General features: G+C 45.0%; 82 protein-coding genes and 1 pseudogene (1 of these 83 running past the window's edge). 8 read left to right on the top strand and 75 right to left on the bottom strand.

Annotated elements, in window-relative coordinates; translation table 11 throughout:
• The 13 genes from ACFQ0C_RS18680 to ACFQ0C_RS18740 all read right to left on the bottom strand — a co-directional run.
• A protein-coding gene (locus tag ACFQ0C_RS18680; protein ID WP_379368519.1) for an S-layer homology domain-containing protein crosses the window boundary here: on the bottom strand, nucleotides 1–2,113 show its 5' portion. Its footprint begins 1,160 nt before the window's first position; only the first 2,113 of its 3,273 coding nucleotides appear in the window; the start codon lies at nucleotides 2,111–2,113; the stop codon falls past the left edge of the window.
• A 56-nt stretch (nucleotides 2,114–2,169) separates the two neighbouring features.
• Nucleotides 2,170–4,023, bottom strand: coding sequence for an exo-alpha-sialidase (locus ACFQ0C_RS18685; protein ID WP_379368520.1), 1,854 nt, complete (start codon nucleotides 4,021–4,023; stop codon nucleotides 2,170–2,172).
• Nucleotides 4,024–4,274: 251 nt separating this feature from the next.
• Entirely contained in the window at nucleotides 4,275–5,198 is a 924-nt protein-coding gene (locus tag ACFQ0C_RS18690) for a dihydrodipicolinate synthase family protein (RefSeq protein WP_379368521.1), read from the bottom strand.
• Nucleotides 5,199–5,251: 53 nt separating this feature from the next.
• Complete coding sequence (locus ACFQ0C_RS18695) at nucleotides 5,252–6,268, bottom strand: sialidase family protein (RefSeq protein ID WP_379368522.1); 1,017 nt, start codon at nucleotides 6,266–6,268, stop codon at nucleotides 5,252–5,254.
• A gap of 26 nt (nucleotides 6,269–6,294) precedes the next feature.
• The gene (locus ACFQ0C_RS18700) at nucleotides 6,295–7,122 is read right to left on the bottom strand and encodes a carbohydrate ABC transporter permease (RefSeq protein ID WP_379368523.1); all 828 of its coding nucleotides are present in this window, start codon (nucleotides 7,120–7,122) and stop codon (nucleotides 6,295–6,297) included.
• Nucleotides 7,123–7,136: 14 nt separating this feature from the next.
• Complete coding sequence (locus ACFQ0C_RS18705) at nucleotides 7,137–7,994, bottom strand: carbohydrate ABC transporter permease (protein WP_379368524.1); 858 nt, start codon at nucleotides 7,992–7,994, stop codon at nucleotides 7,137–7,139.
• Between the two features lie 109 nt (nucleotides 7,995–8,103).
• Nucleotides 8,104–9,447, bottom strand: a complete 1,344-nt coding sequence (locus tag ACFQ0C_RS18710) for an ABC transporter substrate-binding protein (protein ID WP_379368525.1) — start codon at nucleotides 9,445–9,447, stop codon at nucleotides 8,104–8,106.
• Nucleotides 9,448–9,610: 163 nt separating this feature from the next.
• Nucleotides 9,611–10,630 (bottom strand): LacI family DNA-binding transcriptional regulator, encoded by a 1,020-nt coding sequence (locus ACFQ0C_RS18715; RefSeq protein ID WP_379368526.1) that lies wholly within the window; start codon nucleotides 10,628–10,630, stop codon nucleotides 9,611–9,613.
• 234 nt (nucleotides 10,631–10,864) lie between these two features.
• On the bottom strand, nucleotides 10,865–11,884 hold the full coding sequence (locus tag ACFQ0C_RS18720) for a LacI family DNA-binding transcriptional regulator (RefSeq protein WP_379368527.1): 1,020 nt from the start codon (nucleotides 11,882–11,884) through the stop codon (nucleotides 10,865–10,867).
• A gap of 207 nt (nucleotides 11,885–12,091) precedes the next feature.
• Nucleotides 12,092–13,264 (bottom strand): DNA sulfur modification protein DndB, encoded by a 1,173-nt coding sequence (locus ACFQ0C_RS18725; RefSeq protein WP_258211284.1) that lies wholly within the window; start codon nucleotides 13,262–13,264, stop codon nucleotides 12,092–12,094.
• Nucleotides 13,264–14,400 (bottom strand): DGQHR domain-containing protein, encoded by a 1,137-nt coding sequence (locus ACFQ0C_RS18730; protein ID WP_258211285.1) that lies wholly within the window; start codon nucleotides 14,398–14,400, stop codon nucleotides 13,264–13,266. The genes ACFQ0C_RS18725 and ACFQ0C_RS18730 overlap by 1 nt, the downstream gene beginning before the upstream one ends.
• 366 nt (nucleotides 14,401–14,766) lie before the next feature.
• Nucleotides 14,767–16,134, bottom strand: coding sequence for a (Fe-S)-binding protein (locus ACFQ0C_RS18735; protein ID WP_379368528.1), 1,368 nt, complete (start codon nucleotides 16,132–16,134; stop codon nucleotides 14,767–14,769).
• A gap of 8 nt (nucleotides 16,135–16,142) precedes the next feature.
• Nucleotides 16,143–17,681 carry an FAD-linked oxidase C-terminal domain-containing protein gene (locus ACFQ0C_RS18740; protein WP_379368529.1) on the bottom strand — a complete coding sequence of 513 codons (1,539 nt, stop codon included), beginning with the start codon at nucleotides 17,679–17,681 and terminating at the stop codon, nucleotides 16,143–16,145.
• A 149-nt stretch (nucleotides 17,682–17,830) separates the two neighbouring features.
• Between ACFQ0C_RS18740 and ACFQ0C_RS18745 the strand changes: the two genes are divergently transcribed.
• Nucleotides 17,831–18,526 (top strand): FadR/GntR family transcriptional regulator, encoded by a 696-nt coding sequence (locus ACFQ0C_RS18745; protein ID WP_379368530.1) that lies wholly within the window; start codon nucleotides 17,831–17,833, stop codon nucleotides 18,524–18,526.
• An 85-nt stretch (nucleotides 18,527–18,611) separates the two neighbouring features.
• On the opposite strand, the gene ACFQ0C_RS18750 is transcribed toward ACFQ0C_RS18745, so the two are convergent.
• From ACFQ0C_RS18750 to ACFQ0C_RS18780, 7 genes and pseudogenes are all read right to left on the bottom strand, one after another.
• Nucleotides 18,612–19,091: a GNAT family N-acetyltransferase gene (locus ACFQ0C_RS18750; RefSeq protein WP_379368531.1), complete on the bottom strand. Its 480-nt coding sequence runs from the start codon at nucleotides 19,089–19,091 to the stop codon at nucleotides 18,612–18,614.
• Between the two features lie 38 nt (nucleotides 19,092–19,129).
• Entirely contained in the window at nucleotides 19,130–20,077 is a 948-nt protein-coding gene (locus ACFQ0C_RS18755; RefSeq protein ID WP_379368532.1) for a metallophosphoesterase family protein, read from the bottom strand.
• Nucleotides 20,078–20,261: 184 nt separating this feature from the next.
• The gene (gene yhfH / locus ACFQ0C_RS18760; protein ID WP_379368533.1) at nucleotides 20,262–20,474 is read right to left on the bottom strand and encodes a protein YhfH; all 213 of its coding nucleotides are present in this window, start codon (nucleotides 20,472–20,474) and stop codon (nucleotides 20,262–20,264) included.
• A gap of 220 nt (nucleotides 20,475–20,694) precedes the next feature.
• Entirely contained in the window at nucleotides 20,695–23,265 is a 2,571-nt protein-coding gene (locus ACFQ0C_RS18765) for a PAS domain S-box protein (RefSeq protein ID WP_379368534.1), read from the bottom strand.
• Between the two features lie 106 nt (nucleotides 23,266–23,371).
• Entirely contained in the window at nucleotides 23,372–24,061 is a 690-nt protein-coding gene (locus ACFQ0C_RS18770) for a TraX family protein (RefSeq protein WP_379368535.1), read from the bottom strand.
• A complete protein-coding gene (locus ACFQ0C_RS18775) occupies nucleotides 24,058–24,516 on the bottom strand; it encodes an SRPBCC family protein (RefSeq protein ID WP_379368536.1) in 459 nt (152 codons plus the stop codon). Before ACFQ0C_RS18775 ends, ACFQ0C_RS18770 begins: the two co-directional genes overlap by 4 nt.
• Before the next feature lie 1,408 nt (nucleotides 24,517–25,924).
• Nucleotides 25,925–26,029: pseudogene (locus ACFQ0C_RS18780) on the bottom strand (helix-turn-helix domain-containing protein); the annotation flags it as partial.
• A 105-nt stretch (nucleotides 26,030–26,134) separates the two neighbouring features.
• Between ACFQ0C_RS18780 and ACFQ0C_RS18785 the strand changes: the two are divergent.
• A complete protein-coding gene (locus ACFQ0C_RS18785; RefSeq protein WP_379368537.1) occupies nucleotides 26,135–26,317 on the top strand; it encodes a hypothetical protein in 183 nt (60 codons plus the stop codon).
• 1,055 nt (nucleotides 26,318–27,372) lie between these two features.
• Here ACFQ0C_RS18785 and ACFQ0C_RS18790 read toward each other — a convergent pair.
• The 46 genes from ACFQ0C_RS18790 to ACFQ0C_RS19015 all read right to left on the bottom strand — a co-directional run bounded on the left by ACFQ0C_RS18790 (nucleotide 27,373) and on the right by ACFQ0C_RS19015 (nucleotide 85,729).
• A complete protein-coding gene (locus ACFQ0C_RS18790) occupies nucleotides 27,373–27,597 on the bottom strand; it encodes a helix-turn-helix domain-containing protein (protein WP_089200926.1) in 225 nt (74 codons plus the stop codon).
• Nucleotides 27,598–27,756: 159 nt separating this feature from the next.
• Nucleotides 27,757–28,881 carry an alginate lyase family protein gene (locus tag ACFQ0C_RS18795; RefSeq protein WP_379368538.1) on the bottom strand — a complete coding sequence of 375 codons (1,125 nt, stop codon included), beginning with the start codon at nucleotides 28,879–28,881 and terminating at the stop codon, nucleotides 27,757–27,759.
• A gap of 233 nt (nucleotides 28,882–29,114) precedes the next feature.
• Nucleotides 29,115–29,993, bottom strand: a complete 879-nt coding sequence (locus ACFQ0C_RS18800; protein ID WP_379368539.1) for an AraC family transcriptional regulator — start codon at nucleotides 29,991–29,993, stop codon at nucleotides 29,115–29,117.
• A gap of 36 nt (nucleotides 29,994–30,029) precedes the next feature.
• Complete coding sequence (gene mscL, locus ACFQ0C_RS18805) at nucleotides 30,030–30,500, bottom strand: large conductance mechanosensitive channel protein MscL (protein ID WP_258211694.1); 471 nt, start codon at nucleotides 30,498–30,500, stop codon at nucleotides 30,030–30,032.
• Nucleotides 30,501–30,705: 205 nt separating this feature from the next.
• Nucleotides 30,706–31,533: a peptidoglycan-binding protein gene (locus ACFQ0C_RS18810; protein WP_379368540.1), complete on the bottom strand. Its 828-nt coding sequence runs from the start codon at nucleotides 31,531–31,533 to the stop codon at nucleotides 30,706–30,708.
• A 145-nt stretch (nucleotides 31,534–31,678) separates the two neighbouring features.
• On the bottom strand, nucleotides 31,679–32,350 hold the full coding sequence (locus tag ACFQ0C_RS18815; protein WP_379368541.1) for a YcnI family copper-binding membrane protein: 672 nt from the start codon (nucleotides 32,348–32,350) through the stop codon (nucleotides 31,679–31,681).
• Nucleotides 32,351–32,442: 92 nt separating this feature from the next.
• On the bottom strand, nucleotides 32,443–33,108 hold the full coding sequence (locus ACFQ0C_RS18820; protein ID WP_379368596.1) for a response regulator: 666 nt from the start codon (nucleotides 33,106–33,108) through the stop codon (nucleotides 32,443–32,445).
• Entirely contained in the window at nucleotides 33,105–33,926 is an 822-nt protein-coding gene (locus tag ACFQ0C_RS18825; RefSeq protein WP_379368542.1) for a sensor histidine kinase, read from the bottom strand. Before ACFQ0C_RS18825 ends, ACFQ0C_RS18820 begins: the two co-directional genes overlap by 4 nt.
• Before the next feature lie 32 nt (nucleotides 33,927–33,958).
• Nucleotides 33,959–35,926, bottom strand: a complete 1,968-nt coding sequence (locus tag ACFQ0C_RS18830; RefSeq protein WP_379368543.1) for an adenylate/guanylate cyclase domain-containing protein — start codon at nucleotides 35,924–35,926, stop codon at nucleotides 33,959–33,961.
• A gap of 163 nt (nucleotides 35,927–36,089) precedes the next feature.
• Nucleotides 36,090–42,461: a CARDB domain-containing protein gene (locus ACFQ0C_RS18835; protein ID WP_379368544.1), complete on the bottom strand. Its 6,372-nt coding sequence runs from the start codon at nucleotides 42,459–42,461 to the stop codon at nucleotides 36,090–36,092.
• 18 nt (nucleotides 42,462–42,479) lie between these two features.
• Nucleotides 42,480–43,640 carry an S-layer homology domain-containing protein gene (locus ACFQ0C_RS18840; protein WP_379368545.1) on the bottom strand — a complete coding sequence of 387 codons (1,161 nt, stop codon included), beginning with the start codon at nucleotides 43,638–43,640 and terminating at the stop codon, nucleotides 42,480–42,482.
• A 255-nt stretch (nucleotides 43,641–43,895) separates the two neighbouring features.
• Nucleotides 43,896–44,360 (bottom strand): ferritin-like domain-containing protein, encoded by a 465-nt coding sequence (locus tag ACFQ0C_RS18845; RefSeq protein WP_258211305.1) that lies wholly within the window; start codon nucleotides 44,358–44,360, stop codon nucleotides 43,896–43,898.
• Nucleotides 44,361–44,506: 146 nt separating this feature from the next.
• Nucleotides 44,507–44,785 carry a hypothetical protein gene (locus ACFQ0C_RS18850; protein ID WP_379368546.1) on the bottom strand — a complete coding sequence of 93 codons (279 nt, stop codon included), beginning with the start codon at nucleotides 44,783–44,785 and terminating at the stop codon, nucleotides 44,507–44,509.
• Nucleotides 44,782–45,141: an alpha-helical endospore appendage domain-containing protein gene (locus ACFQ0C_RS18855; RefSeq protein WP_379368547.1), complete on the bottom strand. Its 360-nt coding sequence runs from the start codon at nucleotides 45,139–45,141 to the stop codon at nucleotides 44,782–44,784. Before ACFQ0C_RS18855 ends, ACFQ0C_RS18850 begins: the two co-directional genes overlap by 4 nt.
• 33 nt (nucleotides 45,142–45,174) lie before the next feature.
• Nucleotides 45,175–45,465 (bottom strand): nucleoside-diphosphate sugar epimerase, encoded by a 291-nt coding sequence (locus tag ACFQ0C_RS18860; RefSeq protein ID WP_258211308.1) that lies wholly within the window; start codon nucleotides 45,463–45,465, stop codon nucleotides 45,175–45,177.
• A gap of 236 nt (nucleotides 45,466–45,701) precedes the next feature.
• The gene (locus ACFQ0C_RS18865; RefSeq protein WP_379368548.1) at nucleotides 45,702–46,430 is read right to left on the bottom strand and encodes a glycosyltransferase family 2 protein; all 729 of its coding nucleotides are present in this window, start codon (nucleotides 46,428–46,430) and stop codon (nucleotides 45,702–45,704) included.
• Complete coding sequence (locus ACFQ0C_RS18870; protein WP_379368549.1) at nucleotides 46,430–47,608, bottom strand: glycosyltransferase family 2 protein; 1,179 nt, start codon at nucleotides 47,606–47,608, stop codon at nucleotides 46,430–46,432. Before ACFQ0C_RS18870 ends, ACFQ0C_RS18865 begins: the two co-directional genes overlap by 1 nt.
• 6 nt (nucleotides 47,609–47,614) lie before the next feature.
• Nucleotides 47,615–48,391, bottom strand: a complete 777-nt coding sequence (locus tag ACFQ0C_RS18875; RefSeq protein ID WP_258211311.1) for a glycosyltransferase family 2 protein — start codon at nucleotides 48,389–48,391, stop codon at nucleotides 47,615–47,617.
• A 137-nt stretch (nucleotides 48,392–48,528) separates the two neighbouring features.
• Nucleotides 48,529–50,259, bottom strand: coding sequence for a proline--tRNA ligase (locus ACFQ0C_RS18880; RefSeq protein WP_379368550.1), 1,731 nt, complete (start codon nucleotides 50,257–50,259; stop codon nucleotides 48,529–48,531).
• 431 nt (nucleotides 50,260–50,690) lie between these two features.
• On the bottom strand, nucleotides 50,691–52,574 hold the full coding sequence (locus ACFQ0C_RS18885) for a glycosyltransferase family 4 protein (RefSeq protein ID WP_379368551.1): 1,884 nt from the start codon (nucleotides 52,572–52,574) through the stop codon (nucleotides 50,691–50,693).
• A 281-nt stretch (nucleotides 52,575–52,855) separates the two neighbouring features.
• Entirely contained in the window at nucleotides 52,856–54,301 is a 1,446-nt protein-coding gene (locus ACFQ0C_RS18890) for a HAMP domain-containing sensor histidine kinase (protein WP_379368552.1), read from the bottom strand.
• Nucleotides 54,294–54,977, bottom strand: a complete 684-nt coding sequence (locus tag ACFQ0C_RS18895; RefSeq protein WP_258211315.1) for a response regulator transcription factor — start codon at nucleotides 54,975–54,977, stop codon at nucleotides 54,294–54,296. Before ACFQ0C_RS18895 ends, ACFQ0C_RS18890 begins: the two co-directional genes overlap by 8 nt.
• Nucleotides 54,974–55,579 (bottom strand): DedA family protein, encoded by a 606-nt coding sequence (locus ACFQ0C_RS18900; RefSeq protein WP_379368553.1) that lies wholly within the window; start codon nucleotides 55,577–55,579, stop codon nucleotides 54,974–54,976. Before ACFQ0C_RS18900 ends, ACFQ0C_RS18895 begins: the two co-directional genes overlap by 4 nt.
• 84 nt (nucleotides 55,580–55,663) lie before the next feature.
• A complete protein-coding gene (locus tag ACFQ0C_RS18905; protein WP_379368554.1) occupies nucleotides 55,664–56,266 on the bottom strand; it encodes a class I SAM-dependent methyltransferase in 603 nt (200 codons plus the stop codon).
• Between the two features lie 204 nt (nucleotides 56,267–56,470).
• A complete protein-coding gene (locus ACFQ0C_RS18910) occupies nucleotides 56,471–56,761 on the bottom strand; it encodes a hypothetical protein (RefSeq protein ID WP_379368555.1) in 291 nt (96 codons plus the stop codon).
• 153 nt (nucleotides 56,762–56,914) lie between these two features.
• Complete coding sequence (locus ACFQ0C_RS18915; protein ID WP_379368556.1) at nucleotides 56,915–58,045, bottom strand: CgeB family protein; 1,131 nt, start codon at nucleotides 58,043–58,045, stop codon at nucleotides 56,915–56,917.
• Nucleotides 58,046–58,089: 44 nt separating this feature from the next.
• Nucleotides 58,090–59,202 (bottom strand): CgeB family protein, encoded by a 1,113-nt coding sequence (locus ACFQ0C_RS18920; protein WP_379368597.1) that lies wholly within the window; start codon nucleotides 59,200–59,202, stop codon nucleotides 58,090–58,092.
• Nucleotides 59,203–59,228: 26 nt separating this feature from the next.
• Nucleotides 59,229–59,690 carry a dTDP-4-dehydrorhamnose 3,5-epimerase family protein gene (locus tag ACFQ0C_RS18925; protein ID WP_379368557.1) on the bottom strand — a complete coding sequence of 154 codons (462 nt, stop codon included), beginning with the start codon at nucleotides 59,688–59,690 and terminating at the stop codon, nucleotides 59,229–59,231.
• Nucleotides 59,683–60,597, bottom strand: a complete 915-nt coding sequence (gene rfbD, locus ACFQ0C_RS18930; protein WP_379368558.1) for a dTDP-4-dehydrorhamnose reductase — start codon at nucleotides 60,595–60,597, stop codon at nucleotides 59,683–59,685. Before rfbD ends, ACFQ0C_RS18925 begins: the two co-directional genes overlap by 8 nt.
• The gene (gene rfbB / locus ACFQ0C_RS18935) at nucleotides 60,594–61,625 is read right to left on the bottom strand and encodes a dTDP-glucose 4,6-dehydratase (RefSeq protein WP_379368559.1); all 1,032 of its coding nucleotides are present in this window, start codon (nucleotides 61,623–61,625) and stop codon (nucleotides 60,594–60,596) included. Before rfbB ends, rfbD begins: the two co-directional genes overlap by 4 nt.
• Nucleotides 61,622–62,344 (bottom strand): sugar phosphate nucleotidyltransferase, encoded by a 723-nt coding sequence (locus ACFQ0C_RS18940; protein ID WP_258211323.1) that lies wholly within the window; start codon nucleotides 62,342–62,344, stop codon nucleotides 61,622–61,624. The genes rfbB and ACFQ0C_RS18940 overlap by 4 nt, the downstream gene beginning before the upstream one ends.
• Nucleotides 62,345–62,744: 400 nt before the next feature.
• On the bottom strand, nucleotides 62,745–63,944 hold the full coding sequence (locus ACFQ0C_RS18945; protein WP_379368560.1) for a putative bifunctional diguanylate cyclase/phosphodiesterase: 1,200 nt from the start codon (nucleotides 63,942–63,944) through the stop codon (nucleotides 62,745–62,747).
• 122 nt (nucleotides 63,945–64,066) lie between these two features.
• On the bottom strand, nucleotides 64,067–67,546 hold the full coding sequence (locus ACFQ0C_RS18950) for a response regulator (RefSeq protein ID WP_379368561.1): 3,480 nt from the start codon (nucleotides 67,544–67,546) through the stop codon (nucleotides 64,067–64,069).
• Nucleotides 67,547–67,596: 50 nt separating this feature from the next.
• A complete protein-coding gene (locus ACFQ0C_RS18955; RefSeq protein ID WP_379368562.1) occupies nucleotides 67,597–68,319 on the bottom strand; it encodes a response regulator transcription factor in 723 nt (240 codons plus the stop codon).
• A gap of 373 nt (nucleotides 68,320–68,692) precedes the next feature.
• On the bottom strand, nucleotides 68,693–69,667 hold the full coding sequence (locus ACFQ0C_RS18960) for an ROK family protein (protein WP_379368563.1): 975 nt from the start codon (nucleotides 69,665–69,667) through the stop codon (nucleotides 68,693–68,695).
• 139 nt (nucleotides 69,668–69,806) lie between these two features.
• Entirely contained in the window at nucleotides 69,807–70,271 is a 465-nt protein-coding gene (locus tag ACFQ0C_RS18965) for a MarR family transcriptional regulator (RefSeq protein ID WP_379368564.1), read from the bottom strand.
• Between the two features lie 247 nt (nucleotides 70,272–70,518).
• Entirely contained in the window at nucleotides 70,519–72,936 is a 2,418-nt protein-coding gene (locus tag ACFQ0C_RS18970) for an S-layer homology domain-containing protein (protein WP_379368565.1), read from the bottom strand.
• Nucleotides 72,937–72,982: 46 nt separating this feature from the next.
• Nucleotides 72,983–74,644 carry a DHA2 family efflux MFS transporter permease subunit gene (locus tag ACFQ0C_RS18975; protein WP_379368566.1) on the bottom strand — a complete coding sequence of 554 codons (1,662 nt, stop codon included), beginning with the start codon at nucleotides 74,642–74,644 and terminating at the stop codon, nucleotides 72,983–72,985.
• 11 nt (nucleotides 74,645–74,655) lie between these two features.
• Nucleotides 74,656–75,975, bottom strand: a complete 1,320-nt coding sequence (locus ACFQ0C_RS18980; RefSeq protein ID WP_379368567.1) for an efflux RND transporter periplasmic adaptor subunit — start codon at nucleotides 75,973–75,975, stop codon at nucleotides 74,656–74,658.
• 12 nt (nucleotides 75,976–75,987) lie between these two features.
• A complete protein-coding gene (locus tag ACFQ0C_RS18985; protein WP_379368568.1) occupies nucleotides 75,988–76,644 on the bottom strand; it encodes an HlyD family efflux transporter periplasmic adaptor subunit in 657 nt (218 codons plus the stop codon).
• A complete protein-coding gene (locus ACFQ0C_RS18990; protein WP_258211331.1) occupies nucleotides 76,641–77,078 on the bottom strand; it encodes a MarR family winged helix-turn-helix transcriptional regulator in 438 nt (145 codons plus the stop codon). The genes ACFQ0C_RS18985 and ACFQ0C_RS18990 overlap by 4 nt, the downstream gene beginning before the upstream one ends.
• Before the next feature lie 276 nt (nucleotides 77,079–77,354).
• Complete coding sequence (locus ACFQ0C_RS18995) at nucleotides 77,355–82,151, bottom strand: WIAG-tail domain (RefSeq protein ID WP_379368569.1); 4,797 nt, start codon at nucleotides 82,149–82,151, stop codon at nucleotides 77,355–77,357.
• A 273-nt stretch (nucleotides 82,152–82,424) separates the two neighbouring features.
• The gene (locus ACFQ0C_RS19000; protein ID WP_379368570.1) at nucleotides 82,425–82,961 is read right to left on the bottom strand and encodes a chromate transporter; all 537 of its coding nucleotides are present in this window, start codon (nucleotides 82,959–82,961) and stop codon (nucleotides 82,425–82,427) included.
• Nucleotides 82,962–82,986: 25 nt separating this feature from the next.
• Nucleotides 82,987–83,643 (bottom strand): chromate transporter, encoded by a 657-nt coding sequence (locus ACFQ0C_RS19005; RefSeq protein ID WP_379368571.1) that lies wholly within the window; start codon nucleotides 83,641–83,643, stop codon nucleotides 82,987–82,989.
• Between the two features lie 178 nt (nucleotides 83,644–83,821).
• Nucleotides 83,822–84,985 carry a glycosyltransferase family 4 protein gene (locus tag ACFQ0C_RS19010; protein ID WP_379368572.1) on the bottom strand — a complete coding sequence of 388 codons (1,164 nt, stop codon included), beginning with the start codon at nucleotides 84,983–84,985 and terminating at the stop codon, nucleotides 83,822–83,824.
• Between the two features lie 147 nt (nucleotides 84,986–85,132).
• On the bottom strand, nucleotides 85,133–85,729 hold the full coding sequence (locus ACFQ0C_RS19015) for a DNA-3-methyladenine glycosylase I (protein ID WP_379368573.1): 597 nt from the start codon (nucleotides 85,727–85,729) through the stop codon (nucleotides 85,133–85,135).
• Nucleotides 85,730–85,871: 142 nt separating this feature from the next.
• Here ACFQ0C_RS19015 and ACFQ0C_RS19020 point away from each other — a divergent pair, with 142 nt between their 5' ends.
• On the top strand, nucleotides 85,872–87,389 hold the full coding sequence (locus tag ACFQ0C_RS19020) for a sensor histidine kinase (RefSeq protein WP_379368574.1): 1,518 nt from the start codon (nucleotides 85,872–85,874) through the stop codon (nucleotides 87,387–87,389).
• 13 nt (nucleotides 87,390–87,402) lie between these two features.
• Nucleotides 87,403–88,101: a response regulator gene (locus tag ACFQ0C_RS19025; RefSeq protein ID WP_379368575.1), complete on the top strand. Its 699-nt coding sequence runs from the start codon at nucleotides 87,403–87,405 to the stop codon at nucleotides 88,099–88,101.
• Between the two features lie 88 nt (nucleotides 88,102–88,189).
• Here ACFQ0C_RS19025 and ACFQ0C_RS19030 read toward each other — a convergent pair whose 3' ends face one another.
• The 4 genes from ACFQ0C_RS19030 to ACFQ0C_RS19045 form a co-directional block, all read right to left on the bottom strand.
• Nucleotides 88,190–89,293, bottom strand: coding sequence for an ABC transporter substrate-binding protein (locus ACFQ0C_RS19030; protein ID WP_379368576.1), 1,104 nt, complete (start codon nucleotides 89,291–89,293; stop codon nucleotides 88,190–88,192).
• Nucleotides 89,294–89,350: 57 nt separating this feature from the next.
• Nucleotides 89,351–90,172: an ABC transporter ATP-binding protein gene (locus ACFQ0C_RS19035; protein ID WP_379368577.1), complete on the bottom strand. Its 822-nt coding sequence runs from the start codon at nucleotides 90,170–90,172 to the stop codon at nucleotides 89,351–89,353.
• Complete coding sequence (locus ACFQ0C_RS19040; protein WP_379368578.1) at nucleotides 90,148–90,885, bottom strand: ABC transporter permease; 738 nt, start codon at nucleotides 90,883–90,885, stop codon at nucleotides 90,148–90,150. Before ACFQ0C_RS19040 ends, ACFQ0C_RS19035 begins: the two co-directional genes overlap by 25 nt.
• Before the next feature lie 120 nt (nucleotides 90,886–91,005).
• Nucleotides 91,006–92,466, bottom strand: a complete 1,461-nt coding sequence (locus tag ACFQ0C_RS19045) for a sulfatase family protein (RefSeq protein ID WP_379368579.1) — start codon at nucleotides 92,464–92,466, stop codon at nucleotides 91,006–91,008.
• A gap of 580 nt (nucleotides 92,467–93,046) precedes the next feature.
• On the opposite strand from ACFQ0C_RS19045, the gene ACFQ0C_RS19050 reads away from it, so the two are divergent.
• Nucleotides 93,047–93,415, top strand: coding sequence for a hypothetical protein (locus ACFQ0C_RS19050; protein WP_379368580.1), 369 nt, complete (start codon nucleotides 93,047–93,049; stop codon nucleotides 93,413–93,415).
• 290 nt (nucleotides 93,416–93,705) lie between these two features.
• Here ACFQ0C_RS19050 and ACFQ0C_RS19055 read toward each other — a convergent pair whose 3' ends face one another.
• Nucleotides 93,706–94,608, bottom strand: coding sequence for a transposase (locus ACFQ0C_RS19055; RefSeq protein WP_379368581.1), 903 nt, complete (start codon nucleotides 94,606–94,608; stop codon nucleotides 93,706–93,708).
• A gap of 883 nt (nucleotides 94,609–95,491) precedes the next feature.
• The gene (locus ACFQ0C_RS19060) at nucleotides 95,492–96,283 is read right to left on the bottom strand and encodes a helix-turn-helix domain-containing protein (protein WP_379368582.1); all 792 of its coding nucleotides are present in this window, start codon (nucleotides 96,281–96,283) and stop codon (nucleotides 95,492–95,494) included.
• A gap of 119 nt (nucleotides 96,284–96,402) precedes the next feature.
• On the opposite strand from ACFQ0C_RS19060, the gene pyk reads away from it, so the two are divergent.
• Complete coding sequence (gene pyk / locus ACFQ0C_RS19065; RefSeq protein ID WP_379368583.1) at nucleotides 96,403–97,821, top strand: pyruvate kinase; 1,419 nt, start codon at nucleotides 96,403–96,405, stop codon at nucleotides 97,819–97,821.
• 156 nt (nucleotides 97,822–97,977) lie between these two features.
• A complete protein-coding gene (locus tag ACFQ0C_RS19070; protein ID WP_379368598.1) occupies nucleotides 97,978–98,754 on the top strand; it encodes an EcsC family protein in 777 nt (258 codons plus the stop codon).
• A 10-nt stretch (nucleotides 98,755–98,764) separates the two neighbouring features.
• Here the strand turns inward: ACFQ0C_RS19070 and ACFQ0C_RS19075 are convergent, their stop codons facing one another.
• Genes ACFQ0C_RS19075 through ACFQ0C_RS19085 form a run of 3 tightly spaced genes read right to left on the bottom strand, consistent with a single transcriptional unit; the run spans nucleotide 98,765 to nucleotide 101,097 of the window.
• Nucleotides 98,765–100,414, bottom strand: coding sequence for a b(o/a)3-type cytochrome-c oxidase subunit 1 (locus tag ACFQ0C_RS19075; RefSeq protein ID WP_379368584.1), 1,650 nt, complete (start codon nucleotides 100,412–100,414; stop codon nucleotides 98,765–98,767).
• A 19-nt stretch (nucleotides 100,415–100,433) separates the two neighbouring features.
• On the bottom strand, nucleotides 100,434–100,925 hold the full coding sequence (locus ACFQ0C_RS19080; protein WP_258211348.1) for a cytochrome c oxidase subunit II: 492 nt from the start codon (nucleotides 100,923–100,925) through the stop codon (nucleotides 100,434–100,436).
• A 46-nt stretch (nucleotides 100,926–100,971) separates the two neighbouring features.
• Nucleotides 100,972–101,097 carry a cytochrome c oxidase subunit 2A gene (locus ACFQ0C_RS19085; protein WP_258211349.1) on the bottom strand — a complete coding sequence of 42 codons (126 nt, stop codon included), beginning with the start codon at nucleotides 101,095–101,097 and terminating at the stop codon, nucleotides 100,972–100,974.
• Nucleotides 101,098–101,334: 237 nt separating this feature from the next.
• On the opposite strand from ACFQ0C_RS19085, the gene ACFQ0C_RS19090 reads away from it, so the two are divergent.
• Complete coding sequence (locus ACFQ0C_RS19090) at nucleotides 101,335–102,237, top strand: NAD(P)/FAD-dependent oxidoreductase (RefSeq protein WP_379368585.1); 903 nt, start codon at nucleotides 101,335–101,337, stop codon at nucleotides 102,235–102,237.
• The last annotated feature ends 210 nt before the right edge of the window (nucleotides 102,238–102,447 follow it).

Below are 102,447 nucleotides of genomic sequence, written 5' to 3' on the forward strand. Positions count from 1 at the left end.
CCTTCAGCCTGACCAATACTCTCGGCTTCTCGACTTCGACCACTGTGATGTGTGCCGCTGCTTTTAAATTCGTACCTGTTACATCACCGGATACATCAAATGTCCCCGCTGCAGCGTACTTGGCTGGATCAATCGGCTGCCATTTAACACCAACGGACGCTTCCTTATTGTCGCTGTATACTGCGGTAACGACTGAGGGCAATACAGGCGCTACTCCAGCATTTGTAATAACATTGGAGTCCTTTAAATCCACAATCAATTGTGCGGCTGGATCCTGATAGTAATAAACTCCTCTTAGCAAAGGCTGAAAGGCTGGAATCTGCTCCTTCGTAATGCCTGCTGGAAGCTTCGTCAGATCTATAACTCCAGTGATTTTTTCTTTAATAAAAGAATTCCATTTGAAATTTGATCTAAGAGCATTCAAATCCCAATTAACCGGCAGATCTACATAGTTCATCTTTTCGTTAACAGGACCTTTGCCATAGGACATATATCCTTTTACGGTCAGAGGCAACATAGCTCTTAGTGTTTTGTCATTCGCTGTGCCAATAGAGAACGACGAAGGAACGGCGATATCAAGCTCAACTTTTTCAAAATCAACTACCAGTTTGCCATCTGCATCGCCTTGTTTAATCCAATCCTCCGTGACTCTTGAATACATGATATTGTTAAATCCGTTAAGTGCTCCATCATTTGCTGCAAAATCACGGGTAAAGGTAATGAGAATATCACCATTCTTGGCTTCTGTAATTGCAGGATAATGATAATCGCCAGGGTTAGCACGTGAATCGATCGCAAGATGTCTTCTATACTTCCATGTTCTTCCTTCATCATCTGAAAGAGCTACAGCCAAGCTATTTCTCCTCTTTTGCGCATCAACATGGACAAACGCCCAGTTACCGTTCTTTAGCTGCACCATATCATGGCCTACGCCCGGATCAATTAATTCTGGTACATCTTTACCTATGGTCCAAGTAAATCCCCCGTCCTTCGATTCGGAAGATACTACCCGATAAGGAGCCGCACCATTGTCACGCAAATAAGCAACCAATGTTCCGTCTTTTCTTTGTGCCATAGATGCTTGAATAATGGCATCCCCTACGATAGGCTCGCTGAATTCCCAATGGATCTCATTGTCTTGGAGCGGTTTGGACGGATCATATTCCGTAATAGCATAAATGCTTTGCTCCAACGTGTCGGAGTATAAAGGAAGCAGCATACGCACCTTACCGCCATTCGTTGGTATAGTGAACGGTTTATTTTTTGTCTGCCAACCAAGACGGCGAGCCAATGGGTAGCCGGAACGTCCTTTCCAAATCTTATCGGCAACGCTTGGAGCATAGGAATCAACTGTTGAATTGCCTCCAGCCAGCTTCATAATTTGATCGACATATCCGTCAAAGTCTTCTCCGTTAATCCTTGCATTAACGCCTGCTCCCCCTTGATCTACGGGCTTAAAGTTGTATGCCTTAAATTCGGCAAGCTTTTGCTTCAAAGTATTTACATATCCCTTTTGCAACCGGGGACTGATGAAGTCAATAGCGTTATCAGGGTTAACCGGGTCCCCGGTAATCAACCCGATTTTTACATTGATAACCTCGGACCATGTCCAATTGGGCTTTTTATTGCCAACATTAGCAAACTCATAGCTCCCTTTTTCTGCATAAGCGTATTTAGGCTGAGAGGTCTCCCATCTGCCTGCCAGTACAGGATACCAGAATAACCAAAGTCTCTCGCCTGCATCCACGTACACAGCGGGATTAATATCCGCAATATCCTTGGAATCCGCCATAAGAAACGGAGTTTTCCATGTTTTTCCTCCATCTAGCGATCTTGCTCCCATAATTCTTGTCGTAGTTGCGTCACGCTCACCGTTTCCCTGAAACCATACGGAAATCAGCTCGCCGTTTGGCAATTCTGTTATGCTGGAGCCGTGTACATGGTCGCCGTTATCCCCATCGTCTTTAATAGGCTCAAATATATTCACAGCTGTGCTATCCACTTTAAGAACACCTGTAATTGCTCCTGCATCTGCGGCATTTACGGGAAAGCTTGTTCCGGCTAGACTCAAGCAGATAACAAGAAGTAAGGCAAACGTTATCTTTTTATTCATTTTCATTTCCCCTTTAAAAGTAACTTCGTCGAACCTTTCCATGTAGCTCTGTCAACTTAAGGAGCATCAGTGACCGTAACCAGACATTTCAGCAAAGTTCCGTATTTCACGCTTTTCACATAGATTAATGCCGTACCTGCTTTCTTGGCTGTGATGGTGCCTGTTTGGTCAACGGATGCAACAGCAGGGGTATCTGAACTCCACACATTACCGCCGTCTGCTCTGACAACACCGTCTACAGTCAATTCAACTGTAAGCTGCTTGCTGCTAGTAGTGGACATATTTAATGTTTGACCCACCGCAACTCCCGCATTTGAAGCAGTCATAGTTGCTCCGAACAATTTTTCCATCTCGCTGGCTTCCACTCTTGCAAAGCCCATCGTTTTGCCTGAGGATGAATGGTGGGAATAAATCATCAACAGCTCATTGTTGCTTCCAACAATTACCGATGGATATTGATACGTCTGATCCTTAAGCGGATCTTCATCAATCAATATCGACTTCCATGTCTTCCCTTCATCCTTGGAAAGCGATAAACTCACAGAATTTCTGTGTCCGCTTTTCAGAAGATCACGGTTCACCTCTTGATTATGCAGGGCAAGCCAGTCACCGTTAGCAAGCTTGGCAAACTCAAAGCCGCCGTCATTTTTCAAATAAGGATCAACCTTTGCGGTGCTCCAGGTAGCCCCGCCGTCCTTGGATTCCGAATAGGACACATGCCAAGCAAGACGTCCATTTCTGCCATCCAACTTACCGCTTCTAAAATAGGCGCGAACTGTACCATCGGTTAATTGAATCATGGAGCCTTGAATCGTACCGGATCCTACAACAGGCTCGCTTATTTGCCAGGTTGCTCCTCTATCATCGGTATAAATAAAGACCGAGTTGGCCAGGGAATCGGAATAAAGAGGCAGCAGCAATCTCTTCTTGCCATTGTAATCGATCTCCAATGGCTTGTTTTTCGTTTGCCAGCCCATACGGTTATACGCCGGATTCCAGGTTTTGTAATCGTTATCCGCACCTGCTGCCCGCTCAATAGAGTTCTTGATAATAGGAGGCTCGTAGGTTGAATAGCCGATGCCATTGGCGTTCATAACGTATTTCCCGTTCTTAAGCAAATCAGCAATCTCTTGGCTTCTGCCCGCATAGACATCATCGTAAGGCTTTGCCGTCGTTAAATAATTCAAGTATTTATCGTATTCATTTTTCATCTCCACTACGAAGCTGTCTGTAACATAGCGTATATCCGAAGGATTATATTGTGAAGTTACTTCTACATATTTCGAAGGGTCCAGAGGTGTCGCAGCTGTAACCTTGCTAGGCAGGACATGTCTGATTTCCGAGCCTTTAATACGATAATTCCATTGTCCGTTCGCATACGAGCCTGCACCTGACATTGTATCGCCAACGTTCATATAAACTACTTCAGGATAATGCCATTTGGGATTGCTGCCATTGGTGATCTCGTATTCATAGCTGCCAAGATCGGCATACATATATCTCGGTTGGGATGAAACCCATTGACCGTTTAACACGATGTAATAGAAAAGCCATAACCGATCCTGGCTATCCACAAACAAGACCGGGTTAATATCCGGGAAATCATATGTATCGTAAACCAGGAAAGGGGCTGTCCATGTTTTTCCGCCATCCTTCGATCTGGCTCCCATAAGTCTTGTATTGTTAGCATCTCTCTCGCCTTCTCCTCTGAACCAAACCGCAAACAAGGTGCCGTCTTTCAGCTCTACCATAGAAGGGCCATGGTTATGCTCATTGTGATAAGGGAAAATATCTCTTTTAAATATTCCCTCCATCGCTGCAGGATCTGCGGACACGATCGCTGCTGTTTGAAACAGACTGAATGTCATCATCAGAAATAATAGAAGGCTTATACGTCTTTTTATTTTCAACTTACTGCACTTCCTTTCAATTAATCTTAAAAGCTCTATTAGGGATGTAAGATTCCATAATCTTGCACTTTCAACCATTTCATAATAGGACTGCTTTTTCTCCCATCGACTTATCGTCCCACCCCCTTTCAAGTTCAGCTGAAGCATCCTCCTGCTGTGATAACGTTTACATCATTAAATAATAGGACTCCGATAATCTGATGTAGTGCGCAGCCACACGAACACAGATTATCGGAAAATGCCTCTTGTTGCTAAATCCGGTACTTCTCCGACAAGCTCTTGGACAGTCGGTACAGCTGCTCTACCTCAAGCCTATTGGTTGCGGTAAATTCATCATGGTTTTTGGATCGGCAGTGATAATTATCAAGAATACCCTCCAGCATTAAATAGTATTTGGCATTAACAGGGTATAATTGTTTTTCAATAAAGGACGCCATGCTTAGGAAGTCGACCAATTGAGCCGCTTCTTCCTGTTTAACCAGCCAATTACGCTGTAACCATACGTAAAGATCAGGATGGAAATTAGCCATAATACCACTGTATCCAGTAATACCAAGCTTCAAGGTTTCCAGCAAGGTAGCCGTGTTAGCATTATATATTTGCAAACCGCCGCCCTGTACGGCCTCCAATTTCCCCTTCATATTATCTACATCGCAGCTGGTGTCCTTGAGAAACAGAAATCTTCCTGTACCCGCACACCATTTCAATAGCTCCGGCGAGATAAGACGCTTGTAGGGATGGGGGCATTCGTAAAAGCCAAGAGCGATATCCGCGGGTATTTGCTTCAATAAACTTTCCAAGTTTCTTTTCCAAACCTCATCCGATTCGCCCTCCTGAGCAAGTCGGTTCGTAATTAGAACTAGTGCATCAATTCCTGTGTCAGCCATTGCATTCAATTCTTTGATCTGATCATCAAAATTATCCGAAATATGCCCTGAAGCAATTACAGGGACACGTCCTGCTGCCTTCTCCTTAACAAATGCCGCCAGCTTCACTCTTTCTTCCAGTGTCAAAAAAAACATTTCACTGGATTGGCATACCGCAAAAAGTCCATCAACCTGATTTAAAATAAACCATTCAATGAGACGTTCAGTAGCCTCGTAGTCAATCTCATTGGACTCTGTAAAAGGAGTAACCATGGTTGGCCATATTCCTTTTGAAATATTTGGTTTCATTTATTTTCCTCCACTACCCTTAGTATGACTGTTCATTTCTCTATGGCTCTAAGCTAAAGCGAGCATTGTACAAAGGCGATATTTTCCCTTTTCCAAGTATAGGTGACGTAGATATCGTTTCCATCCGACAGGATTGCAGGATAAGAGTACTCTCCTTCACCCTTCACCAGCACAAGCTCATTCCCCCATGAAGCGCCGTTGTCGTTGGAGCACACCAGTACAAGTGGCGTCCTAGGTCCCCAATTGGTTTCTACCGGATTATAAGCAAGAACCAGTGTCCCGTTATCCATCTTTACAAGATCAATGCCTGAATTGTTGTTAGGAAGCTGTGTTGGGTACGCATCATTCCAGGTTTTTCCGTAATCTGAGGAATCACTGCGATAAATTCGGCCTTCCGAGCTTCTTAGCAGCATATGAACCTTACCAGGCTCAGATTCCCAAAGCGTCGGCTGAATCACACCTCTTCCATAAAACGACTGCGTGGATACGGGAATATTACTGTCTGTAACCTCTTCAATGCTGCTATTTTCGTCGAAACTGCCGATACCAATATCCTGACTTCTAACCCAGCTGTTCCCTTGATCTGATGAACTATCAACAAAAGCCTTCCAGATCCCATTCTCCGTTGAAGCCGGCGCCAACCAAGTACCATTCGTAAGCACGATCTGCTTGTTGCGAACAGCTCCTCTTCCCCCACGATCTCCTTCAACTAGCTCAAGAGGCTCGCCCCATGTGAAACCATTGTCCCGGGAAATTTTATAACGGGTAGACCATTCCTTAATCAATCGTCCCACTTTATAATAAAGCACAATTTCTCCATCCTGTTTCACAAACAAAACGGGATTCCAATGCGGCAGCCCTTCCTCATCAGCTAATCGATAAGGCGCCGACCAGCTTCCTTTATGCTTCCTTGCACACCAAATGGCAACATCATCGGCACCTTCTTCACTTCCTGCGAACCATACCGCAAGGATGTCCCCACCTGGAAGCAGTGCCAAATGAGAAGCATGACAGCTTTTAAAGGATGTGTTTGCTTCAAAAACATAGGTTTTAGCAACTTCTTTAATCATGGAGCTTCGCCTCCCCAACTATATATCTAGCCTTTAATCCCTGTATTCGCAATTCCCTCAACGAAATAACGCTGCAAGGAAAGAAAAACGATAATGGACGGAATGATGGCCATGCAAGCACCTGCAAGAGATGTTCCGTATTGAAACTGTGCGGTAGAGTTAGCTCCACCCATGAACTGGGCAATTCCTACCGTCAAAGGCTTCAAAGCATTTTCTCTGATCGCAATAAGCGGCCACAAGAAATTATTCCAGTTCGTTATAAACATAAGAATCGTTACCGTAGAAAGCGCTGGCTTGGAAAGCGGAAGCATGATTTTGGCAAAAATACCGAATTCCTGACAGCCGTCAATGCGGGCTGCCTCTTCAAGCTCTCTCGGAATGCTTTTAAAAAAGCTGGTTAGAATAAACACACTCGTCACATTCGCACCGGCTACCAATACAATAGCGGAATACGTATTCAATATACCTAGACTCGATACGAGCAGAAATAATGGAACAATGTAAGCTTGAATCGGAATCAATAGCATAGAGAGCACAAGCGTAAATATTAATTTCTTACCTCTGAACTCCAACCGTCCGAACGCATAAGCTGCCAACGTTGTTAATACGAGAACAAAAACCGTGGAAGCTACTGTCATATAAATGCTGTTAAGCATCCAGCTTAGGTAGGGGTGCTTCTGCAAAACCTGCACGTAGTTCTCAAGTGTAAAATGATCCGGAATCCATTGCGGAGGATAACTCACAATCTTGGCTTCCGGCTTAAGAGAAGAGATGACGGACCAAAGTAATGGCAGCAGGAATACAGCGCTCGTAAAAGCCATAACCAGATATACGAGAATTTTTTTTATATGCATATTTAGTTTCACTCCTAGTCATCCAACTTCAGAAATCTGGACTGGATTTGTACAAGCACGACCAGTATTACCAGAATAGCGATGCCCAAGGTTGAGCCATAGCCAAGGTTATAATTCTGGAAAGCCGTTCCGTACAAGTACTGAACAAGCGTTAAGGTCGCCGTTCCTGGCCCACCGTTGGTCATGACAAAAATCTGATCGAACACTTGAATCGTGTTAATTAACGTCAAAGTAATAATCATCGAGGTGATTGGCTTTAAGAGCGGTAACGTAATACTCATAAACGACTGCATCTTGTTAGCCCCGTCGATTTTTGCAGCCTCATACAATTCCGCAGAAATGTCCTGCAGCCCGGCAAGATATAGAATCATGTTATATCCCATGTAGGACCATATAGTAACAATAGCCACCGAGAACAGAGCGTATTTATCGCTCGTCAGCCATTCCACGGGACTTAAGCCAACAGCTTTTAAATAATAATTTAGAATGCCGAAATTGTTATCATACAACCAATTCCATATGATCCCTACAACCGCAGGTATAAGCACATATGGGATAATAGCAATTGTCCTGACCGAATTACGAAAGCGCAGCTTTTGATTCAGCAGCACGGCTAGCAGCAGGCTGAGAACGATTAGTGCCGGTAAAGTCATTAGCAAGAAGGCCAATGTGTTTTTCAAAGAAATATAAAAGTTGGGATCACGAAATAGCTTTTCGAAATTATTTAAACCCGCAAACGTCGCATTACCTACAATATTCCACTTGGTAAAACCGACGAACAGCCCTGCCACACTCGGTCCAAAACGAAAGACAACGAATATCAACAAGTAAGGCAATAAAAACAATGCCGCGACCTTTCCTTGTCTTCTCATAGAGTCTACAACCCTTTCGCTAAAATACTTAGATGATAGACATAGCCAGCCGCAACCGGCCATGTCCACTATTGCCTTCATGTCGCTTGTGATACTTGCCAAAAGACTTTTACTTGTCAGCCAATATACTTTCCATGTCTTTCTTCAGCTGCTTGGCAATTTCCAAAGTATTCTTATTGTTTAGAATCGCATCTTGAGCAGCAGTCAGAATCGGGCTCGGAGCCGTGCTTGAGAATAACTGAGCAGATTTCGGATGTGCAGGTAGCAGGAACGCACTGTTCAGGCTTCCGACAAAAGCATCTCTTCCGACCATTTTCTTAGCCACTTCCATGCCCGCATTACTTGAAGGCAGTTGGCCTGATTTAGCCCAATCACCGGAGTTTTTGTCCAGCCATTTAACAAACTCGGCAGCTGCAGCCTTCTTGTTCGGATCTCCTTTTTCATTCAACGGGAACGTCAATATTTCTGCTGCACCCCATGCCGCTTGTTTTTCAAACACTTTAGGGTACGCTGAGCTTCCCCATTTAAGGTTTGGAGTAGCTTCCAGCTTTGGCATATTCCAAGGACCATCTACGGTCATTGCGATTTTTCCGGCAACAAAATCATCCATGTTCGATTTCTCGCCTTTTGGAACAACCTTGTATTTGAAGACCAGATCCTGTAAGAAACCAAAAGCTTTGGCCGCTTTATCAACGTCTATATCCACTTTGGTCATCGTTTCATTAAACGGATTGGCATTTTGCTGATTCATCAAAGCGAAAAATTGATAAAAGACATGATGATTCATAGCGAATCCAAGTCCGTATTGCTCAACGTTTTTGTCATCGAATCCGCTTTCATTTGGGTGTTTGCCGTTTTTGTCCACAGTCAGCTTTTGAGCCATGGCAATGAGCTCTTCTCCCGTCTTGGGCGGAGCCGACAAGCCTGCTTTCTCAAATAAATCTTTGTTATAATAAAGACCGTGCATATGCACATCCAAAGGCACAGCATATTGTTTACCTTTGTAGAACGTACCGCCCCATGCATAATCCGAGTAATCCGCTTTATTCATCTTTACAGTTTCAGCAGTTTTCGGATCAAGCACACCCATTTCGGTAAATTGACCAAGCTCAAACGGATGCATGGCCAGAACATCAGGCGGATGACCACTTTTCATCTCCGTAAGGAACTTTGCGAATAAAGGAGTCCATTGCAATGAGGTAAATTCGACTTGGACTTTGTTCTGCTCTTTATTATATTTATCTACCAAGCCTTTCATCGTTTCTAAGTCAGGGCCGGTCCAACCGCCCCAATAATCGATTTTGACCGGTCCACTTGGTGCCGGAGCTGTTGCTGCCGGAGTGTTGGAAGCTGCCGGTTGTGCGCTTGGTTTATTTCCACTGCTTTGACACCCCGAGAAAGCTACCATTAGTGCTGCGGATACGAGTAATGTTGGCACCCTTTTTAACGTCATACTTTTTTTCCTCCTAAACATGATTTATATATTTCTTAAAGAGCTTCAATTACAGACGAGACACCGTCAAATATCAAAGCTTCTAGTAAGCAGATTCAATAGACTGCGTCAGACAAGCTATGTAAGCGTTGTCTTTCTTGTCCGGAATAGCGGAGCGCTTATTCTACTTATAGCCTCCGCAAGATTGCCTTATTTCCAAATGAGTTTCAAACAGATGTGAAACCGTCGAGTTGGACTTATGCTGCATTAAGTTGGTTAACTGCTTCACACATTCACTCGCCATTTTTTCTACAGGAAGATGAACCGTTGTAAGCGGTGGAATCGTAAAACGTGTCACTTCATCGTCGTCATGGCCCACGATCTCGATATCCTTCGGTATCCTGATTCCCACTTCATTCAGTGCCATCAGAGCGCCAACTGACATTTGATCGCTGATTACGAAAATTGCTGAAGGCAATTCACCCTCTTGTTCCATCAAAATCCGTATCGCTTCATACCCGCCCTCTTCCGAGAAGTCCGAATAGACAAGATGCTGCTCAGCTATTGCCAATGCCAATTCACCGGCTTTAGCCATAAAGCCTTCCTTACGAAGTCGAATCGCTTTGGAGGATACATTCGGAACGATCACTCCGACCCGGCTATGTCCACGGCTTGCAAACAGCATTGCCACGTTCTCCCCTGACTTAAAGCTGTCGACATTCACATAAGAATATTTAGCCGAGCTTCGCTGGTACAATACGATAGGAACGAGCAGATTGGCCTGATCCAAAAATTCCTCGTCCTGTTCCGTAGGGTTAGCGATAATGGCCCCATTGAACCGTGTTCCTGTCAGCAAGCTCCGAACCTCGCATAGCCTCGTTCCTACATAAGGCTGAATCATTAGCTCGTATTCCTCTTCCAAACAAGTGAATGAATCTTGAATCCCCTTCAATACTCGACTGATCAATGCCGTACGAGTATCAAGTGCCCAGAACAAGGCGATGATCGGTAATACTGTCTCTCCACCGCTGCGTAAACGTCTGGCTGATATATTGGGCTGGTAGTTCACTTGCCTGGCAACTTCGATTATTTTTTGCTGTGTGGCTGCGGAAATCCGATATTGATCGCCTTTACCGTTAAGCACCATAGAAGCCGTACCCTGAGATACGTTCGCAAGCTGGGCAATCTCCTTTACGCTAGCCATAATTCACTCTCCACTTTTAGCTGAATCGTTATGCTAATACGTTTTGCTAAAACGTTATGCTAATACGTTATTATCATATTTTACAATTCTTTCCCTGTCAACATTTTTATTTTTAATGCTCACTTTTTTTGAAAACACACTACCGTATCAATCCGATACTTTGGGAGAGAAACGGAAAAAACCTGGCCGATGGCCAGGTTCCTGTCAAATTAAGTGCTTAAATTCAAACCCATTCTATTTAAAGTTTCCACAGGACATTCGCGTAACTATATGCGTATCAAATACTTTACTTGTCGGTGTAGTTATTCTATGATGCATCATTTCGACCAGCATGTTCACACATTCGCCTGCCATTTCCTCAACCGGCAAATGCACAGTCGATAAGGTAGGGATTGTAAATTGGGCGACCTCATCATCGTCATGCCCTATGATCTCGATATCATCAGGTACCTTTTTGCCTGCTTCATTCAATCCCATCAAGGCTCCGACAGCCATGCGATCACTGAGGATAAAAAGCGCAGAAGGCAGGTTCGAACTACTTTCAAGCAAGCTCTGTATGGCCTCGTAGCCGCCGTTTTCTGAAAAATTGAAGCTAACAATGTGGGAAGGCGACACCTCCAACCCGAGCGCTGCCGCTTCCTTCAAAAAGCCTTGCTTGCGAAGGAGAATGGCTTGGGACGATACATCCGGCACAATGATCCCCGCTTGACGATGTCCCCGGTTTGCCAATAATTTCGCAACCTCCTCCCCCGTCTTATATCCGTCGACATTCACTGTGCAATATTTGGATGAGCTTCTTTGGTACAAGACGACAGGCACATTCAAACTGGCTTGATGCAGAAACTTCTCATCCTCTTCGGTCGAGTTGGCAATGATCGCCCCGTTAAATCGTGTACCCGTGACCAACCCCCGCACCTCACTCAATTTGGAGCCTACATATGGCTGAATAAGCAGCTCGTATTCTCCCTCAATGGTGGCAAGCGTAAGCTGTACTCCTTTCAAAAACCGGCTGATCAGTGCTGTGCGCGTATCCAACGCCCAAAACAACGCAATGATCGGAAGTACCGTTTCACCGCCACTGCGCAGACGTCTTGCCGAAATATTAGGCTGATAGTTCAACTCCCTGGCAGCCTCAAATATTTTTTGCTGTGTACTCGTGGAAATCCTGTATTGTTCCCCCTTTCCGTTAAGTACGATAGAGGCTGTACCTTGCGATACATTCGCTAATCGTGCGATTTCTTTAATACTCGACATTCAGGTAACACCTCAATCCTTATAGTAATAGTAAGATTTCAAGCCTCTTATTTACTATCATAATCAATTTTCCGATAGAATCAAACTTGGCTCACATTGATGCCCGTAAATCAGTAACAAAAAAACATCCAAAACCGCACCACTTTAAAATAATGTGAGCGAATTAAGGATGTTTTTGTTGAATATTCCAAACCAAATGATGTCTTACTAAGCCGTAGACGCCTCGTCACCTGTTGACTCCCCATGCAGCTCTTGGAAAAGCTGTACCAGCTTGCCATGCTTACGCAGAGATTTTTCATGAATCAGATTCAGCTTGCCGTTATCCAATGTTCCGAAGCGCTCGATCAAGTGTTCATTCTCCTGAGTCCAATCGAAGCCCTCGAAGATGCTCAGACATGATGTCCAATTTTTCGTATATTTGCCATCCTTAAACAAGTGGCCATTTGCATACAAAGCAATGCTTTCCTGCATAGCCCGACTGGCAGAGCTATACTGCGGAAGGCCCGGCTGCTCCGGCATCAAAGGCAGCAATGTACTGTAGAACTGATGCAAAATCTCCGTGTACGTGGACGGATCCTGACGAATTTTGCGAGCCAGCTCGTAGGACGGCTGCATTTTACCAGTAAACAGCATGGTTGCCGTTGAATACAACCAGCTAAAGGAAGTAAAGTTTTTGTTATACGAAGTCAAGTTTGCACGGCGTTCCACGCCTGCGCCTTTAAGGAAGACGTTGTGATCGACCACCTGTTGAATAACAAGATTCAATGGATCGATACTATCGAAGGAATGGCCCAGCTCCTTACTCACCAGCTGTACCTTCGAGTTAATGTCGCCAAACAGCTGCTTCTCTTCTTCTTCGCTTAGACCAATATATATTTGCACGGCCAGTTCGCTCTCCATCAATTCAAGGCGACGGCGCTCGATTTGTTCTACAAGGCCCTGCATTTGTTCAAGCTCCAGCTTCAGCTCTTCATTCTCGGGAGACCTGCGCTGCTTGATCGTCAAAACGGATACCTTTTTCTCATGACTGCGCACTTCCTTCAGCATTTGCTCGTTTACATAGCCCAATGCCAAAATCCGATGCTGTCCGTCCAAAATGCTAAGCTTGGAACCAGGACGCAAAAATAATCCCTTCTCCATCTTTGCTAATGAACTCACTTCACGCAGAGATAGCGTCACAGGTCCGAAAAATACGCGATCCAGCTCGCGCTCCTGCAAATAGTTGGAAATTTTACGGCGCTGTCCTCCGCTTAGCTTACGCTGAACCATCGGATCGATCGATGTGTAATTCAGCAAATCCTGTACTTGTATTGCCACCGTAGCTAACCCGAATTTTTCGCAAAACGGGTGAATTGTCATATTTAAGCAAAGTCCATCCATTAGCCGGCGTCCTCCTTATCGCGAATCAGAAACAGATGATGCTCCTGATAGAAGTCTTTGATATACTGGTAAGCTTTGACTATACGTGAGCGTCTTGGCAATCTGTCCTTTTCATCTCCCGAATAAATCCCGTTCCAATCAATGTGAGGCAAAATTTTCATTGAATACTCAAGCGCATACCGATTGAACGTACCTGTTTTGACCACTTCATCGTGAAAGAACATCGCCAGTGCAATCTGGATATTTTCCGTCCAGCATTGCTCGCCTTTTACCGGGTCCGGTAAATATCTCAGAAGGGTATCGAAGTAAAAGGAAGCCAGCTTCTGATGCTCCTCAACTTCTTTATCCTCGAAATAGTAGCCGTTGTTGCGGGCAGCCGATTTCAAGCGGCCTTCGAACAAACCAGCCAAAATTTCCACAAGCAGATGATAGGAAAATAAAAACTCGGGTCCTTTACCACGTTCCGTAAACATATCTACGGATATTTGCTTCATCGCTGGATCCTGTTCTGCCAATTGGGTCGCCAGCACATGGTAAAATCTCCTTTGCTCTCTAAGAACAGCAAGATTACCGCCGATTTTACGCGGAAGCTTGTTAATATCCGAGAACAGTTGACGTTCTTGTCGGGAATTGATGTCCAAATAGATCATCGTAGATACAGGGAAGGTGTAAAGCTTGCTCAGCTTAGCTGTAATTTCTTCCATTCTCTCGTATTCCCTGCGGTCCTTGGCCCGCGCCATGTTGCTTTGCAATGTTTCCATCAATCTGCGGAAAGCTGCCAAACGATGCTGCCCATCGACCACATACAGCTTTTCAATGGCTTGTAAGCGGTATACCTTTTGCTCTTCATCATACTCACCGGCACCTCTAGCCGATAAAATTAAACCCGGAAAATAAATGCCTTGATTGTGATCCAGAAAAAGCATGATGTAATCCATGAGCTTGGAAAGATTTTGTGGAACAATGGAACGCTGTACTTCCAAATCGACTTCATAAATAGAAAATAGTTTACTCATAGGCAACGTTGTGGAAAGAGTTGCTTGCCCGAATGTTCTTGAAGCTACACCGGGAATTTCAATGTACGAAGATGCTTTTTGCTCCGCCAGCAGTTCTGACAGAGAAGATATTGGATCCATTACTTATGTCCTCCTTAAATATTCATTCACTCTCTAGAGATAGTACTATAAATAGGTTCATATAGTTCCATTATACACCGAATATCCACGAAACATTCAAATTATAGGATAATATTACAAGTGACAAATCAAATAATTCTCCAAGTTTGTCCATTTTCCTTTGTCGTTTTACATAAAAATAAAAATTTTCCATCTGAATAGCAACAAATAGTCCAGCGCCTACCTCTAGGTCGTCAGGACTATTAGATTGCATTGCGTTATTTTCAGTGCCAATACCTGACCCCAAGCTATCCTTGTGAAAGCTTTTTTGTTTCGTAATGGCTTCGTGAACCCGTTCAACTTTTCAAATTCCGGCAAGCTTTACAGTTAATTTTCCAATGATTCGGCAAGAAAATCTACAAGATGCATAGCCTTCATCCGATCCGATTGTCCTGAGCGATAAACTCCCCATTGCATTTGAAGTAAGCAGCCAGGATTGGCTGTTAGAATAACCTGAGCATTGGTTTCTTCCACAAGCTCCATCTTGTGGTCTAGCACTTGAGTGGACATTTGAGGCTGAGTCAAATTGTAAATTCCGGCCGAACCGCAGCAGCGCTCGGCCCCCTGCAGTTCATTAAGGCGGACGCCCGGCACCGACTTCAGAAGGGTACGAGGCGCGCTCTGAACGCGCATCACATTGCGCAGATGGCACGAATCCTGATACGTGACAGTGGTTGCAGGCTGCTCCCGCTTGATGGGCAGCGGACGCCCTTGCTCCGTGAGCAGCTCGGAGATGTCCTTGACGCTGCGGGCGAAGCCGTGCGCAGCTTCGGAGCATGACGCATCGTCGTGCAGCAGATGGTCATATTCCTTCAGGCTCGCGCCGCAGCCGCCGGCGTTGCTCGCAATGCTGTCGACGCCGGCATCGGCGAAGGCGTCGATGTTCACGCGGGCGAGGCGGCGTGCCGCGTCCGTTTCGCCCGCGTGGGCGTGCAGCGCTCCGCAGCAGGTTTGCGAGGTCGGAATAGCGACCTCGAAGCCGGCCCTGCGGAGCAGTTGGATTGTGTTCACGTTAGTCGACGTGAACAGCACATCCATGATGCAGCCGCGGAACAGGCCGATGCGTGCCAGCTTGTCGCCGACAGGCGGGATCACGAGCACGCGCTGGCCGCTCGGCGTTGTTTCCCAAGCCGCCGGAAGACCCAGCTTCTCCCAAGCGCGGACAACGCCATCGGAGGAAGCCTGCGGCAGGATCGCCTCCATCTGCCGCATATGCTCGGGAAACATGCGCATGACGCCGCTTTTATGCGTCAGCTGCTGCATACCCGAGCGCTGGTATAGCTTGAGCAAGCCGCCAACCATACGCATGCGGCCATGATGCGGGAACAGCCGCTCCATAAATAAGGAGCGAATCGCCTTTACATGCCAAGGAAACTCCGTTTCCGAGGTGATCGACTCCCTCGCCTGCTCAATGAGCTGGCCATATTTCACATCAGATGGGCAGGCAGGCTCACAGGCCCGGCAGCCCAGACATAAATCCATCTGCTCCTTAAATTGCTGGTCTGGCGCCATTACACCGTCAGCGACGGCTTTCATTAACGCAATGCGCCCTCGCGGGGAGGCTGCCTCCAGTCCTGTCTCATTGAACGTAGGACAGGCCGTTTGACAGAAGCCGCAGCGCATACAGTTAGTTAATTGGTCAGAATCAAGCGTAAGCTTCAGCTTTTCTGCCAGCCTTGATTGTTCGATCGCCATAACTAAAGTCACTGCCCTTCCCGCGAAGCTTTTTTATCATCCAGTTGCTGTTGTTGCTGTTGTTGCTGTTGTTGCTGTTGTTGCTGCTGTTGCTGCTGTTGCTCAAGTGCCTGTGTATTGGCGTTCGAACCTCCATGAGGCCTATTTAATACTACCCGTTTTCGCGTTTCTGCAAACATCTTACCGGGATTCATTATGTTGTCCGGATCAAATGCCAGCTTCAAGCGCTTCATAATATCAATGCCGGAAGCCCCGACCTTCCATTCGAGATATGGCGCTTTAACCAAACCGACACCGTGCTCTCCGGTTATCGTGCCTCCCAGGCTCAGTGCAACCTCGAATATTTCATCAAAAGCTTGCTCGACCCTGTGCAGCTCCTCCGGGTTCCTAGCATCAGTCATTGCCGTTGGATGCAGGTTGCCGTCGCCGGCATGTCCGAAGGTGCAGATTTGAACATCGAATTTAGCCGCTACTCGTTGAACCTCCTGTACCATCTCGGCTAGCTTCGATCTCGGTACAGTGGCATCCTCCAGAATGGTCGTCGGCCGCAGCCTCGACAAGGCGGCCAGTGCGCTGCGCCTTGCCTCCATAACTTTCGCGCCTTCCTCTGGCGTAGCTGCCACCTTTACTTCAATTGCCCCCTCACGGCGGCAAATTTCCTCAATAAGCAGCAAATCCCGCTCCACGATTGTCTCATCACCATCCTGCTCGATGGCTAATACAGCTTCTGCATCAACGGGCAGACCGATTCTCGCAAAATCCTCAACCACACGAATCGTAGCTTTATCCATAAACTCAAGCGTGCACGGCGTAATCCGATTAGCAATAATTTGCGATACAGAGAGTGCAGCCGCAGAAAGATCGCTATAAATAGCAAGCATCGACCTGCGAAATACCGGCTTTGGCACCAGCTTAACCGTTGCCTCTGTCAATATTGCCAATGTCCCCCCGGAGCCTACAAGCAATTTGGTCAAATCATACCCGGCTACATCCTTTACAAGCTTCCCTCCGGTTCTGAGAATGTCTCCATTAGCCAACACCGCTTCAAGGCCAATCACGTAATCCTTCGTCGTTCCATACTTAAGCCCACGAAGCCCGCCCGCTCCAAGCGCAATATTCCCGCCCATCGTACATATAATCATGCTGCCAGGATCCGGCGGATAAAAGAGCCCTGTTTGCTCCACTGCCGTATGGAATTGCTTAGTATTCAGCCCCGTCTGAAATGTCGCGGTCAAGTTATCTTGATCGATTTCCAGCAGACGATTCATCCGTGTCATTACAATAACGAGTCCGCCCAGCACGGGAACGACACCCGCACAAAGATTACTGCCGGCCCCACGTCCTATCACCGGGATTTTGTACTCAGCACATATCTTCATGATACCGGACACTTCCTCAGTCGAAGCAGGAAACACAACCCCATCCGGCATCGATTGATACAGCGGCGTAGCGTCATAGCTATAGGAAACCAAAGTTTCCGTATCATCCTTAAACCATTTATCGCCGACAATCGCTTGCATACGTTCACGAACATTTTGTGGCAGCACTTGGATTTATCCCCTTTCATAAGTTCCGAATTGTAAATGATAACCGATTCAGCTATAATTTAGATCAGGTCATCTGATGACTTTATTATAAAAGTGTATTTTGCTATCTGTCAATCCATAACATAATACTGCTGAAGGAAGTGATTGATGTGATAATTCGAAAAGCCTATGAAATTGCTGCTGAGGCGATTCTTGAACGAATTCAACAAAACGAGTGGCCGATAGGGACACGCCTCCCCTCAGTTGAACAGCTGGCTGTTTTATTAAATGTAGGCAGGTCGACGATCCGCGAGGCACTAACGTCATTAAAGGCTCATGGTTGGGTCGACGTGAGACATGGCGGCGGTACCTTTGTATTAAAAGACAAGCAGCCTGAACTGCTATGGCAAGCGCCTGAAATTTCGGATATCCAACAGCTTCGTGCGTGGCTTGAATTAAGATTTATGCTGGAAACAGAAAGTGCCGGCTTGGCAGCTATCCGCAGAAATGAATCCGACCTGCAAGAGCTGCACCATATTATCGATGAAATGATCACACTGCAGGATGAGGATTTATTGGAAAAGTCCGATATCCGTTTTCACATAGCTGTAGCCACAGCCGCTCAGAATCATCTGCTTGTGAGTACACTCCAGTCCTTATTCCAATCGATGGGATCTGTGATGCGCGAGAGCCGCAGGCTGTGGTTGTTTGCCGAGCAAACCGAGGCTGCACGTTTGTCTGAGGAACACCGGCAAATTGTCGATGCTATCCAAACCGGCGATGCTGGTTTAGCCAAAGAACGAATGGCCTCTCATCTTCATAAAGTCGAACAGGTGCTGCACAAGCTGCAGGCAGTCCAGCAATAATTTTATTCTCACAACAAAAAATAGACCGGCAGCAGCCTGAAGTAGGCCGCACCAGTCTATTCACTTTTAAAATTTCGCGTGTTCATTAAGTCTTCTCAAGCATCTTAACGAAACGATAGCCCGTTATCTCATATCCCAGCTCTTGATAAAAAAGGTGAGCCTCTTCCTTACGTCCGAAGCCGCTTATTAGGTAGGTTCCTTTGCAGCCCAGCTCCAGCGCTAATTGCTCAGCGAACTTCATCAAGCTTCTCCCAATTCCCGATCGCTTGGACAAGGCATCCACCACAATGATGCAAATTTCTCCATAACGGCTAACCTCGCGGATATTTTCACGCACACGAAAAACCAATGTTCCCAGAACAAGTCCTTCTTGTTCATAAATATAGATCGTGTCACTGTCGCTTTGTTCCGTCATTCTCAGCCGATCCCTCATATCATCATAGGAAATGCCCTCTCCGCCTAGTTGAAGCATGAGCTTGCACAGCATGGGAATATCCTCGTCAACCGCCTTGCGGATGTAGGGCCCCTCATCTGTAGCCCTGCTTATAGCGCTGTATTCTTCCATGTATGCCCGCCTCCCGGTATGTATTGACCATTAACCATCTACCCGTTGGTTGCTTGAAGCTCCGGTGAATGCTCCGGCTGGTTATCGATCCGGCTTCCATCCTCCAATCGAATCCAGGTATCAAACCCGGCTTGACCTTGATTTAATCGGATGACACGCGCTCCCCTTTGCATCGTTTCTTTCCCATATGTGTTGAATCCTGTCGCTCTTCCGTAACACAGCCTGATCCCATGCCACTGTCCGTGATAATCATTGATATGATCATGACCCGTAAATGTCCCCATCACATTCCCTTTTTCCAGCATCGCCGTAAAAAATCCCGAATTCACCTTCGGACTTCCAACTCCTTCTTCCTTCACGCCAAAGCAGGTTTCCTTATTCCACATTTCCTCGTATTCAGGTACAGGAATATGAAAAAATGCAAGCGATGGGACAGGCTGTCCTCCATTCCACTGTGCGAAAGCATCCGCTTGCCTCGCAAACCATTCAATTTGATCACGATGAATCCAATCGTAGCCCTTAAGTAGAGGTGCGGCATAATCGCCTGAATCAAGAGCATATAAAATAACCTCCGGCTTGCCTTCACCATTCAAGATCGGGATCGTATAATTTCCAATTCCATGCAATTCCTCAGGACCAGCTTCCGATAAGCAGGTAGGATGCTCAAGCTGTACCTGCAACAGCTCCGATTTCGTTGTTCCATACTCGGCATCATGATTGCCAAATACAGCAGCCCATGGAAGTCGTCTTCCGCTTACAATCGAGACAGCATCATGAAAGGATTGTTTGGGATTACGGCAATGCTCGCTTTCAATCGTATCCCCGGTAAAAAATACAAGGTCGGGCTGTTCCAAATCCAGCACCGTCTGCATTAACTTAGCTGTCCTTTGATCAGGTTCCTCCCCATTTTTCCAATGCAGATCCGTAAATTGCACGATTGTAAATGTTCCTTCCGGACGAAAGTTCAGCGAAGTGCCTGGTCTCATTGAAGCTCCCCCTTTTTTCCAATTCATGCTTTTAATTTACCAGATGATTGTGTACTGTAGCTAATACAATTTTATCGTGCACCCATAAGTCAAACTGATGAGAAATTTGAGAGATAGCCCGCAGCAATAAAAATCCCCCGATCGCCCCTTGTTACAGGTACGGTCGAGGGAATAAAATGAGAGGCTAATTAGTATAATCATCGATGATGCTGCAGCCTTGCATGAAACGAACCGGCTTGCCAGGCGGCTGAAGCGGTGATAACGGATAAAACGTGTTTCCTTCGCATTCGTCGCAGGTGCTTTTATGACACTCCGACTGTTCCTCCAGCAGAGTACCGCACTGCGTACATCGTTTTGAAGCATACAATTCAAAAGGATTCATCGGTTCAACGGCCAACGTTCAACACTCCTTTAGTAGTATGATCTGTTACAATAACAGTTTTGATAATTATGATTTTATTATATAACAGTTAATCGATAAATGCGAGCGCTACCAATAAATTTTTCCAATTAATCTTTGAGTTTTATTCCATACAAAAAACCTGGCTGAAAGCCAGGTCTTTATTTAAATCCTGTATCTTTATGTATGAAGATTGAATAGATTCACCCCTTCGCAATTACCCAAATTGTTTGACATTTGGTAATACAATCATAATCTTAGTACCCTTATCCAACTCACTTTCAATCTGCATAGTTCCTTTGTGAGCTTCAATAATTTTTTGGCATACCATAATCCCGAGACCTGTTCCGGTTTCCTTTGTCGTAAAAAAAGGTTCCCCAAGCCTGGAAAGTATTTCTTGCGGAATTCCAGTACCATAATCGATAAATTGAATACCTATACTCTCTTCCGTGCAGGACATCAGAATGTCTATGTTTCCCCCATTAGGCATCGCTTCTATAGCATTTTTAAGAATATTTATAAATACTTGCTTCAGTTGATCTTGATTGCATATACAAGTGACATTTTCTTTGAGATTATACTTGATCTCTACCTTATTCATAATTGCTTGCATTTCCATGAATTGGATTACGTCATCAATAATTTTATACAGATCATGCTGTTGAAGCTCTACGTTTTGCGGCTTGGCGATGACCATAAACTCACTGACGATTTGGTTAATTCGCTCCAGCTCCACCTGCATGAGATCGATGTAGGCGTCATTTCTTTTTCCTGCTTTGAGCAGCTGGGTAAACCCTTTTAAGGTGGTAAGAGGATTTCTGATTTCATGGGCTACACCTGCCGCTAATTGTCCAACAATTGAAAGCTTTTCAGAGCGAATAATCATTTCTTCGGTCCGCTTTCGTTCGGTAATGTCTCTGAATACGGATTGAATTAACGGCACGCTCAAATGCTTGTATACATAAATGGAGCTTCCTTCGGTCTCGACGACTTCATTATTTAAAGTAATTAGCTTAGCTTCAACCAAGCTCAACTGAGAGTCGGTTTCCTTTACAAGCCGCATTCTTTCTCTAAAATCATCATGATAATCCGGATGGAAGAAGCTTAACAAAGACTTTCCAATCAATTCCTCGCGACTTTCAGCACCTAAGAGCCTAACTGCTGCATCATTAGCGTAAACGATCATTTCTCCATCGTGCGCAACTGTCGGTTCGGGAGATAGTTTCAATAGCATTTGATATCTGCGGTCACTTTCACGAAGTGTTTCCTCTGCTATTTTACGGTCTCTAATATCGTGGCACAGAAATTGCACCGCTTTTTTGTCTGAATACATAATCGGTACGCCTCGGGCTTCTATATCCAGGAAACTGCCATCACGCCGAACCATCCTTAGTTCAATCGTATTAGAGGGACTGCTCTCTGTTATCAACTGCTTTATCACCGCGGAAAAAGAATCTATCGAGTCTGAATGAACAAATTGCTCGACTGATTTTCCTATAAGTTCGTTAGCATCGGTAGCTGCAAGCAGGCTAACTGCGGCTCCATTTACAAACAAGATGCTGCAGTCCTCGCCATAAACAATAATTGGAGCAGGAGACAGCTCAACCAATTGTCTGAAACGTTCCTCACTTTCTTGCAATGCTATCTCCGTTTGTTTTCGTTCTGTTATATCCACACAGGAACCGATAACTTCTACTACGACACCATCCTGAATAATCGGCCTTAAAGAACTAATATAAGTAATCCCATTAAAGCTTGCTTCATAGTTCACATTCTCCATTTCATTGATCGCACGTTGGTAGTGGGCAAATAAGTTTTCTGACCCACTGCCTCCTAATATGTCCCATAATTCTTTACCAATAACCTGTTCAGGTCTTAATCCAAATCTGTACAGAAGTTCTCCGTCACATAAGGTTAATATGTATTGATTATTTATTTTTTTATATTTAAAGATGAGACCCTGCTGCTCTCGTATAGCCGTGGCCAGCTCTTCCTGCGCCTGGCGCAAATTTTGTTCTATCATTTTTCTTTGTGTAATATCCCTCTCTACTCCAACAAAACCGATGATGTTTCCAGCCGAATCCTTTAATGCCGATACCGTCACACTTACCGGAAAGATGCTGCCGTCTTTTCTGAGCTTGTAGGTTTCGAAGTCGCAAACCATTTGTCCGCTTGATACTTTTGCATGTATTTGCTTAGCTTCCTCCATCAAAAAGTCCGGCACCATAGGCATAATCTTACCTATTAGCTCCTCCAGCATCCACCCGTGCAATTTCTCAAATGCCTCATTCACATGAATAACCAAACCTTGTCTATCAACAATCACAATTCCGTCGGTCGTATGCTGGGCAAAGAAATCGAGAAGGTTTTGGACCGATTGCATTTCTTTATCCGTTCTGGTTTGAGCGACAGCGTCCTTAAACATCATAAGCTGCGCGGACTCCCCATGAAAAATCGTAGGCAATCGAGTCGCTTCCACATCAACGATAACTTGTTTATTTTGAATGAGTGAACGTTCTACTGCATAGAAAGGCATATCTGCTATTTTTTGCTCAGCAAATAGTTCAGAAATGAATTTTCCTGTATATTCCTCCGGACTGAAGCCTTCCATCATACGGACGAAAGCAGCATTCACATATAACACAATACTTCCATCATGGACCATAGTCGGCACGGCAGAGCCATCCAAAAGATTGCGGTTACATAACTCATAACCCGAGAGCATTTTACTCTTTCTTAATGTCTCTCTAACTTTTGGCAAGTTAATTCCTTTTCCTTTGATCCTCATATATGTCTATCACCTATACAGTATAGTATTTTTTATATTTTCTTTACTATACTACAATAAATAGCAGATATTCATTATGTTTTTTTCCAAACTTCAGCAAACGCCATTAGAAAAACAATTCCTTAATGAGAACTAATATCACTAAATGGGCCGGATAAAATGACAACCACAACCAACGTGGAACTGAAATCCTAATATCCAGCTTCGTTCCAAGCGTTAACCAAGCGGTAGATATGAGGCTGAAATGCTGATACAAAACTCCTTCACTCCACCAGTAATATATATTTAGTAAGAAATGGAGGGGTATGGACAAATTCGCAGAAACATAACGGTATATAAAAATGAGCAATAGAGCATAAATGCCATAATCGGCCGGAATCCAAATCAGCGTTGCTGCCGAAGCGCATAGAACTAATGTTTTCCCTATTTTATAAGAAATTCGATCAAGCAAATATAATGTCAAAATACAAACGAAAAAAGTCCCAATGACATTGATCTTCCATACATTAAAAGCCATAATAAACGGAATTTCTGATAGAAGGGCCAGCAGCCCTAATCGACGGATATAACCTTTAACATCCCCAGAATGCAGATATCCTTGAACAATTCCAAAGGCATAGAGCGGGAATGATATTCTGCCAATAACACGCAATCCCCATTGCTCCGGAAAAAATACAAACCCTATATGGTCAATTAGCATCGTCAGCATCGCCACAATTTGTAGAAGCTCCCGCTGCATGCCTAACGGCTTGATATTTAGTAAGGGTCTCTCCCATCCATTTGCATTTGCGGTCACAGCACCTGCTCCTCTGCGCATTTTTTAACAAATTCGTTGCGTTTTGTCAAAAAGCTGAGCATATATCGCTTGAGGAAAATAGCGTCCGCAGCCCTGCCGATAATGCCAAAAGGGGATGTATAATTAAAAGTATCGATCATCAAAGTTCCGTTATCTTGAGAAATAAATAGATGTTCATGCCAGAAGCGCTGAAAAGCCCCGCTAACCAACTCATCGACAAACCTGTGCGGTGAATCAAACTCAGTAATTTTTGCAGTCAACCTTTGTTTAATTCCAAAATGGACCGCTTCCCAGGTGACGGTTTCATTTAATTCTATGAGTCCGCTCAATCTTCCGGCGATAGCTTTCTCTTGAGTTTGGGACGCTGATTTCATATGTATATCTATACTTCTTGCTAAATCAAAACAAACTTGCACAGGAGCTTGAATGTGGACAGCCATTTTAATCACAGGCATAAGGTTTCTCCCAAGGATCAAATATTAAGTAATATCATGTTTCATTAGGTTTATTCTATCATGCAGAGTAAAGTCAGCAAAGTTTCATTGCGAGTATTCCAAGCGGAGTAGGGGCTAACAAATACTCTTTGCTAAGCACATTATAATTTACCGTGCATTTTATATAGAGAGTCTAAACGGAAATGGGGTGATCGAAATGGCTAGTGTAAAAGCTGTTCGTCAACCTGACTTAGTATTGATCAATTGGACAAGAAACCCTCTGGTTCCTGGATCTGCACGCAGAATTACTGCTGCTCGTATTATTGGCAATGCACAACCTTGCAGATTTACTTTGGTAAGGAATGGGTTGCTTATCAATGCCTTAAACTGCTTATTAGACCATGACATTGGCTTTAGAGTGGTATTCCAGAAAAAAACTTCAAGCATAAGCGGTTATATGTTGTTGCAACGTAATTGATAATTGGGCTGCTAGGGGGCAGCAAAAAGGCTGCTCCTTTTGGGGCTCAGAACGGAAATCTGGGGCTCGATCGACCTGCAGCGCCACAACGAGCACTCGGGGGTTCGGGGGTTCGGGGGTTCGGGCGCTTGAGCGCTTAACGAAGCCATTCGATTGCGTATCCGTTCCGTGCACAGCTCTGCTCAAGCACAATACGAAACCTTAAGAACAGCGCACACAGCTTATTGGATTCGAAGCCATCGCCTTTTCCCAAAAGCCTGCATTTTTACATCCTTTTAGTCTTATATCGATGCTTTTCTTGAATTGATGCAAAAGTGCATTTATTTTCTCATTCTCAGCTGAGCTGGAACGATTTCTATGAAAATGGATGTACTTTCGCAGGTATTTTCTCTGAACAGCAATTTCGACAGAAAAATAACTGCACTTTCGCAGCATTTTGTGTGGGCTGATGGTAGGAGGAGAGGCAAACATTGATTTTGAGGTTGCGCTCAATTTGTTCCTTTTTCTTACGTGGCTCTGCATCACCACTGACTTCAACGATACTGGTTCAATTAAGCTGCGAACTCAAGTAATAAGCACATTCTGAGTTAACACAACGGCTTCTCTTTGGCAGTCACGTACGGCTATTACCAGGAATCAGCTACTTCCATAACGTAGTTTTTTAATCATCCCTACCGCTCCTGCACTGCAACTATGGATCCTAAAAATTGAAGCAAAGTGCTACCAAATAAACTTGTGAGACGATAGGACTTACGGTTGGCGTATTTTTAAGCTAATAATTATCTGTTTTTAAGGCTGCGTTAATCTGAGGCGGTTAATCTTAAGACACATCCTAGATCACTATTCACATATAGTAAATCGGACTTACAGCTTAAAACGTTGTAGGTCTGATTTCCATTTTTGGTTTTTTTCGTCTTGGGCCATTTTCATACATACTCATGTTGATTCAGATTAGCACCACGTCAGCTCGACAACTGCTTGTGAACGACCTTTTACATTTAGTTTTTGCATGACGTACGTGATGTGGTTTGAAATACAATTGTAAATAAAAAGCACTCCAAATCAATGGGTTGGAAGTTGATTTAATGGGTCTTGAGTAACAAAATACTCAAGGTGTTCGTAAGTGTTATTTTAAAAGAAAAATGTGGAGGATTACCCCTGATGAATAAGTATCAAAAATTAACTAACCATCTAAATAATCAACTTAAAACGGATAATGAGAGCTTGAGTATTCATTTTTGGAGCACAGATCATTTCCTTGAAAGGATGGACCCTGCACAGGCTGAGGATTGGAAAGAACAGTTTATTATGAATATTGTCCAAATGGAAAGAGGTGAAAGTTAAATCCATGCTCCCTTATGTCCTTCCGTATTCAAACTTGTTCGCCGCTTTTTATCCTAAGCACAAACTTGCTCACATGATTAAATTCTGTGCCTGCACAATAAAACCCAACTCGATCAATCGCCTTATGCAACCTTTCATTCTCTTCCCGTAACCGCCTAATTTGCTCCGCATAAGCAGCCTTTTCTTTTTCGAATAATTCCTTTCTCAATTTCACCTATAAGGTAGCCAAGCCCTCCTCATGTTCCTCAATATTCAAAATATCATCCGTAACTAATTAAGTTAATCTGCGTATGATTTCATTGATGGAGCGTGAAAAAAATGGATAAAATCGGTTTTATTTATTATCGCTACTCTTGGTTGCTTTGTTCTGATATTGTTTAAGGTCTTTTTAAAAAGGATGATTTTTGATGTCCTCTCCGGAAAAGGGGAAGAAACACTTAGTACAAGGTTCTCTAAATATTCAGTGCTTTTATACTTTGTTATAGCTTTAGTCATAGTTTTGTACTTTTTATATTTTCGCTAGAAACGCCTATGCACGTTGAACGATTGCTTCTGCCTCATCGGGTGTCTTACCTTCATGTGCAGACTATAAGTTTCGGATAGATGCATTAGCAAGTGTGGTTCGTGTTGCAGCTCAGCCTGAGCAAATGTTGTTATAACGCAACGTTCGGTGAAGCCAGCGTATTTTGTGTAATCAGGAAACACTGTCGCAGGCATATCGCCTTCGTAACTCGCTCAATATCTATAGATCCATCCTTCTTCTTTAAACGACGAGTGGTCTAGCCACTACCAAACTTTGTATCACGTACCGCATACACCCGCTCACCCACCACGCCACATACTTCGAACGTAAGAGACTCGCAGTTCCCCTCCTGCAAACAATCGTGTTTTTATGAAACCCATTTAAGCAACCGAGTTCAAAAACGAAATATGTATGGACTTGAGAAAATGAATAATTCAGTTATTACATTTTAGAAAAAGCAAAGAACCTTCTCTGTGCGCATCCGTAAGGATCACGTAGAAAGAAGGCTGGGCGTATTGAGTGTGAAATAATATCAGATTTGTAACTCCCCAAGCTTTATCAGCTCGACAACTGCTTGTGAACGACCTTTTACATTTAGTTTTTGCATGACGTTGGATATATGGTTACGCACCGTTTTCTCGCTGATAAACAGTTGCTGTGCGATATCCTTGGTTGTTTTGTCCTGCACCAACAGTTCGAATACTTCGCGTTCACGATTGGTTAGTAAAAATTTGCTTTTTTGGTCGCTGCCCTTCAAGTGTCACCCCTCCTTGCCCGGGTTTTTGTATCATTTCAAGGTGTAGGGATACAGTCAAGTTAGTTTATGAAGGGCAGTAACTAATGGTGCAGTGATGCGGAAAAATGGGCATTTCATTAGCCTTCTCATAGTCACCTATGTCTGACAAGAGCCTCTATTCTACCTAAGCCACAGCAGTGGTTGACGAATGGCAATATTCCGGCGAACCTCCATATCCAAAGGATCAGGATCAAGACTCGTCCACAGCTCGATGAAATCCTCCTGCTCCAACGCGAGTCCGGCAAATAATAGCAAAGATACTTTAGCTGGCCATCCGTCAAAATGCTCAACATCCGGAGGATACGGCCAAGAAGCTTTATCCTTCATGTATGGGAACAGGTAGGATAGTCCTTTGGCTATCCCACGTCCGTCCGGCAGCTCATAGGTCCACAGGTTGTCCTCTGGAGTAGATAGAATATGGCATAATGTGACCATATTATCCAGCACGAAGATAGCGTAACCGTAAGGCTTCGTACGCGCAAGCTCGCGTGGAAAGCTTCCATCCTGTGCCATCTGATCAGGGAGGATCGATTCCTTATATCGCTGTCTGCAGAACGAGAGCATGTCTTCATTGCCGGTAAACCGAGCGAAGGCCGCGGCTTGAACAAACCAACAAACTCCGTGGTTGTTGTCCGCATTCATTTCCTCTATTCCATTCTCATGAGTACTCATCCAGACCAAATAATCGCTGAACCATTGCTTCAATCCCAAATAGATTTCTTTGGTCATAGAAGGCGAAGCTTGAAGGGCTTCTATGGCAGCAGGCACATCGATTAGATGCAGCGTATCGATGATACCAATGCCTCTGCCGGAGCAAATGCCGGGGATCGCTTGTGCGTACAGCAGATGCGGGTTCATCTTGGTCGCTTCATCCAGGAAAAATTCGCATAGCATCTGGATCGCTTTCTGTGCGTAAGCCTCATCCGCACTTATTACATATGCGGAAGCCAAATTTGCGACATGGGTTCTCATGCTGCGCAAAAACATACGATGGCTGTCAAAATTGCCAGGGTTGCTTTCACCATCCCGACGAATATAAGGTAGGCCATCCGATGTATCGGGGTTCGGCCACCAATAGTCACCATTGGAGTAATAGTCATGAGGTCCGCCCTCGCTTTGCGGAGCAACGGCATCTGTAATATGGATAGGACACGCTGCCAGCGATGCATCGGCATGCTTTCGAATCCATTCATCGTCAAATAGTGAAGGGCGCTTTTGCAGTGTACCCTTAATGAGTGTATTCATAATTAGATCCTTTCCCTTCAAACCATATTTAGCTGCATCTCAACAGCGCTAACTTTTCCTTTTTCCTGATAGGTTGTTTTAGCTCCACTAAAAGTATAAAGCAATGGCTGCCCGCCGAATATAGATTATCCTCAGTTGTTTTTTGCTTATCTTCATTTCTTACACCCGATTCCACACAAAAAAAAGCGCAGCCTGCCTAATAAAGTATGACAGGATGCTCTCGTGAGTTTTAATTATTGCTGCTCGATTCTCCACTCGTTGGCAAAATCAAGCTCCAAAATAATGTCCTTACCAACTGCATTAACAAGAGATTGCCGATATTGGGAAGGTGTCACCCCAAGCCGTTTTTTTAGCATCTTACTTAAATACGGAAGCGTCCAGCCAACTTTCTCAGCTACCTCCGTAATCGGCAGTGCAGAAAATTCCAAATATTCCATAGCTTTCTCGAGTCGAATTTCCTGCAAAAACTGGATCGGTGGCATTCCCGTTATATCGTTGAATATTTTGACCAAATAGTTCGGATTAAAGCCAAATTGATCAGCTAACAGCTGGGGTGTAATTTTCTGGGCAAAGTTCTCCTTAACATAATGGACAATGGGTTCGTTACCATTAGTTGAAGGATATAGCGAAGCATAAGGACCCGATTGCTCCAAGGCAGATCCAGCTTCATGAAGAAGCGATATTAGAGTGCTTTTAAACCCGGCTTCGATTCGCATAGGATGAACGGAGTCCGGGTTGCGCATCTGCAGCAAGGACATCTTATACCATTGCTTAATTTCAGGTAAAGCAGTGCCTTTGCAAGGGTAATACGAGGATTGCTCAGCGAACGCATTTATCATCCGCTCGTCTGTCAAATGGAATTTAAAATCAAGGGTTACAGCTTGCTTTTCAAACTGAAAGCTATGCGGTATCCCCCTGAGAAATAAGTAGGCCGAGCTTTCTTTGACTGGATGACGCTGCTCTCCGATCCATACTTCTCCGCTGTTGCCGGATAATATTACAAGCAGCTGATCGTAGTCACTATGTTGATGCGCTTCTACACGGCTACCTTCCGGATAATCTATCCTTGCAGTCCATAGCAAGTGCAATCGCGAGTCTCTTAAAGCTTTCATGCTCATCATTGCGCCTTCCGGATTAATGATTCCCTCTTAATTCGTAAGCTGCTTTTTTTCTAAAGCTGGCTCTTGTCGAGCTGTACAATATTTACAGCGAACAGCCTGCTCAGGGATTTCTGATAAACATTCCGGGCATTCCACCATGATCTTTTTCGGCTCAGGCTTGTCCTGCTGCTTTTTGCGCAGCCTGTTCAATTGCTTAACTGCAATGAATATTACAAAGGCCACAATTAAAAAATCAAGTATCGTATTAATAAAAAGGCCGTAATTAAGTGTCGGAGCCGTAGCTTCCTTGGCTTTTGCCAAGCTTTCGTAGTGAACCCCGTTCAAGCTGATAAACAGTTCTTTAAAATCTACTCGGCCAAGCAGCAATCCGATCGGCGGCATAACTATATCATTAACTATAGACGTCACTACCTTGCCAAAAGCGCCTCCGATGATTACACCAATAGCTAATTCTATCATGTTGCCCTTCATTGCAAATTCCTTGAATTCTTTTAATATCTTGGATGGCATACTATACTTCCTTTCCATAAAAATAAGTTTTAATATTCATCTATGATAACCGATTTTTAATCTCAGGTCGATGTAGCTCTCACTAGGCGGTTTCTATAGGTTGAATAGAAAAAACCACTCTGAACCGTTTAACGGTTTTCGGAATGGTTTTACGACTGATATGTCTTATATGGATTTGTTTAATGGGTATAATCTATTTACGGATAAATTGTTCGGTAAGCATTTTGCCGCATGAACCGCCGTCCACAATACCGATGCCAATCTCTGTGAAATCCGCGCTCAAGATTTTAGCTTTGTGGCCAGGAGAGTTCATCAATGCTTGATGTGCCGCTGTTACAGTTTGGTTGCAGGCTATATTCTCTCCCGCTGACGAATAGCTGATTCCGAATTGCCTCATCATATCAGTGGGCGAGCCATAGGTCTCAGATTGATGGGAAAAGTAATTGTTGTCCACCATATCCTTACTTTTCAGCCGCGCTGTATTAGATAATTCCATATTTATAGTTAGTGGGACTAGCCCCGCTTCTTGTCTCGCTTGATTGATCAGATCGACCAATTGCCGTTCTTGAGCTGTCACCCCAGTGGATGAGTCCGGGGCAGGCGCAGGTTCAGGTTCGGGAGTCGGATTAACTTCTCGTTTGGGTGCAGATTCTGGTCCGGGAGTCGGATTAACCTCCGGTTTGGGTGCAGGCGTAGGGGTTGGAGTTTGCTTTTTGGCAATTTTGGCATTGCCGTAAGCCCATAGAATCGACTGAAGCGTCTGATCATCTACTGTCCCTGTAATCGGCAAACCATATGCCTTTTGAAATAGCTTAACGCTGGATTCCGTAACAGCACCATAGTATCCCGTGACGTTTCCCGGAAAATAGCCAAGCGATTTCAGCATCCCTTGGATTGCATACACATCAGGCCCTTTAGCTCCTTTACCAAAAGCAAAGGCCGTAGTATTAACAGACAGGAACAAGAGCAGACAAAGGACCACGGTGAGGCAGGTTTTACTCCTTCTCAGCTTGCCGAACATGGTTCAATACCTCCATGATTGGATTTGCGTTCATTCCAAGCATCCCCAAATATGCCGCCTTCTTATGCAAAAATAAACCAAAAACCTGGTCAGAGCCTACTTAGCTCTGACCAGGTTTTTGGTTTTGCTGCATCACCGCTAATGATTAACGAGCTGCTTTGCGTTTGGATAAAGCAATCAAGAGTGATACAAGTCCTAATAACAACGCTGCTATAGATAAGTACAGCGGTGTTTGCGATTGATTCTGCATCGCTGGAGCAGCGGCAGTTCCTGCTTTTGCTGCATCCCCAGCAGCTGCCGCAGGGGTAGAAGCATTGGTATTGCCATGGCTATCAGCAGTCGCTCCTGAAGGCTTAGGAGTCACTTTAGTGACAGATGCCGGTTTATCAGAGCCGTCCGCCCCTACCCATTCTACAACACTTCCGTCTTTATAGGTTTGGTAGGCTTTCCAACTAATGGCCGTTGCAGCATCTGCTACTTTTCCTTGCATATAGAACTCCCCGAATTCTGTTGACGACAAGCCTTCTCCGGTAGCAGTCCAAATCACACCGGTAATTTTGCCGGAAGCGTCTTTCGTCAGCTCGTATTTCCAGCCTGGCTTCGGCTCAAACCGGGATACGGAAACTGCGTCCAATGGAAATTTTACTTCCACTTTAACTGTCGGAATATCCTTTTCAGAAGGCACTCGAACAGCAAACTTCTCATAAGACCCTTGTACAGCTTCTTTAGGCAATACAGTGACATGTGCGCTGGCAACTCCCGCTCCAATCATAGAGAACAGCAAGCAAAATAAAATGATTCGACTTGTTTTTTTCATAGTAAACATCCCCTCAGGTATCGTGATTTCCTAGTCTTACTCTACTGCATCCAAGATGCAATGAATATGACTCCTTCGGGCTATTTGTACATTTATTTATGACCAAACGGTGTCAAGCCGTGGCGGAAAGCGTATGCGGTCAATTGGACCCGGTTCTCAAGCGACAGCTTGGCTAATATATTTTTAATGTGATTTTTGACCGTATTTTCGGTTATCATCAGTTGTTCCGCGATTTGCCTGTTGCTCTGGCCGCTGGCCACACACATGAGAATTTCTTCTTCGCGAAGAGAAAGCACGCTTGGCTTGGACTCCATCGCTGCATGAGCCTGACCTTTGCCAGATCGGAAAAGATGAAATAATCGATCTGCCATTCCTCTGGATATTTCACTATTATCGTCCAGCAGTCCTTTCAAGTATACGATCCACTCGTCTGGATCCATATTTTTTAACAAATATCCCTGAGCTCCATTCTGTATAGCTGTAAACAAATCGCCCACGTCATCAGAAACCGTCAGAATCACAATTTTGGTCCTTGGACTCAGCTGCTTTATTCGGCGTGTAGCCTCTAGTCCACTCATCCCCGGCATTTGAATATCCATCAGAACTAGATCAGGCAGCAGCTCACGGCATAATTGAACAGATTGTTCACCATTCTCGGCTTCCCCAACAATTTCAAATCCCGCTTCCCCATCAAGCAAAGCTTGAACAGCCCTGCGTGCCAATGGATGATCATCGCTTATTAGTACCCTATAGTTCATTTCCAACTTGCAGCACCTCTTATTTCCGGCCCAGAGATTCGAATAGAGGTTCCCCCTTGGGCCAATGATTCAACTGTCATATTTGCATTTAGCTGAGCGGCATGCTTACGCATAAGAGAAAGACCATAGCGGTTCGCGTCCGCCTGCTCCCCTCTGCCAAGACCAACACCATTGTCGCGAATTTCGAGTCCCCAGCCGTTACTACTCTCTGCCTGAAGCTCAATATAAGCGTGGTCCGCCTGGGAATGCTTACGAATATTAGTGAATGCTTCACGAATCATTGCAAAAATCTGCACCTCCGCCGACAGCGGCACCAGATTGGCTGGAAAATCAATCTTCCGCTCGACAGCGATACCGGTAATTTTACACCATTCATCGAGCCAAGAAGCCAAACGTGTTGTAAGAGATGTTCCTTCCTCAGGCGAGGTACGGAGATTAAATATCGCCTGCCGCAGTTGCTCATCAATCTCTGAAACTGCTGAGCGAGCCTCTTTAAGCTCACCTTTTTTCAACTGGACATTTAGAAAAAATAAGATTTGTGCAATATTATCATGAAGTTCTTGCGCTAGTCTTTCCCGCTCTACATAAACAGCACGGCGGGCTTGTTCAGCTGCCAACTTCTCATTGCTGCGGACTATACTGCGAAACATCCATGTCGCAAACAAATAAGAAAGCAGCAGTGTAATAAGAGTGATGTAGAAATTCCCTGCTTCCATCGAGAGATACTCAAGCAAGTAATCATGACGTATATATTCGAAGCCGCCTATGATGAAGGGTGGGAGAAGAATAGTTAACAGCTTCAGCTTACCAAGTGACATTCACACTCAACTCTTTTCAAGTATTCTATAGGTCAAAATAGTACATCTGCAGATGCCACACCCTCTTGTTCTGCATCCGCATTTGTGGAGTGCTCATCTGATTTCAAGACACAGATTCGTGCAAGCTGCAACACTCCCTCGATTCCCTTGAGCGTCTGCTCAAACAGCTCCACGTTCGAAGGATATGTGTCTAATAATGCTCTCACTCCGAGGCGCTCGACGCATTCCCTGCTAACTATAATATCACGTCCAACACTTAATCCCTGCGTTCGTGATGCCAGATTAACCGTTCGTCCGAAATAATCCAGAATGTGATTGGAATTAACGACAATTGCAGGTCCATGCTGCAGCCCGATTTTGATTACAATAGGCGTTTCAGATGGAAAGTTCTTGTTAAATTCGTCCACATGTGTTTGGATGTCCATCGCTGCCTTCACAGCATTCTCGGGATATTCAAACACGGCCATTACCGCATCGCCAATTGTTTTTACAATGGTCCCTTTATTTCTGTTCACCCATTCCTGCAAAAAGTCAAAATGCTTCCGTACTTGCCCATATGCGTGGGCATCTCCTACATGCTCGTAAAAAGCGGTTGAGCCCAATAGATCGCTGAATAACAGAGTTACGCTCTCGATACTTACCTGCTGCCCCGGAGCAAGCACTTCAGAGGAAAACATGCTGCGAAATTCATGCATCGCCGTAACTTTGGATGCGGTGACCGCATCCTTCCAGCTGCAATTCTCAAGCACTGCAATAATCGCAGAAGAGCTCTTATTAACAAGCTTCAAAGCACTTCCTGGCTTCGGCATTTGAAGTGCAAGAAAAGACCATTGACTTCCATCATAATGGAGCAATGTTTCATCTTCAGTAGTTGAATTCGAACCATCAAATAACGGCTCCTGAAAAGGTGATCCATCCTCAAGCCCTTCTTTGTTCTCTTGTTGAAAATACAGCGTATGATTGGATCGCAGTACACGAAGCCTTAGCTCCTCTTTCACATCCGGATAAAAAATAGTCTTGGATGAACCAGCCGGTATCTCCAATTGAACATGGATATGAGGTGTAATCATCGGCCCACCAATGCAAAATATTTGCTTGTATGCACGACGGATATTGGGATGCACCGAAAAGCAAAGCTCAACATATCGATCAAAAGCAGCTTCATAATTAATGCCGCAAAAATCACAGTGGTACTGGGGCTGAAGCCCCGACATCGTTACAGCTCCCGCCTTCGGTACACGGCAGTTCGGACAAATCAGATGCCAGCTAAGATTTGTTAGCCCTAGCTTGGTTGCATATAAGAACAATCGCAGCACAGCCTCGCGATCGACTCCCCAGCGAGCAGCAAGCTCATAGGGCCGCATATCCACTACTTCATCGTCTCCGCTGGCTTTCAGATGCTCCTTAAAGCATAAGAGCATTCGCGAGTCTTCGAAACCTTGTCCCAACCCACTGAGCAGCAGTTCCAGCTCCGTATTATTTACGACAAAGTTGGATTTCGGCTGCGGCAGCAAATATTCTTTTTCTTGTCCTGCCAGCTTTACACAGCTATGCAAATATTTCATAGTATTGCGCATCGAGCTAATTCCAACGATAGGAATAGCTACAATCCCTGCTGCATTTGCCGGAGTAAACTCAGCAAACAGCTTCACAATCGTTGCTCTTGAACCATCAGATAAAACCGTTTCCGCATCTCGCAGCTCTATACCGCCAAAGAAACGCTTTAGTGGCCCTCCCCGATATTCACGAACCACATCATATCTTTCATTCCTTACCCATTGAAAAGGATGCTCCTGCCACTTCATTGGAACAACCCCTGCCACTTTAGCCGTTAACTCCTGAATAAAATCGGTAGTTTGAAAACGAAACGACTTAGTGCGAATTGGGAAAAGTCCTATGACACGATTCAAATGGTCCGTATTACTCAGCAGCTCCCAAACTCTGTGACGGGACAAAGCAAATTCCTGTTCAAATACGTGTTTTTGTGCAGGCAACGACATGATCCGATCCCCCGACTCGCTTCTCGATTACTTACTCCCATTATACACCGAAAAAGCAACAAACCTCGGGATAAAAATAACATTACTATAAACAACAGCTCCAATTTCTCAACGTCTTTTGCCAATATGGATAACGCAGCTCACTACAAATGGGATAGCAGATTTACTCTTTTCTTACGCTGCTTGCAAAATCAGTCCAGGCATTTTTCACCGTTATGGTTCGATTTACCGTCTCCGTATGTCCATTCGGCCAAACAGCTGTGAATTGAAATGTATACATAGCGTCAGGCAAGTTCTCAAAATCATCCCTCTGCAGTTTCCCTGTCCATAAGGTATGATTAGTAGAACTAAGCTCGGTTCGCAGCTCCATATAGGACATACGCACACTTACTCTCGCTGCGGCTTCATTGGTGTCAGCATCAAGCACAAATGCCTCTCCTGACCAAAACATATCCGAAGGTCGCGGCCGTTCTGCGTCGCCTGTGCTGTGCAGATTGTAAGATTTCCGTTTCTCCTCCCACACCACTGTATGCTTAACAAAGGCTTCCAACAGCAAGTCCCCTATTCTTACTGTTTTTGTCACAGTGTCCGCGGCTCCATATGGATCTGTTGCCGTTAAAGTGACCATATAATCTCCGGGATGAAAGTCCGTGGCTGTCGCTGGAATAATTGCATCCCCTGAAATCTGTGTCGAATCATATTCTGAGCCACTGATATGCCAGCTGAATGTTAAAGGATCTCCATCAGGATCAGTGGAACGATTTAGCAGTATCACTTCGTCTCCTTCAAAAGCAGGCTGAGGCGTCCACACAAAATCCGCTTTCGGTCCACGATTAATCATCATCCAGGTCTGAGGAGACCAGTTGGATTCAGATCCGTATTGGTCCCATACCTTTACGCGAACGCGCAGCTTCTGACCTGCGGGGATATCCGTTGGTACGAGATAACTCCCCGCAGCTGCCGCTGTCCCCTGCCATACTTTACCACTGTCGGCAATCATCATATTGTTGGCTTCATTGGTAACCTGGATTTGGAAGTAATAAAATACAGCTCCTGGATCCGGATCGCTTTGGCTCCATGTTAACGTTGGCCTTACAGTGTTGACGATGGTTGGTGCTGTTTGTGAGCCGTAAGGATAGCTCATGTAAGCTACCGGGGGGCTATTGGTTGCCATCCAGCCAATATTGCTCCAGGGAGACCATGCCTCACCATCGCTAACCCGAACCTGGGACTGATATTTCTGTCCCATTGTTAATGGGACATCCATCGTCCACGCCCAGCTTCCCAATGGTGTATCCATCACCCTATTGGTTACACATTCCACGCAGTTGCCCCACTCATCTTTCGTTGATAAGTCGAAAGTAGAATAAATGGTGCCTGGATCGGGATCAGCTTGATTCCAGTGAATCGTCGGCAGCAAGCTAACTGGGCTTGGCGCTGCGTAAGAACCATTTGGAAACGTAAGCTGTACGGTTGGTGGATTGTTTGGCGCTACCGGGATCGTAACCATGATGGTTTCTTCGTACCAATCAGACCAAGCATTGTATTCATCGGCAACCGCCATAGCTACGGTATAAACGCCAGTTTCCAGCGGCTTAACCAGCTTGGCATCAGCGCGTGTGCCGCTTGGTGTAATGTAATAAAATTTTTTCTTTGTTATCCCGTGTAAAATACCTTGTGCTGTCTCATAACCGCTTTGGCAGCTGCTCACGTTATAGCAGCGGTCTGGATCATAGCTGTAATCGGTCCAAGTGACGAAATTGTAGCCATCCAGCCCTAACGTAAATTTAGCAATGGGTCTGCGGTGAACGATCAGGTATTGCGAGTACCAATCCGAATATTTGGAGTGTTCGGCAAATGTAGGATCGCCCCAAGCCAACAAGTGATCCGGATGCGGATCATCGGGAACACGGTAATCGACCTTATACACGCCCACTTTATCGAAGTTCAGAATTGGACTTGTTACCACTTGTCCATGATGAACAGACAGTCCGGATTTCCCATCCCCAGCATCCAAAAACTTCGTTGTATCAACATGTGCATATTGCCATTGGGTAGATGCAATGAAAGCTGGATCATGTTCGGGATCGGTATATGTTGTCTCATACGTTACATCCGTATCTACAATCGCTACGCCTGGCGTTGGTGTGACTAAATCAGCATCCGTCCATAAATACGTTATGCCTTTAAATTCAGCGTTGTCAGCCACGGAGTAAGGTCCCATCGTTCCCTCACTAAAGGTATTGTCGTACAAATCCAAGACTAACCCGCCATTTTCATAGACCTTAATATGGTTGGTGGTCAGTTTCACTTTGTAGTTCATCCATGTTTCGGATAAAGCTGTACGGTTTACCTTCCCTAGCACGGTTTTACGGCCATTTACGATCTTGACGAGCTGAATATATTTATAATGAGATTCTACGCGGTACATATTCTTAGTGTCCTGAATCCGAAAGCTTACCCCTGCGTGATAATTGGAATAGTTAACGTCATGCATGAGCAAATTCCATGCAATCGTGCCTCCAACGACTCGCTGCGAAGATGGATTGAGTAATTGTCCATACGTTATAAATTCATTGCTGTATGGTGTTTGGTCTTCACTAGGAACGTACTCATTCAAATAAATAGTGTTTTGCTCCACTGGAACGGGATCGGTAAAATCAAGATATTGATTATTGTTCAGAAACAAAATTTTCTTTTGATCCGGCATCACAGGAGTAGTCGTATTTATAATTTGGTTAGCCCCAGCGTCATATAAATTGGTAACCTGATAGGTCGGTGTTACCCAACAATTGCAGGCATTGTCCGTATCGTTATCATAATAGGGTGTTCCTGCTACAGTCGTTGCCTTGACAGCATATCCATTTTGGAAGGTACCTTCCTGCTCTTTTAGAAAGTCCATATAGTCGTAGGGCTTGGTTTGTGTCACGGCACCCGATGCGATGTTTTCATAAAAAGTACCGCTACTACGAGGAAGATATCGTCCATAATCCTCATCCCAATAGTAATTCGTACCACAGCTGAACATAGCATATTTGGCATCAGCCGAAATCCCTAAGAATGCCGTGCAATCCGTTCCCGATATCGCTGTTTTCGCATAGCTCGGCATCCCTGTATTCCCATCCCAGCGAATCAGTGCGCCTCCTGCGTAAGAGTAATAATTTCCTTTCGCATCTGTCGCTTTGTCTAGTATGGAGCTACTCATGATATATAACATGGACTGGGAAATTGTAGAGCTATTAAACAAATTCAAATTACCACCCAATGCTGGGACTGTATCATAGGTTTCCGTTTTGTACGGAGTTACTAAATGATCCGGTTTGAAGGATTTAATCGTTCTTGTTGCCGTATTAATTTCTTTATAGTCTGAATTAAACTTCAATCTGGCGTAACCAACTAAAGTGTTCTCCCCATTGCTAAATGTCGGTGGTGATCCGCTAGTACCTACGTTCGTTGAGTTATTATAATTAGATGATGACCATTTCGTATAGACGCCAGAGGCATTTTTAGCGGTTACCAAATTCCGTAAATCACTCAGCTTGTATCTTTCCCAGCTTTCACTTTGAAAGTAAAACGGATTGGAAACCCAAGATTCAGAACGAACAATAAGTAATTCTCCAATGTCTTGCCTAACCACCAAACTACTATTAAGAAAGCTTGTCGGAATCTTTATTGGATTATGTGTCGGTCCAACTAGATAGTAGTTAGCAGAACCAGGCCCTAAGCCGGGAGTGGTATTTATAAATTCATTATTTCCTATGGACACGATACCGAGGCTGTGATTCTGTCCATAACCATCTATCTTTATTTTCTTCTTGTTTAGTGCAAAGTTTCCGGAACCCAATGGCAATGAGAATTTAAACTGATTCGTTAAACGTCTTGCGCTGATCAGCCTGCCATCTGAGGTCACGCTCCAGCTATTGAAGATCGAGGGCTTATCTAAGCTTGTGTTCGTCCAATTGGCCAGTGCGTTAGCAGGATAGGCAGTCACATTGACGGGCATAGGTTCGGTTGCAATACCTGTAACGGTAAATTCGGTTTCAGGATTATCATTGATGACTTGAACCCTATAGTCCTTGAAAGCACTTTTCCCTCCTGCTCCATCGACTTCAGCTTCTACGGCCTCTACTCGAAAGCAATAATTGCCTACACGATTCGGCTGGAAAGGAAAATATTCATTGTCATTGGAAATATTCGTTTCGAGTGGATTACACATCCCACTATTGTAACGATCATAACCATAAGAAACTGTATACTTGGCAATCGGATCTCCATCAGGACTGTAAGCCAAATTCTTAAACCATTTTTGAACCCTCGTAATCGTAGCCATGTATTCAAAGTCTATGATAGGAGGCGCATCCGGATAAACCGTAATGCTGTGCCTAGCTGGAGTCTCCGATTTCAGACCTGTATTATCATATACATGCAGCTCTACCAGTTCCTCCCCCGGTGTCATATACCTTGTATCCGGTCCAAACCAGTTCGTCCATTCATCAAGGCTATGGTTAATGGAGCGACCAGGAACTTTCGTAAAACTGCTGAGAGCGTCAAGCGGTGGAGACAACTTACGTCCTTCCTTAACTGATGTAGCTCCTTTGATCACCGGGATTGGCTTTTTCCCTTCTACGTATAGGGTCGTACATGAAGGAGTCGATGCCATTTCATCGATATCATAGGCGGTTACACAAACTTCATGGTACCCCTCAACCGTTGCTTTAAAACCCATATAGTTTTTTTTGTTATATGGCGCGGTCCAATTATTGGCGGCTGGCAAACTACTCGTCCATGCAGTCTTTGAAAAGTCCCATAGACGGGTTTCCGTATTTTTGGACTCCTCGGTCACTTTAATATCGACAAACTCATCTTGTGTCACGGATCTCGTTGGTTCATTACTGCCGCTGCGGAACCAATCGATTTTAATGGTCGGCCGCTCTTTGTTTGGATCGGTTATGATCGTAAACGTTTTGGGACCGACTATTTTGGTCTGGCCGCATGTTGTATTGATTGTCATCGAGACACTAACAACGCCAAGTCCAATATTTCCGCCATACACCTTCATGCCGGTATCAAATTCGAAAAGATGAACATCATCTTTGGATGTTAAGGGTCTAGGCGCATAATACCGATTACCAGCCGTTTGCGTATAGACGAATTGATGGGAAGCATAGGAGCAGTTGCCCGTTATTTGAATGTTTTCCGGTATTAATAGGTTCCCTGACCTCCATATTACGGTGGTCTTACTCATGGAAAAATCCCCGGTGATGGTAACGGTTGGATCAACTGGTGGAGTGCTGTCGCATGTGCTTTTTGCCGTGACATCAATAATTTTGGTATTATTGTTTTCATCTTCTTCATTGATATCGTTATTGCTATCTACAAAGACGGTAAATGACTTTGTACCTGCTGAGGAGAATGTATAGTTAAAGGTTCCTGTTGCGGGTTGATTCGTAGCTATTCCCGATGGATAGCTATGGGTGACAACTTCCGTGCTGTCAACCGAAATTTTTACTTTAAAGGACTGATTGGTTGACACGCCTTGGTTGTTGATTTTATATGTATAAGATTTCGATTCCCCAACTTTTATGCAAGCTGCTGGGGGTGTGATGGAATCGACAACGAGATCCGGTTTTGAATCAACCGGAGCATCTTTATAGGTAATTTCTATATGATCGGGATAAGTATAGGTTTTGGCACGAATGTTTACATAAAAGGCTGCATAGTAGACCATTAATTTTGCTCCAGGCAGTCCAAGATTCTTGAATTCGCCCTCATGATCAAAGACTTGCTTGTACCATACCGTATAGTTATCCGAATCATGGGCAACGGTTCGGTTGGAATTTACTACGGTTGTGTAATCGGTTTTACCGCTTGCTATTCCTTCCCCATCTGGACCGCTAATTTTGTCGTTATCATTTATTGTTACATCAAAGGTCATTGAGCTTACATCAACGATGGTTGAAGGTAAATCCGTTGTTCCATCTTTATATGGTGTATCTCTTGAAGCACTCAAAGATAATTGATCATCGGTACATCCAGGATATTTAGGCATTGCTGTTCCGTTCACAAGTTCAGTTTCGGTAGAAAAGCTTGGAACTGGACAACTCCCCCCATTTTCGTACCAACCATTACCGTGTGTTGGATCGTTAACCTTATAGCGGTACCATGCATAATAACCTTGTGCTGATTCATTATTTGCAGATATTACATTTACAGGTGTGCCAGTCAAATTAGCAGTTCCATTCCAAGAGACTTTATTAGATGCTTCAGGAATCGTCCCTTTTTGAACACCGTCTTTAAACAACTTCACCTGATCAATTAATTTCCCTGTACTAGCCGAAATATGAATGGTATCCGTTGTTAAGGTGTTGTGTTTGCTATAAATGGTTTGGTAGCCAGCTAAAGTGCCATCCGAACTAAAGGACAGTGGAATCGATGTCTCTGCTGCTGCTTGAGCAATATTATCGTTCACTAACAGATTAATGGGGAACAGCTCAAACAGCATCAGAAGAATCATGATGAATGCAAATTTTCTCAAGTTAGTAATCCCCTCCCCTTATTCAGTTGGATCGGTAGCAACTCTTACCACATATTTGCGTGAAACATTATTCCCCCCATATACTGGTGCCAGTAATGAGATTTTAATTTCGGAGTCTAGTTTATAACCTGATTTGGGAATAATTACAGCTGGAACATCATCAAGTTGATTAATAAAAATGGAACCTGGTTGATTTAGATCTCCTTTAACAAATGCTTGGCGGTCTGGAGTTTGGATTCCAGATATTGAGAAATTTAAGCTGTCTCCTTTTACATATATCGATTCGTCATAGTTATATACGGTTCGTCCCTGAAAATATAAGACATAGCTGTCCATGTAATCTTTTACCGGATAGCCTTTGGTTCTAGGCACGAGATTGTGCCAACGCAAGGTATCCATATCGGGCAACAAACCAATATTAGGATCATTTGGATCCCCCAAATCAATGGCAACAAGTCCATCCAATTCCCCACGGTAGTTGCCATCGGCCGTTTGCACGAATAAATTATCGGATTTCCAAGTATTTGCTGGAAATTGTTTATTGATATCAAAAAACTGAGGCATCATCGTAAAAATATTCGTCTTATGCCAAACAATTTCAGCTGCAGAAGTCGCATATTTATCCGTTGACAACTTTTCTCCTGCCTTTAACTTCAGCATCCGTTCAATAACCGTAATCGCCTGCGCCCTCGTAGTCGGCTGATCCTCCCCAAGCGTACCTTGATCATCCAGTCCGTTAATAATCCCCTTGCTTGTCGCCAAGTACATCCATTTCAGCGGATCATAATTGGCTTGTCCAGTACCGCGAACGGCAAGACGTGACATTTCACCTCTCGTAATAGCGCCATCAAAATCCGCAAACTCATCCTTCTCGCTCAATCCATTAGCAATTGCTGCATCCAGAAACGGGCCGTACCATGCAGAACTGACTGATAGGGAAGTTGATTTTTTATATCCCATAGCATCTACCGCTAACTTAATAAATTCAGCCCGGGTCACATTCGCGTCTGGCTTGAAGGTACCATCGGGATACCCATCTACATATCCTTTTGAAACGGCTGTTGTTATGCTCTCCTTTGCCCAATGGCTATTAATATCGCTAAAATTTGACGTACCGTAGGCTTGACTTGCAACCAAGAATGACAGAGCCGCGGTAATGGACAAAATGATTTTTTTCATAACAATTTCGCTCCTTATAGGTCAGTGAACCCCAAAATTCATAATAAAAAAAGCACCCCAAACATAGGTTTAAAACCCTCTGAATGGCGGTGCTTCCGTCCTATGAATATGAAATTACCATATACTCATTCCAAAATTTCCCTTTATTAGTCAATAATACCCGAAGACTGTCTGTTTTTGCAATAACGAAATATAGCATCATTCAATCATTTCAGCCACTTTTTGAACAGGCATATCATTCTCACCTAAGCTAAGCTATTCCCCACACTGCTGAAGCATCATAAGCCCAACCATATGATCCGTCCCATCGCTAAGCGCATAAAAAAATAAATCCCGAACCCTAAGACTAGGTGTCAATAAATAAGTATCGCGGTAATGCCGAATAGCTGCACGCTCCAAGCTCACGGTTTGCCGCAGGCCATCCTTATAGGTTGTGAAAGTTTGGGGCAGTGGTTGCACTGAAGGCTCCCCACCCAAAAGCTCCCGGTATAACGTTTCCAATAAAGTGAATTGCTGTTTTTCCTGCTGCATCATCGCTTTCACTTCATCGGCCTGATCTTCATCAGGTGCTAATTTGACCAACAATGCATAAGAACGGATAAGTGTCGCCGTATGATTGACGCTCCATTCAATTTGCTCCAGAAACTTCCTTACATCACGGTACTGCAGCTTAGCGGCGAGAGGGTAACCCACTTGTTCGGAGAGCAATTGTGTACTCATGCTGCATCCTCCATTTCCTCGCTAGGATAGGCAAAACACTATATTATAGCGTATTCACCACAGCATGCCCATGCTACAGCAAAAATACATCCGCAGCAAAAAAAGAAACGTTCTCTGCCAACGCTTCTTGACGCTCACGAATTTCACTAAGGCCGCCGCAATTTGCGGCTAAGCCACGGTTCACCAGGTACGCCTCGTCGGAACTTGCGAATGCGAATGCCCGATATTTTCTCAGTTAATTGGCGTTGATAACGACTTATCGCTTCCAACTGTTCGACCAGCTTATCCGCTGCTGTCCCCGAGGAGGCGGAACGTTCAGCCATATCCGCCATACTTTCAATAATCCGGGCCAGCGCCCGCTGGCTCCGCGCCAATGAATTTAGAATATGAAGCTTGGTTCGATTCTCCTCCTCATGCCAGTTCATTTGCTGTCTCCCCCGAATGAGAACATATCGCCCAAATTACCCGAACCGCCCTCGGTACCTCCACCACCGCTATTATCGGAATCTTCACTCTGTCCGAGCAGCACCTGCAGGTTTTTGGCCAAGGCCAATTCCATCTTCGTCATGCCGTCAATGACCTCAAGCATCTGCTCATGAATTTCGATGGTTTTTTTAATCTGGTCACTATGGCTTTCAAAATGATCCGAGGTCAGATGCTGGCAAATCCATTGACAGGAACGGGCTGCCTCCACAGATTTGGCTTCAAGAATTAACGCTATGTTCGATTGAAAATCCGCTGCTGCTTGCAGCATTTTATGATACGAATCGGTTCTGCTCATGACTAACCCTCTTTTCCATCCAAAAATACGCTGCTATTCTTCCCCATCCGGAATATCAACTTCCTTCATGACAAAAGCCAAATTATCTGCCAACGCATCCTCCAAATCAGCCAGGCTGCTCAGATAGGCCGCGATATTTTTGGACACATTCATTGAGTTTTCCGTCAGCATATCAATATCATCGAAGGATGGATTTAGTTCCGGGATATCATGTACGATCTGTGCCATGCGGACGGCAATATGCCGTTTGGCTTCCAATATTTTGGCCATTTCCTGTTGCGAATCCGCCATATGCTTGATGATATTCGTCACTTGTCTCTGCATGGTTGACCCTCCTAAGAGCTTTTGCGTAAGCAGCAAAAACTTACATCGCAAGAGTACAGTGTCTGGCGAATGCGATGCTTATTTCATAAGCACCCGACCTTCACTTCCACTTCTTGCTACTCCCATAACATATGCGGCGGTGCCCGGGGCGGACCAAGGCAAGCGCCTAGAGACAAGGGAACTTTACTCAAAAAAGTTGCTGCAATAAGCCGCCCCATCAATCTTGGTGTACAACATTAAATAGATTGCTGAGGCTCGACGCCCCATTTATCAATAAACTGCTGACGATTATGCCGAATTAACTGCATAACCGATTGTTCATTTTCCTTTTGGAAGCTTACGCTGCCATGATGGTATATGAAAGAGTCTCCTGCAATAAGCATCCGGTAACCAGCCTGCTTGGCTCGATGACAGTAATCATCGTCCTCATAATGCCCTGGTGAAAACCGTTCATCCAGCAGCCCAATTCGATTTACCAGCTCTCTACGAATAAGGAAGCATAAACCAACTATACGTCCAACCTCCAACCATTTGGCGCTGTCCGGCTGATTCATCCTCGCCGCCATGTCATCTACATTGGTGAATGGCTCCGTTATTTGCTGCTTGCCGCTTGCAAAGTTGCTCATTGGACCAACGATCCCCACATCTTCACTGCTGTATAAGCAACGCAGCATATTTTCCAACCCTCTCGGAGTCATAAGCGTATCGTTATTCAGCAGCAGCAGCGCATCCCCACTCGCCGCACGAAGCCCAATGTTGCAGGCCATCGGAAAACCTCGGTTGAATGGCAGCGAAACCAGCTTAACCCGGTGAGACAGACAAAATTCAAGCGACCCGTCCTTGGAGCCGTTGTCTACAACAATAATTTCATGCGGCACATGGGTATGCTGGCGAATGGATTCTATGCAGCGTTTCAGCCAATGGAGGCCGTTGTAGTTAGGGATGATGATACTGGTCATCTGCATTAGGCCTCACCTCCGGCTTTGGCGCGATTCCTTAATGAGTCTACGAAAGCTAACCGATTACCAGCGAGCTCTCCCGCCAGCTTCAGTGCTTCCAAATGATCGCCAATGATCAGATCGGCTACACGATTGCCTTTTCCTGTATTATTGGTACGACGCTTATTGCTGCTAATAACATCAACGCTTCCGGAGATGCCGATACGCAGACCATGATGTACAGCCAGAGCCTGCGCCTTTGGCGGCACCATTAGACTGGAAACCCCAAGCGCTGTCACCGCTTTTCGAGAAAGAGCATGAGGTACCGCTGTCATCGAATTCGCTTCAAGATCAGGCCTCCCTAACGAGGCATTCAAAAATTGCTTAATATACGTTACAGAGTCACGGTTGGCGAACACCCTCATGTAAGGAGTGATGTTGTTAAGCGCCACATCCAATCCGCATTCAATTCCCCCGATAAAAGGAATCATAGCTTCCGCCGACAGCAAAATATCTCCATCCAAAAACAACAAAATGTCTGATTGCGCTAGCTTGGCTCCCAATGCCCGGCCTACATCATGGCCTAGCGGTTCAGGATAGGACAATATAACAGCATGAGATCGTCCTCTCGCTCTATGGAAGCTTTGATCCACTGAACCATTAACAATGACGAACACTTCGTCGAAAGGCAGCCGATTCAGCTGATCCATGATGCTTCCAATCGTGCGCTCCTCATTCATTACGGTAACAATTGCTGCTACCGATTGTGTTGTCGGCAGCATAAGCCAGTCATGGGCATGCTGCTTTTTCCCTCGAAAAAAGCCTCTAACATAGCCTTTGGAGGCATCCATGTACCTTCTCCACGGCGGTCCGATCCAACGCATGGAGCGGGCGCGCTGCACCCAATGGCGGTTCAGCGCTTTTTTCTGGTAGCCTTCATGCTCGATTGATAGATGGGCTGCATCCGCTAGCCCGGCGCGGAAGCCCGCTTGAAAAGCGGCTGAGGAGATTCGAACGGAGCCGGCAGCGAGAGGCCGTCTTGTCAAGCCGCGGACACGGCGCTTCCTGAGCCCTGTTGCTTTACCGCGGCCCCTAGCCCCCGCTGCCTTCAGCCTTACGAACCTTTTGCGTTTCAGTTTAGGGCTAATGCCGGTTCGCGGACCAGCGGGACGCTTTCGCATCACCAGCAAATTTTTACGCTGCAAGTTTGATCACCTCACCATACTGCGATTTCTTAACAGATCTGAGTACCAACCGCGCTCATTCGTTGCCTGAGTATACCAGCATATCGCTTCCAAATGGTCACCCACAATTAACCTGCCCAGCGGGTCCCCGCCTTTTCTCCCTGTACGCCGTATCGGATTTTTCAGACCTACCTGGACCAGATGCACAGCCTCTACTCTTAAACGCTGTTGGATCGCTATGGTCTGCGCCTTCGGTGGAACAGCCAAATTTTCGGCTCCAATAGCTGCCAGCGCCCTGCGGCTCATCGCATGCGGAATGGTCGTCATAGAAGCCCCTCTCAAATCAGCGCGTCTTAATGCAACATTCAGCGCATGCTTCGCCAGCACTACCGGATGTACATTATGCTTGTTCACCGGACCGTTATATCGATTTAATGCGATATCGGCTCCACGCTCCACTGCTCTGAGAAAAGGAAGCAGCTGTGCAGCAGACAAAACCATATCACCATCGAGAAACAATAAGATGTCCCCACTTGCATAACGAGCCCCAACGCTTCGACCCACATCATGGCCCAACGGCTGATCAAAGAAGATGACGCGTGCACCGGACGCACGAGCTATAGCCGCTGAACCATCCGTCGAACCATTGACAACCAGGATGATCTCAATGTTCGGCTGCAGCTTTTTCACCTCGCGGATTACCGCTCTTAGCGTTCTGCTTTCATTCATGATCGGTATGATGACGGACACTTTGGATCGGATTGCCCGCATGCCCGCAGAATGATTCTTGCGTGTTGGACGCATCCGTAGACTCAACTCCCATCGCTTGCATTGGGGTAAGAAGCATTCCCGTATTATTTTATGTGCATCTGTCACAAGGGCAAGGGCTATAGCATAAGGAAGGAGAAAAAGGCTCCAGCTTGGATAACGTTTACACCCTCTCACTGCTTAAGTAGATTAACAAGCTTTATTGCATCTTCAACGGATATCAGGCGCGGTTCCGCATCATTACGCTCCTTGTATTCAACAAATTCGTTCCCGGCCTCTTTGCCAATAACAATTCTCACGGGACATCCAATGAAATCGGAATCTTTTAGTTTCACCCCGATTCTTTCGTTACGGTCATCAAGTAGAACCTCAATCCGTTGTTGAAGCAGCTGCTCATATATCGCCTCAGCTAGCTTCATCTGCTCTTCGCTTTTACTGGAAACAGGAATAATGTGAACCTGATAAGGTGCAATAGATTGCGGCCACAGCAGTCCTCCTTCACTATGATGCTGCTCAACGACAGCAGATAACAATCTGGAAATGCCAATCCCATAACATCCCATAATCATCGTTTGATTGCGTCCACTGGTGTCCAGAAACTTCGCCCCCAGCTTCTTACTGTACTTGGTGCCGAGTTTAAATATATGCCCGACCTCAATTCCCCGGTGGAACACAAGAGAGCCTTCGCAGCACGAACATGGCTCGCCTTCTGTCACATTGCGGAAATCGCCAATCCGCTCAAGAGAAAAATCAATACCCGGTTGAACATGCCGAAGGTGATAATCTTGCTCGTTCGCCCCGGCTACAGCCCCTGATAGAACGCTGACCTGCTGATCCACTAAAATAGGGATGTCCGCCGGAAGCCCGATGGGCCCTACGAATCCTGCAGGAGTCCCTGTTATCCTCAATGTGGTCTCTGCGTCAGCCAGCTGCAGCTCCCCGCAGCCCAAATGATTTTTCACCTTGATCTCATTAACCTCATGATCACCCCGTACCAGTACGACAACCGGACTTCCATCTGCAGTCATAAATAGAAGTGTTTTAATAAATTGCGAAGCCGGTTCTCCCAGAGCCTTCACCAGCTGTTCGATCGTTTTGATGTCGGGTGTATGGAATTTTTCCAATTTGGATGTATAAGGTGATGCTGATCGGTCAACCGAATTAATCTCTTGACCACCGATTGCTTTACCTTCTGCTTTCTCAAGATTAGCGGCATAGCTGCAATGTGAACAGCTAACTATTGTGTCCTCTCCAATCTCGGCAAGCGCCATAAATTCATGAGTGCCGCCTTCGCCTCCGATTGTTCCCGCATCCGCAACAACCGCCTTGTAATGTAATCCGCATTCGGTGAAAATCCGGCTATAAGCCTCATGCATCCTCCAATAAGTACGGTCCAAGCCTTCCCAGTCCATATCAAATGAATAAGCATCCTTCATTAAAAATTCTCTGCCCCTCAGAAGCCCAAATCGCGGACGCCGTTCGTCGCGGAATTTAGTTTGAATCTGGTATAAAGTAAGCGGCAGCTTCCTGTACGAATTAATTTCATTTGCAACCAATGTAGTGACTACCTCTTCATGGGTCGGTCCAAGTGCAAACTCCCTGTCATGGCGGTCTTTAAACCGAATTAACTCCGGTCCATATTCTGAATATCTGCCGGATTGCTGCCAGAGCTCAGCAGGCTGCATAGCAGGCATAAGCAGTTCCTGCCCCCCGGCTCGATCCATCTCATGGCGAACTATTCGTTCCAGCTTCTTGAGCACACGCAAGCCTAATGGCAAATAGCTATAAATCCCCGCAGCTACCTGCCGAATGTAACCCCCTCTTATCATCAGCTGATGGCTCATTGCCTCCGCTTCTGCAGGAGCCTCTCTTAAAGTAGGGAGCAATAATGTTTGTTGACGCATAATTCATAGACCTCCTAAAAGTTTTGTAGAAAAGCTTGCCGCTGCAAGCATGTAAAAAACGCAAAAAAGCCCATTCGTAAGGGACGAATGCGCTCGTGGTACCACCCAAATTCAACTGACCGTCACAGCAAAAAACGGCAGTTCTTCATTTCGATAACGGAATATACCGGAAGTGGATACTTAAATGTTCACCACTGCAGCTGCAAGGGGGGAAGTTATCATCACGTTTCGGGAAACCTCTCAGCCTGCGGGTCTCCTCTCTGGGGCGATGTGAATGTACCTGTATCCTTGGTCATAGCTAATGTTATTCAAATGTTTTTAATCACTTTACACTAAAAGCTGCCCAGGTTCAAGTGCAGCCATTAATTTTATCGATTCCCTCACCCGGCTTACGGATGCCTTTTTATGCTGCTGACAAATCATTCCTTAACTCAAGCGACTTTACGCCGCTTCCCTGCTCCTCTGCTTCGCCTTGAAACCCGCTTGCCCCGTATGGCGCCAGTCCGTTTACCCTTGCGGTGCATCTTCCTGACCTTGCCCTTACGGCTGACTGGCCGCTTTCTGCACACCGTTGATCTGCGCCGCTTACATTTGGGCACACATCGGCATTTCCTCCGCCTTCGTGCGGCAATCGTTCTACAGCCCAGCCTCCCCCGCAGCAGCTTCCTTTTCTTCTTAAATGGCCGCTTTGGATGTATGTCTTTGTGCAGCTGTCGAAGCGGTTCACCGATGTCGAGCATCCTCAGCTCAGCCTCAGGAACCCTGACGATTCTATCCGGGTCGAGGCCACGCTGTCTCATAGCAGCCATAGAGGAAAAGGGGCATCGTTGTTCACCAACAAGCAAATACACAGTTGGCCCCCTTCCTTTGACCATCATGATGGAGGGGCGATGCTCGTGAAAAGGCAGCTCCGTTGAGATCGGCTTGCCTGTAGGGAAGCGATGCAGTACCGCATCTGAAACCAAATTGACATCCGACCAGCGATATTTGTAAAAGCTGAATGCCCTTTTGGAAGCAAACGGCCTTTTCATCCCATTTTCAAGCAAAAATACGGTAGATGTAGCTTTACCTTTATAAACGGCATTCATTAGCAATGGGGGCAGCATGCGGCTCTTTTTGTCTTCTGCGGCAGCCGAAATTTTCTCTTTCATCTGAGTAAGCAGGCGCTGCAGGCGAGAGCGATGAGTTTCAAGGCCAAATACCGCTTCCGCTGCAGGCAGGTGGCTGTTAAACGCCTTTATCCTGTGATTGTCGTCCTGCAGCCACTCTTTAACTTTTGCAATTAATTGAGCTGTATCTCCTTTTTCTACAAGCCAAGCCGCATTGCCGGTCGAGCGTAATATTTCCTCAAGCCCTCCGGAGCGATAGGCGATTACACCTTTGCCAAATACAAGCCCTTCAAGCGCCGTCATCCCAAATCCCTCATCAACCAGACTTGGAATGACAACAAGGTCCATCGCCGCGTAAACCCGCTCAATTCGCGATTGGAAATGGGCGCGGTGAAACCGGTAAGCATGACCCGACTGGTCAATTAAACGTTGACAGTGCGTCGAGTAATAAGAGTCAGTAGAGTTCCCCACGATTAAGAAATGAGCATCCGCTACAGTATCACATATGGATAACGCCATCTGAACGAAATGATCTATCCCTTTTTCCGGACGCAAGCTCGATGAAATATAACCAATGACCCGGCTGCCTTCTTCAATATGCATATCACTGCGCATGCTTTCCCGATAGATTGGCCATGCTTCCGGCTCGAGATGCTCCATATGCCAGGTCGGCTGGACCAGACGAAGCTTCTTATCGAAACCTGCCTTACGAAAAGGACGAAGCGATGCGTCTGACATGCCGATAATCCAATCCGAATAGCGGTTAATCAGTTCAAGTGAAAGAAGGGTGTGGGTGTGTTGGGCTATTTTTTCTGCGATGCACCATACAACCGGTATCCCTAAGGTTTTGGCCGCAATGGCGGGCATAGGATTGACACAGCTATTGACGAGAACAATATCCGGCTGATGGGCATGAAGCAGATTTATTACTCCGCCATGCTCGTGGTTTTTAATTTTCCGCTCCATCTGGGTCGATAAATCAGCCTCGGGATCATGCATAGACCACACTAACGGTATGTCGTGTATTAGGGTTCGAATGCCTCTTTGTGCCGCTTCTGTCAGCAGAATCCCACGCTGCGGCACGACAAGCGTGCAATCAAAATGCTCGCTTGCCTCAATGGCCAGCGTCAATACATATTTCTCAGCTCCTGTAAGGAAGCTGCTGCCGCAAACATGAGAAAACAGCATCAGTGTAGGTTTGCTCATCACTTTACCGCCTGCCTCTATAAGTAGATTGGCGGATTCACCTCCTAGTAGTATCAATATATGTAGGTAGACAACTATACCGACACGACATATACCCCCTGATCATTCGTACAATTTAAGAAAAATTCCCTACAAAGTGGGGTCTTGCTTCGAGGTTGATTCAGAACCTTTGCGGGGAGCCTCGAAACATATAAATTCTGGGAACAAATCAAACAGAGATACGCCTATGAACCGGCTATCTCTGCTGTATGTGCTTCAATTTATCTTTCTCATTTATTCTTTCAATTGCTGTCCGTACGATCATCGCCCTTACTGGAATCATAAGGAATCCTGATAAAAAATTGATAGTAATGGTCCGTCCGATGCAGCCATATTTCTCCCCCGTGCAATTGGACAATGCTCTGTGCGATAGATAATCCCAACCCGGAGCCGGACGGCATCATATGTCCATTCCTGGACTCGTCGCCCTTATAGAAACGCTCGAATAAACGTTCTTCCTGTTCTTTCGTAATACCCGTACCTTCATTGGCTACACCTAGTACAACCCCTGATACGTCCTTGTGGAGATCAACGCGGATAACGCCAGGTTTTACACTGAATTTGAGTGCGTTCATCAGCAGATTATCAACGGCCCTGACGAATGTCCTCGCATCCACATGCAGCATGATTTTTTGTTCGGGAAGATCACTTTCAATTTGAATGTCATAGGATTCGGCAAGTGGACTAAATTCGATAATCATTTGTTTTAACATACTTACCATATCGACCGGCTGCTTTTCCAGAAACACTTGCTTGCTTGTCAGGCGGGTATATTCAAATAAATCATCAATTAACTTCTTTAACTGATTGGATTTGTTTAGGGCGCTTTGCACATACGGACTCGTAGAATCGTCCTTGCGAATGTTCGCTTGGAGCAGCATCAGATAACCGATAATACTGGTCAATGGCGTTCTTAGATCATGAGATATATTAGTTATAAGCTCAATCTTGGTTTTCTCCGCCAGCCTTTCCTTCTCCATCTTCTCTTCAAGCTGCCCTGCCATTTCATTGATGTTTCTGGTTAACGTCCCCAGCTCATCCCCGCTATTCACAGGCAGACGAACGGAAAGCTTGCCTTGGGCTATTTTCTCTACGCCGTTGTTCAGCAGCTGAAATTGCTTCATTTTTCTTGCGGTGAATAAGTAAAAGGTAAGCGTAAACAGTCCGAAAAAAAGAATCAAATTCAAAATTTTAGAATCCTCATAAGTGTATCCTGTCTCCACTTCCAACGGCCCTGAAACGACTAGAAACAGCTTCTGCCCGTTGTATTTCACAGGCATGATAGACGTATACAGGCTTCCCGGTTCAGGGTTTGAGCTGATTTCCTTTTGCTCATAAAATATTTGAAATAAATCGATTCTGCTTTTCTGTATCCCATCCGAATGAAATACAACCGTACCGTCCAGTTCCGTCAAATACAGGCTTAACCGGTCCTGCTCGCTATGCTTATTTAACAGAGCCGTCACTTGGCTCGGATCATGAGTAATTTCCAACTCCGTTTCTATGAGAGCCCGCTTACCGTTTATCAAATTTTTTCCAGATTCATAATTGGTATAAGACACTTTTCTAAAGTCCCGCGTCACAAAATCTATACCTGATTGAAGTAGGCCTGTCATAATAATGCAGGATAAAAAGGTAACTAATATTTTAATGCGAAGGGAATGCTGCCATATTTTGAATTTATTCAATCTTGTAACCTACTCCCCAAACCGTTTTTATATATTTAGGCTCGCGAGGATTATCCTTTAGCTTTTCACGAAGATTGCGCACATGTACCATCACCGTATTATCGGATTGCATGATGGGGTCCTTCCAAATGGATTCATATATTTTCTCGACGCTAAAAACTTGCCCCCGGTAGGTTGCAAGCAGCTCTAAAATCCCAAACTCTATAGGTGTTAAGCTAATCTCTTTACCACAATGCGTAACTTGATGGCGGGATATGTGTATGACTAAATCGTCAATGACAATTTCTTTTTCTTTATCAGGAACGGCTGTCATTTTGCTTCTGCGAAATTGTGATTTTACGCGGGCAACCAGCTCCAATGGATTAAACGGCTTGGACAAGTAGTCGTCAGCCCCGGTCGTTAATCCTAATATTTTATCCATATCCTCACTTTTTGCAGAAAGCATAATAATCGGGATGTCCAGACCTTCTCTAATTTTAAGACAGGTCTGAATACCATCAAGTCCTGGCATCATTACGTCAAGAATAACCAGATCTATAGGCTCCTTCTGCAAAATCTCAAGCCCTCGGACTCCATCCTCCGCCTCCAATACCTGAAGCCCGTCATTTTTCAGAAAAATATGAATAATATCCCTGATTTCCGGCTCATCATCAATGACTAGCACAACCTTGCTCAATCCGTATACACCTTCTTTTTTGGCAAATTTTTGATCAACCATCTCACAACCAGAACTATACATATGGCAATCAGCATAAACCACCCGTACTTATATACGGATTTCCCGATAAGCTCAATATTGTTTCCAAAAAAAGAACCCAGAGTAAAGTATATGGATGTCCAAATAAGTCCTGTTGAATACGAAATTAATGCATACCTGGAAAAAGACATTTTATTAACACCAACGAGATAAGGTATAACATGCCTGACGACAGGAAGAAAATAACTCAAGCTCAAAGCAAATGACCCATAACGGTTCAACAGTTCATTGGACTTACTTATATAGTTACCAATCTTTTTCCTTTTTTGCAACTTCTCCAGAACAGGAGGCCCCATGATCCTACCCAAAACATAACCTAAGGATAAGCCGGACACAACACCTAAATACGTAACAATAAACGCTGGAACTGGATGCAGGAGCTGAAAAGACCCGACCATACCGCCTGTCATTACAACTACCTCATCGGGTATAGGCATCCCAACGATCCCTAGCCATAGAGCAAAAAACAGAGCAAAATAGCCGAAATGCTGAATATACTCTATCAGATGGTTAATAGACATTGGAGACCCCTCCCAAAGTTTTCATTAAAAAGCTAGACTCGTATGCCTCTGCTGAATTTGGCTTGGGCAAAGCTTCGCTTGGCATTAGCTGTGCTTCACAAATGTGGTTTTTAACCTGCACACATATACAAAAGCAGAAGGCACATTCCATGGAACCAGATAGATTCTCATGTGAGCAAACTCCTCTTGAAGCATCTTTTTCATTTGCAGGGAATATTGAAACGTTACGAAAACTCCATCTTCGTGCAAGGTTTCTTTAATTTGGCTAATAATTTGGCTTCGATCCGATTGCGTGAAGTTAGCAAATGGCAGGCCAGAAATAATACAGTCTACCTTGTCTATCCCTAAATCCGATAAATTCTTCTTAAGCTCCACAGCATTTTTGCAAAAATCAAATTCACTATATTGACTTTGAAGCTGGCCGCGCATTTCATCATCCTTTTCAAATACGGCAACCTTACAACCCGGTCGCTTGCTTGCATAAATTGCTTCGGTAAAAACTCCGGTACCCGCACCCAGCTCAACTAAGCTATTAATTTCACCCCACCTGACTGGCTCCAGCATTTTTTGGGTAAGGCTTGTAGAGCTGGGAATAATACTTCCCATATCACGTGGATTCTGAAAAAATTTCTTAAAAAAAAGCCATCTGTTCAAGCCGATTGATTTCTCTATAATATTAAGCAGCATCCCTTAGTCACTCCCTCATATCTTCCTTCGATAGTCACTATGTTATCCTAAATATCTAAGGATTTAAGGGGGAAAGTTCTTAAGAATTTCTAAAGATGTGCTGAAATTAAAATAAGGGGTAAGCTTCGCTCACCCCAAAACATTTAAAAAAGACCCATGTTAGCTGAAAGCTAAGCGGATCTTAATAGCGTTCGACTCTTTCTCCTATGGGCCTTCTTGAAGTCCCTTTGCAAATCCTGCACTGAAGCCTTCGTTGTACGCTTGATCAAACGCCTTATTATAAGCCATCGTGAAGCCTTGCCCTTTTACGCCTCTGCTTCGCGGCAGACCGCCAGCACGTCTTCTTCTCCGCCGCTGCAATAACAAACCTTTTCTTGCAGCCTTGCCTACGCGTTTGCGCCGGGAAAGCGGACGAAGCCGCGATCCCGATATCTTTTTACGCTTAGCTGCCTTTGCCACCGGCCGCATCTTCCGGATCCTTTTAAGTCGGGCCATCCCCGAGCCTCCTCACTGCTTTCCAAGGGAAAGCTGCTTGTATAAATAAACAGAGTCAGCCTTGATTGCTTCAAGGTCCAACCCTTGTTTATCCGCTAGCATCCCTATAGAATATGCGGCAAGCAGGGCAGGTGCACAGGGCATATACCCATTTTATCCAAACACGATCCTTAGCATTTGGGCAACACGATGTGCATACGTATGCTCCTCCATCGTTCTCTTCAGTGCATTAAGAGCAATCTCCCGACGCTCGTCTTCATGGCGCAAATAGTGCTCAATCTTATGCTTGAGCTCTTCGGCAGAGCTATAAGTAACAATATCGACACCTGGCGTATAGAAACGGGCTAAGTCGCTGCGTACATCAGTCAGCTGCAAAGTACCGCAGGCCGCTATTTCAAACGTACGAGGATTGGGTGATACGGCGCCGACCAAGCGGCTATTGTAGTTAAAGGTTGCATCATCCGTTGCACGATGAAGATTTATTACAATTTTCGTACCATTATAGTAGCTGGCGGTTTCCTCAGCCCCCATCCACTTGTTCAAATCTATATGGGGAGTCAGCATATTGTAATGGCTTAGTCTATCCCACCAGATACCCGAAATATAAGTGTTTTTCGTTGCCAAATAAGGGGCTATTTGATCGAATATCGAAACCCGGTTCCAATAGGCTGAACCAATGAAACTCACATCTTTGCGATAATGAATCGGGATTAGCTTGGGACGAAATAACGATAAGTTCGCTCCGAAGGGTAAGTAATGTACCTGAGAGCAGCCATTCTTCTGGTATAGAGACACACACTCCAATTCAAGCGTATATACGTAATCGTAATGGGAAGCAAGATTGACTGTCATATCCGTATAATAAGGATCATCTGTAAACCAAATGGCGGTTCGGATGCCTTCGGCACGAATGAGATCAATCTGTTCAACCGGCAGGTTCAAGCCTTCCAGAACAAGCACATAGTCGGGACGCAGCTGCTTGGCTGCACTTACGAAATCCTGAGTCGGCGTTAAGATAACAAGCTCCCGAACCAAGCCTTGGAAGGCTTCTATAATGGATTGATCGAGCGGCGAATAAGGGAAACCTTTACCGGAAGTAATATACAGAACCCGCACATTCCACCATCCCAAAGGAGATGGCGCTGAATCTCGCATTATTGCCTCGCACCGTCCGTGGTGGTATCCGTAGCCGCTGCCCAATTTGTATCCATCCGTCCAACCTTTGCTCCATTTACGGAGCTGTTGTCTAACACGTGCGCGGCTGCGCGCAGTTTTCTTAATCATGCTGCTCCTCCTATTCTAGTACATTGATAACAACATCATCCGGCTTAGTAGCCCAAGAGCTGCAGCAAATGTTCTACCCGTCTCACATAAGTATGCTGCTGCAAGGTTCGCTTCAATCCGTTGTAAGCGATAGCTCTCCGTTCTTGATCATGGCTTAAATAATATTCGATTTGACCCATCAGCTCCTCGGGTGATCTATAAACCGCAATTTCTCGACCTGGTGTGTAGAGTCTTGCTAAATCATCCCTAATATCCGTAAGCTGCATCGAACCACAACCAGCCATTTCATAAGTCCGGGGATTGATAGACTGACCCGGAACCGAGCGACTGTTTCTATTGTCTATTTCTTGTACATGACCGCGATGTAAATTGATCACAATTTTGGCCCCGCTGTAATATTTAGCGGTTTCCTCGACGGGTGTCCAGCCTTCTCGAATAGAGTGGCGCAGCAGCTTGTAGTTTTTCATACGATTCCATAGTCCACCTGCTATAACTACCTTTTTACCGGATAAATATGGAGCAATACGATCAAATACAGCGACGCGGTTCCAAAACGCCATACCAATAAAACACACATCCGATCTGTAGTTCAGACCTACCTGCTGAGGCCTGAACACATCCGTGTCCGCCGCCAAAGGTAAATAGGCGACATTGGCGCAGCCATTCTCCTTATACAGCTGCACACAGCTTTGCTCATGCGTCAAAACCACATCATAATGCTGCGCTATACGGATCGTGTCATCCGTAAAGTACGGATCATCCGCAAACCAAATGGCTGTACGAATACCCATTGCACGAACGGTGTCAATCTGCTGAAGATGATTTTCCGGAAATACATGAAGACCATTCAACACCAGCATAAGATCGGGACGCATCTGTGCTGCTGCTGTCAGCATCTCGGGTGGCGTACCAACAACCAGTTCGCTTACCAAAGACCCAAGTGCTTTGATCACACCCTGGTCTATCGCCGGAAATCCTTGCGGAATATAGAGCACCCTTAATTGTCTTAAAGTTATGGGTGCAGGCGGAACTATCGCGCGAACCGCTTCACAGCGTCCGAGATGGTAACCGTGCTCCAGGCCCTGACTCCTACCGTCTATTAAACCGGCGGCTCTGCCAGTCGCCGCCCTCCGATTTTTGACAGGCCGCAATTGAATCCCCCCTTATCGTTCACCGTGATTTATCATCGGAACTTCGTTGACCAATCAAAGCCGATCTCTGGATCATCGTAAGCTAACCGATATTCATCAGGCTGACTGGCATCGTAAGCCATATTGGTAAAGTAGACGATCGTCACCGGCTTTAAGCCCAGCACCCGATATCCATGAGCCACTCCCCGAGGAATAAACAGTAAATACGAATTGTCTTCCCCCATATAATGAGCTTCTGTTTTTCGGAAGGTAGGGGAATCCTTGCGCATATCATGGAGTACAACCTGCGCGTGTCCACTTGGAAAAAACCAAATATCATCCTGCAGCTGGTGATAATGAAAGGCTTTGATTACACCTGGAAAGGACATGGATAGCGATGCTTGCCCAAAGCTCCCATATATGGCATCATCCTTACGCAAAAGCTCCATAAAATACCCTCTGTCATCAGAATGCTTAACAAGAGGTTTTTTTACTACTCCATGAATACTACCCATTACCGAGCTCCTCCTTATCGGTTTCATTCATTATTTCATCTGTTTGAATGCTTTCGGAATCGATGTTCAGATCCTCCAAAATAAAGCTTTGTAGGGCATCCCTCCACATTCTGAGTCTCGGGAACCCATTATAACGAATTGCCTTGTCATCGAAATCTGATCTCACCGGTCTGGCAGCAGGCAGTGGAAAGCTGTCTGCGGTTACTGGATTAAGCCGTACTGCGCTGTGCCCAGCAATTCGAAGAATTTCCTCAGCGAACTCATATCGGGAGCACATGCCTCGATTCGAGGCATGATAAATGCCATATCTATCGCTCTCTATCACTTGCTCGATGAACCGAGCGAGATCATACGTATATGTCGGCGAACCGAATTGATCAGCCACCATGGATAGCTCGCTGTGCTGCTGAGCGTTGGCAAGCACCTTGGTAACGAAATTGCTGCCGTATTTGCCATACAGCCATGAGGTCCTAACGATAAAGTACTTGTCGCATATTAACTGAACAAATTTTTCCCCATGAAGCTTGGAATGTCCATAAACACTAATGGGATTCGTACGATCCAGCTCATTGTAAGAAGCCCCCTTAGTGCCGTCAAACACATAGTCAGTGCTTACATAAACAAGCTTGGCACCCGTTTCATTGGCCATTAATGCAATGTTTCGCGAGCCGAAGGAGTTAACCATGTAGGCCTCCTCCATCCGGCTTTCGGCCAAATCCACTTGAGTATAAGCAGCCGCATGAACTATTACGTCAGGACGGCACTCAAGAACGGCCTCTCTCACAGATTGTTCGTTAGTAATGTCAAGCTCTTTCCGGGTTTTGGCTATCAGCTTATGCATTGTGCTCAGCACCCTGATGAGATCACGTCCCAATTGACCTCCAGCACCTGTGATGAGGATATTCATAAGGCATCTCCTTCATCCGCTGCTGCATTCAGCACTTTATTGGAAGCAGCTTGCGGCAGAAGCTTGCCCCACCATGCTTCATGCTCAAGGTACCAGGCAACAGTAAGCTTTAGCCCTTGCTCAAGCTTATAGCGTGGCCTCCAACCGAGCTCATGCTGCAGCTTGCCAGCGTCTATCGCATACCGAAGATCATGTCCTAACCGATCGGCCACGAACTCAATGAGTGATTCCGGCTTCCCAATCTCCGCAAGAATAGTTCTGACAATTTCCAGATTGGTCCGTTCGTTGCCTCCGCCAATATTGTAAACATGCCCAGGTGTACCCGATTGAATGACACACTCAATCGCTGAACAATGATCCTCAACATAGAGCCAATCACGTATATTTAATCCGTCTCCATAGACAGGAATTCGCTGATTCTGAAGCGCTCGCGTAATAATAGTAGGAATTAGCTTTTCGGGAAATTGATAAGGGCCGTAATTGTTGGAGCAGCGGGTAATAACAACAGGCAGAGAATACGTCTCATAGTAGGCTCTCGCGAGCAAATCGGATCCTGCCTTACTAGCCGAATAAGGACTGTTTGGAGCAAGCGGCGTAGACTCAGTGAATAGTCCCTCCTTGCCCAGCGTCCCGTATACTTCATCGGTAGATACATGAACGAACTTCGAAACGCCTTGCCTTCGTGCTTCCTCAAGCAGGCATTGTGTTCCAAGCACATTGGTGCGAACAAACAGCTGAGGATCTGCGATGCTTCGATCAACATGAGATTCAGCTGCAAAATGAACCACAATATCAATGGTTTCTTCTTGAAATACACGCTGTACACACTGCACATCAGCAATATCCCCTTGAACAAGACGGTAGTTGGGCAAGTGCTCCAAGCTCGCCGTATTATCCGGATTCCCTGCATAGGTTAGAGCATCCAGATTCACAATACGATCCTTCGAATGATGAGCCAGCCAATAATGAACAAAATTACTTCCAATAAATCCCATACCACCAGTGATGAGCAGCGTTCTCCCAGTCATAGCTTCTCACTCTCCAGCAGCTTGGCCCCGGCTTCCGCCAATGCCTGATGCGTTCCCGCATCCATCCACCAGCCTGTAAACATACTGTAGGTCAACAACCCTTGCTCGGCATAAACATTATTCACATCCGTAATTTCCAATTCGCCTCGTTCCGATGGTTGGAGCGTCCGGATCATATCAAATACTCGGTTATCATATAAATAGATACCTGTCACTGCATAATCAGATGGAGGTACCTTAGGCTTTTCTATTATTCGTTCTATTCGGTTGCCCTTCAGCACTGGAACCCCATAACGATGAGGATCCATCACATGCTTCAAGAAGACATGCGCACCACTGTTCATCTCGCTAAATTCAACAACTGCTTCTTGTAGAGAATCCTCGAACAAATTATCTCCAAGAATAACGAGCAGCTTCTCATCCGGACGAACAAACTCCTCCGCCAAAGCTAAGGCTTGAGCAATACCTCCCGCTTCCTCCTGAATTTTATAGCTAACCTCGACTCCCCACTCCCGACCGCTTCCCACGTATTCGGTATATAAACCTGCAGAATGCTTTCCTGTAACGAGCAGCAGCTCTTTGATACCGGCCTCAGCCATTTTTTCAATCGCATAATGAATCATCGGGTACTTCCCTACTGGCAGTAAATGTTTATTGATAATATTAGTTAGAGGACGCAATCTTGTTCCTGTTCCGCCAGCCAATATAACGCCTTTCATTGTATATCCCCTTTCCCTAAGGAATTCGCCTTACTGTACAAATGCCATGCTGCTATAATATGCGCTCGCTACTACCCTCAAGTGGACGAATACCACGATTAGCGGAAAATTGGCTGATGACCAGTGTACGGATAGGCTCATATAGGGCTCTGCAATGATCTTTACATTAGATACCTCACCTTTGGTGAAAAGAACAATCTGAGTATATGCCTATGCTTTATGAAGGAATTAGGTATCGATTTCGATTGCTGTTGGAGTCGTCTTCGTTTGTCAACACACAAAAAAAACTCCTGCGGAAACTTGCCGCAAAAGTTTTACAATACCTCATCGAGGTATATATCCCCAGGAATTCGTATAAAGCAAAAGCCTGAAGGTTCGCGATGCGACTCTTCAGGCTTTATTAAATTGTTCCTGTTCCACTGCGTAACGACGGAATTACATAGCGCAAATCCGCTCCTGGCAGTGGTTTGCCTAACAAGTAGCCTTGAACGGATTCGCAGCCAATGCTTCGAACACAATCCAATTGCTCCTCCGTTTCTATCCCTTCTGCCACCACCCCAAGACCCAGCTTATGAACCATAGCAACGATAGATTCGACTATCACCTTTCCTTTGGGCTCATTGCACAAATTTTGCACAAAAGAACGGTCAATCTTTACGTTGTGGATCGGCAGCTGCTTCAAATAACTGAGCGAGGAATAGCCGGTACCAAAATCATCAAGAGCAATTCGAACTCCCATGTCTCGCAGCTCATTGAGGATGGAAGCCGATGTATCCAAGCTTTGGATAAGTGCGCTCTCCGTGAGCTCTACTTCCAGATACTTTCCCTCAAGACGAGTATCCCTTAGAATACTTCGGACACTATAGGCAAATTGGACATTACGCAGCTGCAAAGCGGAAATGTTAACCGACATAACCGATCCTGTGAAGCCTCCCGCTTGCAGCTCCTTATTTTTACGGCAGGCTTCGCGAAGCACCCATTCTCCTATCCCCACAATCAGGCCGCTGCTTTCAGCAACAGGTATAAATTCCGCTGGTGATACGGTTCCCAGCTCGGGATGCTCCCATCTCAGCAACGCTTCAAAACCCAGTATTTGTCGAGTAGCTGCATCATATTGTGCTTGATAATACAATGTAAATTGCTTTCGTTCCAATGCGGTCAGCAGCGCCTCTTCGATATTCTCCCTTCTCGGAGAATACAATTCCATTGGTGGTACAACCGAAAGTGCTGACTTATCATCTTCTTCTGATGAATGGTCAGGAGCTAGCAAATGTTCGAACATCACAAAAACAATGAACAAACTGGCTGCCAATATTAAAATAGATTCATGATCCATTGAAGTTCTGACTTCCGTTTGAAATAGCAGGAGACTAAGAACCATTCCGGTGAGCCCCAGGAAAACAAACGTCACTATATGAACCTTTATCCATTCCCACACATTTTGTTGCCATTTAAGCCGATACTCTACAATCAGGAAAAGTCCAACCAGCAGCGTGTAATCCAGCATGTACAAGCCTGTTTCCAGCAAATTAATAATGATGCTAACCCCCCACTTAAACTTGCCCGATAGCGTCCCCTTTACCTCTGATGGTCGAATCAAGCTTAAGCATTGGGTACATCACGGAGCGGAATTGTTATCTTCATTATGGCAGGAAACTGTTTAGTAACATTTAGATAAGATAAGTAATAAACGTTAATTTTCCTAAATATATCAGGAAAATATTAGGATATTGCCTGCAATGTTGTGATTAATCGGTCCAAGCAGAGTTCCAGCTCCTTCATAGCCTCCTCCAATTCCACGTTATTATTACCCGAGATACATGCCACTTTAAGAGTTTCTTCTAGCTTAGCCGCCGCATTAAAAAGAGGATCAGCCGAAAGACTTCCGGCGGCGCCTTTGAGCGTATGCGCGAAACGCTGGGCTTCCTGAAGACGTCCCTCACTCAAAGCCTCTCTTATCCGTTCCGTGTATCCTACATAATCGCGGAGAAAGATCGAGAACATTTTGAGTAATATTTGTTCCTTTCCAAGCAGCTGAAACAACGCTTTCGACACATTGATATTCTCATTTCCCGATAACAGCTCAATTAGGCCAACGCCTGCTGCTGATGGACTGTAAGTCCAATCTTCCTCTGAGGAAGCAGCCGCATCATTTAACCACTTTTGAATAACCGAATCCAGCATATGCAGCTCAATCGGTTTCGTGATGATATCATTCATCCCCGCTGTCCGGTACTTTTCATGATCATTTGAAATAGCATTAGCGGTTAACGCAATAATAGGTATTTGCTCTAAACGGTCTCCGCTGCGAATCCTTCGAGTGGTCTCAACTCCATCCAGCTCAGGCATAAAAATATCCATAAGGATAAGATCCCAGTCCTCGGAATAAAGCTTATCCAGCACCTCATAGCCTGTTCGCGCCACATCAACGGAGTAGCCGCGCTGAGCAAGCAGCTCCATAGCCGCCTGCTGATTGATTTCATTATCCTCGGCCAGCAGAATCCGCTTCATCCTTCCATTTCCCTGCCTCAGCTGCGACCCACGCTTCAGAACGAACGGTTGGATGGCTGAATGACCCCTGCGGCCTAATGCAGCTTCAATGGTTTGAAAGAAGCCCAATCGGCTCAGGGGCTTAACAACAATACCGTCCGACCTGTACTCCATGGGCACGCTTAACATTTCGTCCCGCCCATAGGCTGTTGTATGTGCTAACGTTATGATACCCGCAGCATCCGCTTCTCGTTTGAAAGCAGCCCATGTTTCAAGACCGTACATATCCGGCATTTCCATATCCATTAATGCCAAGTCATACGGCTTGCCAGAGGTATGCTGCCCAAGCTCAGCAAAGGCTTCCTTCCATGTTGAGAATACAATAGGCTCGTAGGAAAAGGAGCGCAGCATCGCACTTATATGCTCCTGCATAAGTGGATTATCCTCTACGACCATAACTCGCAATCCAGCTTTGTGTATTTTCGATTTCCAATCGTTTGGCTTGGCTCCAGCAGGCAGCATCATGGGAACGGTAAAGCTGAATACGCTGCCTTGACCCAGCTCACTGTGAACCTCAAGGTTACTATCCATTAACTTTATTAGCCTGCTTGCTATAACTAATCCTAAGCCAGTTCCGCCATATTTACGGCTGGTTGAACCATCAGCTTGAGTAAACGGCTTGAACAAGCTGTCCATCTGCTCCGCAGAAATGCCGATCCCCGTATCTTCCACGCTAAAACGAACATTTACAGAAGAACCCTTTTTCTTAACCACATCCACTTTTACTTTAACGAAGCCCTTTTCCGTAAACTTCACCGCATTATTGCATAAGTTGAGCAGCACCTGTTCCAGACGAAGCGGGTCTCCTATTAGCTCATCCGGTAAGCTGTCGTCCGTTTGGATCATCAGCTCAAACTGCTCTTTACCGCCAAGAAAAACGCCCAATACGTCGGATAGTTTGTCCATCAGTTCCTCAGGATGGAACACGACCTTCTCGATCTCCATTTTGCCTGCTTCTACCTTTGAGAAATCCAATATGTCTTTAATAATCCTTAGGAGAGCTTGGGATGAATACAACACTTTAGAAGAGTAATCCTTCTGAACCTCTGTCATATCTGTTTTCTGCATCAGCTGGGTTAACCCGATAATCCCATTCAGGGGAGTGCGTATCTCATGGCTCATCCCTGCAAGAAACCTGCTTTTGGCCAGATTCGCTTCGTCAGCCTCCAGCTTTGCTTGGATAAGCTCCTGACGAACTCTCTTTTGCTCGGTAATATCCCTTGCAATTGCTACAACGCCTAAGAAGTTGCCCTCACCATCACTCAAACCATTCGAATTATAGGTCACGGGAAATCGATTGCCGTCTTTGTGAACAAAGGTCCATTCCCGGTCATATGAAAATTCAAGCAGCCTGAGCTCATGGAATACCGCTACGTCTGGAGTCACGGTGCGTCCCAGCAGCTTGGATAGTCTATCGGCCTCCTCAGTTATTTCTTCTGGAGCGATATACAGCAGCGGTGTCTCCTTATTCAGCACTTCTTCCGCCGTATATCCCAGCATATTCTCGGCTGTTTTACTAAAATAAGTAATCTTATAATCCGCATCCAAGGCGATCATTAAAAAATCATTATGATTTATAATCGTATCCAATCGCTCAAACAAGGTCCTCAAATGGTCCATCATAACATTAACAGATTGTGCCAGAGCTCCTATTTCATCATTATTACTGATTGGAATAGGAGGCAGATTGAAATTTCCTTCGGCCACTGTTTCTGTAACGGATAAAATTTCCTTTACCCTGACAATTTGTCGGTTATAAACTACCGTTAGCAGCCATATCATAATCACCTCTGTAGCGGCAATGGAGAGCACCGTTTTCCAAAATAATGAGTGAAGCGGTTTTTTCATTTCGTCCGTCGGTACCTGCAGCACTACATACCAAGCCGTATCTTCCACAGCTGAGAAAAAGAGGAGCAGCGGATTATTCCTCTCAGACAAATCCCGGAAACCATGCCTGGACTCCAACGGCTTAGTCGTAATCTCTGCTAAAATCGATCCTATCGCTTCCTTATTAATAGAATCTGCTTCTGAGACTTCACTTAAATAAAATACAGTCCCGTCTGCCGTGGACAGCATGATTTTGCCCATATGACCTGCTTGATGATTAATCAGCTGCTTGAAAGCCTTATCCAATAAAATTTCTGCATGGACAAGTCCGATGATGTTATTATCTTTATTAAATACAGGCACTTGCAGTGTGATCAGCCGTTGATTGGCTGCTTTCTCGATAAAAGGATCAGAGACAATGCTCTCCCCCTTCATCACTCTCGTGAATATATCCTCAGAATGGAAGTTAACCTTCCCTCCTGAGCTTATGTCCATGTCCCCTTTTAAATCGGCGAACCCTATTCTTTTATACTCTCCCTTGGAACGCTCCACTTCCTTGCCGAAATAATCAATCCGCTCCGCATCGGTTCCGAATCGCACCTGCTCTGACCGGCTCATGATCTCCACTTCCGCCATTCGGTTCCTTAACCACGCTGACAAATTATATGAGGATAACTGTACCCTCTCATTTGCAGTTTCCTTCAGTGAATCCATAATCCGCTGCTTGGCGGAGCTGTAATTGCTAATTCCTACAACAAACAGGGCCCCTCCCGAAATCAATACAACAACAACCATCATTTTAAAACGCAGCGACAATTCCCTCATCTATCGTCCCCCCATCGCTCCTGCAAATAAAAACTCTTAAGGAGCATTCCTTAAGAGTTAGTTACGTACTTGTACCCTATGCCCCAAACGGTTTTGATTAACTTGGGCTCCTTCGGGTCTTTCTCTATTTTTTTTCGGAGGTTGGCAATATGTACATCGATAGATCGATCATTCACAAAAGAATCAATTCCACGAAGTGTATTAATCAATTGATCCCGGGTAAAAACCTTTTCCTTGTTGTTAACCAAAAGCTTCATTAGCTCAAATTCCGAGTAAGTCGTTTCTACAAACGTATGATTCACAAAAATGGATCTGCGATCATAGTCCAATGTAACCGGATCATTGCCTTCTCCTTGCAGCAGAACTGGAACTGAGACTGGATTTGGCTTTAACATTGACTCAGGACTGTTCATTTCTGTCCGGCGAATCATTGCAGCTACCCTGGCCGTAAGCTCCCGCATGCTAAATGGCTTGCATAAGTAGTCGTCCGCCCCGGCAGTTAAAGCATCGATTCTGTCGAGAACCTCCGTTTTCATCGAGACTGCAAGGATCGGTACATGCGAAGTTTTACGGAACTCTTTGCACAGGTCTTTTCCATTGATGTCAGGGAGCACAATATCCATAATGACAATATCCGGAGCAAATTCAAACAATTGCTGAATTCCTTCCTTGCCATTTACGGCTCTGCGCACCATATAGCCTTCTTCGGACAAATACATCATGGACATTTCGCCGACCATACTATCGTCTTCAATGACTAATACTTTATGCATCCTTTACCACCTGTTTCCGATCGAATGTTAGATGATTATTAAGAATACTCAATCTTTTTTAACAATTACTATGGCATTTAACTTATATTTTACATATATACTATTAAATTGCGTCAATCTTCTACTATAATATACTATATAAAGGAAAAGATCGTCCATATTTCGATAAAAAATTACAGCTGTCCCATTCAGTTCCTCCAAAAAGCTAAAGTGGTGGCGTAAACCTTCGCTCATCTCAATGAAAAAAAGACGACTCCAAAATTCAGCAAGTGAATTGGAATCGTCTTTTCTAAATACAGCTAATTAGTTCCATGTAAATTAACGTTAGTTTTTCGGTGCTCGGACGCAGCTCAGGAATTAAATCGTATTTAAATCATCTTGCTATTCCCAGCCGCCCCCAGGCCGCCAGGGCACTGCCGACAATTCCAGCATCATCCAGCATCTCAGCAGTTTTTATTGTTAATCTATCCCAATACCCGCTGTACACCGACTGCTTCAATTGCTCTCGCATAGACGCGAACAATCGCTCACCAGCCAAAGCCCCGCCGCCTCCAATAACTATAATATCCGGACTGTAGAGCGTTACCGCTGCTGCCAAACCTTTTCCAAGCAGCGTTCCCGTATGATTCATCACTTCCACTGCAAGAGGATCGCCTGCATCAAACGCTTTGGATACATCCGCCGCCGTAAGAGCCTCAAGAGAACTATCCTTCAGCCATTCCTGCATAATGCTTACCTGGCCGTTCTCCAACTGTTCTCTCGCTTGCCTTGCAATTCCGGTGCCTGATACTGCGGTTTCCAAGCAGCCTGTCATGCCGCAGCCGCAGCGATAGGAGATTTCGGGCATAAGGATATGACCCAGCTCTCCTGCCATGTAGCCGCCTCCATAGTACAGCTGTCCATTATTAATCATCGATGCTGCCAAGCCGGTGCCTATCGTAATACCCAATACATGCTCATATCCTCGAGCGGCACCGCAAACAGCTTCACCGTAAACATACATTCTAACATCATTATCTATAAATACAGGGAGGCCAGTCCTCCTGGAGATTTCATCAGCTGTATGTACCTGCGTCCAACGCAGGTTGCCTGCAAATAGGGTAATCCCTTTAATTGGATCAATGAACCCAGGTGTTCCTACCCCGATAACCGATACTTGAGACTTTTCTATTCCAGCTTGCAATACTAAATCCTCAATCATGAGTCCGATTTTATCAAATACATAGCTGCTGCCCTTTGAAGCTTCCGTTGGTTGCTTTATTTTATGAAGCAGCTTCCCCTCAGTATCTACTAAGCCGCAAACAACGTTCGTACCGCCAATATCCATACCAATTAAATAGTTCATCATCAAAGTTCCCCTCCCTATTTCACCAACGGGACCTACCAGAACCACATCCAAGCAATTCCTGCCGGGCCGTTCTCCATCATCGATATTATAGGGGATTCATTTGACATATTCAATCAAATTTATGCTTCTTTCCATCATTTTAGTTACAGCAGCTTGGGTCCTCCGCTTTTTTGGTGCTCAGCGGCTGCACATTTCCCACTATATGTTGGAATGTTCTATTGAATTGCTCCAGTTCAGGCTCCGAAAGTCCGTTTAACCATTGACTAACCAATTCCTTCTCCGACGCCAAAACGTTTTCGAGCACTTCCCGGCCATGCATCGTAATATTTAAGTAAACCACCCTCCGGTCCTCATCATCACGATCTCTTATTAGATAGCCATTCTGGATAAGTTTATCGCATAGCAAAGTGACCGCACTCAATGACAAGGATAGACTCTCCGATAAATGGGTAACCTTGATCGGTCCCTGTCGCTGAATAACTTCCAATGCTGCTACTTGCGATCCTGAGAAACGCGAATCCACATACCTTCCGTAAACAACCACTTTTCGTAATATCCGTCTAAAAACTTGTTGTAATTCCACTTCAATCTGACTGGTATTCATTGTAGAACCTCCTAAACTAAAGCGTTATTTTTGTTGAGCTCAATCAAACATAATCGGCTGCAGCATCCCCTTGTACTAGCACAGTTAATAGGGAGTGAACAAAAAAAGCTTATGATACATCCTATCAATAAGAAAAGCTTCTGTTCGAAGCCCTTTCGAGGAAGAGACATATAAAGTCTGATATTAACAAAAAAGTGCCTTAGGAATACGGATCCCTAAGGCACTTTTATTATGCCTCTATCTAAACTTAGTTCTTCAACGTAGTCAGCAAACGTCTGGCGTCTCCATATGGCGTAGTAACCAATTCATACACTTTAATGGAAATCGGTGATTCCAGTGTATCGGAGGCACTATCAAACATGACGGATTGGTTACCGCTCATCAAGCGGCTATCGCCTGAAAGTGAATACGTTTTGGAACCCAAGCGTTTGCCATCCGGTCCTTCCAGTTGGAATAGCAACTTCGGATTAGCTGGATCAGCCAGCACCGCATCCGTAGTTTTAATATCGAGACCCATCTCCAGCTTGTAGGTATATCCGTAGCTGTTGGTAACCGCATTTTTCGCAGCATAGTTGGTGATATTAAAGCTATCCATCTTCACTTGGTAAGGATAGAATGAGAACTCGTTACCCGTTGGTGTCAATGCACTCAACGTCACATTAACCTGTGCTATAGGCGTTTTGTAGGTCGTCTGTGCTTGTTGAGCCGGCGTTGCTTGAGCTGGCTGTTGCTGTGCTTGTGAGCCAGATTGCGCTTGTGAGCCAGCCGAAGCCTGTTGTCCTTGTTGTTCAAGCAAACGCAATGTGAATTGATTAGCATTTTCCGAACTTGGAACGGTGAAAGCATACATTTGCACAGCGCCCATACCTGGAAGCACGTCGTTTACAGATGTGGTGCTTTGGACACCGTTATAATTAACCCCATTACTTGAGACGATGTCTGCCCCGAGCTTAGGAACAGGAATTACGCTGCCGCTTTTATTAGTAAACTTGATTTTGGCTACAGCTGTTTTATAGTCTCTTCCGTCATTTTCAAACCATTCAATGTTTTGCAGAGCTACTTCCATTTGCGGATTGACGGCTTTACTTAAAGAATCAACCGCAATCGGCTTGCCTAATACATACGTTGGCAATGCGGTTTGGGTTTCAGAAGCTGTCGGTAATTTGAACCCGATCCTGCCAGTGAAATATTGAACGGGTGCAGTCGCACCTTGTTTCAGGAAGTTATGAGATGACAGAACGTAGAAAGCATTCAGCTGTGTGTCCGGTTCCGTTGTAATGGCAAAATTAATATATTTCTGTTCCCCAGGATTTAAAATAACGGAAGATTGCTCTACTCTTGTACCGATAAATGAACGCCCCGAAGCTTGCCCGCTCAAAGTAAAGCTAGGAACCGTTGCAGCATAGCTGGCCGGGTTTTCCACTTTAACCTGCACAATGTAAGTTGGCGCTTGCCCCGTAAACTGTTTGGTCATATTAGTTGCAGTATACTTAAGCGGTGAATTCTCACCAGGAATAGTGAAGGTAAAGCCCCAATTTCCCAATAATGCAGGATCCTGGATAGTTGCTTCAGAGCCACGCCATACGAATGATTCCACTGAAGCATCCGCCAGCAATGTTTCCTTCTTCGGATACACTTGATCATCCACATCGACCCATAGCAGATCAGTTAAATTAAAGTCAGCAATTTTATCAATTTCTGACATATAGCTTAACTCCACAGTGCTTTGCGGCTCAATAGAACGGACATTATCCGTGCTTGCCTTCAATGTATACACCGTTCCATCGGAGGCTTTAACACGAAGCTCATAATCCGGGATACGGACAGTTGAACCCGAGGTATTGCTTAACTTAATGGCAGCTCCGAACCTCCAGCCGCTGGCTGTTTTTTCTTGCAATAATCCCTTGGGCTGAGCCTGTACGTTGTTCGTCAAAGTATAGCTCGGCATTTCCCCTGTTGATAGTTGTACGGAGTTAGACGGTGTTGACGGCGTTGACGGTTTTACAACAATAGATCCTGGAATGTATTGCTGCTTCGCTTCATACGAAGAAGTAACCAGTTGCTCACGGGTTGCTGCAGTTTTTCCTTCAAACATGCCGTCAGCATCATTTTCCATAAGCTTTAATTGACTGGCAAGAGCAGCATAGCCTTTGGCCCAATCGGAAACGGTGTTATCATTCATGCCCTGAGCGGCTTTCGCTTCAGCGTCCTTACTTAAACCACGGATCAAGAAGGCAGCAAGCTGCTCCTTGGTTACTTCTCCGGCAGGATTGTAAGAATTAGCGCCGTAGCCATCGGTGAGATTAGCATTTTTAAGCGACTCAATGTACGGGAGTGCGTAACCGTTAGCCGGATCGTCTGCACTCACATCATTAAAGCTGGATGATTTCAAAGACGCATCCACAGGCAAGCCGAAGACCAAAGCTGCAACCTTCGCGAATTGCGCCCGATTCATTTTATCTTTTAAACCAAAGTTGCCCTCTCCGACTCCATCAAATATGCCTGCTGAAATCATGGCATCGAATTTGATTTTGGACGCAGCATCCAGGTTGTTTAAATCATAAAAATCAGCTGAAGATTTTGCAGTAGCCGCGCCTAGAGCGACGGATGAAAACATAGAAAATGCCATTGCTGCACTCAGTATTATAGGCAGACTTTTCTTCATTAGAGTATTCCCCCATATAAATCAAATATTAGACCAATCTAATCCTTTACGCCTCTACCGTTTCTGCGACTTTTACAGGTCGACCCGCCACCGCAGGTGCTGCCACCTCTTCGGAAACCGGTGCAGGCTGCTCAGCCGGCTGTTCTTTTTTCTTTTTTTTCGAGCGCAATAAAAACACTAAAGGTATACATATGAATGCGGGTAATGCAGAAATATAGAAAGTGTCAGCTATGGATCGGACCATCGCCTCTTTTTGCATAAGGCCTGCCAAATACATAGCCGCCCCTCCGCTTGCTGTAGCCGCATCTACTCCACCCTGGGCCAGAGCCCCGGTAATCGCAGACATATACTGGGAAGCAGGCTCTGAAGTAGAAGGAACATTCTCAGAAATACGGAAATAATGCAAATATTGTCGGCTGCTCATAATCGTTGTTAGTACAGCAATCCCCATGGATGCCATAACCTGGCGGAACACATTCGAGAGTGGAGAAGCGTCCTGAATTTGTTCTTTAGGAATGTCAGCCATACCAACGGTGGAAATCGGCATCATACAAAGCCCGATTCCGAAGCCTCTAATCGTAAGCACCACATTAATCCACAAGTGGGATGTATCGGCTGTTAACGAATGCAGCTCATAAGTAGTTACCCCAAGTATAAGCAAACCAATCACTGATATCGGTACAATTCCGAGTTTCTCCACGAGCTTGCCGCTGATTGGCATCATGAGCGCCATTGCAACAGATTGAGGGAGCAGCAGGATCCCTGCATCCAATGCCGTCATGTTCTGTACATTTTGCAAATAAATAGGCATAAGGAAGGTTCCGCCCATCATCGCCATCATGATAAGACCTGCTGTCAGCACGCTCGCCGAAAATTTAATATCCTTGAATATTTTTAAATTCAAAAGCGGCGATTTCGTAGTAAGCTCTACCCACAATAATAAAGCCAAACTGACTACCGATATAAAAAACAAGCTAACGATATACAAAGACGTCCAGCCCTCGGTTTGCCCTTTACTCAATGCAAGGAGAAGCGTCCCGAAAAAAGTTACGGAAAAAATGGCGCCCCATACATCGAATTTTAAATTTTTGTTTACTGGCGACTCCTTCAGCAAGAAGAAGCAAGCAACAGCTGCTATTACACCAATAGGCACATTAAGCAAAAATAAAGTTCTCCAGCTGTAGTATTGGATGAGATATCCGCCTAAGGTCGGTCCCAATGCGGGTGCAACCATGGCTGCTACCCCCCAGATCCCCATTGCCAGCCCAATCTGCTTGCGAGGCACTATCGTATAAATTACCGCCATGCCGACCGGCATAATAAAACCGCCCGTTAACCCTTGAAAAATACGGAAGGCAATCAAGCTGGAATCATTCCAAGCTAATCCGCATAATAAGGAGCCAATCGTAAACCCTATTACTGACCATACCAGTACCTTCTTACTGCCCAATCGTGTTGCAAGAAAGCCGCTTGCGGGAATTACAACAGCTGAAGCCAGCATAAACCCGGTTACAACCCACTGAATTGTACTCGTCGGTACACCAAATACGGTAGACAGCTTGGGAAGGGCTACATTCACCAAGCTGCTGCTTAATACAGATACGAAAGTACCTAGAATAATAGCTACAAGAGGAAGCCAAAAGCTCGGCTCCTTATGTTCTTCAGCCGGAATTCCGGGAGCGGCCGTTTTTTGAGAATCATCAGACACACCATCGCCCCCTATTCGACTTTCACTGTGCTGCCATCCGTTAGAGCATCCGTTGGATTAATAATAATTTGCTGTCCAGCTTTCACGCTTGCGTTATCCTGCAAATACACCCAGTCCTGATTTTTATCCTGAGTCGTAACCTCAACTGCCTTGGCCGTTTTGTCTTGAATTATATAGATGTAATTTTTGTTGTCTTTTTTGACTAGTGCAGCCTTAGGTAGTTCCATTCGGTTTTGTCCTGCTTCCTTCATATGAACCTCAGCCATCATACCGGCCAGAATCAAGCCATCCTTGTTATCGACGGTTACTTTAACCGGGAAAGTGCTGCTGTTCGCGTTGGATACAGGGCTAACGAAATTCAGCTTGCCTGCAAAAGACTTATCTGGCAAATTGCTGATCTTAACATCTACATCCGCACCGCTTTTTAGCTTACCGATTAGTGAATCTGGAACGCTAAGCTCTATTTGCACTTGATCCATCTTTACAAGATTGAGCAGCGTGACGCCAGGCTGAGCCATCTCTCCAGGCTGGATGCTGCGTTTGACAATGATCCCATCCATTGGAGCTGTAATGGCAGCATTGTTAAATGCGCTCGATGCAAGCTCCAAACCTGCGTTCAGACGGTTCACTTCAGCCTGCAAAGCTTCTACAGTATTACCTGTAGGCCCGCTGCGTGCCAGGTCAAGCTTTGCTTTGGCTGCCGTTACTTGTGCGGCTGACGACTGCAGCTGCGCTTGTGCTTGATCATAAGCGGATTTGGCTTTGTCAAACTCGAAGGTACCTTTATCCATATCGTCTTTCGATACTGTAGAACTACTTTCGTACATGTTTCTTAAACGATTATAATTTTTTTGTGCCAGATCAAAAGCCGATTTAGCTGTGTCCGTTGCTGCTTGAATTTGGTCATTAGCAGCTTTTGCACTTTGTACAGCACTTTCCAAGCCTTGAATTTCCTGGCTTCTCGCCCCTGCCTGTGTATCAGCCAGCTTAGCTTGAGCGGCAATTACTCCCGATTCAGCCTGCTTTAATTGCTGTGACAAGTCATCGGTTTCCAGCTGCACAAGCACATCGCCTTTTTTCACGACAGAGCCTTCATTAACCTTAACATCCAGAACCTTGCCTGAAGCTTTGGAGACAACCTTCACTTCCTGGTCGGGTATAACTTTACCGCTTAGTCCGGATTCGTTTGTTTGTCCAAGCTTGATTGCCTTAACAGAAATGGCTTGTGCCGCGTTAGCTTGCGGTGAAACAGCTGCTCCGCATGCCGGTAAAACCATAACTGCACATAATGAAAGGATCACAGGGATCCATGTCAATTGTTTTCTTCTCATGGTATATGTCCCCTAGCCTTTTAAATGAATTTTTATAGTTGTGCTCATACCTGGAGCTAATGCTAACCCTTGTTGATCATCAATCGATATTTTGATCGGAATACGCTGGGTCACTTTTGTAAAGTTGCCGCTAGTATTCGTTGCTGGAAGCAATGAGAAAGTAGCAGCCGTAGCTTCGCCAATTTCCTTTACCTTACCGACTAACGTGCTGCCTGAAAAAGTATCCACCGTAAACTCAACCGTCTGTCCAACGCTTACCCGATGAATGTCGCCTTCTTCAATGTTAGCTGTAATGTAAAGATCCTTCTTATTTACAACCATGGCAATCGTCTGTCCCGGGGATACCACTTCTCCTGCTTTCGCCATCGTTTTGATGACTGTCCCGCTAATCGGTGAGCGAAGAGCAGCTTGATCCAGAAGGCTGGTTGACAGGTTCGTGTTGTCTTGCTGACCAACAATTTGATCCGAAATTACAGTATCGCCCTCTGCGACCTGTAGGGATGTCATTTTAGCGGAAATACGAGGCATAACTCGATAAATATCACCGGCAATCCTAGAATCTTCTGATTTAATGTAATAATGCGATTGGTACCAGAAGGAGTAACCTCCACCTATGGCTCCAAGCAATGCGACCCCAAGGATCAAATACAATACTGGTTTCCTTTTCATAGCTTTTCCTCAACCTTCTTTTCCAAATAAGTAGTTAGTAATGCCAGTGAATGAATAATAGTATCAAGCTCTTGTTCGGAAAGATCCGACAGCATCTTTTCATAAAAGCTTTCTTGAAAAAAATGAAGCTTCTCTTTTAACAAATCAAATTTATCCGTCTTGCTTATCCAAACAATACGACGATCCGCTTCATCACGAACTCTTTCAATCCATCCATCTCTCTCCAACCGGTCTATAATTCCTGATACTGTGCTATAAGACAGCGCTGTGTGCTCTGAAATTTGTCCAATCGTTTTACGTTCCAAATATACAGTGCCCAGCGTCATGATCTGTGGATTGGTAAGACCAAGTTCCTTTAAATCTTCTTTCATTGTAAGATTGAAAATTTTCGTTAGCTTTCGTATCGAATGTCCGATTTCCATTGCGCGACTCATTACACTCAACCCCCTAATTATTTCGTAAGCGAAATATCAATACAAAAAAATATATCACATGTCAGAAGGCTGAACAATAACTATGCGATAAATCGGCCAAAATCACCCTTTCTTTGAATTGTAAAAAATCATTTGATCACTTTATATTTCGTATAAGAAATATTCATACACGAAATAATATCACGTTTCGAACTATTTGAAAAGTGATTTTTACTTTTTGTTGGAAAAATAAAAAGAAGCCAATCTATATCATAGATGGCTTCCGCATTATTTCTATTAAGCTAATGAACCGATAGCTATCCAGTTAACAACTCCTTGCAGCTCCGGTGAATATTTGCTTCTGACTATTGTAAGCGTTGCACTGGCTTCTTGTTTATCTTCTATTATAGCGTAACAAGCTTCCTGATTCGTTGTTGCTACGAGCACATAATCTGTATTGGCAAATAAACTGTCGAAAATAATAGTTAGCTTAACTACTTCTTCTTCAAGCCGGAGCTGGAAGGATGAAAGTCCAAATTGTTGAATAGTTGCCGCTGCATGAGACGTCTGGACAGATTGGAACGATATCTGAGCCGGGGTAACTTCCTCTTGCGCAATATGCATGGTTTCCTCAGACTCAGGCTGAAGTTCTGTTTCACCGACTGATTCCAAGGACAAATCATTATGAGCTTGCTCTAGAACTGGCACGGCTGCCACTGCAGATGCTGTTTGGAGCTGAGCCTGCAGCCTGAAATCCAAATGAAGAATCGATATGCTTCCTGGCAGCAGGTGATAGCCAGATATTGACTCCTGCTTCACATGCAGACCATCAATGGAGTCACTGCTCAAATGCTCGCCGTTCACCGCACCTATCGCGATGTGCTCCGCCTCTATCGCTCCTGCAGCCAATTTTGCTCCCGTCACCGCCTGCTCTGCCAGCTGCGCAGTACCGATGGCTTCTGCAGCCACTTGTTTTCTTCGCACCGCTCCTGGCGCGATGTGCACCGCTTCTACAGCGTCTGCCGCAAGCTTCGCTCCCGTCACCGCCTGCTCTGCCAGCTGCTCCGTTCCTATCGCCTCTGCAGCTATATGCTTGCTCCGCACCGCGGCTGGTGCAATGTTCACTGCTTCTACGGCGTCTTTCGCCAGCTTCGCTCCTGTCACCGCCTGCTCTGCCAACTGCTCCGTTCCTATCGCTTCTTCCGCGATATGAAAGCTTTGCACCGCTCCTTCGGCTATATGCTCTGCTTCCACCGCTCCTATAACCAGCTTCGCTCCCGTCACCGCCTGCTCTGCCAGCTGCTCCGTTCCTATCGCTTCTTCCGCGATATGCAAGCTTTGCACCGCTCCTTCGGCTATATGCTCTGCTTCCACCGCTCCTATTGCCAGCTTCGCTGCCGTCACCGACTGCTCTGCCAGCTGCTCCGTTCCTATCGCTTCTTCCGCGATATGCAAACTTCGCACTGCGCCTTCGGCAATATGCGATGCCTCTACGGATCCTATGGCAAGCTTCGCTGCCGTCACCGCCTGCTCTGCCAGCTGCTCTGCTCCTATCGCTTCTTCCGCGATATGCAAGCTTCGTACCGCGCCTTCGGCAATGTGGAACGCCTCTACAGCTCCTGCCGCAAGCTTCGCTCCTGTCACCGACTGCTCCACCAGCTGCTCCGTTCCTATCGCCTCTGCGGCTACCTGCTCACTTCGCACCGCTCCTTCGGCAATGTGGAACGCCTCTACAGCTCCTGCCGCAAGCTTCGCTCCCGTCACCGCCTGCTCTGCCAGCTGCTCCGTTCCTATCGCCTCCGCGGCCACCTGCTCACCTCGCACCGCTCCTTCGGCAATGTGGAACGTCTCTACAGCTCCTGCCGCAAGCTTCGCTCCCGTCACCGCCTGCTCCGCTAGCTGCTCCGTTCCGATCGCCTCCGCGGCCACCTGCTCGCCTCGCACCGCTCCTTCAGCGATATGCTCCGTCTCCACTGCGCCAACGGCAAGCTTCGCTCCTGTCACCGACTCCTTCGCCAGCTGTGCTGTACCTATCGCTTCAGCCGCTACCTGCTTGCTTCGCACCGCGCTTGGTGCGATATGCACCGCTTCGACTGTCCCTATGGCGAGCTTCGCTCCAGTCACAGCATGCATAGCCAGCTGTGCCGTGTCTATTGCCTCTGCGGCTACCTGCTCGCTTCGCACCGCACCTTCAGCGATGTGGATAGCCTCTACAGCTCCAACGGCAAGCTTAGCTCCCGTAACTGCTTGCTTCGCCAGCTGTGCCGTACCTATTGCTTCAGCCGCCACATGCTCGCCTTGCACCACGCCTTCGGCAATATGCTCGGAAGCTACAGCTCCTATAGCAAGCTTTGTTGCCGTCACCGACTGCTCCGCCAACTGTACGGTTCCTATTGCTTCTGACGCTACCTGCTTGCTTTGTACTGCACCTTCTGCTATGTGCCCTGCCTCCACCGCGCCCACGGCAAGCTTCGCTCCTGTCACCGACTGTTCCGCCAACTGATCGGTTCCTATCGCTTCCGCGGCTATCTGCTTGCTTCGCACTGCGCCTGGTGCAATATGTCCCGTCTCCACAGCTTCTTCCGCAAGCTTAGCTCCTGTCACTGATTGTTCTGCCAGCTGAGCTGTACCTACCGCTTCCGCCGCTATCTGCTTGCTTCGCACCGCGCCTGGTGCGATGTGCCATGCTTCAATCGTTCCTACGGCCAGCTTTGCTCCCGTCACGGCTTGCTCCGCAAGATGCCATGTGCCTATCGCCTCCGCGGCCACCTGCTCACCTCGCACCGCTCCAATGGCTATATGCTCTGCCTCTACAGTGCCTGCGGCAAGCTTTGCTCCCGTAACTGCCTGCTCCGCCAGCTGCGCTGTACCTATTGCTTCGGCCGCCACATGCTCGCCTTGCACAGTTCCTGAAGCGATATGCTTTGCTTCTACCGCTCCTGCTGCCAGTTTAGCTCCTGTCACCGATTGTTCTACCAGCTGCGCTGTCCCTATTGCTTGTGCCCCCACCTGCTCAATCCGCACTGCGCCAGGCGCGATGTGCTCTGCTTCTACCGCCGATGCAGCCAGCTTCGCTCCCGTCACAGATTGCTCTGCCAGCTGCGCTGTTCCTATGGCCTTAGCTGCCAATTGCTCGCTTCGAATGGCGCCTTGAGCGATATGCTCAGTCACTACCGCTCCAGCAGCCAGCTTTGCCCCGGTTACAGCTCGCTCTGACAAATGAACGGCGCCTATCGCTCCAGGTGCTAGATGTACCGAGTCAACTGCGCCTATAGCGAGCTGGTTAGACTGCACCGCCGCTGCCGCTATTTGCGCCGTTTTTACAGCCCCATCGGCGAGCTTCTCTGAAGTCACTGCGCCGTTGGCAATCTTTTCACTGATTACCGCATCCGAAGCCAAATGAGTGACCTGTACCGAGCCCTTTGCTAAATGTGCAGATTGCACCGCCCCTTCTGTTAAATGCTCAGCAAGCACCGCCTTGCGCCCGAGTTTGTCGCTGGTCACACTTGCTTGTGCCAGCTTAGCTGAAGTGATTGCCAGATTGGTCATCTTATCGGTAGATACCGATTCGCTAGCCAGCTTCGATGTGGTCACACTCTGATTTGAAAGCGCGCTTGACAATACAGCCCCATCTTGAATGTGCTGCTGCTGAATCAAACCTAATGCCAGCTTCTCGGAAGTCACAGCACGGTCCTGCAGCTTAGCTGTTACGACCGATTGCTCCTGCAAATGCTCCTTCCCTACTATGAGTGGACTGAGATGAGCGGAAAGTATCGCTTTTTCACCTATGTGACTGCTTGATACAGACGCGGCAGACAAATGCTCAGCGGTTACCGCTTTCTTCACAATCTTCGTTGAAGTGACTGATAAATCAGCCAGTTTAGCAGAAGTTACAGCTGCTTCTCCTAGCTGTTGAGTATTCACGCTTTGTGCGGCAAGCTTACTTAATGTTACTGCTCCCTCCGCCAAATGGCGTGTTTCCACATTATGCTGTTGGATATGCCGCTTCTCTATAGTCCCTTCCTGCAAATGCACACCATTAACTGAATGCTTTGCCAGCTTCTCTAAAGTTACAGAGCCATCCTTAATATGTTCTGAAAGAACCGAATCACTTGTTAAATGCCCGGCTGTAATTTGCTTGCCTGCAATATTTTCACTGCGTATGATCCCATCCGTTAAATGCTCATGCAAGATCACCTTGGACTTCAAATGCACAGGTCCAATGCTCCAAGGAGCCAGCTTCTCATCAGTAACTGCATGATTTCCGAGCTTCTGAGAGGAGACCTCGCCATCGGCTATTTTATCAGCCGTTACCGAGCGATCGCGCAGCTTCTCTCCAGTTACTGATGAATCAGCGAGCTTAGCTGTATTCACGACATAGTTAGCCAAATGTACGGTTTGAATCGTACCGCTTTTTATTTTCTCCGAAGTAATAGACTGATTTTGAATCAGCTCGCCGGTAATTACTTCCTCTGCCAAATGCTTTGTATGAATCGATTTCTCAGCAATTTTCATGGCATCAATTGTTTTATCCGCCATCTTATCCGATGTAATGCTATTATCTTGGAGCTTACCTCCGCTAATTGTCCGCTCTTGAATTTTATCCCCAGTAATGGCATAAGGAGCGATATGCTCCTCTGTCACCGATTGCAATCCAAGCTTCTGCTGCGTAACACTTCGATCTCCCAGCTTAGCGGATGTCACAGCGTAATCACTCAATTCTTCCGTGCTGATAGTACCCCGCTTTAATTTGCTGCTTTCGATGGTGTTATGAGCTATCTTCTCATTTGTAACCGACGCATCTGCAAGATCGTCCGTGTAAATTACTGCCATTCCTTCAGCATTTGATTTACGCTCCTGAATTACGGGCTGAATCAAAACTGGACGCAGCTGTACAGTATTTGAAGCTAGGTCCTCCTTAACGGGCAGCTCCAGCTTGCTGATGGTTACTCCGTTGTTTTCATTTTGCAATCTTTGTTCATTTTCCTTAGCTTGAATATCATCCAACCATTTTAATTCATTAATATAAGCGCCTGTGCGTTTGCTGCGCAACGGGCCGCCCTTACCAGTACTTCGGCTGCTTCGCTTCCTCATCCTGCTTTTCCTCCCATAATTGGTATACCCCAATTAAACATTTTTTCAGAGCTTCAGGAGCCCTAAGTAGTCATATGTAACATATGCATTCACCCAGAAGGAAGTTATCGTCATTCAGCAAAATAGGCACTAACACAGCAAATTTAAAGCCCTTTATAATTACAAGTTGTTTGTGATCCTATCCCTATGCCTTTACAACAAAAAAAGAGCCCCGGCAGAGGCTCTCGTAGTTAACATACTCCCATACATTCATAAGCTTGGCATTTTTCATTCTTATACAAAAAACGCAATTCCCATCAAAGCTGAAACTGACAATACTATTAACGGATGCATACGATATTTGACAATTCCAATCACTGCAAAAACAAAAATCGCAAGTGTAGCTAGCGTATGGATGTTTATACCCAACAAAGGTTGTCCATTTATACCCATTCGAATCGCAGCGTACAAGATCAAAGCCGTCACAATAGGCTTTAAACCGTAAAGCACTACCTGCACCCAGCGCTCTCTGCCGGCTTTAAACAAGAAGCTCGCTACAGCAATTACAACAAGCACTGAAGGTAGTATCATACCTCCAACAGCTGCCACTGCCCCAACGATACCCGTTGTTTTATAGCCAACCATTATCGCGATATTGGTAGCTATTGGGCCTGGCGACATACCTGCCAATGATACAGCCTGTGTATAATCATTTAAGGTCATCCATTGCTGCTGTAAAACCTCACGTTCGATGATGCTTAGTATGGCATAGCCTCCACCAAAAGAAAGAAGTCCAACTTTGAAAAAAGTCCAAAATAACGTAACTAACATAGCGCCTCCCCCTCCCTAATCGAAACTAGATTCCGTCACCCCAAATGTACTGCCCTGCTAGAATCGGGTTTTGTCCGGAGGTTGGCTTCTTGTCAGCCATAATTTCTTTGGATACTAAAGTCCCGAGCTTCTGCTGCCATTTATATATCGCAATACCAAGAAGAGTGCCAATAAGCAGCAGTAAAGCAGGATGGATATTGGAGAACAGCAAGGCACACAATGAACCTATTACAATAAACAGTGTACTTTTATCATAGACAGCTGATCTCCACATCCTCCAACCAGCAATTGCTATAAAAGCCACAACGGCTGCATGTATTCCTTCAAACGCAGCCGTCACCTTAGGCATATTTTGAACAGCCGAATAACCTATAGTCAATGCGAGCATAATTATAAAATTAGGCAATGAAATTCCCAGTACAGCCGCTATCGCACCTCTCAGCCCTGCGAGTCTGTAGCCTGTTAATGTAGAAGCATTAACACCGATGCCTCCTGGTGATGAGCCTGCAATAGACAATACATCGCTCATTTCATCCTCATCCATCCATTGGCGGTTTTCGACAATTTCTTTTTCAATAGCCGGAATCATCGCATAGCCTCCACCAAAGGAGACAGGACTAATTTTGCAAAATGACCAAAAGATATGCCAGAGTAAAGTTGTATGTTTTTCCGTTATGTTCATGTTCAGCATCCCCTGTCTTCTCGCTCTATGTCCATTATAACTGACTTTATTCCTTTTTGGAATAAACTTTCGTATAAATCTTTTTGATTTCTACTAAAAGCATCAATTATAAGTGAGATATAGGTCTATATACAGCGGAATACTATGAATAATCTAACACTTTATTTCATTATTACATTTAAGACTCTGTTTTATATAAATTCAAAAATCGTTCCGCTGTTTTTTCCCAAGTAAAATGCTCTTGAACCCTAAGTTCACTTTGTGCCCCCATCAATTCAACCTGTCCAGACTGAGTCAATAAGTTAATAATCCAGAGTGCCAATTCATCCTGCAGCCTAGAAGCATCAACCAAATAGCCTGTATTTCCATGCTCGATGATTTCCTTCATGCCTCCTGCTCTCGTCGCTACTACAGGGACTCCGGTAGCCATCGCCTCCACATTAACCAGTCCGAACGCTTCGTTTATATGAGAAGGAACTACAAGCACATCAGCCAAACGGAACCATTCAGGTATTTCAGAATGCGGAACGTATGGAATGAAACGGACATTGTCGCGCATTTTCCTTCCAATTCGGTGCAGCTGCTTTACATAAGGTGTGACACGGTCCGAACCGTAAAAAGCGCTCCCCACAACTATAAGCATGACATCGGGTATATGCGCAATAATTTGCGGCATTGCTTGAAGCAGGTGATGAACTCCTTTAATACCAATCAAACGACCCACATACAGAACTACCTTTTTACCCTCAATGCCACGCAGCTTAAACGATTCCTGCCTAAGGGCAGCCCCTTTCTCCGACCACCGTGAGATGAACTTCCCCGGGTCCACCCCAAGATGATTCACTCTAATCTTTCCTTTGACTCGAGGGACCATACGAATTACCTGCTCTTTTAGAAAATGGCTATTGACGATGATGCGATCAGCAGCAGCCAGACAAACCTTTAGTTCAGCCCGTTTGATATGCCGCTTTGAAATAAAAGTAATTGAATGGAGAACAAGCCAAATTTTCGCTTTCGGATGTGTTCGTCTCAAATAGCGTACAAACCGTGGCCTGTTTTCCACTTGAATGAGCTTAAGATCACGTTTGTATTGTATAAGTTTACGGCTTACATTGCGGATATAGGCTTGCGGAGATGGTCTGGGAACCCTTACATAACGTACTCCCCGACGTGTTTCCAGTAACGGTCTTTTTCTGCCGCCGGTTCTTCCAAAAACAACAGGTCTTACCTCGCCGACTAAATGCGGTGCTACGTGCTCTACAACCAATTCAACGGAGCTGCTCAATGCCGAAGGAATAACGAATGATCCCGGTGTAACAATCGCCACAAAGGGTAATTTCATGCTGCTGCCTCCTTCATCAGGAATGAATTACTGCTTGTGCTAATGTATTCATTCCTGTGGCCGGCTGGAACACTTTGACTCTCTCCAACTCCTCAATTAGAATAGGCCTGCCCCCAATTTTAGAGACAGGCATCACGGGAATCAATCTTACGCCGAAGGCTCATTTGCGAGTCCCCTCGCCTCCACTCCTTCGTATGCCATGCATTCCATCGTATGGTCATTGACCATACCTGTAGCTTGCATATATGCATAACAAATCGTCGAACCGACGAATTTGAAGCCTCTCTTCTTTAAATCCTTGCTCATTGCATCGGATTCAGGGGTACTTGCCGGAACCTCGGCCAAAGTCCGCCGGCCGTTGCAAAGCGGCTTCCCACCGATAAACCTCCAGATATAAGCGTCAAAGCTGCCGAACTCCTCCTGCACTCTCAGGAAGGCTTGTGCGTTCGTAATCGCAGCCTGTACCTTTAAGCGGTTGCGAATAATGCCTGGATTCGCCAATAATTCCGCCGCTTTAGCCTCGTCGTAAGCAGCTACTATTTGTGGATCAAATCCGTCAAAAGCTTGTCTGTAACTTTCACGCTTCTTTAAAACCGTATACCAGCTTAAACCCGCCTGCGCCCCCTCCAGCACTAGAAGCTCGAATAACTTATGCTCATCATGAACAGGAACACCCCATTCATGGTCATGATAACTCATATATAGCGGATCTTCATTGACCCAACCGCACCGTTTCTGTTCCATAGTAATCGTCCTCTTTCTTTCTAATTGTAATAATAGAAGTATATCATAGACATAATCTGTCGCAGAATGAGAGGATTTCATCTATAATCAAGCTAGCTCTTATCCTTTTTCTAATCCTTTTTTCTTTCAGGAGACATTCATAATGACAATCCTTTTACTCGTATTAATGGCTGCATCCATCACGCTTTTTATTACCAAAGCCAAAAACCCTTCCGCCTATTGGATGGCTCTCGTACTGTTAGGCTGGTTCATCAGCATGTCCGGACTTGTTTTGTTTATAGCTAAATATGGAGGCTTCTATTACAAAGTTAATATTGTGCTATTTTTTAACGATTCAATTCGTAACTTGCTCTTGCACTCACCCGTTACTATCGAAGCTATCAGCAGGATGATTACAATAGGCAGATCTTTATTTATATTCAGCCTCATTGGACTATCTGTAACCCTGTTTTATTATCGGCCTTTCCTGAAAATATGGAAGATTTATGCGTTTAACTCGATTCTGCCTTTACTCAACATTTTGTTCTATGATCCGGTTATTTACAAATGGGCGCTTAGCGTTTTGGACCGCGATCAAACCTACATCATCGGTTGGGTTACTAGAGGCTGGTTGGTTATTTCTACTTTGGCAGCGCTTTTTTTTATGGTTTGGCGCTACAAGCGGATCACGATCCACTGGTTCAAAAGCCAAGTCAAGTATACCTTGCTCGGGGTGCTTGCCCTTGTCCTGTTTTATTTTTATTTAGGTTTTATGGGACCGCTGCAAGTGTTTGATGTCCGTACCTACTATGTCCTATACTCCGACTTCTCCAACTTCAACCCTCCATTAACATTGGTTGAATGGTATTTGAGCATTGGTTTTACAGGCATTTTGTCGATCATCAGCATTTTGTCCATCTGGAAATATACGGAGGTAGAGAAAAAACTGGGAAAGCTCGACCTCCAACTCGAACGCAAGCTATCAACCGCCGATATGGGGACCAAGGTATTCACGCATGCAATCAAAAACCAACTGCTAATGATGCAAATTTTATTGCAGCGAACGGATGAGCTTTTACAAACGGAGAGCCCTCCAATACAGTCTGCCAGTGCAATTGAAGCCAATGTAAACAAGGTTTCCGGTATTGTTAGCGAGACCCTGCAGCGGCTTGACCAGCTATACAACTCTTTTAAAACAACCTATCTTCAATTAAAACCGGTCGATGTTCACGAACTTTTGCAGCATACCTTGGATAAGTTTAAAGCCATTCCCGAGCATGTTACATTGGTTAACGACTTTCCGCAGGGACATCCCGTTATACTTGCAGATCAAGAGCATCTGACTGAAACCATTTATAATATTATGATCAATGCGATTGAAGCGATAGATAAGGAAACAGCAGGGATAGTTTCTATTCATTCATACTTGGAGGATGACTGGCTCATTATCAAAATTGAGGATAACGGCTCAGGTATTGCCCAGGATCAGATCGAGCAAATTTTCGACCCCTTTTATACGAATAAAAATACAACTAAAAATTGGGGTGTCGGTCTGTCATATGCCAAGCAGATTGTAAAAGGTCATTTTGGTGATATTCATGTTCAAAGTAAACCAGGAGTGGGAAGTACTTTTCAATTGCTGCTTCCGGTCTATATTAAGGACGAGCTGAATACAAATTAGGAGGAAATTCGGGATGGAGAGCAGCAGAATACGCGTTTTAGTTGCAGAGGATTTAGAGGTGCTGCGCGAGCATTTTTGCCAATTGGTAAAAAAAGAGGCGGACTTTGAACTCGTGGGTCAAGCCTCAAGCGGGAAAGAGGCTTACGCCATCGCAAGTATAGAGCCATTGGATGTCATTCTGATGGATATTGAAATGGATGTGAAACATGATGGGATCATCGCTGCCAAGCGGATCTTGGATGAGTTCCCGCACATACGTATCGTTTTTTTAACCGTTCATGAGGATGATGAAACTGTATTCGGCGCCTTTGAAGCCGGTGCTATCGACTACGTACTGAAAACTGCAGCCAGCTCAGAAATTGTGAAAAGTATTCGTATGGCCCGAGACGGGATTTCTCCAATTCGTCCCGAAATAGCTTATAAAATTCGCAATGAATTTACCCGAATACGGAAAAATCAAGCCAATATGTTTGACGCCATGAGCATCCTCTCCCAGCTAACGCCAACAGAAATGGAAATTATTGAACTGCTGCTCAAGGATCAAAAGGTGCAAGAAATAGCCCAAACGAGACAAGTCGAGCTCTCCACAATCAAATCGCAAATTAATGTTATACTCAAAAAATTTCATAAAAAGCGCTCTAAGGAAGTAGTCAAACTACTTCAAGAGCTTAATGTTACCCATCTGTTTCATAAAATTAAACGAGATCAATAAGCAACCTAGTAGTCATAAAAATATAGCTCTTTCGTTGTGTTAAATGCACAAAGAAAGAGCTATTTTCTATTCCTTATTTTAACTACCTTTATTTAACTACTTTTAAAAACGGAGCTGGACTAACAAAAGTGTCACCTTTGACGACTTCGGTCAATTTGCCGTTTTCAACAAACAATTTCTCTAGATTCTCGTACCACTTAATTACAGTACCATCCTTGAAATAATCGACTTGCTTTTTCGATTCAATCCATTCCGTTGTATCCACTTGCACCTTGAGGGAATCCTCAGGAACCTGCGTATATTTAGCAGTCAGCTTGATCGTTTCTTCGATATTTTTGATGCGATAATCATTGGCTTTAACCCATGCTGCAAGAAACTTTTCGACCAGCTCAGGCTTTTCCTTCAAAAACTTAGGATTGACCACCCAGCTTTGCGGGAATACGTATTCAGGGAAAAACATCTTGTTATCGCCTAACTTCACAATGTTATCCTTGCCAACTTGCTTCTCTATCTCAGATGTATACGGAGACCAGATCGCAACTGCATCCACTTTACCAGCTACAAAAGCCGAAACCGCTCCTGCAACATCCATATTGACAGCGTTAACATCCTCTGGCTTAAGACCGCCTTTTTTGATGCCAAGATTTAGTATCATTTCCCCGGATGTCCCCTTCGGAACCCCGACTGTTTTCCCTTTCAAATCCTTCCAATCCTTGATTCCCGATTTCTTGGTTGCATACACCATATCGCCTGTATTCAAACTATCAACTGCAATGATATTGCCTTTGCCTTGGGCGGATAAGAAGGTTGCACCAGGTCCAATGTAGGCAATATCAATATCACCTGCGGCCATTGCTTGAAATTCAGGAGGACCACTGAGAAATTTTACAGCATTGATCTTTACTCCGGCTTCTTTAAAATATCCTTTTTCTTCACCCAGAACAATAGGTGTAGCCCCATGAATATCAGGCATATACGCAACGTTAATAGTTGGCAGCTCCTTCGGTGCTTCCTTCGCAGGCTCCTTCGGTTTAGCAGCCGGAGCTGTCGTGTCCTTACCTCCGGCAGTACCGCCTGCTGCGCCTCCATTTGTTCCGCCACTCGTACCGCATGCACTCAAAGTAAGCAGCAGCGATATGGCGATCATCCAAACACCAAAGCTCTTTTTACCTGCTCGTATCAACATGGACATTGTTTAATCTCTCCCTTAGCGTTTTCATAAGAAAACTTGCTTCATATGCAGCAACTTTTACTTTTTAACTTCCAAATATTCTTTATATACCTTGGCCCAAATCTCATTTTTGATTTGCACAAATCGTTCATGCAGCTTCGTTTCTTGTGTTCTGGGGTATGGAATATCAACCTCAATGATTTCTTTAATTCTGCCTGGCCTGGCACTCATAATAATAACCTTTTGTGCTAAAATAACTGCTTCTTCCACATCATGCGTAATAAAAAAACATGTCTTTTTCTCTTTTTCCCATGTATGCAACAGTTCCTCCTGAAGCTGTGAGCGGCTTTGTGCATCAAGCGCCCCGAATGGTTCGTCCATTAGCAGCACCTCAGGATTTACTGCGTACGCCCTTGCGATAGCCACCCTCTGCTTCATACCACCGGATAATTCCTTAGGATAGGAATTAGCAAAATCCTTTAAGCCTACCAGTTCCAAATACTTTTCCGCTTTTTCGCGCCGTTCCTTTTTATTTAGGCCTCTCAGCTTCAAACCAAATTCTACATTTTTGATAACCGTTTTCCATGGAAACAGAGCGTATTGCTGAAACACCACCCCTCTCTCTTTACCAGGACCCCACACCTCCTGTCCGTCAACTGTCACGCTGCCTGTCGTTGCATCCTCCAATCCTGCGATGATATTCAGCAGCGTCGTCTTCCCGCAGCCGCTCGGGCCTACGACACATACAAATTCATTTTGATTGATGGTCAGATTCGTATTTTGTAAAGCAACAACGTCTCCGTTACGGCCCTGGTACACTTTGGTCAAATTGGTTATCTCAATCTTGGGCCGGTCTGTTTCTTGGCTATCTCTAGTTATGATTTCCGCAGTTCCTGCCATCCTGTCAGCTTCCTTTCCAGATAGAGTACACCTTTATCCATGGCAAATCCGATAACACCAATAATAATAATTCCTAATATTACAAGATCCATACGGAAGTACAAACCCGCTTCCATGATCATATTGCCCAGCCCCTTGGAGGCGCCAGTCAATTCAGCCGCAACCAATGTCGTCCATGCGCTCGCCAATCCTAATCTTACGCCAACCAGAATGTAAGGAAATGAAGCGGGAACGACAACCTCCATGAAAATATCTTTATCCGTTGCTCCTAATACCCGAGCTGCTTTAATAAGCGTTGGGTCAACATTCCGCACACCCTGATAAATGGAAATAACCATGACCAGAAAGGTAGCTAGAAAAATAACCGAAATTTTTGCTCCCTCCCCAATCCCGAACGCTACAATAACTAATGGAATCAAGGCGATCGGTGGAATTGTACGGAAAAATTGTATCCAAGGTTCAATCAATGCCCGGATCGTAGGATACCAGCCCATTAAAAAAGCAACTGGAATGGCTGCCAGCAATCCTAGCGAGAACCCCCCAAGTACTCTAAAAATACTCGCATAAACATTACTCCAAAGCCTCCCGCTTTGCAGCTCGCCCATAAAGCTTTTTAACAAAGTTACCGGATTGGATAAGATGCTTCCAACCGAGGGTATCGTTGACAGCAGCCACCAGACGGCTACCCCAATCAATAATGAAAGCATTACCATGATGTTAGGATGCACCCTGGAGGAGAAGGGTACCTTCCTTGTTTTATGCTGCATTACTCTTTTTTGCAAATTTTCCATACTCATGAACCTTTCATAATTTCTTTTTATATTCGATACCATCTACATTCCGTATAAAGAATTGAAATCATTGGATTTTCTATATTTAGCCGCAAGAATACTAGCTTCTTCCTGCCAGCCATCTTGCTGCAGCCGGCGATGCCAATCCTCAACCGTCATGTACTTCCATGGACCGGTTTCGATAACCTTTTGCATCGGATCTACCTTGCTGCCAGGCTTGCCCATTTGCTCTTGCAGCCAGTTAGCCAGGCGGTGATCCATCTCTTTGACTATTTCAGGGAAAGCTGCTGCCACATTAACCGTTTGATTCGGGTCCTGCTCCATGTCATAAAGAGAAATTTCTCCAAATTCGAACAATCCCGGATGATACGTACGAATAAAATACCATTTGCTGTCGCGTACAGCCCGCTGGCAAACATACAGAGCATGATCCATAACTAGGTAATCACGTCCTTCCCAATGTCCCCCTTGCAGGGCATTCAAGAACGACTTCCCATCCCAGCCAGTAGGAACTGGCAATCCCACCATATCTGTAATGGTTGCGATTACATCGACGTTATATACAAAGCCATTCACTACCTGTCCAGGCTTAGTCACTCCCGGAACCTTCATTATCAATGGAATATGATGAACGGATTCGGATGCATTCGCATGCTCCATATAAACCCCATGCTCACCCATCGATTCAGCATGATCCGCACTTATTATAAAGCATACCTCTTCCTCAATCCCCAGCTCACGTAACGTTTCCAGGATTTCTCCTACATGTTTATCCATGTAAGAAATGCCCCCGTCATATCCATTGATCAAATGAGCTAAATCTTGCCGGTTCCGGATCTGCTTCGGCATCGTTTCAGGGAATCGATCCGCCCAGTGCAAGAAGGTAGCGGATCGCGGAAAACTGTCTTTCTGTTGATCCTGAATCGTCTGCTCATTCGGAAACTCTTTAACCGGGGAGTCGTTCCATTGATCTGCATATTCCTTTGGATAGGTGTACAAAGTATGAGGATCCCAATACTGAATATGCAGAAAATAGTTGTCTTCTTTGCCGTGTGCCTTTAACCATGGAATTACTGCTGCATTGACCTCAACTGCATTCTCATTCCCTTCCTTCAAAGAATGCGTGTGCAGCTCATTCCAACCGGCAAAATACCACCAAGCATGATGTCTATCTCCAAAAGATGAAAAAGTGACCGTCCTATACCCGGCATTGCGCAAATGTCTCGTAAAAAAAGGAACCGATGTACTATGTCCATCACCCTCCGGATAATCGAAATCACAACCAGGTCCCCAGTGGGTCAGAGCTCCATGATTGATTCCAAAACGTCCAGACATAAAGCTTGCTCTGGATGGAACGCATGGCGATGAAGCGCAATAACAACTGTTAAACCGTGCCCCTTCAGCTGCAATATGATCAATGTTTGGCGTCGTATTCCGATCATAACCGTAACAACTCATATGATCAGGGCGCAAAGAATCGATATCAAGATAAATCATTCTCATAATAAATTGCCTCCCGCTTTCACCTATACATTTATTAAGCGCTTTCTTGTCTACGCTTACAAATATAACTATAAATTCACATTGGTGTAAGTAGGAAGTTTTTTCAACCTTTTTAATTTTCAAACAAGAACAGAAGCCCTCCAAATATATTCTTATCTGTATATATGCCAGTCTGTATATATGCTAGCCTGTCTATAAGCTAGTCTGTCTGTCTCAGCTATAGCCACAAAAGGATCGCAAGTGTTTCTTCTGCCCTCCTTATGAGCATTATCCCCTTTACTCAGTACAGCTTTATCGAATATCGCCCATATGACATGTTCAGGAATCATCTAAAAGTGGGATTAATTTAAAAGAAAACTATCGTATGAAAATAGTTTGATGCGACATGAATTGATTTGAAGTGAGGATAACTTGAAGTAATTGCTACCTTTTCAGTTGATTATGAATTTAAGGTAGTTTCCGTAATTCCAAACGATTTATGTGCTTGAGAATATCGCTGTGATTTGCTGTGATTTGCTGTGATTTGCTGTGATTTGCTGTGATTTGCTGTGATTTGCTGTGATTTATGGAATTAAGAGGATTGCTACGATTCGTGGTGATTTACGGGCTTGGGATAGTTGCTATGACTCGCGGGGATTTATCGACTTGGGATTTTTGCATGACTCGCGGGGATTTATCGACTTGGGATTTTTGCATGACTCGCGGGGATTTATCGACTTGGGATTTTTGCATGACTCGCGGGGATTTATCGACTTGGGATTTTTGCATGACTCGCGGGGATTTATCGACTTGGGATTTTTGCATGACTCGCGGGGATTTATCGACTTGGGATTTTTGCATGACTCGCGGGGATTTATCGACTTGGGATTTTTGCATGACTCGCGGGGATTTATCGACTTGGGATTTTTGCATTTGCTACGATTCGTGGGGATTTACGGACTTTGGATAGTTGCTATGACTCGTGGGGATTTACGGACTCGAGATAATTGCTGCGATTCGAGGTGACTTGTTGAGATATTACTCATGATTTTAGATGATTATGGAATTAAGAAAATTACTACGATTTGAGATATTTTATAACCTGATCGAAGAATGATTCGAAACAGTACAATAAAACGGATTAACGAATTTATTTGAAGCATTTTTCATAGAGTCATTTCTAAAAAAAACTCTGTATGAGTATGAAATAATTCATACAGTTAAACAAGAGTTCTAGTACTAATAAATACTAACTCCTGGCTAGGAAGTGGTTGGAAATCGTATTAATTGGGGGTATGTAACCGGCACAGCAGCAGCACATAGCTGAGTCAAATAGCGAAAAATCGCTCCACCCTGAAAATCAAGATTCAAACGGCAGCAATATTCATTGAGATAGGCCTGTAAATGCTTTGGGCCAATTCCATGATAGGTTGCATTGATCCATTGACCTGCTTTTTTTGCTATGGTCAGCAGCCGCTGAAATCGGCGGGAACTGAATCGAGCGGTAATGCTTTCTAAATCATCGGTTTTCGGCTCAACATACTGTTCAATAAAATGCTGATTTCCAATGGGCTTTAAGACCTTTCCTTCCAAATGATCGTCAGGAACTCGTTTAATTTTGACATATACAGGTTCTCCTTCTGCATTTAAGGAAGCACCTACTAAGAGAGGTTGTTCTTGGATATGGCGGTTAACAGATGGATTATGAGGACGGCCATTCAAAGCTGAATTGATCCGAACAATACCCGACAACATCATGCCAGCATCCGCCTTACTCATAGCGTAACGAATTTTATGAAGCATAAGCCACGCTGTTTTATAAGTAACACCTATTGCCTCGCTGAGCTGAACAGCATTGATACCGCACGTAGTATGCGAAACAATCAGCAAAGCATGGAACCATTTTCGCAAATCACTCCTGCTTCCCTCAAAAATTGTATTCGCAGTAAGAGATTCTTGGTAATGGCAAGAGCTGCATTCGAAAAGCGGCAGCCTACGTGTCGTAATCTTATAGGCATGAAGATGCCCGCAGTGGGTACACCGAAATCCATCTGGCCATTTAGCTGCAAATAAAACATCCGCGCAGGATTCCTCCGAGCTCAATAATTGAAGCTGCTCCTCTGATAACGTCCATTCTGCTGTCTTTGTCCGTTCTTCAGCCATTAATACACCCCGCTGAACATGAATTTATATGTTATTCCTGCATGATTACGACTAATCACAGAAACTCTTTCCGCACCGCGCTCAGCAGCTCCTAGCGCATCACATAGGAATCGCGTAGCATGACTGCGGTCGACCACATGTAGATACTTTTTTCAAGTAGGCACCTAATGTTATTTCTGTCCATAAATATTTTTTTTAAAAAGAAGACTCAAATTTAACCTAACTTAAACAAAAAAACGAACGTACGATCCTATATATAAGCATACCAAACATCCGTTCTCTTTTCAATAATTATTATAAATTTTCCTTAATATTTTTCATAACAGGACGCTACAAGACTTGATATTCCATCAGATGTAAGCACAAATATATCGAAACACTTGATTACAACTGATCAAATTATGATTTTGTTTTAAAAAATGAACCCTTCCGTAAACTTCTTCATTTATTGAAACAATCTATGATTTCAGAACGCCAACCCTCTCTTTAGGAGATTGAAAAATTAATTTTCCCGTAACAATATTGAGTAAAGGGCTGTTCCACTAAAAGCTGCTCTTAAATTTCTTGTTTTGGTATGAGAAATGACAATAGTCGAAGCAAAGCAACAACAGCAATTTGTCACGTGTGGCCGGATTCAATCAACTGAGCTTAAGGGATAATATTCATAGGAACATCAGCAGCAGTTTACATCGCTTAAATCCAGGATTCGATAAACTGAGCTTAAGGGATAGTGCGCATAGAACATCAACAGCAGATTACATCGCTTATAGCCCAGTATTCGATAAACTGAGCTTAAGGGATAATGGTTATAAGCCAAGCCAACAAAACTTAAGAAGATAATTAGGAAAAGGACCAATTTAATAAACTTTTCGCTGTTACTTCGTTAAAGAGAAGGTTGTTCTCTGTATTTTACATAAGCGGCTGGCGGCTGGCCAGTTTCTCTTTTGAAAATACGGTGAAAATACGAGGGGTCACAATAACCTAAATAGTCGGAGATATCGCCAACCGTTCGTTGTGAATGGATGAGCAGGTAAACAGCTGTTTTGATACGGAGTGCGTGCACAAATCCCCCTATCGTCTGACCTGTCACCTCACTAAATACAGAAGCTGCATAGTTGGGACTTTTTCCAATAACTGCGCCTAATTCCTCTTTCGTTACCTTTTCTCGATAATGGTTTTGAATGTAAGCTTTCATAAGCTCGGTATGCCTTTCCTTTGTTGTGGATGGATGACCATCGCTCATTTCCCTGCTCCAGAGCGCTAACACTTCCATAGCCAATGCACCGCACATTGCTTCTGCAAAAGCAGGCCGTTCAGTCCATTCCTCGAGCATGGTTCTAAATTTGTGCAGCAACAGCTCGTATTTGACTGTTCTCCATTTGAATACTCGGGATTCAGTCAATAAAGGCAGCAATTGCATCAAAGTTCCCTCTTCTACTTGAAAAGAAACCATATATTTTTCGTGGGTTACGGATGGAATACTTTTTCCATAAAAGGAGGTGTGACTCGGGATAAGCAAAAGATCGCCTTTTTCGAGCAGCACTTTTTCATGTCGTATCCAAAATAAGCATTTGCCATAGTTGACCATGACAAGCAACCAGGTAGGCATTCCCTCCTGAAATTCCTCAAACCATTGCATGCTTGTATCTTGACGAACTGATTGTATAAATAACATCTTAATCGCCTCACGTTTTAGATACTATTATACAAATACAATACTATTCTTCATAGTATTTATGAGTTTTTTTCACTACAATGGGTTTCAGCGAACTACAACTCGAGGAGGAAACCTACATGTTACCAAAAACGAAAATTATGTGCACCATGGGACCCGCTTGCGATTCCGTCGAAATGCTGAAGGAATTGATACGTGCTGGTATGAACTCCGCCCGGATGAACATGGCCCATGGAGATCTGGAAGACCACAAAGGAAGAATACAGCGAGTCCGTCAAGCCGCCCGGGAACTGGGAGCAACGGTTTCGATTTTATTGGATATTAAAGGCCCCGAAATTCGTACAGGTTTGCTGGAGCAGCCTTCCTACGAGCTTCGTTCAGGTGAGCTATTAACATTAACAACCGAACAAATTCAAGGAACCGCTGAGCGTATTTCTGTCTCTTACAAGGAACTCACTCAAGATATCGAGCCAGGATCACGTATTTTGATCGATGACGGTCTGATTGAGCTTATTGTTGAAGCTGTCGAAGGCACTGAGATCCGCTGCAGGATTATCAACGGAGGTATTGTTAAATCCCGTAAGGGCGTTAATCTGCCTGGTGTGAGAACCTCTTTGCCAGGGGTTACCGCAAGAGATGTAGAGCATATTTTATTCGGTATTGAACAGGATATCGATATCATAGCCGCTTCCTTCGTACGTAAAGCAAGCGATATTGTTGAAATCAGACGTTTGCTGGATGAGGGGCAGGCTTCACATATTCAAATCATATCGAAAATTGAAAATCAGGAAGGCGTAGAAAATCTGGACGACATCCTAGAAGTATCGGACGGATTGATGGTTGCTAGAGGCGATCTCGGGGTAGAAATTCCTATTGAAGATGTACCTATTATTCAAAAGCAAATGATTCAAAAGGGCAATGCAGCCGGTAAGCCAATAATTACCGCTACCCACATGCTGGATTCCATGCAGTACAACCCTCGGCCGACAAGAGCGGAAGCAAGCGACGTAGCGAATGCAGTCTATGATGGTACCGATGTATTGATGCTTTCTGGCGAAACCGCTGCTGGAAAATATCCACTCGAATCAGTGAAAACAATGGCTGCAATAGCTGCCAACATCGAATCGACGCTCTCTTACAAAGAGATGCTTCAGAAAAAAGCTGCCGTACAAAAAAACAACATTACCGAAGTCATAAGCCAAGCTGCGGTTAGCTCCTCTCTTGATTTGGAGGCTGTGGCTATCATTACACCTACTGTTAGTGGGTTTACCCCTCGTATGGTATCCAAATACCGTCCAAAAGCACCCATTATCGCTGTAACTCCTGATGAACGAGTACAGCGCCGTCTCAGCTTGTTTTGGGGTGTTATACCTATAAAAGGAGCATCCGTTCGATCAACAGACGAGATGTTCGAGTCGGCCATTCAAAGTGCGTTGACAAGCGGACTTGTTAAGCCAGGCGACTTGGCAGTCGTCTCTGCAGGAGTACCGGTTGGACAATCCGGATCTACCAATTTGATCAAAATACAGCATATATAAATACTAGAAAACGGCTTGCGCTGCCTTTTGGACGCGTGAAGCCGTTTTTTTATTAAAGTCTTTGTTTAAATCAAAACCTGAAATATGCAATCATTGCAGCCTGGTTTAATATTAAGATAGAATTAAAGTGAAACTGTGAATTGGAGGCTGAACCCCATCGAAACGAATTGGAGCATATACGAACATCAAACAGCAAGGATGTTAAAGATTTGGGAAAAAGAATTGTTAAAGCCTCCTGGTTTTCTGGAAAAAACATCAAAAGCCGTGTCTGTTCGTATTAATCAGGTTATACCTGAAAAAGTACATCAGACTATTACAGCAACTGTAAAAGGTGTCGTTAAAACTTCTTTGTTCAGCATTGACTATATGCCCAAGAATCCACCGTTGGTCGGAATTTCCTTAGCTATGCGCGATCACAAGGCGGAGGAATTAATCTCTATATATAAAAAGCTGGCAGCAGCCGAAGGGGCTGGAGCCGGAGCTGGGGGAATCCTGCTGGGCTTGGCCGACTTCCCGATATTAATTGGCATAAAGATGAAGCTTCTCTTTGAATTAGCTCATATTTACGGATATTCGACCCAGGATTACCGCGAGAGGCTATACATTTTGCATGTATTTCAGCTAGCCTTCTCCAGCCAGACAAAAAAGCAAGCCTTGTTCCAGACCATTATTCAATGGCCTGAAACGGCTCGCTCCCTCCCTCCGGCTGAATCCTATGTAAAGCATATTAATTGGCAACAGCTTCAGCAGGAATACCGTGATACCATCGACTTTCGCAAGATGCTGCAACTCGTCCCCGGTATTGGAGCAGTCGTTGGGGCCTGGGCCAACTATGGACTCCTAGATGAACTGGGCCGTGTTGGCATGAACTGCTACCGTCTACGCTCCCTCCAAGAAACCAGAAGCAATCATAATAACGAAACCTTAGAATAATCAAGCTGAATTACCAGGTCACTATGCCTTTTGCACCCGTACCTGGATTATTCAGCAATTCCATTACCGGAATTGAATAAGCCACTAATATTAAAACTACAAGTACACCTACCCATAGACCCCAGCGCTCAAATAGGGCCGGCGTCTTCTCAGCTGCATCACTAACTTCAGCGATTGGATACTCCGTTTCGCCCTTTGGTGCTTTTAGCAGCATAACCACATTCACAATCATCATAATAACTCCGATGAATAGCACCGTTCCACCAATAGCCATAACTACATGGTATGGCATCCAAAGGATCGCATCCGGGTGATCCTGATACGTCGTATAAGCCGTCCGACGGGGAGAACCAAATAATCCTACCGTGTGCATGGCTCCAGACATGAAGAACATACCCACGAGCCAAGTAATCGTCTGTGCAATGCCCAGCTTATGAAGCAGCGGAGTTAGTACACGTCCAGTCACAGCCGGGATTAACCAATACGTCACTCCAAAAAATGTCAGTGCAACACTCGTAGCTACTGTCAAATGAAAATGCCCTGTCACCCACAATGTATTATGAACGACCATGTTCATTTGATGACTTGCATTGATCAGACCACCAGCTCCAGCGGGAATAAATATGAGCATCCCCATAAATGGGGCAAAAAAACGTACATCGCTCCACGGAAGCTTTTTTACCCATCCAAACAATCCTTTAGCCCCTATGCTGCGCCCATGCATTTCAAAAGTGGCGATCAAAGAGAATGCCGTCATTAAGGATGGCACGACTACCATGAATGTAAGTACAACCTGGACATATTTCCAAACGGAGGATATCCCAGGCTCCGTCAGCTGATGGTGAAATCCTACTGGAATAGAGAATAAAAGCAGTAGGATAAAAGCTAACCGTGCCAAAGCATCGCTGAACATTTTGCCGCCAATCACCTTCGGAATAACCACGTACCAGCAAATGTAGGCGGGCAGCAGCCAGAAATAGACTAACGGGTGTCCAAAATACCAGAATAAAGTACGGCTAAGAGTTACATTAATTGTTTCAACCCAGCCAAACGACCAAGGAATGAGCTGAAAAAGTACCTCAATTGCTACTCCAAGCGTCGCGATAAACCACATAAGCATTGTCACCACAGACATAAAAGCGAATAGTGGCGATAGCTTGCCGTTATGCGTTTTTTTCCAATACCGGTAATTAATAAATATCCCGAAGCAGCTCATCCAGCTGCCAACTACGATGAAAACCAGACTGACATAAAACCATGGAGAAGCCATCATCGGAGCATAAAAAGTGTATAGAACAGTCGCTTTATTTAGTAAAATAAGGATAGTTGCAATTATTGTACCCAAGGTCATCAAACCATAACCGAGCCATCCTAATGATCTGGCAACCGGCAGCAATTGCCCACCTAACGTCTTAGCCACGCCCGAGTAGAGGAATCCGATAATAAAATACGTGGTAAACACAATGGCCATCAATATCCCGTGCGCCGTCAGCAGCTGGTAATAACCGATACCATATGGCAAAGTAATCATACCCCCGCGCACCAGACCTTGAAGCACTCCTGCGACGCCACCCAGCAGTAACGCAAGGAATGCAAACAAAATATGCGCAAGCACTAGTGCGGAATCTCTACGGTCAAAGCCTTTTAATTGTGTAATCATAGTTTCAGCCTCTCCTTTGTTACTTCACAATAATTAAGGTTTGCATCATTTCATGAGCTGCACCGCAATATTCATTGCACAGGACTAGAAATTCACCTTTCTTCGTAAACTTATAAGTCAGATGATTCACTTCACCAGGAACCACCATCATGTTCACGTTCGTTCCCGGAATTTGAAAACCGTGCACAACATCCTTGCTTGTAATGTGAAAATGTACGGTGGCGCCAACTGGCACCTCCATTTTGTCCGGACTATAGCCAAAGGCGAATGCCAGCATATAAGCGTCATACTCGTTATCCCCAATTTTCTTCAAGCCCAGTTCGTTAAAGGGAGCCGTTTGATCCACTGTCTCGGGATTCACCGTTTGGCGGGATTGATGCTGTGCGTGATCATGCTCCCCGGGAGTCTGCGCTCCAAGTGCAAATGCACCAACCCCCAGGACGACCAAAAACACTATCAGCATTGTGATGCCGAAGGTTAACCAAATTTTTTCATAGCGATGAATATGCATGAAGCTCCAACCCCTTTGATCTAATGTTTTTTAGTGATGTATCGGCCTAGCTTCTAGCAATGAATAATACGAATACACCTACCCAGGTCAATACCAAAAACGCACCTAACAGCATCACCGCTACTAATGTTCCTTTTAATGATGAATCCTCTTGCCTGTGCTGTTCACCCATGGTATCCCACTCCCTTCGGACTTAAACTTATGCCCTTATTTTAGAATTTGAGTGGGACCATCTCTATGATTAAAGTCACATTGAATGTCAAGGAAGAATGAACGTTTTGTGGACACAAACGAACTTGACTGAAGCGTCAATCAAAGCTATTATAGATTCATTAAGTCTTTAATTAGGCGAAATGAATGTTCTTAGACTTAAGGATTCTATTAGATCTTTTATTAAGGAGTGGTAGATATGCAGTATGATTGTGCCATCATTGGCGGCGGACCTGCCGGATTAAACGCTGCGCTTGTATTGGGAAGAGCACGCAGAAATATTATTTTATTCGACAATAATAAACCAAGGAATGCGGTTACCCATGAATCTCACGGATTTATCACACGTGACGGAGTCAAGCCAAGCGAGTTTAGAATGATCGCTCACCAGGAAATCAGCAGGTATCCCTCTGTGGAGATTGCAAACCAAGAAATTACCTCTGTAAGTAAGGATAACGATATTTTTCAATTGATGACTCGGGAAGGCAGAACAGTTGAGGCCAAAAATATCATACTCGCGACAGGCTTAAAGGAAATTTTACCGGATATAAGCGGCATTCATGATTTCTATGGCACTAGTCTGTTTAGTTGTCCCTATTGTGATGGATGGGAGTTAAGAGACAAGCCGCTTGTTATAATTTCAGAGGGGCATAACATATTCCATATGGCTAAACTGGTTCATAATTGGAGCCGTGATATCATATTGTGCACAAATGGACAGCAAAATCTTACTTCCGAGCAAAAAGCTAAGCTTCAAAGCAAAAATATCCAAGTGTTCGAGCAGCGAATTTCCGGATTTATTGGACAAAGCGGCCACTTACAGCAGGTAACATTCGAGGACGGCAGCGCTGTTAGCAGAGCAGGCGGATTTGTAACACCTGTATGGGTTCAAGCCGTTTCATTCGGTGAACGTTTGGGCTGCGAAACTAATCAAATGGGCGGATATGTGACGGACTCGTACGGTAAAACAAACATTCATGGGGTGTACGCAGCAGGAGATGCGTCAGTTATCGCACCTGCTCAATTGATCATTGCTGCAGCAGAAGGAAGTCGAGCCGCAATTGGGGTTAACACAGCTTTAACGGAAGCTGAATTTGAGTAGAAGCTTTTGCTGGCGTGTTAGGAGCGTAAGTTTTGAAAGGATAAGAAAACCATCCTTGCGGACGGCCTCTGACGATTGAGTTCAGTTTGGCGAGTGGGAGGGCAGCAAGGTGGGCTACGATTGCCTCTTGAACTTGTGTACATTTGATCATATTTTTATTGGTTTGAACACAAGATTCAAAGGGCAACCGCTGACGCTTCTCCGCTCCAC

This window comes from Paenibacillus sp. GCM10027630 (assembly GCF_042676305.1).
Taxonomy (GTDB): Bacteria; Bacillota; Bacilli; order Paenibacillales; family NBRC-103111; genus Paenibacillus_S.

Excerpts from the sequence above, each read along its gene's own strand:
- ACFQ0C_RS18690 (WP_379368521.1), bottom strand. The coding sequence starts at position 5,198 with ATGAAACCAAATATTTCAAAAGGAATATGGCCAACCATGGTTACTCCT.
- ACFQ0C_RS18695 (WP_379368522.1), bottom strand. The coding sequence starts at position 6,268 with ATGATTAAAGAAGTTGCTAAAACCTATGTTTTTGAAGCAAACACATCC.
- ACFQ0C_RS18700 (WP_379368523.1), bottom strand. The coding sequence starts at position 7,122 with ATGCATATAAAAAAAATTCTCGTATATCTGGTTATGGCTTTTACGAGC.
- ACFQ0C_RS18705 (WP_379368524.1), bottom strand. The coding sequence starts at position 7,994 with ATGAGAAGACAAGGAAAGGTCGCGGCATTGTTTTTATTGCCTTACTTG.
- ACFQ0C_RS18710 (WP_379368525.1), bottom strand. The coding sequence starts at position 9,447 with ATGACGTTAAAAAGGGTGCCAACATTACTCGTATCCGCAGCACTAATG.
- ACFQ0C_RS18715 (WP_379368526.1), bottom strand. The coding sequence starts at position 10,630 with ATGGCTAGCGTAAAGGAGATTGCCCAGCTTGCGAACGTATCTCAGGGT.
- ACFQ0C_RS18720 (WP_379368527.1), bottom strand. The coding sequence starts at position 11,884 with ATGTCGAGTATTAAAGAAATCGCACGATTAGCGAATGTATCGCAAGGT.
- ACFQ0C_RS18725 (WP_258211284.1), bottom strand. The coding sequence starts at position 13,264 with ATGGATGGACTTTGCTTAAATATGACAATTCACCCGTTTTGCGAAAAA.
- ACFQ0C_RS18730 (WP_258211285.1), bottom strand. The coding sequence starts at position 14,400 with ATGGATCCAATATCTTCTCTGTCAGAACTGCTGGCGGAGCAAAAAGCA.
- ACFQ0C_RS18735 (WP_379368528.1), bottom strand. The coding sequence starts at position 16,134 with ATGGCGATCGAACAATCAAGGCTGGCAGAAAAGCTGAAGCTTACGCTT.
- ACFQ0C_RS18750 (WP_379368531.1), bottom strand. The coding sequence starts at position 19,091 with ATGGAAGAATACAGCGCTATAAGCAGGGCTACAGATGAGGGGCCCTAC.
- ACFQ0C_RS18755 (WP_379368532.1), bottom strand. The coding sequence starts at position 20,077 with ATGAGACCAGGCACTTCGCTGAACTTTCGTCCGGAAGGAACATTTACA.
- ACFQ0C_RS18765 (WP_379368534.1), bottom strand. The coding sequence starts at position 23,265 with ATGAGGATCAAAGGAAAAGGAATTAACTTGCCAAAAGTTAGAGAGACA.
- ACFQ0C_RS18775 (WP_379368536.1), bottom strand. The coding sequence starts at position 24,516 with ATGCCTGTGATTAAAATGGCTGTCCACATTCAAGCTCCTGTGCAAGTT.
- ACFQ0C_RS18785 (WP_379368537.1), top strand. The coding sequence starts at position 26,135 with ATGAATAAGTATCAAAAATTAACTAACCATCTAAATAATCAACTTAAA.
- ACFQ0C_RS18795 (WP_379368538.1), bottom strand. The coding sequence starts at position 28,881 with ATGAATACACTCATTAAGGGTACACTGCAAAAGCGCCCTTCACTATTT.
- ACFQ0C_RS18800 (WP_379368539.1), bottom strand. The coding sequence starts at position 29,993 with ATGAAAGCTTTAAGAGACTCGCGATTGCACTTGCTATGGACTGCAAGG.
- ACFQ0C_RS18810 (WP_379368540.1), bottom strand. The coding sequence starts at position 31,533 with ATGTTCGGCAAGCTGAGAAGGAGTAAAACCTGCCTCACCGTGGTCCTT.
- ACFQ0C_RS18815 (WP_379368541.1), bottom strand. The coding sequence starts at position 32,350 with ATGAAAAAAACAAGTCGAATCATTTTATTTTGCTTGCTGTTCTCTATG.
- ACFQ0C_RS18820 (WP_379368596.1), bottom strand. The coding sequence starts at position 33,108 with ATGAACTATAGGGTACTAATAAGCGATGATCATCCATTGGCACGCAGG.
- ACFQ0C_RS18825 (WP_379368542.1), bottom strand. The coding sequence starts at position 33,926 with ATGTCACTTGGTAAGCTGAAGCTGTTAACTATTCTTCTCCCACCCTTC.
- ACFQ0C_RS18830 (WP_379368543.1), bottom strand. The coding sequence starts at position 35,926 with ATGTCGTTGCCTGCACAAAAACACGTATTTGAACAGGAATTTGCTTTG.
- ACFQ0C_RS18840 (WP_379368545.1), bottom strand. The coding sequence starts at position 43,640 with ATGAAAAAAATCATTTTGTCCATTACCGCGGCTCTGTCATTCTTGGTT.
- ACFQ0C_RS18845 (WP_258211305.1), bottom strand. The coding sequence starts at position 44,360 with ATGAGTACACAATTGCTCTCCGAACAAGTGGGTTACCCTCTCGCCGCT.
- ACFQ0C_RS18850 (WP_379368546.1), bottom strand. The coding sequence starts at position 44,785 with ATGAACTGGCATGAGGAGGAGAATCGAACCAAGCTTCATATTCTAAAT.
- ACFQ0C_RS18855 (WP_379368547.1), bottom strand. The coding sequence starts at position 45,141 with ATGAGCAGAACCGATTCGTATCATAAAATGCTGCAAGCAGCAGCGGAT.
- ACFQ0C_RS18860 (WP_258211308.1), bottom strand. The coding sequence starts at position 45,465 with ATGCAGAGACAAGTGACGAATATCATCAAGCATATGGCGGATTCGCAA.
- ACFQ0C_RS18865 (WP_379368548.1), bottom strand. The coding sequence starts at position 46,430 with ATGCAGATGACCAGTATCATCATCCCTAACTACAACGGCCTCCATTGG.
- ACFQ0C_RS18875 (WP_258211311.1), bottom strand. The coding sequence starts at position 48,391 with ATGCGTCCAACACGCAAGAATCATTCTGCGGGCATGCGGGCAATCCGA.
- ACFQ0C_RS18880 (WP_379368550.1), bottom strand. The coding sequence starts at position 50,259 with ATGCGTCAACAAACATTATTGCTCCCTACTTTAAGAGAGGCTCCTGCA.
- ACFQ0C_RS18885 (WP_379368551.1), bottom strand. The coding sequence starts at position 52,574 with ATGAGCAAACCTACACTGATGCTGTTTTCTCATGTTTGCGGCAGCAGC.
- ACFQ0C_RS18900 (WP_379368553.1), bottom strand. The coding sequence starts at position 55,579 with ATGTCTATTAACCATCTGATAGAGTATATTCAGCATTTCGGCTATTTT.
- ACFQ0C_RS18905 (WP_379368554.1), bottom strand. The coding sequence starts at position 56,266 with ATGCTGCTTAATATTATAGAGAAATCAATCGGCTTGAACAGATGGCTT.
- ACFQ0C_RS18910 (WP_379368555.1), bottom strand. The coding sequence starts at position 56,761 with ATGGCCCGACTTAAAAGGATCCGGAAGATGCGGCCGGTGGCAAAGGCA.
- ACFQ0C_RS18915 (WP_379368556.1), bottom strand. The coding sequence starts at position 58,045 with ATGATTAAGAAAACTGCGCGCAGCCGCGCACGTGTTAGACAACAGCTC.
- ACFQ0C_RS18925 (WP_379368557.1), bottom strand. The coding sequence starts at position 59,690 with ATGGGTAGTATTCATGGAGTAGTAAAAAAACCTCTTGTTAAGCATTCT.
- rfbD (WP_379368558.1), bottom strand. The coding sequence starts at position 60,597 with ATGAATATCCTCATCACAGGTGCTGGAGGTCAATTGGGACGTGATCTC.
- rfbB (WP_379368559.1), bottom strand. The coding sequence starts at position 61,625 with ATGACTGGGAGAACGCTGCTCATCACTGGTGGTATGGGATTTATTGGA.
- ACFQ0C_RS18940 (WP_258211323.1), bottom strand. The coding sequence starts at position 62,344 with ATGAAAGGCGTTATATTGGCTGGCGGAACAGGAACAAGATTGCGTCCT.
- ACFQ0C_RS18950 (WP_379368561.1), bottom strand. The coding sequence starts at position 67,546 with ATGAGGGAATTGTCGCTGCGTTTTAAAATGATGGTTGTTGTTGTATTG.
- ACFQ0C_RS18955 (WP_379368562.1), bottom strand. The coding sequence starts at position 68,319 with ATGCATAAAGTATTAGTCATTGAAGACGATAGTATGGTCGGCGAAATG.
- ACFQ0C_RS18960 (WP_379368563.1), bottom strand. The coding sequence starts at position 69,667 with ATGATGAACTATTTAATTGGTATGGATATTGGCGGTACGAACGTTGTT.
- ACFQ0C_RS18965 (WP_379368564.1), bottom strand. The coding sequence starts at position 70,271 with ATGAATACCAGTCAGATTGAAGTGGAATTACAACAAGTTTTTAGACGG.
- ACFQ0C_RS18970 (WP_379368565.1), bottom strand. The coding sequence starts at position 72,936 with ATGAAGAAAAGTCTGCCTATAATACTGAGTGCAGCAATGGCATTTTCT.
- ACFQ0C_RS18980 (WP_379368567.1), bottom strand. The coding sequence starts at position 75,975 with ATGAGAAGAAAACAATTGACATGGATCCCTGTGATCCTTTCATTATGT.
- ACFQ0C_RS18985 (WP_379368568.1), bottom strand. The coding sequence starts at position 76,644 with ATGAAAAGGAAACCAGTATTGTATTTGATCCTTGGGGTCGCATTGCTT.
- ACFQ0C_RS18990 (WP_258211331.1), bottom strand. The coding sequence starts at position 77,078 with ATGAGTCGCGCAATGGAAATCGGACATTCGATACGAAAGCTAACGAAA.
- ACFQ0C_RS18995 (WP_379368569.1), bottom strand. The coding sequence starts at position 82,151 with ATGAGGAAGCGAAGCAGCCGAAGTACTGGTAAGGGCGGCCCGTTGCGC.
- ACFQ0C_RS19000 (WP_379368570.1), bottom strand. The coding sequence starts at position 82,961 with ATGTTAGTTACGTTATTTTGGACTTTTTTCAAAGTTGGACTTCTTTCT.
- ACFQ0C_RS19005 (WP_379368571.1), bottom strand. The coding sequence starts at position 83,643 with ATGAACATAACGGAAAAACATACAACTTTACTCTGGCATATCTTTTGG.
- ACFQ0C_RS19010 (WP_379368572.1), bottom strand. The coding sequence starts at position 84,985 with ATGAAATTACCCTTTGTGGCGATTGTTACACCGGGATCATTCGTTATT.
- ACFQ0C_RS19015 (WP_379368573.1), bottom strand. The coding sequence starts at position 85,729 with ATGGAACAGAAACGGTGCGGTTGGGTCAATGAAGATCCGCTATATATG.
- ACFQ0C_RS19020 (WP_379368574.1), top strand. The coding sequence starts at position 85,872 with ATGACAATCCTTTTACTCGTATTAATGGCTGCATCCATCACGCTTTTT.
- ACFQ0C_RS19025 (WP_379368575.1), top strand. The coding sequence starts at position 87,403 with ATGGAGAGCAGCAGAATACGCGTTTTAGTTGCAGAGGATTTAGAGGTG.
- ACFQ0C_RS19030 (WP_379368576.1), bottom strand. The coding sequence starts at position 89,293 with ATGTCCATGTTGATACGAGCAGGTAAAAAGAGCTTTGGTGTTTGGATG.
- ACFQ0C_RS19035 (WP_379368577.1), bottom strand. The coding sequence starts at position 90,172 with ATGGCAGGAACTGCGGAAATCATAACTAGAGATAGCCAAGAAACAGAC.
- ACFQ0C_RS19040 (WP_379368578.1), bottom strand. The coding sequence starts at position 90,885 with ATGGTAATGCTTTCATTATTGATTGGGGTAGCCGTCTGGTGGCTGCTG.
- ACFQ0C_RS19045 (WP_379368579.1), bottom strand. The coding sequence starts at position 92,466 with ATGAGAATGATTTATCTTGATATCGATTCTTTGCGCCCTGATCATATG.
- ACFQ0C_RS19055 (WP_379368581.1), bottom strand. The coding sequence starts at position 94,608 with ATGGCTGAAGAACGGACAAAGACAGCAGAATGGACGTTATCAGAGGAG.
- ACFQ0C_RS19060 (WP_379368582.1), bottom strand. The coding sequence starts at position 96,283 with ATGTTATTTATACAATCAGTTCGTCAAGATACAAGCATGCAATGGTTT.
- pyk (WP_379368583.1), top strand. The coding sequence starts at position 96,403 with ATGTTACCAAAAACGAAAATTATGTGCACCATGGGACCCGCTTGCGAT.
- ACFQ0C_RS19075 (WP_379368584.1), bottom strand. The coding sequence starts at position 100,414 with ATGATTACACAATTAAAAGGCTTTGACCGTAGAGATTCCGCACTAGTG.
- ACFQ0C_RS19080 (WP_258211348.1), bottom strand. The coding sequence starts at position 100,925 with ATGCATATTCATCGCTATGAAAAAATTTGGTTAACCTTCGGCATCACA.
- ACFQ0C_RS19085 (WP_258211349.1), bottom strand. The coding sequence starts at position 101,097 with ATGGGTGAACAGCACAGGCAAGAGGATTCATCATTAAAAGGAACATTA.
- ACFQ0C_RS19090 (WP_379368585.1), top strand. The coding sequence starts at position 101,335 with ATGCAGTATGATTGTGCCATCATTGGCGGCGGACCTGCCGGATTAAAC.